This is a genomic window from Pseudomonas sp. GW821-FHT11D10, from assembly GCF_058808435.1.
The window spans coordinates 1-112,725 of the sequence record NZ_JBXARR010000005.1; the positions used below are offsets into that span (position 1 = coordinate 1).

106 protein-coding genes, 2 tRNA genes and 2 pseudogenes (1 of these 110 only partly in view) are annotated in these 112,725 nt (G+C 60.9%); 58 read left to right on the forward strand and 52 right to left on the reverse strand.

Features of this window, described 5'->3' with window-relative positions:
• The first annotated feature begins 251 nt into the window (after window positions 1–251).
• The 4 genes from AC1RT4_RS16465 to AC1RT4_RS16480 all read left to right on the forward strand — a co-directional run bounded on the left by AC1RT4_RS16465 (window position 252) and on the right by AC1RT4_RS16480 (window position 2,464).
• Entirely contained in the window at window positions 252–998 is a 747-nt protein-coding gene (locus AC1RT4_RS16465) for a 2OG-Fe dioxygenase family protein (RefSeq protein WP_007952620.1), read from the forward strand.
• Window positions 999–1,077: 79 nt separating this feature from the next.
• Complete coding sequence (locus AC1RT4_RS16470; protein ID WP_007952618.1) at window positions 1,078–1,455, forward strand: GNAT family N-acetyltransferase; 378 nt, start codon at window positions 1,078–1,080, stop codon at window positions 1,453–1,455.
• A complete protein-coding gene (locus AC1RT4_RS16475; RefSeq protein WP_085702720.1) occupies window positions 1,452–2,168 on the forward strand; it encodes an AzlC family ABC transporter permease in 717 nt (238 codons plus the stop codon). The genes AC1RT4_RS16470 and AC1RT4_RS16475 overlap by 4 nt, the downstream gene beginning before the upstream one ends.
• Window positions 2,147–2,464, forward strand: a complete 318-nt coding sequence (locus AC1RT4_RS16480) for an AzlD domain-containing protein (protein ID WP_007952614.1) — start codon at window positions 2,147–2,149, stop codon at window positions 2,462–2,464. The genes AC1RT4_RS16475 and AC1RT4_RS16480 overlap by 22 nt, the downstream gene beginning before the upstream one ends.
• Here AC1RT4_RS16480 and AC1RT4_RS16485 read toward each other — a convergent pair.
• Window positions 2,381–3,307, reverse strand: a complete 927-nt coding sequence (locus AC1RT4_RS16485; RefSeq protein ID WP_493086387.1) for a LysR family transcriptional regulator — start codon at window positions 3,305–3,307, stop codon at window positions 2,381–2,383. The genes AC1RT4_RS16480 and AC1RT4_RS16485 overlap by 84 nt on opposite strands.
• 693 nt (window positions 3,308–4,000) lie before the next feature.
• Here AC1RT4_RS16485 and AC1RT4_RS16490 point away from each other — a divergent pair.
• The 6 genes and pseudogenes from AC1RT4_RS16490 to AC1RT4_RS16515 all read left to right on the forward strand — a co-directional run bounded on the left by AC1RT4_RS16490 (window position 4,001) and on the right by AC1RT4_RS16515 (window position 7,884).
• A complete protein-coding gene (locus AC1RT4_RS16490; RefSeq protein ID WP_192563148.1) occupies window positions 4,001–4,219 on the forward strand; it encodes a tautomerase family protein in 219 nt (72 codons plus the stop codon).
• Complete coding sequence (locus AC1RT4_RS16495) at window positions 4,216–4,860, forward strand: DsbA family oxidoreductase (protein WP_493086389.1); 645 nt, start codon at window positions 4,216–4,218, stop codon at window positions 4,858–4,860. Before AC1RT4_RS16490 ends, AC1RT4_RS16495 begins: the two co-directional genes overlap by 4 nt.
• Before the next feature lie 33 nt (window positions 4,861–4,893).
• Window positions 4,894–5,604 carry an SDR family NAD(P)-dependent oxidoreductase gene (locus tag AC1RT4_RS16500; RefSeq protein ID WP_085608639.1) on the forward strand — a complete coding sequence of 237 codons (711 nt, stop codon included), beginning with the start codon at window positions 4,894–4,896 and terminating at the stop codon, window positions 5,602–5,604.
• A 549-nt stretch (window positions 5,605–6,153) separates the two neighbouring features.
• On the forward strand, window positions 6,154–7,140 hold the full coding sequence (locus AC1RT4_RS16505) for a hypothetical protein (RefSeq protein ID WP_493086392.1): 987 nt from the start codon (window positions 6,154–6,156) through the stop codon (window positions 7,138–7,140).
• A 175-nt stretch (window positions 7,141–7,315) separates the two neighbouring features.
• A pseudogene (locus tag AC1RT4_RS16510) lies at window positions 7,316–7,610 on the forward strand (transcriptional regulator).
• A complete protein-coding gene (locus tag AC1RT4_RS16515) occupies window positions 7,600–7,884 on the forward strand; it encodes a helix-turn-helix domain-containing protein (RefSeq protein WP_493086394.1) in 285 nt (94 codons plus the stop codon). Before AC1RT4_RS16510 ends, AC1RT4_RS16515 begins: the two are co-directional and overlap by 11 nt.
• Window positions 7,885–8,013: 129 nt before the next feature.
• On the opposite strand, the gene AC1RT4_RS16520 is transcribed toward AC1RT4_RS16515, so the two are convergent.
• The 7 genes from AC1RT4_RS16520 to AC1RT4_RS16550 all read right to left on the reverse strand — a co-directional run bounded on the left by AC1RT4_RS16520 (window position 8,014) and on the right by AC1RT4_RS16550 (window position 13,558).
• A tRNA-Thr gene (locus AC1RT4_RS16520) sits at window positions 8,014–8,089 on the reverse strand.
• A gap of 75 nt (window positions 8,090–8,164) precedes the next feature.
• The gene (locus AC1RT4_RS16525) at window positions 8,165–9,001 is read right to left on the reverse strand and encodes an FkbM family methyltransferase (protein ID WP_493086396.1); all 837 of its coding nucleotides are present in this window, start codon (window positions 8,999–9,001) and stop codon (window positions 8,165–8,167) included.
• A 344-nt stretch (window positions 9,002–9,345) separates the two neighbouring features.
• A complete protein-coding gene (locus AC1RT4_RS16530) occupies window positions 9,346–10,581 on the reverse strand; it encodes a methyltransferase (protein ID WP_493086398.1) in 1,236 nt (411 codons plus the stop codon).
• Window positions 10,562–11,251 (reverse strand): ABC transporter permease, encoded by a 690-nt coding sequence (locus AC1RT4_RS16535; protein ID WP_192563157.1) that lies wholly within the window; start codon window positions 11,249–11,251, stop codon window positions 10,562–10,564. Before AC1RT4_RS16535 ends, AC1RT4_RS16530 begins: the two co-directional genes overlap by 20 nt.
• Entirely contained in the window at window positions 11,248–11,943 is a 696-nt protein-coding gene (locus tag AC1RT4_RS16540; protein ID WP_493086400.1) for an ABC transporter permease, read from the reverse strand. Before AC1RT4_RS16540 ends, AC1RT4_RS16535 begins: the two co-directional genes overlap by 4 nt.
• A 78-nt stretch (window positions 11,944–12,021) precedes the next feature.
• Window positions 12,022–12,771: an ABC transporter substrate-binding protein gene (locus AC1RT4_RS16545; RefSeq protein WP_039764659.1), complete on the reverse strand. Its 750-nt coding sequence runs from the start codon at window positions 12,769–12,771 to the stop codon at window positions 12,022–12,024.
• Between the two features lie 13 nt (window positions 12,772–12,784).
• Window positions 12,785–13,558, reverse strand: coding sequence for an ABC transporter ATP-binding protein (locus AC1RT4_RS16550; RefSeq protein ID WP_007897462.1), 774 nt, complete (start codon window positions 13,556–13,558; stop codon window positions 12,785–12,787).
• Between the two features lie 552 nt (window positions 13,559–14,110).
• Here AC1RT4_RS16550 and gabP point away from each other — a divergent pair.
• Entirely contained in the window at window positions 14,111–15,502 is a 1,392-nt protein-coding gene (gene gabP / locus AC1RT4_RS16555) for a GABA permease (RefSeq protein WP_007952562.1), read from the forward strand.
• A 70-nt stretch (window positions 15,503–15,572) separates the two neighbouring features.
• Here gabP and AC1RT4_RS16560 read toward each other — a convergent pair whose 3' ends face one another.
• The 4 genes from AC1RT4_RS16560 to AC1RT4_RS16575 form a co-directional block, all read right to left on the reverse strand.
• Window positions 15,573–16,025: a hypothetical protein gene (locus tag AC1RT4_RS16560; RefSeq protein ID WP_493086403.1), complete on the reverse strand. Its 453-nt coding sequence runs from the start codon at window positions 16,023–16,025 to the stop codon at window positions 15,573–15,575.
• Between the two features lie 6 nt (window positions 16,026–16,031).
• Entirely contained in the window at window positions 16,032–16,445 is a 414-nt protein-coding gene (locus AC1RT4_RS16565; protein WP_007952560.1) for a hypothetical protein, read from the reverse strand.
• A gap of 20 nt (window positions 16,446–16,465) precedes the next feature.
• Window positions 16,466–17,437 (reverse strand): alpha/beta hydrolase family protein, encoded by a 972-nt coding sequence (locus AC1RT4_RS16570; protein ID WP_493086405.1) that lies wholly within the window; start codon window positions 17,435–17,437, stop codon window positions 16,466–16,468.
• A gap of 69 nt (window positions 17,438–17,506) precedes the next feature.
• Window positions 17,507–18,565 carry a PDDEXK nuclease domain-containing protein gene (locus AC1RT4_RS16575; RefSeq protein WP_493086826.1) on the reverse strand — a complete coding sequence of 353 codons (1,059 nt, stop codon included), beginning with the start codon at window positions 18,563–18,565 and terminating at the stop codon, window positions 17,507–17,509.
• A gap of 261 nt (window positions 18,566–18,826) precedes the next feature.
• On the opposite strand from AC1RT4_RS16575, the gene AC1RT4_RS16580 reads away from it, so the two are divergent.
• Window positions 18,827–19,276: a carboxypeptidase regulatory-like domain-containing protein gene (locus tag AC1RT4_RS16580; RefSeq protein WP_493086407.1), complete on the forward strand. Its 450-nt coding sequence runs from the start codon at window positions 18,827–18,829 to the stop codon at window positions 19,274–19,276.
• Between the two features lie 5 nt (window positions 19,277–19,281).
• Here AC1RT4_RS16580 and AC1RT4_RS16585 read toward each other — a convergent pair whose 3' ends face one another.
• The 5 genes from AC1RT4_RS16585 to AC1RT4_RS16605 all read right to left on the reverse strand — a co-directional run bounded on the left by AC1RT4_RS16585 (window position 19,282) and on the right by AC1RT4_RS16605 (window position 23,486).
• A complete protein-coding gene (locus AC1RT4_RS16585; RefSeq protein WP_493086409.1) occupies window positions 19,282–19,611 on the reverse strand; it encodes a hypothetical protein in 330 nt (109 codons plus the stop codon).
• Between the two features lie 137 nt (window positions 19,612–19,748).
• Window positions 19,749–19,824: transfer RNA gene (locus AC1RT4_RS16590), tRNA-Phe, on the reverse strand.
• A gap of 103 nt (window positions 19,825–19,927) precedes the next feature.
• Complete coding sequence (locus AC1RT4_RS16595; protein WP_007952551.1) at window positions 19,928–20,200, reverse strand: oxidative damage protection protein; 273 nt, start codon at window positions 20,198–20,200, stop codon at window positions 19,928–19,930.
• Window positions 20,197–21,264: an A/G-specific adenine glycosylase gene (mutY, locus tag AC1RT4_RS16600; protein WP_007952550.1), complete on the reverse strand. Its 1,068-nt coding sequence runs from the start codon at window positions 21,262–21,264 to the stop codon at window positions 20,197–20,199. The genes AC1RT4_RS16595 and mutY overlap by 4 nt, the downstream gene beginning before the upstream one ends.
• Window positions 21,261–23,486 carry an AsmA family protein gene (locus tag AC1RT4_RS16605; RefSeq protein ID WP_493086411.1) on the reverse strand — a complete coding sequence of 742 codons (2,226 nt, stop codon included), beginning with the start codon at window positions 23,484–23,486 and terminating at the stop codon, window positions 21,261–21,263. Before AC1RT4_RS16605 ends, mutY begins: the two co-directional genes overlap by 4 nt.
• Window positions 23,487–23,841: 355 nt before the next feature.
• Here AC1RT4_RS16605 and AC1RT4_RS16610 point away from each other — a divergent pair, with 355 nt between their 5' ends.
• From AC1RT4_RS16610 to AC1RT4_RS16640, 7 genes are all read left to right on the forward strand, one after another.
• Window positions 23,842–25,506, forward strand: a complete 1,665-nt coding sequence (locus tag AC1RT4_RS16610) for an OFA family MFS transporter (RefSeq protein ID WP_007952548.1) — start codon at window positions 23,842–23,844, stop codon at window positions 25,504–25,506.
• Window positions 25,507–25,776: 270 nt separating this feature from the next.
• Window positions 25,777–26,370 carry an imidazoleglycerol-phosphate dehydratase HisB gene (hisB, locus tag AC1RT4_RS16615; RefSeq protein WP_007952547.1) on the forward strand — a complete coding sequence of 198 codons (594 nt, stop codon included), beginning with the start codon at window positions 25,777–25,779 and terminating at the stop codon, window positions 26,368–26,370.
• Window positions 26,370–27,008, forward strand: a complete 639-nt coding sequence (gene hisH, locus AC1RT4_RS16620) for an imidazole glycerol phosphate synthase subunit HisH (protein WP_007952546.1) — start codon at window positions 26,370–26,372, stop codon at window positions 27,006–27,008. The genes hisB and hisH overlap by 1 nt, the downstream gene beginning before the upstream one ends.
• On the forward strand, window positions 27,009–27,269 hold the full coding sequence (locus tag AC1RT4_RS16625; protein WP_011332018.1) for a DUF2164 domain-containing protein: 261 nt from the start codon (window positions 27,009–27,011) through the stop codon (window positions 27,267–27,269).
• 42 nt (window positions 27,270–27,311) lie between these two features.
• On the forward strand, window positions 27,312–28,049 hold the full coding sequence (gene hisA / locus AC1RT4_RS16630) for a 1-(5-phosphoribosyl)-5-[(5-phosphoribosylamino)methylideneamino]imidazole-4-carboxamide isomerase (protein ID WP_003220753.1): 738 nt from the start codon (window positions 27,312–27,314) through the stop codon (window positions 28,047–28,049).
• Window positions 28,050–28,058: 9 nt separating this feature from the next.
• Window positions 28,059–28,829, forward strand: coding sequence for an imidazole glycerol phosphate synthase subunit HisF (gene hisF, locus AC1RT4_RS16635; protein ID WP_493086415.1), 771 nt, complete (start codon window positions 28,059–28,061; stop codon window positions 28,827–28,829).
• A gap of 217 nt (window positions 28,830–29,046) precedes the next feature.
• Window positions 29,047–29,802: a substrate-binding periplasmic protein gene (locus tag AC1RT4_RS16640; RefSeq protein WP_493086417.1), complete on the forward strand. Its 756-nt coding sequence runs from the start codon at window positions 29,047–29,049 to the stop codon at window positions 29,800–29,802.
• Here AC1RT4_RS16640 and AC1RT4_RS16645 read toward each other — a convergent pair.
• The 5 genes from AC1RT4_RS16645 to gpmI all read right to left on the reverse strand — a co-directional run bounded on the left by AC1RT4_RS16645 (window position 29,783) and on the right by gpmI (window position 36,371).
• Window positions 29,783–31,171 (reverse strand): Vps62-related protein, encoded by a 1,389-nt coding sequence (locus tag AC1RT4_RS16645; protein ID WP_493086419.1) that lies wholly within the window; start codon window positions 31,169–31,171, stop codon window positions 29,783–29,785. The two genes, AC1RT4_RS16640 and AC1RT4_RS16645, sit on opposite strands and share 20 nt — an antisense overlap.
• A gap of 118 nt (window positions 31,172–31,289) precedes the next feature.
• Window positions 31,290–32,066: a divergent polysaccharide deacetylase family protein gene (locus AC1RT4_RS16650; protein ID WP_493086421.1), complete on the reverse strand. Its 777-nt coding sequence runs from the start codon at window positions 32,064–32,066 to the stop codon at window positions 31,290–31,292.
• Window positions 32,067–32,068: 2 nt separating this feature from the next.
• Window positions 32,069–33,388 carry a S41 family peptidase gene (locus AC1RT4_RS16655; protein WP_459795509.1) on the reverse strand — a complete coding sequence of 440 codons (1,320 nt, stop codon included), beginning with the start codon at window positions 33,386–33,388 and terminating at the stop codon, window positions 32,069–32,071.
• Window positions 33,389–33,421: 33 nt separating this feature from the next.
• The gene (locus AC1RT4_RS16660) at window positions 33,422–34,708 is read right to left on the reverse strand and encodes a murein hydrolase activator EnvC family protein (protein WP_115076224.1); all 1,287 of its coding nucleotides are present in this window, start codon (window positions 34,706–34,708) and stop codon (window positions 33,422–33,424) included.
• Between the two features lie 136 nt (window positions 34,709–34,844).
• Window positions 34,845–36,371, reverse strand: a complete 1,527-nt coding sequence (gpmI, locus tag AC1RT4_RS16665) for a 2,3-bisphosphoglycerate-independent phosphoglycerate mutase (RefSeq protein WP_493086424.1) — start codon at window positions 36,369–36,371, stop codon at window positions 34,845–34,847.
• 152 nt (window positions 36,372–36,523) lie between these two features.
• Here gpmI and AC1RT4_RS16670 point away from each other — a divergent pair, with 152 nt between their 5' ends.
• The 3 genes from AC1RT4_RS16670 to secB are packed head-to-tail and all read left to right on the forward strand — an operon-like array spanning window position 36,524 to window position 37,736.
• Window positions 36,524–36,937, forward strand: coding sequence for a rhodanese-like domain-containing protein (locus AC1RT4_RS16670; RefSeq protein WP_127796646.1), 414 nt, complete (start codon window positions 36,524–36,526; stop codon window positions 36,935–36,937).
• A gap of 1 nt (window position 36,938) precedes the next feature.
• Entirely contained in the window at window positions 36,939–37,193 is a 255-nt protein-coding gene (grxC, locus tag AC1RT4_RS16675) for a glutaredoxin 3 (RefSeq protein ID WP_493086426.1), read from the forward strand.
• Between the two features lie 57 nt (window positions 37,194–37,250).
• Window positions 37,251–37,736: a protein-export chaperone SecB gene (gene secB / locus AC1RT4_RS16680; RefSeq protein ID WP_007909233.1), complete on the forward strand. Its 486-nt coding sequence runs from the start codon at window positions 37,251–37,253 to the stop codon at window positions 37,734–37,736.
• Window positions 37,737–37,801: 65 nt separating this feature from the next.
• Here secB and AC1RT4_RS16685 read toward each other — a convergent pair whose 3' ends face one another.
• On the reverse strand, window positions 37,802–38,257 hold the full coding sequence (locus AC1RT4_RS16685) for a tRNA (cytidine(34)-2'-O)-methyltransferase (protein ID WP_007952520.1): 456 nt from the start codon (window positions 38,255–38,257) through the stop codon (window positions 37,802–37,804).
• Here AC1RT4_RS16685 and AC1RT4_RS16690 point away from each other — a divergent pair.
• Window positions 38,256–38,696 carry a hypothetical protein gene (locus AC1RT4_RS16690; RefSeq protein WP_493086428.1) on the forward strand — a complete coding sequence of 147 codons (441 nt, stop codon included), beginning with the start codon at window positions 38,256–38,258 and terminating at the stop codon, window positions 38,694–38,696. The two genes, AC1RT4_RS16685 and AC1RT4_RS16690, sit on opposite strands and share 2 nt — an antisense overlap.
• A 410-nt stretch (window positions 38,697–39,106) precedes the next feature.
• Here the strand turns inward: AC1RT4_RS16690 and ntrC are convergent, their stop codons facing one another.
• The 5 genes from ntrC to glnA form a co-directional block, all read right to left on the reverse strand.
• Window positions 39,107–40,543, reverse strand: coding sequence for a nitrogen regulation protein NR(I) (gene ntrC / locus AC1RT4_RS16695; RefSeq protein ID WP_007952518.1), 1,437 nt, complete (start codon window positions 40,541–40,543; stop codon window positions 39,107–39,109).
• Complete coding sequence (gene glnL / locus AC1RT4_RS16700) at window positions 40,540–41,625, reverse strand: nitrogen regulation protein NR(II) (protein WP_007952516.1); 1,086 nt, start codon at window positions 41,623–41,625, stop codon at window positions 40,540–40,542. The genes ntrC and glnL overlap by 4 nt, the downstream gene beginning before the upstream one ends.
• Before the next feature lie 230 nt (window positions 41,626–41,855).
• The gene (locus AC1RT4_RS16705; protein WP_493086431.1) at window positions 41,856–42,479 is read right to left on the reverse strand and encodes a DUF4124 domain-containing protein; all 624 of its coding nucleotides are present in this window, start codon (window positions 42,477–42,479) and stop codon (window positions 41,856–41,858) included.
• A complete protein-coding gene (locus tag AC1RT4_RS16710) occupies window positions 42,476–42,985 on the reverse strand; it encodes a DUF4124 domain-containing protein (RefSeq protein WP_493086432.1) in 510 nt (169 codons plus the stop codon). The genes AC1RT4_RS16705 and AC1RT4_RS16710 overlap by 4 nt, the downstream gene beginning before the upstream one ends.
• Before the next feature lie 178 nt (window positions 42,986–43,163).
• On the reverse strand, window positions 43,164–44,570 hold the full coding sequence (glnA, locus tag AC1RT4_RS16715) for a glutamate--ammonia ligase (RefSeq protein WP_007952507.1): 1,407 nt from the start codon (window positions 44,568–44,570) through the stop codon (window positions 43,164–43,166).
• Window positions 44,571–44,897: 327 nt separating this feature from the next.
• Here glnA and thiI point away from each other — a divergent pair, with 327 nt between their 5' ends.
• Both thiI and typA read left to right on the forward strand, forming a co-directional pair.
• Window positions 44,898–46,352, forward strand: a complete 1,455-nt coding sequence (gene thiI / locus AC1RT4_RS16720; RefSeq protein ID WP_273900122.1) for a tRNA uracil 4-sulfurtransferase ThiI — start codon at window positions 44,898–44,900, stop codon at window positions 46,350–46,352.
• Between the two features lie 139 nt (window positions 46,353–46,491).
• Window positions 46,492–48,312, forward strand: a complete 1,821-nt coding sequence (typA, locus tag AC1RT4_RS16725) for a translational GTPase TypA (protein ID WP_007952502.1) — start codon at window positions 46,492–46,494, stop codon at window positions 48,310–48,312.
• A 113-nt stretch (window positions 48,313–48,425) separates the two neighbouring features.
• On the opposite strand, the gene AC1RT4_RS16730 is transcribed toward typA, so the two are convergent.
• Window positions 48,426–48,863, reverse strand: coding sequence for a YkgJ family cysteine cluster protein (locus AC1RT4_RS16730; RefSeq protein WP_493086435.1), 438 nt, complete (start codon window positions 48,861–48,863; stop codon window positions 48,426–48,428).
• A gap of 258 nt (window positions 48,864–49,121) precedes the next feature.
• Between AC1RT4_RS16730 and AC1RT4_RS16735 the strand changes: the two genes are divergently transcribed.
• The 5 genes from AC1RT4_RS16735 to AC1RT4_RS16755 all read left to right on the forward strand — a co-directional run bounded on the left by AC1RT4_RS16735 (window position 49,122) and on the right by AC1RT4_RS16755 (window position 58,438).
• Window positions 49,122–51,572, forward strand: coding sequence for a glycogen/starch/alpha-glucan phosphorylase (locus tag AC1RT4_RS16735; RefSeq protein WP_007952498.1), 2,451 nt, complete (start codon window positions 49,122–49,124; stop codon window positions 51,570–51,572).
• A 102-nt stretch (window positions 51,573–51,674) separates the two neighbouring features.
• Entirely contained in the window at window positions 51,675–55,265 is a 3,591-nt protein-coding gene (locus AC1RT4_RS16740) for a DUF2339 domain-containing protein (protein ID WP_493086437.1), read from the forward strand.
• Entirely contained in the window at window positions 55,262–56,626 is a 1,365-nt protein-coding gene (locus tag AC1RT4_RS16745; RefSeq protein WP_493086439.1) for a DUF3999 domain-containing protein, read from the forward strand. The genes AC1RT4_RS16740 and AC1RT4_RS16745 overlap by 4 nt, the downstream gene beginning before the upstream one ends.
• 195 nt (window positions 56,627–56,821) lie before the next feature.
• The gene (locus AC1RT4_RS16750; RefSeq protein ID WP_007952492.1) at window positions 56,822–57,832 is read left to right on the forward strand and encodes a class 1 fructose-bisphosphatase; all 1,011 of its coding nucleotides are present in this window, start codon (window positions 56,822–56,824) and stop codon (window positions 57,830–57,832) included.
• A 3-nt stretch (window positions 57,833–57,835) separates the two neighbouring features.
• Window positions 57,836–58,438: a DUF924 family protein gene (locus AC1RT4_RS16755; RefSeq protein ID WP_179692962.1), complete on the forward strand. Its 603-nt coding sequence runs from the start codon at window positions 57,836–57,838 to the stop codon at window positions 58,436–58,438.
• 62 nt (window positions 58,439–58,500) lie between these two features.
• Here AC1RT4_RS16755 and AC1RT4_RS16760 read toward each other — a convergent pair whose 3' ends face one another.
• Window positions 58,501–60,393 (reverse strand): methyl-accepting chemotaxis protein, encoded by a 1,893-nt coding sequence (locus tag AC1RT4_RS16760; protein ID WP_493086442.1) that lies wholly within the window; start codon window positions 60,391–60,393, stop codon window positions 58,501–58,503.
• 282 nt (window positions 60,394–60,675) lie between these two features.
• Between AC1RT4_RS16760 and AC1RT4_RS16765 the strand changes: the two genes are divergently transcribed.
• Window positions 60,676–60,930 carry a hypothetical protein gene (locus tag AC1RT4_RS16765; RefSeq protein WP_007952486.1) on the forward strand — a complete coding sequence of 85 codons (255 nt, stop codon included), beginning with the start codon at window positions 60,676–60,678 and terminating at the stop codon, window positions 60,928–60,930.
• A gap of 31 nt (window positions 60,931–60,961) precedes the next feature.
• A complete protein-coding gene (locus AC1RT4_RS16770) occupies window positions 60,962–61,531 on the forward strand; it encodes a lipocalin family protein (RefSeq protein WP_007952485.1) in 570 nt (189 codons plus the stop codon).
• Between the two features lie 46 nt (window positions 61,532–61,577).
• Here AC1RT4_RS16770 and AC1RT4_RS16775 read toward each other — a convergent pair whose 3' ends face one another.
• Window positions 61,578–62,942 (reverse strand): formimidoylglutamate deiminase, encoded by a 1,365-nt coding sequence (locus AC1RT4_RS16775; RefSeq protein ID WP_493086444.1) that lies wholly within the window; start codon window positions 62,940–62,942, stop codon window positions 61,578–61,580.
• 146 nt (window positions 62,943–63,088) lie between these two features.
• On the opposite strand from AC1RT4_RS16775, the gene hutC reads away from it, so the two are divergent.
• The 20 genes from hutC (at window position 63,089) to AC1RT4_RS16875 (ending at window position 87,558) form a co-directional block, all read left to right on the forward strand.
• Window positions 63,089–63,799, forward strand: a complete 711-nt coding sequence (gene hutC, locus AC1RT4_RS16780) for a histidine utilization transcriptional repressor HutC (protein ID WP_170844914.1) — start codon at window positions 63,089–63,091, stop codon at window positions 63,797–63,799.
• Window positions 63,796–64,365, forward strand: coding sequence for a HutD/Ves family protein (locus AC1RT4_RS16785; RefSeq protein WP_493086446.1), 570 nt, complete (start codon window positions 63,796–63,798; stop codon window positions 64,363–64,365). Before hutC ends, AC1RT4_RS16785 begins: the two co-directional genes overlap by 4 nt.
• A 522-nt stretch (window positions 64,366–64,887) precedes the next feature.
• Window positions 64,888–66,570, forward strand: coding sequence for a urocanate hydratase (gene hutU / locus AC1RT4_RS16790; protein ID WP_493086448.1), 1,683 nt, complete (start codon window positions 64,888–64,890; stop codon window positions 66,568–66,570).
• A 77-nt stretch (window positions 66,571–66,647) separates the two neighbouring features.
• Entirely contained in the window at window positions 66,648–68,120 is a 1,473-nt protein-coding gene (locus AC1RT4_RS16795; RefSeq protein WP_074689534.1) for a purine-cytosine permease family protein, read from the forward strand.
• Window positions 68,121–68,190: 70 nt separating this feature from the next.
• Window positions 68,191–69,159 (forward strand): ABC transporter substrate-binding protein, encoded by a 969-nt coding sequence (locus AC1RT4_RS16800; protein WP_007952476.1) that lies wholly within the window; start codon window positions 68,191–68,193, stop codon window positions 69,157–69,159.
• Window positions 69,160–69,243: 84 nt separating this feature from the next.
• Window positions 69,244–70,095 carry an ABC transporter permease gene (locus tag AC1RT4_RS16805; RefSeq protein WP_007952475.1) on the forward strand — a complete coding sequence of 284 codons (852 nt, stop codon included), beginning with the start codon at window positions 69,244–69,246 and terminating at the stop codon, window positions 70,093–70,095.
• Entirely contained in the window at window positions 70,092–70,922 is an 831-nt protein-coding gene (locus AC1RT4_RS16810; RefSeq protein ID WP_007952457.1) for a quaternary amine ABC transporter ATP-binding protein, read from the forward strand. Before AC1RT4_RS16805 ends, AC1RT4_RS16810 begins: the two co-directional genes overlap by 4 nt.
• Window positions 70,923–71,011: 89 nt before the next feature.
• On the forward strand, window positions 71,012–72,535 hold the full coding sequence (gene hutH / locus AC1RT4_RS16815) for a histidine ammonia-lyase (RefSeq protein ID WP_493086452.1): 1,524 nt from the start codon (window positions 71,012–71,014) through the stop codon (window positions 72,533–72,535).
• A gap of 116 nt (window positions 72,536–72,651) precedes the next feature.
• Window positions 72,652–74,184, forward strand: coding sequence for a histidine ammonia-lyase (gene hutH, locus AC1RT4_RS16820; protein ID WP_493086454.1), 1,533 nt, complete (start codon window positions 72,652–72,654; stop codon window positions 74,182–74,184).
• 136 nt (window positions 74,185–74,320) lie between these two features.
• Window positions 74,321–75,526: an imidazolonepropionase gene (gene hutI, locus AC1RT4_RS16825; protein WP_493086456.1), complete on the forward strand. Its 1,206-nt coding sequence runs from the start codon at window positions 74,321–74,323 to the stop codon at window positions 75,524–75,526.
• Between the two features lie 10 nt (window positions 75,527–75,536).
• The gene (gene hutG / locus AC1RT4_RS16830; protein WP_493086458.1) at window positions 75,537–76,337 is read left to right on the forward strand and encodes an N-formylglutamate deformylase; all 801 of its coding nucleotides are present in this window, start codon (window positions 75,537–75,539) and stop codon (window positions 76,335–76,337) included.
• Between the two features lie 277 nt (window positions 76,338–76,614).
• Complete coding sequence (locus AC1RT4_RS16835) at window positions 76,615–77,562, forward strand: choline ABC transporter substrate-binding protein (protein ID WP_493086460.1); 948 nt, start codon at window positions 76,615–76,617, stop codon at window positions 77,560–77,562.
• Window positions 77,562–78,479: an alpha/beta hydrolase gene (locus AC1RT4_RS16840; protein WP_493086462.1), complete on the forward strand. Its 918-nt coding sequence runs from the start codon at window positions 77,562–77,564 to the stop codon at window positions 78,477–78,479. Before AC1RT4_RS16835 ends, AC1RT4_RS16840 begins: the two co-directional genes overlap by 1 nt.
• Window positions 78,480–78,583: 104 nt before the next feature.
• Window positions 78,584–79,555 carry a prolyl aminopeptidase gene (gene pip, locus AC1RT4_RS16845; RefSeq protein WP_007952436.1) on the forward strand — a complete coding sequence of 324 codons (972 nt, stop codon included), beginning with the start codon at window positions 78,584–78,586 and terminating at the stop codon, window positions 79,553–79,555.
• Window positions 79,552–79,989 carry a D-aminoacyl-tRNA deacylase gene (gene dtd / locus AC1RT4_RS16850; RefSeq protein WP_064592873.1) on the forward strand — a complete coding sequence of 146 codons (438 nt, stop codon included), beginning with the start codon at window positions 79,552–79,554 and terminating at the stop codon, window positions 79,987–79,989. Before pip ends, dtd begins: the two co-directional genes overlap by 4 nt.
• Window positions 79,990–80,310: 321 nt before the next feature.
• Window positions 80,311–82,125 (forward strand): glucan biosynthesis protein G, encoded by a 1,815-nt coding sequence (locus AC1RT4_RS16855; RefSeq protein WP_085608516.1) that lies wholly within the window; start codon window positions 80,311–80,313, stop codon window positions 82,123–82,125.
• Window positions 82,118–84,688, forward strand: a complete 2,571-nt coding sequence (mdoH, locus tag AC1RT4_RS16860) for a glucans biosynthesis glucosyltransferase MdoH (RefSeq protein ID WP_262195755.1) — start codon at window positions 82,118–82,120, stop codon at window positions 84,686–84,688. The genes AC1RT4_RS16855 and mdoH overlap by 8 nt, the downstream gene beginning before the upstream one ends.
• Before the next feature lie 247 nt (window positions 84,689–84,935).
• Window positions 84,936–85,733 (forward strand): transporter substrate-binding domain-containing protein, encoded by a 798-nt coding sequence (locus AC1RT4_RS16865; RefSeq protein ID WP_039772466.1) that lies wholly within the window; start codon window positions 84,936–84,938, stop codon window positions 85,731–85,733.
• A 138-nt stretch (window positions 85,734–85,871) separates the two neighbouring features.
• Window positions 85,872–86,831: an amino acid ABC transporter permease gene (locus AC1RT4_RS16870; RefSeq protein WP_007952431.1), complete on the forward strand. Its 960-nt coding sequence runs from the start codon at window positions 85,872–85,874 to the stop codon at window positions 86,829–86,831.
• Window positions 86,824–87,558: an amino acid ABC transporter ATP-binding protein gene (locus AC1RT4_RS16875; RefSeq protein ID WP_064592877.1), complete on the forward strand. Its 735-nt coding sequence runs from the start codon at window positions 86,824–86,826 to the stop codon at window positions 87,556–87,558. The genes AC1RT4_RS16870 and AC1RT4_RS16875 overlap by 8 nt, the downstream gene beginning before the upstream one ends.
• Window positions 87,559–87,611: 53 nt before the next feature.
• On the opposite strand, the gene AC1RT4_RS16880 is transcribed toward AC1RT4_RS16875, so the two are convergent.
• From AC1RT4_RS16880 to ubiE, 11 genes and pseudogenes are all read right to left on the reverse strand, one after another.
• Window positions 87,612–88,484: a methyl-accepting chemotaxis protein gene (locus tag AC1RT4_RS16880; protein ID WP_371850981.1), complete on the reverse strand. Its 873-nt coding sequence runs from the start codon at window positions 88,482–88,484 to the stop codon at window positions 87,612–87,614.
• Window positions 88,467–89,528 (reverse strand): annotated as a pseudogene (locus AC1RT4_RS16885) (methyl-accepting chemotaxis protein); the annotation flags it as partial. The pseudogene AC1RT4_RS16885 and the gene AC1RT4_RS16880, both read right to left, overlap by 18 nt.
• A 107-nt stretch (window positions 89,529–89,635) precedes the next feature.
• Window positions 89,636–90,343, reverse strand: a complete 708-nt coding sequence (locus AC1RT4_RS16890; protein WP_262159081.1) for a 16S rRNA (uracil(1498)-N(3))-methyltransferase — start codon at window positions 90,341–90,343, stop codon at window positions 89,636–89,638.
• On the reverse strand, window positions 90,340–91,128 hold the full coding sequence (gene tatC, locus AC1RT4_RS16895; RefSeq protein WP_007952425.1) for a twin-arginine translocase subunit TatC: 789 nt from the start codon (window positions 91,126–91,128) through the stop codon (window positions 90,340–90,342). The genes AC1RT4_RS16890 and tatC overlap by 4 nt, the downstream gene beginning before the upstream one ends.
• Window positions 91,125–91,571 carry a Sec-independent protein translocase protein TatB gene (gene tatB / locus AC1RT4_RS16900; RefSeq protein WP_493086467.1) on the reverse strand — a complete coding sequence of 149 codons (447 nt, stop codon included), beginning with the start codon at window positions 91,569–91,571 and terminating at the stop codon, window positions 91,125–91,127. The genes tatC and tatB overlap by 4 nt, the downstream gene beginning before the upstream one ends.
• Before the next feature lie 10 nt (window positions 91,572–91,581).
• Complete coding sequence (locus tag AC1RT4_RS16905; RefSeq protein WP_007952423.1) at window positions 91,582–91,860, reverse strand: twin-arginine translocase TatA/TatE family subunit; 279 nt, start codon at window positions 91,858–91,860, stop codon at window positions 91,582–91,584.
• Window positions 91,861–91,885: 25 nt separating this feature from the next.
• Window positions 91,886–92,218, reverse strand: coding sequence for a phosphoribosyl-ATP diphosphatase (locus AC1RT4_RS16910; RefSeq protein WP_003220849.1), 333 nt, complete (start codon window positions 92,216–92,218; stop codon window positions 91,886–91,888).
• Window positions 92,211–92,612, reverse strand: a complete 402-nt coding sequence (gene hisI, locus AC1RT4_RS16915) for a phosphoribosyl-AMP cyclohydrolase (RefSeq protein ID WP_007909357.1) — start codon at window positions 92,610–92,612, stop codon at window positions 92,211–92,213. The genes AC1RT4_RS16910 and hisI overlap by 8 nt, the downstream gene beginning before the upstream one ends.
• An 80-nt stretch (window positions 92,613–92,692) precedes the next feature.
• Window positions 92,693–94,297 (reverse strand): ubiquinone biosynthesis regulatory protein kinase UbiB, encoded by a 1,605-nt coding sequence (gene ubiB, locus AC1RT4_RS16920; protein ID WP_007952420.1) that lies wholly within the window; start codon window positions 94,295–94,297, stop codon window positions 92,693–92,695.
• Window positions 94,294–94,917, reverse strand: a complete 624-nt coding sequence (locus tag AC1RT4_RS16925) for a ubiquinone biosynthesis accessory factor UbiJ (RefSeq protein ID WP_493086470.1) — start codon at window positions 94,915–94,917, stop codon at window positions 94,294–94,296. The genes ubiB and AC1RT4_RS16925 overlap by 4 nt, the downstream gene beginning before the upstream one ends.
• Entirely contained in the window at window positions 94,917–95,687 is a 771-nt protein-coding gene (ubiE, locus tag AC1RT4_RS16930; protein WP_007952418.1) for a bifunctional demethylmenaquinone methyltransferase/2-methoxy-6-polyprenyl-1,4-benzoquinol methylase UbiE, read from the reverse strand. The genes AC1RT4_RS16925 and ubiE overlap by 1 nt, the downstream gene beginning before the upstream one ends.
• Before the next feature lie 164 nt (window positions 95,688–95,851).
• Between ubiE and AC1RT4_RS16935 the strand changes: the two genes are divergently transcribed.
• The 3 genes from AC1RT4_RS16935 to AC1RT4_RS16945 all read left to right on the forward strand — a co-directional run bounded on the left by AC1RT4_RS16935 (window position 95,852) and on the right by AC1RT4_RS16945 (window position 97,587).
• Window positions 95,852–96,127 carry a polyhydroxyalkanoic acid system family protein gene (locus tag AC1RT4_RS16935; protein WP_007952417.1) on the forward strand — a complete coding sequence of 92 codons (276 nt, stop codon included), beginning with the start codon at window positions 95,852–95,854 and terminating at the stop codon, window positions 96,125–96,127.
• A gap of 160 nt (window positions 96,128–96,287) precedes the next feature.
• On the forward strand, window positions 96,288–96,710 hold the full coding sequence (locus AC1RT4_RS16940; RefSeq protein ID WP_007952416.1) for a phasin family protein: 423 nt from the start codon (window positions 96,288–96,290) through the stop codon (window positions 96,708–96,710).
• Between the two features lie 10 nt (window positions 96,711–96,720).
• Window positions 96,721–97,587: a phasin family protein gene (locus tag AC1RT4_RS16945; RefSeq protein ID WP_493086473.1), complete on the forward strand. Its 867-nt coding sequence runs from the start codon at window positions 96,721–96,723 to the stop codon at window positions 97,585–97,587.
• 70 nt (window positions 97,588–97,657) lie between these two features.
• On the opposite strand, the gene AC1RT4_RS16950 is transcribed toward AC1RT4_RS16945, so the two are convergent.
• The 10 genes from AC1RT4_RS16950 to AC1RT4_RS16995 form a co-directional block, all read right to left on the reverse strand.
• Window positions 97,658–98,278 carry a TetR/AcrR family transcriptional regulator gene (locus AC1RT4_RS16950; protein ID WP_007952414.1) on the reverse strand — a complete coding sequence of 207 codons (621 nt, stop codon included), beginning with the start codon at window positions 98,276–98,278 and terminating at the stop codon, window positions 97,658–97,660.
• Window positions 98,279–98,306: 28 nt separating this feature from the next.
• Window positions 98,307–99,989 carry a class II poly(R)-hydroxyalkanoic acid synthase gene (gene phaC, locus AC1RT4_RS16955; RefSeq protein WP_179692938.1) on the reverse strand — a complete coding sequence of 561 codons (1,683 nt, stop codon included), beginning with the start codon at window positions 99,987–99,989 and terminating at the stop codon, window positions 98,307–98,309.
• 151 nt (window positions 99,990–100,140) lie between these two features.
• Window positions 100,141–100,995 (reverse strand): poly(3-hydroxyalkanoate) depolymerase, encoded by an 855-nt coding sequence (gene phaZ, locus AC1RT4_RS16960; protein ID WP_493086476.1) that lies wholly within the window; start codon window positions 100,993–100,995, stop codon window positions 100,141–100,143.
• Between the two features lie 68 nt (window positions 100,996–101,063).
• Window positions 101,064–102,743, reverse strand: a complete 1,680-nt coding sequence (gene phaC, locus AC1RT4_RS16965; RefSeq protein WP_011332067.1) for a class II poly(R)-hydroxyalkanoic acid synthase — start codon at window positions 102,741–102,743, stop codon at window positions 101,064–101,066.
• Between the two features lie 258 nt (window positions 102,744–103,001).
• Window positions 103,002–103,379: a gamma-butyrobetaine hydroxylase family protein gene (locus AC1RT4_RS16970; RefSeq protein WP_262159084.1), complete on the reverse strand. Its 378-nt coding sequence runs from the start codon at window positions 103,377–103,379 to the stop codon at window positions 103,002–103,004.
• A 76-nt stretch (window positions 103,380–103,455) separates the two neighbouring features.
• The gene (hslU, locus tag AC1RT4_RS16975) at window positions 103,456–104,793 is read right to left on the reverse strand and encodes an ATP-dependent protease ATPase subunit HslU (protein WP_007952406.1); all 1,338 of its coding nucleotides are present in this window, start codon (window positions 104,791–104,793) and stop codon (window positions 103,456–103,458) included.
• 55 nt (window positions 104,794–104,848) lie between these two features.
• Complete coding sequence (gene hslV, locus AC1RT4_RS16980) at window positions 104,849–105,379, reverse strand: ATP-dependent protease subunit HslV (RefSeq protein ID WP_003196958.1); 531 nt, start codon at window positions 105,377–105,379, stop codon at window positions 104,849–104,851.
• Between the two features lie 155 nt (window positions 105,380–105,534).
• Window positions 105,535–106,251: an SPOR domain-containing protein gene (locus AC1RT4_RS16985; RefSeq protein ID WP_011332070.1), complete on the reverse strand. Its 717-nt coding sequence runs from the start codon at window positions 106,249–106,251 to the stop codon at window positions 105,535–105,537.
• Between the two features lies 1 nt (window position 106,252).
• Window positions 106,253–107,989 (reverse strand): arginine--tRNA ligase, encoded by a 1,737-nt coding sequence (gene argS / locus AC1RT4_RS16990; RefSeq protein ID WP_493086480.1) that lies wholly within the window; start codon window positions 107,987–107,989, stop codon window positions 106,253–106,255.
• A gap of 142 nt (window positions 107,990–108,131) precedes the next feature.
• Window positions 108,132–110,351, reverse strand: a complete 2,220-nt coding sequence (locus AC1RT4_RS16995) for a primosomal protein N' (protein WP_493086482.1) — start codon at window positions 110,349–110,351, stop codon at window positions 108,132–108,134.
• Between the two features lie 168 nt (window positions 110,352–110,519).
• Here AC1RT4_RS16995 and rpmE point away from each other — a divergent pair, with 168 nt between their 5' ends.
• The 3 genes from rpmE to AC1RT4_RS17010 all read left to right on the forward strand — a co-directional run.
• Window positions 110,520–110,738 (forward strand): 50S ribosomal protein L31, encoded by a 219-nt coding sequence (rpmE, locus tag AC1RT4_RS17000; RefSeq protein WP_007952398.1) that lies wholly within the window; start codon window positions 110,520–110,522, stop codon window positions 110,736–110,738.
• Between the two features lie 41 nt (window positions 110,739–110,779).
• Window positions 110,780–111,562 (forward strand): thermonuclease family protein, encoded by a 783-nt coding sequence (locus AC1RT4_RS17005; protein ID WP_493086484.1) that lies wholly within the window; start codon window positions 110,780–110,782, stop codon window positions 111,560–111,562.
• Window positions 111,563–111,746: 184 nt separating this feature from the next.
• On the forward strand, window positions 111,747–112,725 hold the 5' portion of the coding sequence (locus AC1RT4_RS17010; protein ID WP_007952395.1) for a malic enzyme-like NAD(P)-binding protein. It continues 290 nt past the right edge of the window; 979 of the gene's 1,269 nt are visible here — the first part of the coding sequence; it begins with the start codon at window positions 111,747–111,749; the stop codon falls past the right edge of the window.

A 112,725-nucleotide genomic window follows, 5' to 3' on the forward strand; every position in this document is an offset into this window, starting at 1 on the left:
GGTTACCGGGATAGCGAATTCTTTTTCATGAAGATCAAGAGCGTCTTTCCCGGCAATCCGTGAAGAACCTTTTTTTTTGACGCTTTTTGAAAAAGCAGCATAAAAACCCGTGTTTTTGTCATTTGAAATGCACTTTCAAGCCGTTTCAAATCGCGTTTCAAACAGGGCTTTAAATGCCTGAAATTCTTTCTCATGGACGCAAATTCTCCACCTAATAGATTAGGCCGCTCAATGCAGCGGAGAATTTGGTAATGATCGTTTTAACCAGAGAAGTGGGCGAATCGCTACGGCGCGACAAGTACGCCAATGTGCAGGGTGCTGACTTCAATCTCTACGGTCATTTCGCCGACTTCGTCAGACTGACCAAAAGTTGGGAAAACATGGAGCCTGACAGTTACTACGGTCAGGCCGAAGCCGGCATGCGTTACCGTCGTTACAGCGACTTTGAATACAACCCCAAGACTCGCGAACTGAAGCAGCTGGAACATCGCGCATACGTGCAGTCCAAAGCCAACAACAGCTATGTGGGCGGCGTGGTGCGGCACTTCCAGGACTTCTCGGACGAAGTCATCAGCTCGCCAGTGATGCGCAGCCTGATCGACACCGATTTTGAAGTGTACAAAAGCGTGTTGCCGGAAGAGCTGCACGATGAAATCTGGCAGTGCCAGATCCATCAGATCCGCATCGAGATCAAACCCGGCAAACAACTGGAAATCACCCCGGAAGGGATTCACTGCGACGGTTATCCGTTCAGCGGCGTGCACTTCTGGGGGCGCAACAATGTCGAGGGCGCGGAGAGTCGTCTGTACGACATCCACGAGCATCAACTGGCGTCGACCACCTACCAGGAAATCCTCGACACCACCTACTTCCTCGACCGCGACATGCGCCACTACGTGACACCGGCACGCAATACTCACTCCCACGCCATGGCGTACCGGCAGATCCTGGCAATTTCCTTCTCGCGGCCCGGGACCGCTTTCGACATTGTTCGCTAATCAGATCACCCAAATAGACGGCGTCGAATGCTCGACGCCGGTGGTGCTGCGGCGCGCGACAGCCAAGGACGCGCAGCGCATGGAGCGTTTCTTCCGCCAGTTCGACGAAGTGTCGTTCTGTGAATGGCAGGACGCCAAATGCCTGCGCGGCGTGCTGATCCAGAAAACCACCACGGCCTATCTCGCTTTCGATGTCGAAGGCGAAATCGTCGGTGCGGTGCTGGGCGGCATGCTGGGCAGTCGCGGCACCATCAACCATCTGGCAGTCAGCCTGCGCTATCGCAGCCAGGGTGTCGGTCAGCGGCTGGTGGAAGCAGCGTCGGCCGACATGAAACGGGTCGGTGTGCTGCGGATGTTTCTGTTCGTCGACGATGCTAACCTCGCGGGCAAGCGTTTCTGGACGGCCCAGGGTTTTTGCGAACCTCACGGCGAGCGGACATTTGAGAGGGATCTATGAATGAAACATCCGGCAGTGCGCCGCTGATGGTCGACCGTCAGCCATCGCGCACCTTTGCCGAAGCCAGCCCGGTGGTGGCCGGTTACTTCACCGTATCGTTCGTGTTCGGGCTGATGGCCGTCAACGCCGGGCTGCCGCTGTGGCTGCCGGTGGCCATGTGTCTGTTTGTGTATGCCGGGGCTTCGCAATTCGCGGCGCTGGCGCTGATCAGCAGCGGGGCATCGCTGACCACCATCGTGCTGACCACGTTTCTGATCAACGCGCGGCACATGCTGATGTCGGTCTACATGGCGAAGGCCCTGCGGGCGCTGGGTCTGAGCCGCATGGAGCGCTGGTGTTACGCCGGCGGCCTGACCGATGAATCGTTCGCCTTCCACAGCGTCAAACTGGGCACCGGTGCCCCGGTGAACATCCGTTATCTGATCGGCTTCAACCTGTTCTGCCACACCTCCTGGGTGATCGGCGGATTGCTCGGCGCCCTGTGCGCGCAGTACGCGTCGCACCTGATCAAATATCAGCTCGACTACGCGCTGACCGCGATGATGCTCTACGTGCTGGTCTCGCTGTGCAACACCCGCAACAAACTCATCGCCGCTATGGCCGCAGTCGTCTGCATGGGCGCACTGAGTCTGGTGGGCAGCTCGCCGTTCAACGTTTTCATCGCCACGTTTGTGGGCTGCGGAGTGGGTGTATGCCTGACCAAACGTTCCTGATCCTGGTGGTCGCGCTGATGATGGCCGTGACTTTCCTGCCACGAGCCTTGCCGCTGCAGGTCAACACCGAGCACTGGCCGCCCTTCGTCGCTCGGGCGCTGGAATACCTGCCGGTGGCGATCGTCGCTGCCATCAGCCTGACACCCTTGTTGATCAAGGATCAGCACATACAGCTCGATCGCCCGGAGTTCTATGCAGCGATTCCGACGTTGTTATGTGCGTATTTCAGCAAAAACCTCTTTCTCAGTGTGGCGGTTGGGACGGCTGCGTACATTGCGCTCGGCTCGTTCATGTAGCGGCAGATCGACCACGTCGTTCAACGCCTGGCCGGACAGATCCGGGTTGTTCACCGCCAGGCGCACTTCGAGGAAATCCTCGAACCCGGGGAAGATCGTCAGGCCATTCTTCTGCGCAGCCTCGCGGGAGACCATGCCGACCGCGTCCATCTGGGTGATGAGCGACAGGGTCAGCGTTTCGCTGCAGGAGTAGATCGTCCGCTGACTGTTCTCGTGATTGCCCAGCCCGGCGTCGAGAAAACGCAAAAAGCTGTGGGAATACGGACAATCTTCTGCGGGACGCACCTGAAACTTGTTGCCAAGCAACGTCAGCGGATCGTTCTCCTGACCACAATGCGCGCCGACCACCTGCACCTGCACTTCCGGCAGGACAATGCTCGGCAGACCCGGACGCTGCGGGCCGATCAGCACCGCAAGGTCGAAGTCCTCGTTCTTCAGCTTGCTGAGGTTTTCCATCGACTCGGCGTAGCTGAATTCCATCTGGTATTCGGGAAAAACCTCGATCAGGCGTTCGATCATTCGCCGGTTGAAGTCCGGGTCCAGCGTGGTGTTCAACGCCACTTTCAACGTGCGCTGTCCTGGCACCTTCAACGTTTCGACTTTCTCTTCCATCTGCCGCGTGGCAATCAGCACTCTGTCCATATAGGGCGTCAGCTCCGTGCCTTGCGGCGTCAGCGTCAGCCCCTTGTTGGATCGTCTAAACAAGCGGAAACCGAACTGCTCTTCGACCTTGTTCAGCTGTGCGGCCAGGGCCTGCACGGTCAGGCACGAATGCTCGGCTGCGGCCGACAACGAGCCGGTCTGCACGATGCGCATGAGGTTGCGTAAGGTTCTGCTATCCATGGGTAATGCCCTCTGAAGTGGGCTGGGTATTGTTGTGTACGTGACGGCCTGAACGGCGCCATTTGCCGGCTATATTCCTGTACCTGAGCATAGTTGTCGCGCAATTAGTAGCGAATTGATGTCCCCGCCGATGGCTGGAGGCTGACACAGGATCGGGGTTTTTGGTGACGTGGGGGTGATTGGGGTCAAAAAAAGTGCACGGTTTGGGTGCGTCTTCGGGGATTTTCAAAGGGAAACGACTGACACGAAGGGTGCCTTTTACCCGCAGTTTTTACGGACAGGTCCCAGAGATCACTGCGAATGAGCTGATATCGGCTGCCAGAGTGATCGTCTCTAATAAGTCGCACTGACCGGGAATAGGTAATTGCGATGGCGATTCAACGAAAACCCGAACATGTGCGAAGACCCTCGCGGAAGACCGCCCGAGCCATGAGGGAAGCATGCCTGCTTCGCGAGTATTTCGGTTCTATAGATGAGCTGCTGAAGGCTCAAGACGATGCAGAAAAAGGCATTGAGGTGCGCTGAACTGACGCGTTCGTTTGCTCAAATTCTTGTGTAGTTGCTACAGGTTATTCATTACACCACCTCACAAATGAAGTACCCCACCCCTACTTTTTCCCCTCCCGGCACACGCCTACATTGAGCTCCAACACCTGACCATCATCCCGAGGGCAGGTCACTGGAGTAGTCGTCATGCCATTTGTCAGCGTACGCATCACCCGCGACGGTGTTACCCGCGAGCAGAAAGCTCAGGTGATCGCCGAAATCACTGAAACCCTGGAACGCGTCCTCAACAAGCGCCCGGACCTGACCCACATCGTGATCGAAGAAGTCGACACCGATAACTGGGGCTACGCCGGCATCACCACCACCGAATACCGCCGACAACTGGTGGAACGGGGCCAGTCATGAGCCAGGCCGTGACCATCGATTTCGTTTCCGACGTGGTGTGCCCCTGGTGCGCGCTCGGGGCGACAGCGCTGGAGCAGGCGATCGGCAATCTGGCCGGCGAGGTTTCGGTGGAGCTGACCTACAAGCCCTTCGAACTCAACCCGGACATGCCCGCCGAAGGTGAACCAGCGGTGCAGCACCTGATGCGCAAATACGGCCGCACCGCCGAAGACGTCGCCGCCGGCAAGAAGATGCAGATCGAGCGCGGCACGGCCATCGGGTTCGAGTTTGACCTGGAGAAACGCACGCACTTTCACAACACCTTCGACGCCCATCGATTGCTGATGTGGGCGGCGCAGGAAGGGCGGCAAGTCGCGCTGAAAAAGATCCTGCTGCGCGCTTACTTCCGCGACGGCGACAACCCGAACGATCACCCGACGCTGATCCGTCTGGCGACCGAAGCGGGACTGGATGCAGCGAGGGCCCGCAAGGTGCTGGCCAACGACGAATTCGCCAGCGAAGTACGGCAACTGCAAGCCTTCTACCGGCAGCACGGGATCAACTCGGTGCCCGCGCTGATCCTGAACGGCAAGCACCTGGTTTCCGGTTCGCAATCGGTCGAGTACTACGAACAAATGCTGAAACAACTGGCTACAGCCTGATTCAACACCTACTTATTGATTGAGGATTTCATCATGAGCAACTCGAAAAAAACCGTCGTTATCACCGGTGCTTCCCAAGGTCTGGGCGAAGGCATGGTCAAGGCCTTCCGGGAACTGGGCTACAACATCGTCGCCACTTCGCGCTCGATCAAGCCGTCGAACGATCCGCAGATCCTGACCATCGCCGGCGACATCGGCGACCCGGCCACCGCACAGCGCGTGATCAGCGAAGGCGTGGCACGTTTCGGCCGCATTGACACCCTGGTCAACAACGCCGGCATCTTCGTCGCCAAACCGTTCACCGCCTACACCCCGGAAGACTACGCGGCGGTGCTGTCGGTCAACCTCAACGGCTTCTTCTACATCACCCAACTGGCCATCGCCGAGATGGAAAAACAGGGCAAGGGCCACGTGGTCAACATCACCACCAGCCTGGTCGACCACGCCATCGACGGCGTGCCCTCGGTCCTCGCTTCGCTGACCAAGGGTGGCCTCAACGCGGCCACCAAATCCCTGGCCATCGAATACGCCAAACGCGGAATCCGGGTGAACGCGGTATCACCGGGCATCATCAAAACGCCGATGCATGGCGAAGAGACCCACGCGGCACTGGGCGCGCTGCATCCGGTTGGGCACATGGGTGAAATCGACGATATTGCGCAGGCCGTGGTGTATCTCGATAACGCGAATTTTGTGACGGGCGAGATTCTGCATGTGGATGGTGGGCAGAGCGCTGGGCACTGATTGATGCGGTAACACAAAGCCCTTGCAGCGATGCGAAGGTTAATGAAATGGTCATACCCAAGACCCAGCGAGGGCTACGCTTTCGCTGGGTGTTCTGCTTTCGGAGGTTATCATCATAAGCGAGTCCGAAATAATAGATGTCCGTCTCGGCAAGCATTATTTCCACTTTCACGGCCAGGATCAATTTGGCTAAGAACTGTTCTGCAAGAAACTCCATCCAATTTAGAGTATTCAGTTATTCGACTGATTAAATGGGCTGTGCTTTGGTGGGGCAAGTCTATGTCAGGTCGTTTTTATTACTCAAGAAGACATTAAAATTTAAATTTGAAATTGCCCTTCTTAATATTGCGATTTCCATTGAATAAGTGTTCTACCCCACCCTTCATAAATGAGTTGCTCGGCGCTGAGCGATAGGATTTGACTTTTTATCTGATGTTAGAAGCTCATGAGAAATAAGATATTAAAATATTTTTACCTTGGCGACGAATTGGAGTACTATTTTTCTGCAAAATTTATTTTCAGTATTGCCTATAAATTTGAGTAAGTGGAATGATTCAAACAAACACTAAAGTTTTAGTTGTGGTTGGAGTGATATTGGGGGGTGTTATTTGCGTTTTTTTATCGCTGATATTGCTTTCGATGTTTCCGTTTGTAGAGTCAATATTTCCTCCAAAAACTTATGAATTTTTTAAAGATATTTTAGGCCCGGTTGCCGCAGGTTTTGGTGGGGCTATAGCCGGTGTGCTCACCTCTCATAACATTCAGGTGAAAATGGAGGCAAAAAAAGCTGAGGTACATGCTCTGGAAGATAAACGGAAGTTAAATATTAAAAGGGCAAGTGATTATAATAAAGGTGTTGGCATCCTTGTAGCGAAATATCGGGATATTGCAAATTTAAAAAAGCAAGTTGTTTGGCCATGCGCCACAGATGAGTTGAGATTCTTAACTATGCCAGTGTCTCAAAAAATACCACTCAATGAAAATAGAGCTACTGACTATCTTGATGAGCTACTGATTGAAGAGTCTATGGGTAGTATTCTTTCTAGACTGATGGTGGTTGAACAAAAATATGTTGCAACGATGTCGGGAGTGTTGGATCGAAATGATCAGATTTTGCCCTATCGTGCTGAATTCGATGCCGCTATTCCCAGAACTCATCATAGAATGCGAGTTAGCCTAAGCGAAGTCGTTTTGATTCACGGTTGTACGAGGCTTCTTAGGCTTTACTCATTCAGTGAAAATCTCATTGCTAACATCGATGATACGTTGAGCTCTTTTGATGAAGTTCTCTCTCAGCTGCAATCTGACGTATTGTGTCGCATAAAGTTGAAAGATGTGAATGTTGTTGATTTTGTTAACGATCGACGAGCTATAATCACTACCCCGGCTCCATACTATAAGACTGTGGATGAACTGGCTGATGCCATTGGTATCGATGATTCAAAGTCACTTGCTATGAGGAATTGGAGGGCGTTTCGCGGCGATTATAATTGCTCATATGTAAGCTGTTCGATGCCCCCTCCCTCGGGTGGTTAAAATCTCTACGTGCTTCTTTTGTTTTAGTTGATTTCATCTGTGGTGCTTTGTAAGGAAGTAGTTAAAGTATCTACTTTTTGAATGCTGGTTAGATGCTGTAGAGGTTTGCTGCGTTGTTCGCGTATATTTTAATGCCGTATGCGTGAACGATGTTATAAGTATTATCAAATCAGCAATTTTCAAACTCTACGATGACGGTATCTGGTGCCAAAGGTGAGCGGCATGAATTCATAAACTGGCTTGCCGCAAATCCGCTGGTCGGTGACGTCGTTCCGGGTAGCGGAGGCCTGCGCAAGGTTCGCTGGTCTCGTAGCGGTATGGGCAAGCGAGGTGGTACACGTGTCATTTATTACAACACGCTTTCCGAAGGCTCAATCTGGTTGCTGATTGCCTACACCAAGGCCAAATTCGACAACCTGCCCGCAGCTTTCCTTAAGCAATTGAAGGAGGAAATCAGCGATGGTCAATGAACTGGAGCAATTCCAGCAGGACTTGCTGGACTCTGTCCGCCAAGTGAAGGCGGGAAAGGCTGCTCGTGTGACAGAGGTGCCACTCTCGGCGGCTGCTGAAGCGCGGGCCAAGGTGGGCGTTTCGCAGAGTGCGTTCGCCAAGTTGATCGGTGTGAGTCTGCGGACGTTGCAGGATTGGGAGCAGGGTCGCAGGCAGCCGACAGGTGCGGCACAGACATTGTTACGTGTTGCAAGCCAGCATCCGGAAGCATTGCGGAATTTGCTGCCAGCCTGAGGTGAAATCGTCTATGGATTGTTCCGATTAGAACTGGCAACGCGGTTGCCGATGATCGGGATGTGGACGAAATGTGGACACTCCAGAAACAACAAAGCCCCTGCATTTCTGCAGGGGCTTCGCTTTGTATGGTGCCGGCACCAGGAATCGAACCCGGGACCTACTGATTACAAGTCAGTTGCTCTACCATCTGAGCTATACCGGCGTGTGGGCGACGATTATAGCGGCTCGGTTGCTTCTGTAAACCCCTGAATTCAGACTATTTTTGCGCGGGCTCCGATCAGGCTCGGCGCAGGACGTTGCGCAGTTTCTGGAGCGCTCGCCAGGCGCGGTTGTTCTGGAGCGCGCGCAGTTGGGCTTCGGCGTGTTCGGCGCGTTGCGTGGCGGCGCTGATTTGCGCCAGGGCGTCGGCTTCGCCGGGGCTGACGGGGTGGGCGAAGGGGTGGCCGAGGCACAGCTGGAAGTTGTCGAGCTGGCAGGGCGGCATGTCGAAGGCCGGTTTGAGGTTCAGGTGTTCGTCGGCCAGGAAGTAGCTGTTGAGGCCGTCGAAGCAGACGTTGGTGTAGCCGGCGTCGGTGATCAGGTGTTCCCAGGTGTGGTCGCGCTCGAACGGGGTTTCGATGAGGATGATCCACGGGCGGAAGCGGCTGAAGTCCATGCCGCGCAGCACGGTTTCTTCGTGGCCTTCGACGTCGATTTTCAGGAAGTGGATTTCGCGGCCGGCGGCGTGTTCTTCGCAGATCGAGGTCAGGGTGCGGGCCTTGACGGTGAGGCTGCGCACGTCGAGGCCTAGGTCGCGGCGTTCCTGAGCCGTTACGGGGTCGGCGGTGGACAGGCCGGTGCCCGGAATGCCGTAGAAGGTCACTTCGCCGGGCTTGTCACTGGCGATGCATTGCAGGGTCGTGTCACGTGGGCGTTGTTGGCGCAGGGCGTCGTGGAAGTTCTGCATCGGCTCGACGTTGATGCCGCTCCAGCCGCGATCGTAGAACGCCTTGGTCACCGAGTCGTGGATCGGGTCATTGGCGCCGACATCGATATAGAAGCCATTTTCAAAGAACTTGAGGGCGCGCCACAGGCGGATGTCTTCGAAATTCTGTGCGTAAGAGATGAACGTCACGGTCACTCCCTGTCGGTCAGGTTCTTCTTGTTCGTGCGTGCGCTGCCGGCACGGTGTGAGCCTGTATAGCAAGGGTGGTTGGCCGGTGCAATTTTCCATTGCCCGCGTCCACGATTCGGCGGTTATGTCCTTTTGGTCGAGGGCTTATGCACAACAGGCTTTGAAGAGGGCGCGCTTAGGCAGGTTTTTGTGGACGGGTTCTCATTTGAGCCGCAAATCCCTGTTTTGCCGGTTTTTTATTTATGTGAACAAAAAATGACCAGCGCTGTTAATGGCCTGAAACAGCCGTGGATATTGGATCCACGATAAATCCATCAACAGAGTTATCCACAGGGCGTGGAAGATTAAACGCGTTCGGCCAGCAGCAGGAAATTGCGCGGTGTGAGCGGCGCCTCGCTGAAGGTGCCGAGGCGTACGATGTATCCCTGCTCGGTAAGGAAAAGTGCCCGGTCAAGATTCAGCCAAAGCTCCAATGGCCGTCGGAATAGTCCGCGCAGTAATTCCAGGTTGCGAACTTCGGCCAATCGCTGCCAACCGGCCGCTTCCAGTGCTACCCAATCTGGTGAGCCGATTGTGGATAACTCTTTCAGCGCTGCCAGGTCGCGACAGAAATCGGCAAATGGTTTGTCCAGCCAGGCGCTTGGCAGAGAAGGCGTTGGCAGGTATTCGTCGACGCCGCGCATTTGCCGTTGCAGCAGATCAAAGGCAAGTCGCCGGGCCATGGAGCTGTCACGCTGACGTCGGACGCGGGCACCGGCGGTGACGGTTTCGCTCATCGGCAGGGACAGATCTTCCAGCGAAAGCTGTAGGACGGAGCGCGAGCCGGCGCAAGACAGCGTCTGATATTCAGTGCGATTGATCCGGTTGTAGCAGCACGGTGCGATCGCCAGTTGTCGGCAGCCAGCGGCGGAGGCCAGTTGCATCAGTTGCACATGCAGATCACCGCAAGCGTGCAGGGCGACAGGTGTGTGTTCGGCGTTCAGCAATAAAGCGGTGTTCGCGGCGAGCACATCCTGCTCGACGTGCAGCGCATGCAGGTGATGACGCTGACTCAGCGCCTGACCGCTGGCAACCAGCGCCGGGTCATATTCCAGGCAGGTGAGTTGCTGATCAGCGCCGAGCAGACGCCGTCCCAAATGGCCTTTGCCCGAACACCAATCCAGCCAGTGCTTCGGTTGCGAGGCAAACGACAGGCGGCTGGCGAAGGCTTCGATCTGCTGCCATTTGCGCCCGGGCACATCGACATTAAGACGATGCCCGGCGGCTTCCAGCGAATGCGCAGGCAGCTCACCCACCGAACTCAACTCAAGCGACAACGCCGCCAATGAAGCAAATGGCTCCGGCGCATCCAAGAGTTCGGCAGGGTGGTTATGGGCATTTTCCGCATCTTCCAGCGACCGCCCGCGTAGCCACGAGGCCAATTCCGGGTAGGACGCTTCCCAGGGAAGTTGCAGATGAGTGAACGGGCGAGGCTTCCACAGCGCCTGATGCGCTGTAAGAAATGCATCCAGTGCCGTGAAGCGGGCGAGTAAGTCCTCGCCCGTTAGCACGTAAGAAGATTCAGCGTCCCTGGCACGCATCGACGCGCAGCCAGCGTTCCAGCAGTTTGAAGCCGCGAACCAGCACGTAAGCCATCACCAGATAGAACACGCCGGCAGCGAAGAAGATCTCCACCGGCAAGTAAGTGCGGGCAATGATCGTGCGCGCCATGCCGGTCAGTTCCAGCAGGGTCACGGTGCTGGCCAGGGCGCTGGCCTTGAGCATCAGGATCACTTCGTTGCTGTAGGCCGGCAGGCCGATGCGCGCGGCACGCGGCAGGATGATGTAGAACAGCGCTTTCGGTCGGGACATGCCCAGCGCCCGCGCCGCTTCGATCTCGCCCGGCGGAATCGCCTGGATTGCGCCGCGCAGGATCTCGGCGATGTACGCCGCCGTATGCAGGGTCATGGTCGCGGTGGCACACCAGAACGGATCGCGCAGGTACGGCCACATCGAGCTGTTACGCACCGCATCGAACTGCGCGAGGCCGTAGTAGACCAGGAACAGTTGAACCAGCAACGGCGTGCCACGGAAAAAGAAGATGTAGGCGTAGGGAAAAGCGCGCACGTACCAAAGCTTCGAAGAACGGGCGATGCCCAGCGGAATCGCCAGCAGCAAACCGGCGATCACGGCGATGGCTACCAGCTCCAGGGTCAGCGTCGCGCCCTGAGCAAGCTTTGGCAGCCACTTGATGATGACTTCCCAATTCATTGAGCGCTCCTCGCGAAGCCGCGTGCGGCGCGTTTTTCAAGCAAGTGCATGCCGATCATCGCCAGCACGGTCAGGCACAGGTACATGAGCGCCGCCACCATATAGAAGGTGAATGGCTGCTTGGACACGGTCACGCCGATCTGCGCGTGGCGCATGATTTCTTCCAGGCCGATGACCGACACCAGCGCGGTGTCTTTCATCAGGATCATGAACAGGTTGCCCAGGCCGGGCAGGGCGATGCGCCACATCTGCGGCATGATCAGTTTGGTGAAGATCCGCCATTTCGACAGGCCCAGGGCCACGCCGGCCTCACGGTGGCCTTTGGGAATGGCGAGGATCGCGCCACGAAAAACTTCCGTGGCGTAGGCGCCGAAGCACAGGCCCAGCGCGATGACGCCGGCGGCGAAGGCGCTGAGTTCCAGTTCGGGATGGCCGAGGAACTCACCTAGCGCGCGCATCGCGTTGACCGTACCGAAGTAGATCAACAGCACCCAGAGCAATTCCGGAACGCCACGCACCAGGGTCGAATAGGTTCCGCCAAGCCATTGCAGCGGCTTGTACGGGGAAGTCTTGGCCAAGGCGCCGAGCAGACCGAGCACCAGCCCCAGGCACAGGGCCGAGAGTGCCAGTTTGACGGTCATCAGCGCGCCGGCGAAGAGCGCCGGGCCGAATCCGTAGAGGTCGATAATCATGGATTTCTTTTCAAATCGCGGCAGGCAAGGCCGGGGATCGGCGCCGTCATGGAACGGCGCCGATCCGGCAGGTCAGGATCAGTAGATGCTGAACGGGAAGTACTTGTCGTTGATCTTCTTGTAGGTGCCGTCGGCAACGATTTCCTTCAGCGCGGCGTTCAGCTTCTCGCGGATCGGGTCGCCTTTACGTACAGCGATACCGATCTTGTCGCTTTCTTCCACCGGGTCGCCCTTGAATTCGTAGGCTTTGCCGGCGTCGCTTTTCAGCCACTCGTAGTTGACGTATTTGTCGGCGAGGATGCCGTCCAGGCGACCGGAAGTCAGGTCGAGGTAGGCGTTTTCCTGGGTGTCGTACAGCTTGACGGTGATGTCGTCACCGAAGTTGTCTTCCAGGAAGGTGCCGGCCAGGGTCGCACGCTGGGCACCGATCACTTTGCCTTTCAGCGCAGCCTTGTCGGTCTTGAAGTCGACGTTTTTCGGCGCGATGAACTGCAGCTTGTTGGAGTAGTACGGGTCGGTGAAGTCCACCGCTTGCTTGCGCTCGTCGGTGATCGACATCGAGGAGATCAGGAAGTCGAACTTCTTGGCGTTCAGGGCCGGGATGATACCGTCCCAGTCCGAGGTAACCACGGAGCATTCAACTTTCATCTTGGCGCACAGAGCGTCGCCGATGTCTTTGTCGAAGCCGACGACGTTGCCGCTGGCGTCTTTATTGTTGAACGGCGGGTAAGCCGCTTCGATGCCCATCTTCAGGGTCTCGGCCATGGCACCGGCGCTGAACGCGAGGGTGACGGCGGCGGCCAGGAAGACCTTTTTGTAGTTCTGCATGCGGGTAGCTCCGTTAGCGGTTGCTGGACATGAATTGTTTGCAGCGCGCCGAAAGCGGGTTTTCGAACACCTGCTGTGGCGATCCTTGCTCTTCTACCAGGCCCTGGTGGAGGAACACCACTTCGCTGGAAACCTGACGGGCGAAGCCCATTTCATGGGTCACGAGCAGCATGGTGCGGCCTTCTTCGGCCAATGCGCGGATGACATTAAGTACTTCCTGGACCATTTCCGGGTCAAGGGCGGAGGTGGGCTCGTCGAACAGGATCACCTTGGGCTGCATCGCCAGCGTGCGGGCAATCGCCGCGCGTTGTTGCTGACCGCCGGACAGTTGCGCCGGGTAGGCGTGGCGCTTGTCGGCGATGCCGACCTTGGCCAGCAGCGCTTCGGCGACTTCGATGGCTTCGGCCTTGCTCTGGCCGAGCACGCGGCGCGGGGCTTCGATGATGTTGTCGAGCACGCTCATGTGCGGCCACAGATTAAAGTTTTGAAACACAAAACCAATCTCGGAGCGCAGGCGATTGATCTGCTTGCCGTCAGCGGCAACCAGTTCGCCATTCTTGGCGGCCTTGAGCTTGAGTTCTTCCCCGGCCACCAGGATCTGGCCCTGATGCGGGTTTTCCAACAGGTTGATGCAACGCAGGAACGTGGACTTGCCGGAACCGGAGGAACCCAGGATCGAGATCACATCGCCGTCGCGGGCGGTCAGCGAGATGCCTTTGAGCACCTCAAGCTGTCCGTAGCGTTTGTGCAAGTTGCGGATTTCAAGCGCGGGCGTGGCCTCAGCCATGTGCGTTCCTCATATATGTTGCGCTCCTGCTGTTGGTTGGCCTTCCTGGCGAGGCGGCCAAGCTAGCATAGCGTTTCAATGGCAGCCAACAGCGCTACGAGCGGTAAACGGATGGCGTGTGGCAGGTTGTCGCATCGGCGCAGCAGACTGTCGCCCCATCAACAACCGAACGGGTGTTTGAACGTGGATTCCCGTGGGTGTCGCGTAAAAAAAGGCGCGATGTTGCCACCTTTGGCGGGGTGTTGGAAGCGCTAACCGGCCGAACGTTCCTCATTCGCCCTTTTATTGTGCATCCCGTACTTTTTCAGTGTGTTTCTGGTGCGCTGATTCGTTTGAAAAGTGAGTCGCAGGGTAACGCTTTGGCGAAAGGCCAGTATTCTCAAGGACTTGCGATGACTGTCCGGTCGCGCTGAAAACCGCGAACCAGAAGAGTTTGAAACATTTTGGCGCAATTATTGCGTGCAGAATCTGGAACGCCCCGTTGGTTTCTTTTTACGAGAAGGAAAACCAGACGGGACGGACTGAATCGCTTTCCTCGCAAAGGTAGTTTCAATGAGCAGTACCCAAAGCTCCAATGGCCTCGAACAGGGGCTCAAACCGCGTCATGTGACCATGCTGTCGATCGCCGGGGTGATCGGTGCAGGTCTGTTCGTAGGCTCCGGCCACGCCATCGCCGCCGCCGGTCCCGCTGTTCTGCTGGCTTACGCCGCTGCTGGCGCGCTGGTTGTGCTGGTGATGCGCATGCTCGGCGAAATGGCTGTTGCCTCGCCTGACACTGGCTCGTTCTCGACTTACGCCGACCGCGCTATCGGTCACTGGGCCGGTTTCACCATCGGCTGGCTGTACTGGTGGTTCTGGGTTTTGGTAATTCCGCTGGAAGCCAACGCCGCCGCGACCATCCTGCACGCGTGGTTCCCGGGTGTGGATATCTGGGCCTTCGCGCTGATCATCACCATGCTGCTGACGGTGACCAACCTGTTCAGCGTGAAAAACTACGGTGAGTTCGAATTCTGGTTCGCCCTGCTCAAAGTCGTGGCGATCATCGGTTTCATCATCCTTGGCGTCGCGGCCATTTTCGGCTTCCTGCCGAACAGCCAGGTCAGCGGCGTTTCGCACATCTTCGACACCCAGGGCTTCCTGCCGAACGGCATGGGCGCGGTGCTGGGCGCGATCCTGACCACCATGTTCTCCTTCATGGGTACCGAGATCGTGACCATCGCGGCTGCGGAATCGAAGAACCCGGGCAAGCAGATCTCCAAGGCCACCAACTCGGTGATCTGGCGGATCGGTCTGTTCTACCTCGTTTCGATCTTCATCGTCGTGGCCCTGGTGCCATGGAATGACCCGGTTCTGGCCAGCGTCGGTTCGTACCAGACTGTGCTTGAGCGCATGGGCATCCCGAATGCCAAGATGATCGTTGATATCGTGGTTCTGGTGGCTGTGACCAGCTGCCTGAACTCGGCGCTGTACACCTCTTCGCGCATGCTGTTCTCCCTCGGCAAGCGTGGCGATGCTCCGGCCATGGCAACCCGCACCAACAAGAGCGGCACGCCTTACTGGGCGGTGATGCTGTCCACCGGCGCGGCGTTCCTGTGCACTTTCGCCAACTACGTGGCCCCGGCTGCGGTGTTCGAGTTCCTGCTGGCCAGCTCCGGCGCCATCGCACTGCTGGTGTACCTGGTGATCGCGATTTCGCAACTGCGCATGCGTAAACAACGCATGGCTCGCGGCGAGAAAATCGTCTTCAGCATGTGGCTGTTCCCGGGCCTGACCTACGCGGTGATCGTATTCATCGTCGCGGCCCTGACCATCATGCTGTTCCAGGACGCCCACCGCGTGGAAATCCTCGCGACCGGCCTGCTCAGCCTGCTGGTGGTTGCTGCCGGCCTGCTGGTGGCTCGCCGCCGCAATCTGGAAAAGCGTGGCGCCGCGGTTCTGAACTGATCCGCAACGCGTAACGCAAAACGGCCGCTGTCAGTGATGACAAGCGGCCGTTTTTGTTACTGCGAGCGGTTTATTCGCTCTTCTCTTCCTGCGCTTCCACCGACTGACCGTAGGTGTCCAGCGCAATCCCGAAATCGCTGATGAACTCCGGCTCGCTCAGCCAGGCCTGGGCGGTTTCGCGATCCATGCCGTCGGCCCACATGCGGTAGTCGATCAGCATGTCGGCGGCCAGGTGAGTGGCGGCCATGCCTTCGTTCTCGGCGTTTTCCATGTCCAGCAGTTCAGGATGATCAACGATGATGAACGCCAGCTCACGGAGCAGCGTCAGGAGCATTTCGTTGCGGCTGACGGCTTCGGCGTCGCGCATCTTGCTGAACATCGCCAGGGTGTATTCCGGGATCGGCTCGGCGAGGTGGCCGAGGTCATCGTCCTGCGCCAGGGATTTGCGACCGACCATGCGGATTTGCTTGGCTTTGGCCTTGGCGCGTTTGGCGCGTTTCTGTTGCTTGTTCAGGGATGCCATGGGAACTCAGTTTTTCTGTTGGGTTTGTGCGGCGATTGCGTCGGACGCGGCCACATAGTCTTTCTGGAAATCCGGCGATTCGATCCACGCCAGAGCGCCAGCCTCGTCGGTCTCGGTGGACCATTGGCGGTACTCGATCAGCGCGGCGAGGATGAAATCCATCGCACCTTCTTCGCCTTCCTGCTCGTACACCAGCTCCAGCAACGGGTCTTCGAGGAACGCGGTGCACAGGGCCTGCTGGCTGATCTTTTCGGCGTCGATCATTTTCTTGAACAGTTCGGTCAGGTCCACCGACTCGAAATCGATGCGGTCGTCGTTCGGGTCCAGCTCGACCGGCGCTTCCGCACGTTTGGTGCGGTTCTGCTTGGCTTTGGTCTTGGCCCGGGCGGCGCGTTTTTGCTGCTTGTTGGCGGAAGCCATGGTGTGTGTTCCGTGGTGCGTTAAAGGGCTTGGCTGCGTGGGATTTTGCGCCCCGGCGTGTCGGAGGCCAGTTCGCCGGTCTGCAGCCAGGTCAGAGCGATGGGCCATAGTGTGGCTTGGTATGCGCTGCGAAAAAAGGCGAAATGTCCGACTTGCTGCTCACCGATGTCCTGCGGCTCGATTCGCAGGTGGGTCTTTTGCGCGTTGTGGAAGTAAGCGAGCAGGCGTTCGATGGCGGGAATCGTGCCGTAGGGATCGTCGCTGATGCTGATTGCCAGAGCTCTGGCCCGAACGTTGGCGAAAGGTAATTCGGCCATCGCTTTACCGCTCGGACGCCGCTCATAACGTGCGTCAGGCGTGCTCCAGTCGCGCACCACGCCGGCGGGCGTGTCTTCCAGCCAGCCGAGTCGCTTGCCCGGAAAGTAGCCACACAACAGTGTGACCAGCGGCATCAGCAGATGCCATTTGCCGAACATCCGCCAGCGGTGCTCGGGCGCGTAATCGCGCCAGTAAGCGAATTGCGCGCCGACCGTCACCAGTCGTCGGATTATCTTTCCGGACGCCCCCAGGCCTGCTGCACAGCCACCGAAGCTGTGCCCGACCACATCGATCGGCTGACCGGGAAACTCCCGCTGCGCGCGTTTGAGAATCGCCTCGAAATCCAGTGCGCCCCAATCCGTCCACGAAGCCTGCAGATGCCTCATCGACTTCGGCCGCGATTCACCAATGCCCCGATAGTCGTAAATGATCACGTTAAAGCCGTTTGTGAACAGATACGCCGCGAAGCGTGAGTAGTGGCGGCAGCGCACGGAGGTGGCGGCGTTGATGATCACCACTGGGCGCTGTTGATCCGATGACGCGTGACGCCAGGTGAAACCGCCGAGCAGATAGCCGTCGGCGGCGGGCTCGTGGAAGGGTGCGTCCTGAACATCGCTGGCGAGCGCGGTTCTGTTTTGGGGATCTTCCAGTGCGTGCGTCTCTTGAAAACCCATGGCGCTCGACCTTCGCGGAGTGGCTGCCAACGATAGTCCCAGCCAGCTCGGTGAACAATCCGTCGACGGTCAATCAGCCGTCTGTTCGCTCAAGCGCTCTTCCAGCCGCGTGTGTTCACGGTTCAACTCCGCGCGTAACTCCTCTTCACTCGGCAGTACCAGTTTGTAGCTGCTGGCGAACAGTTGTTCATTGCCCTTGAGGATCGTGTAGCGCGCAACCGATTCATTTTGCTGTGCGCAGAGAATGATCCCCACCGTTGGCCCGTCGCCCTCGCTGCGTTTGAGGTCGTCGTACATGCGGATGTACATGTCCATCTGGCCCACGTCGCGGGCGCTGAGTTTGCCGCGCTTCAGATCGAGGATGACGAAGCATTTGAGCAGGTAGTTGTAGAACACCAGGTCAATGTAAAAATCATCGTCGCCAGCGCTGATGCGTTGCTGGCGACCGACAAAAGCGAAGCCTTTGCCCAGCTCAAGGAGAAATCCCTGGAGCTGATCCATCAGGGCCTGTTCCAGTTCGGATTCTTGAAGTTTGCCCGGTGATGGCAGGCCGAGAAATTCCAGCAGGACGGGGTCGCGGATGAATTCCCGGGGATTGCTTTTCATCGCGGCAATGTTGGTCGCTGCCTCGGCGTAGACGTCGGTTTTGTCTCGGCTCATCAACAGACGTTCGTAGTAGAGCGTGTTGATCTGGCGATCAAGGGCGCGGCTTGACCAGTTTTGTGCAGCGGCTTCGTTCATGTACCACTGCCGGGCCGGTTCGCTTTCAATCCCCAATAGCTTGCGGTAGTGGGTCCAGCTCAATTCGTGACGCAGTGCGTCACGAATTGGAAATGCCTGATAAAACAAACGCATGTAGCGAAGGTTGGAAGAATCGAAGCCTTTCCCAAAGTCCGCAGTCAGCTCCTTCGCCAGCGTAGCCAGAAGCTGTTTTCCATACCCCGCACGCCGGGCACCCTGTTGCTCGAACTCGACAATGTGTCGCCCTATCTGCCAGCAGGTCTGGACCTGAATCGTGTCGACCGTTCGCAGCACTTTCTGCCGCGCCTCGCGTATCAGTTCGCCCAGGTCGCCCAGCAGCGAATCAATTTTTGGATCTTGCGTGTCAGCAGGTTTTAGTTGGCTCATCAGGTCTTCCGGCTCAGGGGGGAACAGAAGCAAGAGCATGCCAATTGCCTTGGCCTGGGGATGCCGGCCGCCTCTGATGCCACTGAAGGAAGAGTGGGCGGGTTTTGCGAGATCAGGCTGACGAACTCCGCGAACGAGGAGTACGGCGTGTAGTCCTTTTCGTATCAACCGCAACTCCCAATCGTTCTAAAACCCACTCCGCAAGACAAAATCTAAAAAGAGGTAACGATTGGGTTCCGCGAGAGCCCGGGAGTCGTCCTCATGAAACGCGTTCTTTCATTCGTGCTGCCCGTTGCCGCTGCTGCGGTGCTGCTGTTTCCGATCATGGCGCAGGCTGCGAGTCTGGAGCCGATCGACAGTTCCGCTGTGCAGGTTCAGCAGCAAGAGCAAAACGGTGTTCGCTATCTGGCCGGCGGGATTGGCGAAGATGAGTCGAAAGCCATTCAGCAATCCGCGGGCTACAACCTGCACATGACCTTCGCCGTCGGCATGCAAAACGAATACACCGCGGATGTCGATGTGATGATTCAGAAAGCCCCCGGCCAGACTGTGCTGACGCTGAATCAGACCGGGCCATTGGTCTACGTGCAGTTGCCACCCGGCAAATACACGGTCGTCGCGACCCGCAATGGTGAAACGCGCCGGGATGCGGCGGAAATTGGCGGCGGTGCTGCGCGCAATCTGGTGTTCCACTGGAACGACAACAGCTAGTGGCGTTACCGGTCGCGCCGGGATGGCGCGACCGTTGCCGTGCGGCCCAGCCAGATCAATAACCACGCGGCGCCCGACAGGAAGAGGGCCAGTAAGCAGTGGGTGAATACGGCAAACCAGAATTCGGCGGGTTGTGCGGTCAACGAATACATGGCGAAGCGTTTGCCGCGTGCCATGTTGCCGATGCGTCCCTGAATCAGACCGTCCACGGTTTCATAGGCGATCAGGCCGATACACAGGATCAGCACCAGGCCGAGCGCGATCATCAACCAGTCGGTGCGTTTTACGGGCGGCGCGGGATGGGGCAGGGGAGCGCGGGTTCTTTTCTGGTTCATCGCGGGGATGACCCTCTTCCGTAAGGGTTGAGCAACGTATCGCGAATTCCGGCCTGCAAGAAGGGCGGGATCGGGCCGTCATCAAATCGCAGGCATAAAAAAAACCCTGAATCTTGCGATTCAGGGTTTTCGGTATTTGGTGCCCAGAGACGGAATCGAACCGCCGACACGGGGATTTTCAATCCCCTGCTCTACCGACTGAGCTATCTGGGCAACGGGGCGCATTAAAAGGGTTTTTCGGATTTACGTCAAACACTTTTTTAAAATTTCTTAAATTAATTCCGTCGCTTACGATCCGAGCCCCAATTTTGCGGGTTTACTCTGCGGGCGGAACGTAGCCTTCGGCCTGAGCGTATTCCTCGCCGGAGAAGTACTTGTCCATTTCGCCCTGAAGAAATTTGCGGTCTTCGGCATTCATCATGTTCAGGCGTTTTTCGTTGATCAGCAGGGTCTGGTGTTTCTGCCAGTCGGCCCAGGCCTTGGCCGAGACGTGTTCAAAAATGTCCTGGCCCTTGGCGCCCGGGTACGGTGGGCGCTCCAGGCCTTCGAGTTGTTCTTTGTACTTGCGGCACATTACGGTGCGGGTCATGTCGACTCTCCTGCATTCAAGACGGCGGCCGCGCGTTCGAGCAAGGTCTTGACCGGGGCGGCGAGGCCCAGGCGCGGCGGGGTGGCGAGGTTATACCAGAGCCAGTCGGCCTCGGCCACGTGACCGCCGGCTTCCTGTACCTGAACCAGCCAGGGTTCGATGGACAGCTGGAAGTGGCTGAACGTGTGGACAAGGCTCGGCAGCGCCTGCTGCTCGCCCAGTTCCAGCGAGTGCTGCGCGGCGAGGTGTTGCAGGTCGTCGAGGTCGTCGAGTTCCGGCAGGCTCCACAAACCGCCCCACAATCCGCTGGACGGGCGGCGATAAAGCAGAATCGCGCCGTCCTCGTTGGCCAGCAGCGGCATCAGCGTGCGTTTCTGCGGGATGGCCTTGCGCGGCTTGGGGATCGGGTAACGCGTCTCCAGGCCCAGCATGTGCGCTTCGCAGCCTTTTTCCAGCGGACACAGCAGACAGCTCGGCTTGCTGCGGGTGCAGAGTGTGGCGCCCAGATCCATCATCGCCTGGGTGTAGGCGTTGACCCGATCCTGCGGCGTGAAGCGCTCGGCGTTGGCCCAGAGCTGCTTGGCGACCTTCGGCTCGCCGGGGTAGCCCTCCTGCGCGGTAAAGCGCGCCAGCACCCGTTTGACGTTGCCGTCGAGGATCGGCGCGCGCAGGCCCATGCTGATGCTGGCGATCGCACCGGCAGTGGACAGGCCGATGCCTGGCAAATCCGTGAGCTTCTCGACATCCCGGGGAAACTCGCCACCGTATTGGCTGACGACGATCTTCGCGGTCTTCTGCAAGTTGCGCGCGCGGGTGTAGTAACCCAGCCCGGTCCACAGATGCAGCACTTCGTCCTCCGGCGCTTCGGCCAGGGCTTCGACCGTCGGCAGCGCGGCCATGAAGCGGTCGAAGTAATTGAGCACGGTGCTGACCTGAGTCTGCTGCAACATGATCTCGGACACCCACACCCGGTACGGGTTGATGTTCTGTTGCCAGGGCAAATCATGGCGGCCGTGGCGGTCGAACCATTCCAGCACCGCCGTGGAAAACTGCTCCGCTCTCATCGCTTGAACAGCCCCTTCAATGCGTTTTTCAGTTCCGGGCTGACTTTGTCACCCAGTTTCTCGTCGATTTTTTCGCTGATCTTGTCGCCGGCCAGTTTGGTCGCGACCTGGCCCATGCGTTCGTTGTCCACGCGGCAGGCCTTGGCGCCCAGTTCCAGCGGGCCACGGCAACGCAGCGGCCATTCGATGCCGACGAATTTGTCGCCGACCTGGCAGGCCGGGTCCGGCATGGCGCTGGTGTCGCCTTCGACGATGATGCCGACGCGATAGTCCATGCCCAGCACCTTGAGGTCGATATCGCCGTCACCGTTGACGCTCATGCCGGGGATGCGCACTTTCAGGTCCGGGTTGCTGGCCACGCCGTTGCGGAAGGTCAGGTTGCCCTTGAGTTCCTGGAACGGCGTGTCCTTGCCGCGCGGCTCGCCGCTCAGGGATTTGCGGTTGAGGGTGGCGATGCCCTTGCACAGTTGTTGCTCAAGGTTGGCGTTGAGCAGCACGCCGTTGTTGATCACGAAATTGGCGTTGCCGTTGAGGGTTTCAATCAGCGCCTGCTGACTGTTTCCGCTGCCGGTGACGGTGCTGGTGAGATTGACCAGACCCTTGACCGGCGGATTCTTGCCCTGGCTTTCGAGGATTTTCTCTACCGGCACCCGGTTGATCCGGGTTTGCAGGTTCAGTACCGGCGCGGTCTGGCGTACGTCCAGCGTGCCCTTGGCTTCGAAGTCGCCGTTGTACAGCTCGCCGCGCAGGTTCTCCAGGGTCAGCAGGCCGCCCTGGCCGGTGGCTTTCAGTGCGGCGTTCTGGATTGGCAGCTTGTCGAGGGTCAACTGGCCGAAAGTCAGGTCGGCGTTTACGTCGAGCTTGCTCAGGCGCTCGACAGGGAACAGGCGCTCGGTGCTCCAGGCGCTTTTGCTCGGTTTTTCCGGCAGCGGTGTGCTGCCGGCACCGGCCATGGCATCGGCCTCGGTGCTGGCAACTTCGGCCTGACGGACCTGCGTGGCGTTATTGGCTTTTTCCGATTTCGGCGGCAGGTAGCGGTCGACGTTGAAGGTGTCGGCCTTGAGAACCGCCCGCAGCGATTGCTTGGCGAAATCTTCGACGGCGATGCGGCCGCTGAAGCTGCTGTCGTCGAGTTTCAGGTTGATGTTGTCCAACGCCACGCTGGTCGGCGTCGCGGCGACACGGCTGACCAGTTCAACCTTGCTCAGGCTGCCTTCGGCCATGGCCGGCAAGGTCTGACCGATGCTGTCGACGAATTTCGCCAGGTCGAACTGGGCGATGGAAATCCCGCCGGTGATCTGTGGCGTCTTGTCCAGGTCATTGGCCTTCAGTTCGCCGAGGGCACGCAGCTGATTGACCGAGAGCTTGATGCCGGTCCATTCGGCGACGTTGGCGGCCTTGTCCAGCAGCAGTTGGCCTTGGGCGGCGAAGGTCACGGTCTTGCCTTGCAGCGGATCGCCGGCGACTTCGCCGGACAGCTTCAGGTCTTCGAACTTGTAGCGTTGCAGGGCGCGTTCGAAGCGCAGCTCGCCGTTGAGTTCGGTGCGAACCCGCAGCACTGGCTGGTTGGTGCCGAGGAACGCGGTGGCCTTGACCGGGATGTTGGTTGAATCGTGAACAGCGCCGGTGCTCAACTGGATGCTTTCGGCGCTGAATTGCTTGCCGGTCAGTTCGTCGTTGTATTCCACGCGGGCGTTGTTGACGGTCAGGCTGTCGATGTCGAGGCGGATCGGCTGGGCCGGTTTTTCCGGTTGCGGGGTGGCCTCGGCTGCGGTCTCGGCTGTGGTGGTTGGCGCCGGGGCGCTGCCGGCCTTGGGCGGCACCTTGCCGATGTCTTCCCAGTTGCCGTGACCATTCTTGTCACGGTTCAGGCGCAGGTTCAGGCCTTCGACGCGCACGTCGCTCATCTGCACTTCGCGGCGCAGCAGCGGCAGCACGCGAACGGACAGGCCGAGCATCTGCAGGTCGGCGAACGGTTCGGCAGGTTTGGCCAGGGTCGCGACGCTGGCCTCGTGCAGTTCCAGGCCGAGCCACGGGAACAGGCTCCAGCCGATGTCGCCATTGAGCGTCAGCTCGATGTGGGCCTTGTCGCGGGCTATCTGGCGGATCTCGTCTTTGTAGTCGTTGGGATCAAACAGGTGGGTCAGGGCGAAGCCCGCCGCCACAATGATCAGCAACAGCCCGAGAAGTACCAGACCCAGGATTTTGCCGAACGCTTTCATGGGCGAGTCCTTGTAAGTAGTCGAATTCGTAATTTAGCCGGGGAGTATAGCGCTGCATCACCCCGCGCTGTTGCGGTGTCCCGTGCAGCCTGCTGAACCGTGATGTACAGCGCTTCGACAACGATCGGCATCGGGGTTCCCCGGCATCAGGAGATCAGATGACTCAAAAAAGGTGATATCAGTTTGGTTTTTCTGTCACGTGCAAATGGTAACCTTCGCCCGTTCGTCCGCCCATCTGCGACTTAACGTCGCGCTTTCAAGGAGCTTCACCCGCAAAAAACGGTCATGCCTGCGTGCATAAAGGCCGGGGGTGAGCAGTGGCTGGCGAACCATACTAATAATTGGGGGATACACAATGAGCACGACCATTACGGCGGACGGCCTCAAAGCCGATCAGCCCGGGTTCCTGTCCAAGGAACGCATCATCGCCAAGCCCGGTTTCAACCGTTGGCTGGTCCCGCCGGCCGCTCTGGCCATTCACCTGTGCATCGGCATGGCCTACGGCTTCTCGGTGTTCTGGTTGCCGCTGTCCAAGGCGCTTGGCGTAACCGCTCCGGTGGCTTGCGCACCGGACATGAGCTTCATCGCACAAGTCTTCTCGTCGCAATGCGACTGGCCGATCTCCATGCTCGGCTGGATCTACACCCTGTTCTTCATCTTCCTCGGCTGCTCGGCAGCGATCTGGGGGGGCTGGCTTGAACACGCAGGGCCGCGCAAGGCCGGCGTTGTATCGGCACTGTGCTGGTGCGGCGGGCTGCTGATTTCCGCACTGGGGATCTATACCCACCAGATCTGGCTGATGTGGATCGGCTCCGGCGTGATCGGCGGTATCGGTCTGGGCCTGGGCTACATTTCGCCGGTGTCGACCCTGATCAAGTGGTTCCCGGACAAGCGCGGCATGGCGACCGGCATGGCGATCATGGGCTTCGGCGGTGGCGCGATGGTCGGTGCTCCGCTGGCAACCGCTCTGATGAGCCATTTCGCTTCGCCGGCCGGCGTTGGCGTGTGGCAGAGCTTCGTGGCCATGGCCGCGATCTACTTCGTGTTCATGATCGGTGGCGCACTGGCCTACCGCGTACCGCCAACCGGCTGGAAGCCTGAAGGCTGGACCGCACCGGCGAAGAAAGCCTCGAACGCGATGATCACCCACCGTCACGTTCACGTGAATGTAGCGTGGAAAACTCCGCAATTCCGTCTGGTGTGGCTGGTGCTGTGCCTGAACGTGTCTGCCGGTATCGGCATCCTCGGCATGGCTTCGCCACTGTTGCAGGAAGTGTTCGGCGGCAAGCTGCTGGGTAACGATCTGCCGTTCGGTCAGCTGGACGCCGGTCAACTGGCTTCCATCGCTGCGATTGCGGCCGGTTTCACCGGCCTGCTGAGCTTGTTCAACATCGGTGGCCGTTTCTTCTGGGCATCGTTCTCGGACTACCTGGGCCGCAAGAACACTTACTTCGTGTTCTTCGCGCTGGGTTTTGCGCTGTACGCACTGATCCCGAACCTCGGTCACCTGGGCAACGTTGCGCTGTTCGTGGCGGCGTTCTGCATCATCCTGTCGATGTACGGCGGTGGTTTCGCGACCGTTCCGGCGTATCTGGCCGACCTGTTCGGTACGCAGATGGTGGGCGCGATCCACGGTCGTCTGCTGACTGCCTGGGCCGCCGCTGGCGTGCTGGGTCCGGTGCTGGTGAACTACCTGCGTGAGTATCAGCTGAGCATCGGCGTTGAACGCGCCGCCGCTTACGACATCACCCTGTACATCCTCGCCGGCCTGCTGGTGTTGGGTTTCCTGTGCAACCTGCTGGTGCGTCCGGTAGCCGACAAGTACTTCATGACCGACGCCGAACTGGCCGCCGAACAGGCGCTGGGCCACGACAAGGGTGCTGACGCCAGCACCGTGCTGGAGTGGAAAGCCGCGCCGGGCAGCAAGCCATTGGCGATCGCTGCGTGGCTGGTGGTGGGGATTCCGTTGGCGTGGGGTGTGTGGGTGACCCTGCAGAAGACGGCGGTTCTGTTCCACTAAGTAACCGTTAAAACGCAGAACCCCTGTGGGAGCGGGCTTGCCCGCGAAGGCGTCCGGTCAGTCGACATCACTGTTGGCTGATCCACCGCTTTCGCGAGCAAGCCCGCTCCCACATTTGTTTCCGGGTGCCTGTAATGGCTTGTATGGACATGTCTACCCGCGACAGTCGGGGCTTCTATCCGTCTGTCATATCACCTCTCGTGTTTCTGTTTCGGCCCCGCGCCCCTATAATGGCTGCCTTTTTCGCCCAATGATTTTGCGGAGCTGGTGATGGCCGAACGTAAGGCGTCTGTCGAGCGCGACACTCTGGAAACCCAGATCAAAGCCTCGATCAACCTTGATGGCACCGGAAAGGCCCGATTCAATATCGGTGTTCCTTTTCTTGAGCACATGCTGGATCAGATCGCCCGTCACGGGTTGATCGACCTGGATATCGAATGCAAGGGCGATCTGCATATCGACGACCACCATACGGTGGAAGACGTCGGTATCACCCTCGGCCAGGCCTTCGCGCAAGCCATTGGCGACAAGAAAGGCATCCGTCGCTACGGCCACGCCTACGTGCCGCTCGATGAAGCGCTGTCGCGCGTGGTGATCGACTTCTCCGGCCGCCCAGGCCTGCAGATGCACGTGCCGTACACCCGCGCCACCGTTGGCGGCTTCGACGTCGACCTGTTCCAGGAATTCTTCCAGGGCTTCGTCAACCACGCATTGGTCAGTCTGCACATCGACAACCTGCGCGGCACCAACACCCACCACCAGATCGAAACCGTGTTCAAGGCATTCGGCCGCGCGCTGCGCATGGCCGTAGAGCTGGATGACCGCATGGCCGGCCAGATGCCTTCGACCAAGGGCGTCCTGTAATGCAGACGGTTGCAGTTATCGATTACGGCATGGGCAACCTGCACTCGGTGGCCAAGGCCCTCGAGCACGTCGGTGCCGGCAAGGTGCTGATCACCAGCGATGCGGCAGTGATCCGCGAAGCTGACCGCGTGGTTTTTCCCGGTGTCGGCGCGATTCGCGATTGCATGGCGGAGATCCGTCGCCTCGGTTTCGATTCGCTGGTGCGTGAAGTCAGCCAGGATCGTCCGTTCCTCGGCATCTGCGTCGGCATGCAAGCCTTGCTCGACAGCAGCGAAGAGAACGACGGCGTCGACTGCATCGGCCTGTTCCCGGGCGCTGTGAAGTTCTTCGGCAAAGACCTGCATGAAGACGGCGAACACCTGAAAGTCCCGCACATGGGCTGGAACGAAGTGAAGCAGGCGGTGGATCACCCGCTGTGGCACAACATTCCGGACCTGGCGCGTTTCTATTTCGTGCACAGCTACTACATCGCCGCCGGTAATCCGCGTCAGGTGGTCGGCAGCGGTCATTACGGCGTCGATTTCGCTGCGGCGCTGGCCGAAGGTTCGCGTTTCGCCGTGCAGTTCCACCCGGAGAAAAGCCATACCCATGGCCTGCAATTGCTGCAGAACTTCGCTGCGTGGGACGGTCGCTGGTAAATGGCCGTCAAGAAATCCAAGCCGCCGATCCTGACCCTCACTCCCGAGCAGGAGAGCGAGGCCAACCGCAAGATTCAGCGGTTCATGGAGGATCGTTTCGAACTGGACCTGGGTTCGTTCGAGGCGGCGGAAATTCTTGAGCTGTTTACCCGCGAAATTGCTCCGCACTATTACAACAGGGCGATTTTCGATGTGCAGACCCACCTCAAGGAGCGGTTTGAAAGCATCGAAAGCGACCTGTGGGCGCTCGAGAAAAACTGATTTCCGAGCCAAGCTGAACATTCAAATTTGAAGGTTTGCCAGATGCTGATTATTCCCGCTATCGATCTTAAAGACGGTGCCTGTGTACGTCTGCGCCAGGGCCGCATGGAAGATTCCACAGTGTTCTCCGATGACCCGGTGAGCATGGCTGCCAAGTGGGTGGAGGGCGGTTGCCGCCGTCTGCATCTGGTCGACCTGAACGGCGCTTTCGAAGGCCAGCCGGTCAACGGCGAAGTGGTGACCGCGATCGCCAAGCGCTACCCGACCCTGCCGATCCAGATCGGCGGCGGCATCCGTTCGCTGGAAACCATCGAGCACTACGTCAAGGCGGGCGTGAGCTACGTGATCATCGGCACCAAAGCGGTGAAGGATCCGGCGTTCGTCGCTGAAGCCTGCCGCGCGTTCCCGGGCAAGATCATCGTCGGCCTCGATGCCAAAGACGGTTTTGTCGCCACCGATGGCTGGGCTGAAATCAGCACCGTGCAGGTCATTGATCTGGCCAAGCAGTTTGAAGCCGATGGCGTGTCCTCGATCGTTTATACCGACATCGCCAAAGACGGCATGATGCAGGGCTGCAACGTACCGTTCACCGCTGCGCTGGCTGCTGCCACCAAGATCCCGGTGATCGCTTCCGGCGGTATTCACAACCTGGGTGACATCAAGTCGCTGCTCGACGCCAAGGCACCGGGCATCATCGGCGCCATTACCGGCCGGGCGATCTACGAAGGCACTCTCGACGTCGCCGAAGCGCAAGCTTTCTGCGACTCGTACCAAGGCTGAGGACTGACCATGGCGCTGGCCAAACGCATCATCCCTTGCCTGGACGTGGATAACGGCCGGGTCGTCAAAGGTGTGAAGTTCGAGAACATCCGTGACGCCGGCGACCCGGTGGAAATCGCCCGTCGCTACGACGAGCAGGGTGCCGACGAGATTACCTTTCTCGACATCACCGCCAGCGTCGATGGTCGCGACACCACGCTGCACACCGTCGAGCGCATGGCCAGCCAGGTGTTCATCCCGCTGACCGTCGGCGGTGGCGTGCGGACCGTGCAGGACATCCGCAACCTGCTCAATGCCGGTGCTGACAAGGTGTCGATCAACACCGCTGCCGTGTTCAACCCGGAATTCGTCGGCGAAGCGGCGCAGCATTTCGGCTCGCAATGCATCGTCGTCGCCATCGACGCGAAGAAGGTTTCGGGCCCGGGCGAAACCCCGCGCTGGGAGATCTTCACCCACGGCGGTCGCAAACCGACCGGCCTCGATGCGGTCGAGTGGGCGAAGAAAATGGAAGGCCTGGGTGCCGGTGAAATCCTCCTGACCAGCATGGATCAGGACGGCATGAAAAACGGCTTCGACCTCGGCGTGACCCGCGCCATCAGCGACGCGCTGGGCATTCCGGTGATCGCGTCCGGCGGCGTCGGCAACCTGCAGCATCTGGCTGACGGCATTCTTGAAGGCCACGCCAGCGCAGTATTGGCGGCGAGTATTTTCCACTTCGGCGAATACACCGTTCAGGAAGCCAAGGCCTACATGGCCAAATGCGGCATCGTAATGCGTTAGGCTCTGCGCGAAAACTGCCTGCGCGACGATCATGCTGCGTTAAAAACAGGCTCGGAATGCTCATGTAGGTCCCCTACACTCCGCTTCCTCGCCTGTTTTTGCCTTGCCTGATCGCCGCTCGGCGAGTTTTCACGCAGACCCAAAACAATACAGGCCAGTGGACAGTATGGCGTACCCAAGGCACTCTTGGGCACGCCATGGATTTCGGTAGCCCGACATGATCAAACGCCTGCTTCTCGCCCTCGCCAGTGCCTCCGTGTTGTTGATCAACACCGGCCACGCCGAAGAAAGTCCCGACACCGATCTGGTGCTCCTCACCGAAAACTTCCCGCCGTACAACATGGCGAAGAACGGCAAGAATTTCGCCCAGGATGAAAACATCAACGGCATCGCCACGGACATCGTGCGCGAGATGTTCAAGCGTGCCGGCATCACTTACAGCCTGACCCTGCGCTTCCCTTGGGAACGGGTCTACAAGCTGGCGCTGGAGAATCCCGGTTACGGTGCGTTCGTCATGGCACGCCTGCCGGATCGCGAAAAGCTCTTCAAGTGGGTCGGCCCGATCGGCCCGGACGACTGGGTCATGCTGGCCAAGGCCGACAGCAAGATCACCCTCGAAACCCTCAATGACGCGCGCAAGTACAAGATCGGCGCCTACAAGGGCGATGCGATTGCCGAGACGTTGACCAAGCAGGGTCTGAAGCCGGTGGTGGTGCTGCGCGATCAGGACAACGCCAAGAAGCTTGTCAGCGGCCAGATCGACCTGTGGGCCACCGGCGATCCTGCCGGCCGTTATCTGGCGCGGCAGGATGGCGTGACCGGGTTGAAAACCGTGCTTCGCTTCAACAGCGCCGAACTGTATCTGGCGCTGAACAAGGACGTGCCGGATGCAACCGTTAGCCGATTGCAGGCTGAGCTGGATCAGATGCGCAAGGACGGTGTGGTCGATGAGATCATGGGGCGTTATTTGTGAGGACGTCTTCCTCTGTCGTCGGCTGAGGGGCAAGGCCGATATTGTTGCTGTCACTGTCTGAACGGCTTTCGCTTGCAGGTGGCTCTGTCGCCAGTTGCGGAGTGAAGGTCAGCGTGCTGTCGGTTTCTGGCGGATACTCGGTCAGGTAAAGGCTTTCATCATCGGTGTAACCCACGCTCACTGCTACATGAGTGCCGTCTGCGCGCCTCAACGTATAGACACTGTGTATTTGGTAGATCGCCACGGCCTTGTTTTTGGTGGCCATGGCGACGATGTCCAGTGGACGAGATTCACTCCAGCCGTCGGATGATGTCTCGCAGTAGGTAAAGTCCTTGTACAAATGCGCCGAGAACCGGATGGCATGGGCCGCGCTTGAAGGCATCGCTGGCCATGCTGTCGTCACTTCGATAGACGTTAGGCGGCTGAAAATCTGCCGCATCTGCGGGTTCTGGGCGCGAAATGCTTTCCACTTGAAAGGTCGTGGCAGATCACTTGTGTTGTGGCCGTGCCCCACCAGTACAAATTGATCCGAGCGTTCCAGATGGTAGAACGGGGAGGTAGATAATTGCTCGCCCGGAGACAGGTGATCGGTCACCGCGAACCACGGAATTCGCACGGTCTGTGTAACCCTGGCCGGTGCCAGTTCCGGTGGGGGTCCATACCCTGAGAGTTTCGGAGCCTCGGGTGCAGGTGCTGACTGCCGAGGAAGCTGCATTCGCAACGCATAGGCGGTGGAATTCACAGGTCTGGAGTGGCTCTGGACACCGAAGAATGTGCCCGGTGCAAAGTAGACTTCGCCCGAGGCAGCCTGCGGAGGATCAATGTGCCAGGCGCTGAAGTTCTGCCTCGCGCCACTGCCTCTATCGTTCCAGATCAAACTGCCGACGGTTGCGACCATGACCAGATCTTCCCGGACACAGCGAATCGCATTGAGTAATGGCTTGTCGCGACCGTTGGAGCAGACAAGTCCCATGGCCACATAGCCGGGAGGAGGGATCGGGCGCCATACCGTGCAGTCGGCGGCGGCTCCGGAGTTGGAGTCCCTCCAGACTTTTTCATAGTCCGTGGGTGGGCTGAGTGCTTTGCTCCGGGAAGCGTCGTCACCTTGTAGCTCGCCTTCACAGACGACGGCCACGATTCTGTTTCCGTTGATATTCTCATATCCGGTCACGGCCATATCCCCAAGCGGGAAGTACCCCGGCAGCAGATCAGGAGCGGGGGTCGGGCGCCAAAAGCTTCCAACCGAAGAGTCGGAGCCCCGGCTGTCCCAGATACGGTGGAATTCGCTGGTGAAATTGATCAGCAGATTGCCGAATTTTATCGATTCCATTCGCCGGGCAGGCAATGTGTTGCTGTCGTTGTCAGCCATAGTCAGTCCTGAAGTTTGAAAGGCGACTCGGAGGAGTCGCTGACAGTTGCAGGGCTGACTATCCAGAATTGGGCGAGTCGTCAGGCAATAACTATGTGTGGCGGTTGTATCAGGGTGTTTATCGGTAGACGCCATCTTTGCCGTGCGCGGCTGTAGCGCGATTGCTGCGCACGCTGATCATCTGCTTGATGTCGATCCACTCGATGCCTTGAGCTTTCAACTTCGGCAGCTCTCGCTCCAGCACGGCAAGGGTCTGCGGGTACGGATGGCCGATCATCACCGCCGAACCCTGCTTGTGCGCCAAATTGATTGCGGACTGCAACTGATCGTAGATCGCCGCTTCGGTACGCTCATCATCGAGAAACACATCCCGCGAAACGCTCGCCAGATCGATCTTCTGTGCCTGCTGAGCCGCGACGGTCTGGGCGCTGGTGCGACTGTCGACAAAGAACTTGTGGCGGCGCTGCAACTCGCCCATCAACCACGCCATGGCCACCGGCTGCGCAGTCATGCGGCTGCCCATGTGGTTGTTGATGCCGGCGGTGTAGGGGACCATTTTGAACGCAGCGTTCAGGCGTTTCTCGAGTTCTTCGATGGGCAGTTCAGGATGCCAGGCGAACGGGCCGGTGGCCGGGTCCATGGGCATGTGCAGGATCACGATCTTGCCGGCGCGATGGGCTTCGCGGGCGAATTCGGTGGCGTGCGGGGTGTCGGGCATGATCGCGGTGGTGACCGGCCCGGGGAGGGCCAGCACGCGACGATCCCGGGGCAGGTTCTGCCCCAGGTCGTCGATGATCAGTGTCAGGTAGGCTTTTTGAGGTGTTGGTCTGGCAGGTTCTGCGTGAGCAGCACCCGCCAGACAGCACAGCAGGATAAAGACGAAACGCAAAGACATCCTCAACGGCCGGACGTGATGCTCAGGCCTTTGAGCAGGCTCAGGGCCTGGGCCAGCTGGTAATCGTCATCCTGCGGCATCGCCTTGGCCTTGCCGCCGGAGCCGGTCGGTTTGTCCGCGCCGCCGTTGCCGTTGCCCAGGTGACCTTGCAGGTCGGCTTCCTTGAAGTAATCGCTGTCCGCCTCGTTGGTGATCTTGGCGCGGCGCACTTCGATGTCCGGGACGATGCCCTGGGCCTGGATCGAGCGGCCGTTCGGCGTGAAATACAGCGCAGTGGTGATCTTCAGCGCGCGGTCGTTGTTCAGCGGCAGCACGGTCTGCACCGAGCCCTTGCCGAAACTGGTGGTGCCCATGACCACGGCGCGTTTCTGATCCTGCAGGGCGCCGGCGACGATTTCCGAGGCCGAGGCACTGCCACCGTTGATCAGCACGACCATCGGCACGGCTTCGCTTTCGTCCTTGCCGGTGGCGGAGAAGCGCAGTTCGGAATTGGCGATCCGGCCCTTGGTGTAGACGATCAGGCCTTTGGTGATGAAGTGGTCGACCACTTCCACCGCTGCCTGCAACACGCCGCCCGGGTTGTTGCGCAGGTCGAGGATGATGCCGTTGAGCTTCTTGCCGTTGTCCTTGCGCAGCTTGGCCAGGGCCTTGGAGACCTCTTCGCCGGTCTTGACCTGGAACTGGGTAATGCGGATCAGGCCGTAGCCCGATTCCAGCAGTTGCGCCTTGACGCTCTTCACCTGGATCACGGCGCGAGCGAGAGTCACGTCGAACGGCGTACCGCCGTCGCGCACCAGGGTCAGGGTGATTTTCTGGCCGATCTTGCCGCGCATCTTGTCCACGGCTTCGGTCATGGTCTGGCCGCGGGTTGGCGCGCCGTTGATCTTGACGATGAAGTCGCCGGCCTGGATGCCGGCCTTCGATGCTGGCGTATCGTCGATCGGCGACACGACCTTGATGAAGCCGTCTTCGGCGCCGACTTCGATACCCAGGCCGCCGAACTCACCGCTGGTGCTTTCCTGCAACTCGGTGAAGTCTTCAGGGCCGAGGTAGGCGGAGTGCGGATCGAGGTTGCTGAGCATGCCCTTGATCGCGTTTTCCAGCAGGGTCTTGTCGTCCACCGGCTCGACATAGGCCGCCTTGATCCGGTCCATGACCTCGGCAAAGGTGCGCAGCTCTTCCAGCGGCAACGGCGCCTTGCTGGTGGCGGCAGTGCCTGCCGGAGCGACAGCCGGGGCCGGTTGAGCGGCAAACGCCAGAGGCGCGCCGATCACCAGGGCGATCGTCAGGGCCAGCGAGGTAAGACGGGACAAATGCAGCATGTCGAACGAACTCCTAATATCGGTAACTCACGCCTATCCTTGCGCGCGGCACCATTGCGCCGGATCACTCGGGTGACCCTGCTGACGAATTGCGAAATACAGCGCTGGTGTGTCCTGACCGCCACTGTTACCCACAGTGGAGATGGACTCACCGGCTTTTACCACGTCACCCGCCGACTTCAGCAGCGTCTGGTTGTGACCGTAAAGACTCAGAAAACCGTTGCCGTGATCGAGGATCACCAGCAGCCCGGCACCGCGCAGCCAGTCGGCAAACACCACGCGCCCGCCGTGTACGGCATGCACCTGGCTGCCGGCGGAGGCGCTGATCATCACGCCGTCCCACTTGGTACGGGCATCGTCACCACGGGTTTCACCGAAGCGTGCCAGCAGTCGACCATCAACCGGCCATGGAAGTTTTCCCCGACTTGACGCAAAAGGGCCACCGAAGGTCTCGCCGCCGCTGGACACCAGGGCGCCGGGAGTCGATCTGACCGGTTTGCGTGGGGCGTCGGTGTTTTCCGCCTCGGCCTCACGCAAGCGCTTTTTTTCGGCTTCCTGCTGGGCGATGAGCGCTTTCTGTCGCGCTTCTTCTGCCTCACGAGCCTGGCGGGCCAGGGTTTCTTCAATGGTTTTAAGGACTTTAGACAGGTCTGCCTGATCCTGCTCGCGGGCGGCCAGTTTCTGGTCCCGGGCTTTCACGTCGTCATTGAGTTTGGCAAGGGCCTGCTGGCGTTCCTTGCGGACCTTGTCGAGCGCTTCACGCTGAGTGTCGAGATCGCTTTGCTGCACCAGCAATTGCGCCTGCTGCAAGCCGATGTCCTTTTCGACATTGGCCAGTTGGCGCAGGGTTTCGTTGAAGCTTTTCAGCTGCTCTAGGCGAGCCTGGCTCAGGTAGTCGTAATAGGTGAGGGTGCGGGCGAATTTCTCGGGATTCTGCTGGTTGAGCAGCAGCTTGAGGTATTCCTGGCGACCGTTCTGGTAGGCAGCGCGGGCCTGGATGGCGATCAGTCGTTGCTGTTCAGTGCGCGCGCTCTGGAGTTTTTTTTTCTCCGCATCGAGCCGCTGCAGCTCGGATTCGCTTTTCTTCAGCTCTTTCTGCAGGGCTTCGACCTGTTTCTCGAGCTTGCCCATCTCGGTTTCGGTGCCCTTGAGCTCCTTTTGCACGCCGGATTTTTCTTCCTGGAGCTTGCCCAGCAGTTTTTTCAGCTCGGCGATGTCCTGGCGCGTGGCGTCCAGTTGCTGTTGGGTTTGCGCGCGCTCATCCGCGAAGGCCGGTTGGAGCAGGCATGTCAGAGCGAGGGCGATCAGGACGCGAAGCATAGAGGCGGGCGGCACCAGGGTAAGGGACGGCCTAGTATGCCCGCCCGACGCGGCAAAAAAAACGCCTCAAAGCCAACTGCTTTGAGGCGTTCGTCATAAAAAGCCGTTTCAGGCTGATTACAGGGCGTTTTTGATATCAGACCAGAATCGAAGTGCCAGTCATTTCCGCCGGTTTTTCCAGACCCAGCAGTTTCAGCATGGTCGGCGCCACGTCCGCCAGCACGCCGCCTTCGCGGACTTTCAGGTCGCGCTTGCCGACATAGATGAACGGCACCGGCTCGGTGGTATGCGCGGTGTGCGCCTGGCCGGTGGATTCGTCGGCCATCTGCTCGACGTTACCGTGGTCGGCAGTGATCAGCGCTTCGCCGCCGACTTTTTCCAGTGCTTCGACGATGCGGCCGACGCAGGTGTCCAGGCATTCAACGGCTTTCACCGCGGCTTCAAAGACGCCGCTATGGCCGACCATGTCGCCGTTGGCGTAGTTGACCACGATCACGTCGTAGCGCTGGTTCTCGATGGCCTCGACGATGCGGTCGGTGACTTCCGGCGCGCTCATTTCCGGCTGCAAGTCATAGGTGGCGACTTTCGGCGACGGGATCAGGATGCGTTCTTCGCCCGGGAACGGTTCTTCACGACCGCCGGAGAAGAAGAAGGTCACGTGGGCGTATTTCTCGGTTTCGGCGATGCGCAGCTGGGTCTTGCCGTTTTTCGCCAAATAGTCGCCGAGCACGTTTTCCAGGCTACCCGGGGCAAAGGCTGCGGGGGCCGGGATGCTGGCGGCGTATTGGGTCAGGCCCACGTACTGCACTTTTGGCTGACGTGTGCGCTCGAATTCCTTGAAACCGTCTTCGACAAACACGCGGCTCAGCTCGCGGGCGCGGTCGGCGCGGAAGTTCATGAACACCACGGCGTCGCCGTCTTCGACTTTTACCGGCTCACCGATGCTGGTGGCTTTGACGAATTCGTCGCTCTCGCCACGGGCGTAAGCGGCTTCCAGACCTTCCTGGGCGGTGGTGGCGTTGAACTCGCCGTTGCCATCAACGATCAGGTTGTAGGCCTGGGACACGCGGTCCCAACGGTTGTCGCGATCCATGGCGTAGTAGCGGCCGATCAGGCTGGCGATGCGGCCCTTGCCGAGCGCCTGGAAGGTCGCGTCGAGCAGTTCGATCGACGAGGCAGCGCTCTTCGGCGGGGTGTCACGGCCATCGAGGAAGGCGTGCAGGTAGATTTTTTCGGCGCCGCGCTTGAAGGCCAGTTCGGCCATGGCGATCAGGTGATCCTGGTGGCTGTGAACGCCGCCATCCGACAGCAGGCCCATGAAGTGCACGGCCTTGCCGGCGGCCACGGCCTTGTCCACGGCGGCGCAGATGGTCGGGTTCTCGAAAAACTCGCCGTCGCGGATCGCTTTGGTCACACGAGTGAAGTCCTGATACACCACGCGCCCGGCGCCGAGGTTCATGTGGCCGACTTCGGAGTTGCCCATCTGGCCGTCCGGCAGACCGACGTCCATGCCGCTGCCCGAGATCAAGCCGTTCGGCACGGTGGCCCACAGGCGATCCAGCACAGGCTTTTTGGCCGCATAGACGGCGTTGGATTCGGGGCTGTCGCTGTGACCGAAGCCGTCGAGAATCATCAGGACCAAAGGTTTAGGCGTGGTAGTCATGGAATCCACTCGTGGCTAATAAGAAGAGGGCGATGGAAAAGGGAGTTGGAGTTTAAAGCGAAGTTCCGGCGGCGTCACCGCCGGACGGGGTTTGGCCGACCATAGTGGCTGTGTATACTGGCCGACATTTTAACGCCCTGGAACCTCCTTCGATGGTTGCTCACCTGATTGAATTTGCCACTAACCACTACATTCTTGTCGGTATCTTCGTCGTACTGCTGGCTTTGCTGCTGGCGCATACGGTGCAGGGCGGCGGTAAAAGCCTGAGCACGGGCGAACTGACCGCACTGGTCAACAAGGAAGCCGGCGTGGTGGTGGACATCCGTCCGAGCAAGGACTACGCCGCCGGTCACATCGTTGGCGCGGTGAACATTCCCCAGGACAAACTGACCGCCCGCATCGGCGAGCTGGAAAAGCACAAGGCCAAGACCATCATTCTGGTCGACGCCCTGGGCCAGACCGCCGGCACCCACGCCCGCGAACTGATGAAGGCCGGCTTCACCGCCGCCAAGCTGTCCGGCGGGATTTCCAGCTGGAAAGGCGACAACCTGCCGTTGGTGAAGTGACATGAGCGACGTCATCGTCTACTCCAGCGATTACTGCCCTTACTGCTCGCGCGCCAAGTACCTGCTCGCGAACAAAGGCGTGGACTTCGAAGAGATCAAGGTCGATGGCAAGCCGCAGGTGCGCGCCGCCATGGCCCAGAAGGCCGGACGCACGTCCGTGCCGCAGATCTGGATCGGCGACACCCACATCGGCGGATGTGATGATTTGTATGCCCTGGAACGCGCCGGCAAGCTCGACGCGCTGCTCAAGGCCTGAACTGCTGCACCTGCAAACCAAGAACCCTAAAAGACCCAAGATCAGAAAGGATCTGAGATGACTGACCAACAGAACACTGCAGCCAGCGAAGAAGAAACCGCACCGCAATTCTCCTTGCAGCGCATCTACGTACGCGACCTGTCCTTCGAAGCCCCGAAAAGCCCGGCGATCTTCCGCCAGCAGTGGGATCCGGCGGTCGCTCTGGATCTGAACACCCGCCAGAAAGCCCTGGAAGGTGATTTCTACGAAGTCGTGCTGACCCTGTCCGTCACCGTGAAAAACGGTGAAGAAGTGGCCTTCATCGCTGAAGTGCAACAGGCCGGCATCTTCCTGATCAAGAACCTGGACGCGGCTTCGATGAGCCACACCCTGGGTGCGTTCTGCCCGAACATCCTGTTCCCGTACGCTCGCGAAACCCTGGACAGCCTGGTGACCCGCGGTTCGTTCCCGGCCCTGATGCTGGCTCCGGTGAACTTCGACGCCCTGTACGCGCAAGAGCTGCAGCGCATGCAGGAATCCGGCGAGACCCCGACCGTTCAGTAAGCGGTCGATGCAACAACGAAAAAAGCGCCGTTACAGGCGCTTTTTTCTTGGGCGATCGAAGGGTGTTACTTGAAGTCGTTCTGCCGCCACGCTTCGTACACGGCCACCGCCACGGTGTTGGACAGGTTCAGGCTGCGGCAGCCTTCGCGCATCGGCAGGCGCAGGCGCTGTTCGCCGGGCAGGGCATCGAGCACTTCCGGCGGCAGGCCACGGCTTTCCGGGCCGAAGATGAACGCATCGCCGGGGACGAACGCGGCATCGTGAAACGGCCGCGAACCCTTGGTGGTGAAGGCGAACAGCCGTGGATGACCGAGGCTTTCCAGGCAGCTGGCGAGGTCGGCATGGCGCTGCAAAGTGGCATACTCGTGGTAGTCGAGACCGGCGCGGCGCAGACGCTTGTCGTCCATCTCGAATCCCAGCGGTTCGATCAAATGCAGGTGGCAGCCGCTGTTGGCGCACAGCCTGATAACGTTGCCGGTGTTCGGCGGAATTTCCGGTTGAAAAAGGATGACGTGAAACATGCACGGCTCCGAAGGTAAAGATGACGCGCATTCTACGCCGCAAGCGGATCCGCGTTCGAAACTATTCCCGCGGGTGATCGCTTCACTGGCGATCGTCGGTGTGATGGTCGGGTTGATGATCGGCCGATTGACCACGCCTGACCCAACCGTCTTGCAGCAGGTCGAGGTGATCGATGGGGGGCTGGCGGTGTGGTTCAACAACGAGCCGAAGCTGCACGGCGAGATCGTCGATGGCAGCCTCGCGTTGCTGTTCGAGGCTGAAGGCAAGGCGCAGAAAGGCCAGCTCAAGTTCAACGGCAAGGACGTGAACTGGCGGACGCGGTTGAGTGACGGGGGATTGTTGCTGACGCTGGTGGCGGCGCGGCCGCTGCAGGGCGATTGGGCCGGCCAGGCGGTCGATGACCGCTGGCGGCTGGAGATCCATCTCCGGGAACAATAAAAGAGGGAATCCCCGGCCTGCCTGTACCAAGGTTCCCGAAACGGGCGGGCTCATCGCATCGCGTTCTGAGCCGGTGTAAAGAAGGAACCCCTGACCTGCCTGTATCAAGGGCCCCAAAAGGGTGGACTCGCTGAGTCCGGTGTAAAGAGGGGAATCCCCGGCCTGCCTGTACCAAGGCCCCCGAAAGGGTGGGTGAATCGAATCACCTGATGGAGTTATTGCAGGGGGCGTGCCAGGTTTTCGCGTTTTGAAACAAAAAGGCCCTGCACAATGACGAAGGCCCCGTAACACGGGGCCTTCGTCTTTTCACAGGACGGGATTTTCAGCGGTTTACAGTGCAAGCCTGAGCCAGTGGCTGTGCCCGATTACGGGTCACGGTGCCTTGCGGCGGTGCAGGCTGGCGCTGAATCTCATCCTTCATCGCCCTCATCGTCATCCCCGCCATCGACCTTCATGCCGAGTTCCTTGATCTTGCGGGTCAAGGTGTTCCGGCCCCAGCCCAGCAGGACCGCAGCGTCACGACGACGTCCGGCGGTGTGCTTGAGTGCCGTCTCGATCATGATCCGCTCGAACGCCGGAACTGCGCTGTCGAGCAGGCTCGACTGACCACGCGCCAGGGCCTGATCGGCCCACTGACGCAGCGCCTGTTCCCAGTTGGTCACCGGCGCCGAGTCCTGTGGCAGGCTCAGCAGTTCCGGCGGCAGGTCGCTGATGTGCACTTCGCGTCCGGACGCCATCACGGTGATCCAGCGGCAGGTGTTTTCCAGCTGGCGCACGTTGCCCGGCCACGGCAGGTTCTTCAGGTATTCCTCGGTCTCGCTTTTCAGCAGCTTCGGCTCCACCGCCAATTCTTGCGCGGCGCGGCTGAGGAAGTGTTTGGCCAGGGTCGGGATGTCTTCGCGACGGTCCGACAGGCGCGGGATGTGGATGCGGATCACGTTGAGGCGGTGGAACAAGTCCTCACGGAATTTCCCGGCGTGAACCAGGGTTTCCAGATTCTGGTGAGTCGCGGCGATGATCCGCACATCGACCTTGACCGGCACATGCCCGCCGACGCGATAGAACTCGCCATCGGCCAGCACCCGCAGCAGTCGGGTCTGGGTGTCCGCCGGCATGTCGCCGATTTCATCGAGGAACAGCGTGCCGCCGTCGGCCTGTTCGAAACGGCCGCGACGCAGGTTGGCCGCGCCGGTGAAGGCGCCTTTCTCGTGGCCGAACAGCTCGGATTCCATCAGGTCTTTCGGGATCGCCGCCATGTTCAGTGCGATGAACGGCGAGGCCGCGCGCGGGCTGTGGCGGTGCAGGGCGTGGGCCACCAGTTCTTTACCGGTGCCGGATTCGCCGTTGATCAGCACGGTGATGTTGGAGTGGCTCAGGCGCCCGATGGCGCGAAACACTTCCTGCATCGCCGGCGCTTCGCCGATGATTTCCGGGGTGCGGGTCAGGGTCGGGGCGACTTCCAGACCCTGTTGTTCCTGGGCGTGCTGATTGGCGCGCTTGACCAGTGACACCGCTTCGTCGACATCGAACGGCTTGGGCAGGTACTCGAACGCGCCACCCTGATAGGAGGCGACAGCGCTGTCCAGATCGGAGTGAGCGGTCATGATGATCACCGGCAAGCGCGGGTGCTGCTCGCGGATCCGCGCCAGCAGGTCCAGGCCGCTGGCACCGGGCATGCGGATATCGGAGATGATCACGTCCGGCTGCTGGCGCGCGAGGCGGCTCATCACGCCATCGGCACTGTCGAAGCTCTGGGTGGTCATGCCTTCCTGTTGCAGGGCTTTTTCCAGAACCCAACGGATAGAACGGTCGTCATCGACGATCCACACGGTTTCACTACGGCTCATGTCGATGTGGCTCCTTGTTCCAGTGGCAGAAAGATCGAAAACGTGGTGTGGCCGGGGTGGCTGTCACACTCGATCAGGCCCTGGTGCTGGCTGATGATGTTCTGGGTGATGGCCAGGCCCAGCCCGGTACCGTCCGGACGGCCGCTGACCATGGGAAAGAAGATGGTTTCCTGGAGTTCCGCCGGAATGCCCGGGCCGTTGTCGATGATCTCGATTTTGGTCACCAGGCGATGGCGGACGTGGCCGATGGTGAACTGGCGCATGGCGCGGGTGCGCAGGCTGATGCGGCCCAGGCGCAGCTCGTTCTGGCTGCTGATGGCCTGCATCGCGTTGCGCACGATGTTCAGCACCGCCTGAATCATTTGTTCGCGATCGATCAGGACGTCGGGAATGCTCGGGTCGTAATCGCGCACCAGCGTGATGCAGCCCTGGCTTTCGGCCTCGACCAGTTGGCAGACGCGCTCCAGCACTTCGTGGACATTGCACAACGCCAGCGACGGCAGTTTGTTCGAGCCGAGCATGCGGTCGACCAGATTGCGCAGGCGGTCGGCCTCTTCGATGATCACGTTGGTGTAGTCGCGCAGGCTGTCTTCCGGCAGTTCCCGGGCCAGCAACTGCGCGGCACCGCGGATGCCGCCCAGCGGATTCTTGATCTCGTGGGCCAGGCCGCGCACCAGCATCTTGCTGGTTTCCTGCTTCGACAGTTGCGCCTCTTCCTTGGTGATCCGCAACAGGCGGTCACGGGGATGCACTTCCAGCAGAAGCAGGGTCGCGCCGTTGCTGAGGATCGGCGTCACCGCGTAATCCACGGTCAAGGTCTGGCCGGTGAGGGCGGTGAGCATCGCTTCGCGCTTGGTGAACGGGTGCGCCTGCTCCACCGCCTGGCGCAACGAATTGAGCGCCTCGGTGGACTCGGTGAACAGCTCGCTGATGAACTGCCCATGGCTGCGCTGGCCGCTGATGGCCAGCAGCATCTCCGCCGCCGGGTTCATGTACTCGAGGCGCAATTCGCTGTCGAGCAGGATGGTGGCGGTGGTCAGGTTGTCGAGTAGCAAGCGATGCAGTGCGTCACTGATGGTCATGAGGACCTCTTTTGGAGCATGGCGCGCGCAGGGATACAGCGCTGATGCGAGGAAAATGCAAAAACCAAACCAAGGCTCCGAAAAGAAGCGTTCAACCCCTGAAACGGGCGTTTGACGCTCGTTTGCGTGGCAGTCAAACCGCTCTGTCGGGTACTTTCGAACCAAAATGGGTTGGAATGTGAGTACGGTGCAGTGTATTGCACCAATATAGTGCGCAAAGCTGAACAGCGTCAGAAGAAACGCAGGAAAGGATTTTTCGGTTCGGCGGGTTTGTCTTTCAGCGGGCATTCCGGGCGAACGCCGTAGTCGGCGCTGACGCACGGTTTGACCTGACGCTTCTGTGCCAGGGAAATGCGCTGCATGTGGAACGGCTGGTTGGCGGTTTTCTCCACGGTTCGACCCTGAGCATCGAGGATCTCCACCGACAGGTTGTGGCTGCCACGATCAATGTTGCTCAGCGGGAACACCGGGCTCAGACCGGGTTCGCCGACGGCCTGGCCATCCAGCAGCAGGCGATAAAGATGACCTCGTTGCAGGCCCGGCTCGCTGGTGACGCTGACGATCAGCTCGCCGGCGCTGCTGCGAATGGTCGCGTCCGGCTCGGGGATCAGCACGCGCAGCATGTCGTAGTGGAACAGCGGCGGCTCTGCTGGTTTTTTCGACGGCTTGACCGGTGCAGCGGCGGTTGGATTCGAGGCCATGCGATTGCTGGTGGCCAGCGGCACACGCTTGGCGTTGCCGCGCGGTTGGTCCGTATAGACACGATTGCCCTGTGCGTCGATGTAAGTGAACACCTCGGCCGATGCGCCAAACGCGATCAGCAACAGGCACCAGGCAATCAGTCCCCGCATCATGGCTTGTGTACCCGCTGCACGGTGAACACCACCGCCGGACTCTGCTGAATGATCACCTCGCCATTGATCACCTGCACCGCCAGCCGATGCTCGCCCCGGTCGACGTTCACCAGCTGCAGGATCGGCACGTTGCTCGGCTGGCCATAAGGCGCGTCGTCCAGCAGCAGACGCAATTGATGCGGCGGTTGCAGGCGCGGCTTGATCAGCACGCTGACGGTGAAGGTGCCGTTGTTGGCGCGCAGGGCTTCCTCGGTGGGCAGACCGGTCAGCTCCAGTACTTCATAGGCATTGCGCGCAGGCTCACGACTGGCCGTATCGGAAGAGGGCGCATTCGGTGCCTGAGGCTGGACGCTGTTGAGCGGCGGCAACTCCACCGGCTGCGCCTGCACGCCGTCCGGCGCGTGATCGCTGTACACCGTGTTGCCGCTTGCATCGGTGTACTTGTAGATCTGCGCGGCAGCGGGCAGGGCGATCAGCAGCAGAATATAGAGAAGGGTGCGACCCATGAAATCGACCGGGATTGAATACGATGGAGTGCAGCATAGGACAGGCGCGGCGGTTGGCCCAACCCTGCACACATTCAGAGATTTTTCGGTTGATCGTGAGGCGATAAATTGCGGGCACAAAAAAGGCCTCCCGAAGGAGGCCTCTTTTTGTCACGCCGCGTAGCGCGGCGCTACCGGATCAGCAGCTGTAGTACAGCTCATATTCCAGTGGGTGTACGAAGGTGCGGACCTTGATTTCTTCTTCGGATTTCAGCGCGATGTAAGCGTCGATGAAGTCGTCGGAGAACACGCCGCCCTTGGTCAGGAACGCACGGCCCTTGTCCAGCTCTTCCAGGGCTTCTTTCAGGCTGCCGCAAACTTGCGGGATCTCTTTCGCCTCTTCAGGCGGCAGGTCGTACAGGTTTTTGTCGGCAGCATCGCCTGGGTGGATCTTGTTCTGGATACCGTCCAGACCGGCCATCAGCAGTGCTGCGAAAGCCAGGTATGGGTTGGCAGCCGGATCCGGGAAGCGGGCTTCGATACGACGGCCTTTAGGGCTGTTGACGTAAGGAATGCGGATCGAGGCGGAACGGTTGCGAGCCGAGTAGGCCAGCATGACCGGGGCTTCGAAGCCTGGCACCAGACGCTTGTAGGAGTTGGTGGCCGGGTTGGTGAAGCCGTTCAGGGCCTTACCGTGCTTGATGATGCCGCCGATGAAGTACAGGGCGGTGTCGGACAGGCCGGCATAACCTTCACCTGCGAAGGTGTTCTTGCCATCTTTGGAGATGGACATGTGAACGTGCATGCCCGAACCGTTGTCGCCGTACAGCGGCTTCGGCATGAAGGTCGCGGTGCGGCCGTAAGCGTCGGCAACGTTGTGTACAACGTATTTCAGAGTCTGAACTTCGTCAGCTTTCTTCACCAGGGTGTTGAACTTGACACCAATTTCGTTCTGACCGGCAGTTGCCACTTCGTGGTGGTGAACTTCAACGGTCTGGCCCATCTCTTCCAGCGCGTTGCACATGGAAGTACGGATTTCGTGGTCGTGGTCGAACGGCGGAACCGGGAAGTAGCCGCCTTTCACGCCTGGACGGTGGCCTTTGTTGCCGCCTTCCACGTCCTGGTCGGACATCCACGAGCCTTGCTCGGAGTAGATCTTGAACATCGAACCGGAGATGTCGGACTTGAACTTCACTTCGTCGAAGATGAAGAACTCAGGCTCTGGACCGGCGAATACGGTGTCACCGATACCGGTGGTCTTCAGGTATTCCTCGGCGCGGTGGGCGATGGCGCGCGGGTCGCGATCGTAACCTTGCATGGTCGAAGGTTCGATGATGTCGCAGACCAGGATCAGGGTCGGCTCTTCGGTGAACGGGTCCAGAACGGCGGTTTCGTCGTCCGGCAGCAGGATCATGTCGGAGGCTTCGATGCCTTTCCAGCCAGCGATGGAGGAACCGTCGAACATCTTGCCAACTTCGAAGAAGTCGTCTTCCAGCGCATCGCGAGCCGGCATGGTCACGTGGTGCTGAGTGCCTTTGGTGTCCGTGAAGCGCAGATCAATCCACTTGACGTCATGATCTTTGATGAGTTGAACCGACTTCGACATAGTGTCCTCCGGGTGAATTAGGGCGGGTAGTGGATGCCCTTAATAGTGGTGATGCCGGCGCGAATACTCTGCCAAGGCAACCTGCCTCACAAGGGAGCAAATTGCATGCCAGTGCCCCAGCATGGGTTTTTTGCCCCAAATTCACGCTTCTAAAGGTCAAAAGCGCCTTAAAGGCGAAAATCTCGCCCTTTAATGTAGCGCTCAAATCGAAAAATGACCCGTTTTGGTGCGTGCAAAACCTTCTGCACATTAACTGGTTAAACCTTGAGCAATTTCCGCTATAATCCGCGCCCCCCTTTTTCGGCTGGCCCTGCGCGCGCTGTTTTCATGAAACTAATCGTAAAAGTCTTCCCCGAGATCACCATCAAAAGCCGACCTGTCCGGACGAAATTCATCCGCCAGCTGGCCAAGAACATCCGCACCGTGCTCCGCGACCTGGACCCGGCCGTGGTGGTGAACGGTGTGTGGGACAATCTCGAGCTGGAAACCCGCGTCACCGACCCCAAGGCCCTGAAAGAGATGGGCGAACGCCTGACCTGCATGCCGGGCATCGCGCACTTTCTGCAGATCGACGAGTACCCGCTGGGCGACTTCGACGACATCACCGAGAAGTGCAAACAGCACTACGGCGATGCGCTGGCCGGGAAGATCTTTTCGGTGCGCTGCAAGCGTGCGGGCAAGCATGCGTTCAGCTCGATGGACGTCGAAAAATACGTCGGCAGCAAGCTGCGCCGTGAGTGCGGCGCTGCCGGAATCGACCTGAAACAGCCGGAAATCGAAGTCCGTATCGAAGTTCGCGACAAACGGTTGTTCGTGATCCACAGCCAGCACAATGGCATCGGCGGCTACCCGCTCGGTGCGCTGGAGCAGACGCTGGTGCTGATGTCCGGCGGCTTTGACTCGACGGTTGCCGCGTACCAGATCATTCGTCGCGGTCTGATGACGCACTTCTGCTTCTTCAATCTGGGCGGTCGTGCCCACGAATTGGGCGTAATGGAAGTCGCGCATTTCATCTGGAAGAAGTACGGCAGCTCGCAACGCGTGCTATTTGTCAGTGTTCCGTTCGAAGAAGTATTGGGCGAAATTCTCGGCAAGGTCGACGACAGTCATATGGGCGTCGTATTGAAGCGTATGATGTTGCGCGCAGCGTCGAGCATTGCCGAACGCCTGCACATCGATGCGCTGGTTACCGGCGAAGCGATTTCCCAGGTATCGAGCCAGACGTTGCCGAACCTGTCGGTCATCGATTGCGTCACCGACAAGCTGGTGCTGCGACCGCTGATCGTCGCCCACAAGCAGGACATCATCGACACGGCCGACCAGATCGGTACCGGTGATTTCGCCCGGCACATGCCGGAATACTGCGGCGTCATCTCGGTCAATCCGAAGACCGCCGCCAAGCGTGGCCGGGTCGAGCACGAAGAGCAGGAATTCGACATGGCGGTGCTCGAGCGTGCGCTCGCAAACGCCAGACTGGTGCCAATCGATCGGGTGATCGACGAATTGGGCCAGGATTTGCAGATCGAAGAAGTCAGCGAAGCGCTGGCCGGTCAGATCGTCATCGACATCCGTCACCCGGATGCCGCCGAGGATGACCCGCTGGAACTCGCCGGCATAGAGGTACAGACGATGCCGTTCTACGCAGTGAACGCTCGTTTCAAGGAACTGGACCCTACTCGCCAGTACCTGCTGTATTGCGACAAAGGCGTGATGAGTCGCCTGCATGCCCACCATTTGCTCAGTGAGGGGCATGCCAATGTGCGCGTTTATCGACCGAGCTAAGTGCCCGGGGCTGTTTGCCTGTGGCCTGCGTCACCGGCCCCCCGACACCGCCGTCAAGCTGTAACGGCCATGCCGGACACTACTGTCAATCGCTGCCAAGACTTGTCAGCAAACCGAATCCTCTGATCGAGATACACAAGTGATCGAAAATCTACGCAACATCGCCATCATTGCCCACGTTGACCATGGTAAGACCACCCTGGTAGACAAACTCCTGCGTCAATCCGGCACCCTGGAGCGCAACGAGCTCAACGACGAGCGCGTGATGGACTCCAACGACCAGGAAAAAGAGCGCGGCATTACCATTCTGGCGAAAAACACCGCCATCAACTGGAACGGCTACCACATCAACATCGTGGACACCCCGGGCCACGCCGACTTCGGCGGCGAAGTTGAGCGCGTAATGTCCATGGTTGACTCCGTGCTGCTGCTGGTCGACGCTCAAGACGGCCCTATGCCGCAAACCCGTTTCGTGACCAAGAAGGCTTTCGAAGCCGGCCTGCGTCCAATCGTGGTCATCAACAAGGTTGACCGTCCGGGCGCGCGTCCTGACTGGGTTCTGGACCAGATCTTCGATCTGTTCGACAACCTGGGCGCTACCGAAGAACAACTGGACTTCCAGGTTGTTTACGCTTCGGCCCTGAACGGCATCGCCGGTCTGGACCACACCGCCATGGGCGAAGACATGACCGCGCTGTACCAGGCGGTAGTCGACCACGTTCCGCCTCCGGCTGTTGACCGTGACGGTCCGTTCCAGATGCAGATTTCCGCTCTGGACTACAACAGCTTCCTGGGTGTTATCGGTGTTGGCCGTATCGCTCGTGGTCGCGTCAAGCCGAACACCCCGGTTGTCGCTATCAGCGCCGACGGCAAGCGCCGCAACGGTCGTATCCTGAAGCTGATGGGTCACCACGGTCTGCACCGCGTTGACGTTGAAGAAGCTGCAGCTGGCGACATCGTCTGCATCAGCGGTTTCGACGAGCTGTTCATCTCCGACACCCTGTGCGACATCAACAACGTCGAGGCGATGAAGCCTCTGACCGTTGACGAGCCAACCGTTTCCATGACCTTCCAGGTAAACGACTCGCCATTCTGCGGTAAAGAAGGCAAGTTCGTGACCTCCCGTAACATCAAGGATCGTCTGGACAAAGAGCTGCTGTACAACGTTGCACTGCGCGTTGAAGAAGGCGACTCGGCTGACAAGTTCAAGGTATCCGGCCGTGGTGAGCTGCACCTCTCGGTACTGATCGAAACCATGCGTCGCGAAGGCTTCGAGCTGGCCCTGGGCCGTCCTGAAGTGATCATCCGTGAAGTTGACGGCGTGAAGCAGGAACCGTTCGAAAACGTGACCATCGACATCCCTGAAGAATCGCAGGGCAAGGTCATGGAAGAAATGGGTCTGCGTAAAGGCGACCTGAGCAACATGGTGCCGGATGGCAAAGGCCGTGTTCGTCTGGAATACAACATCCCTGCTCGCGGTCTGATCGGTTTCCGTAACCAGTTCCTGACCCTGACCAACGGTGCTGGCATCCTGACCTCGATCTTCGACCGTTACGCTCCAGTGAAGTCGGGCCACATGTCCGGCCGTCAGAACGGCGTTCTGGTTTCGGTTGAAACCGGCAAGGCACTGACCTACTCCCTGGAAACCCTGCAGGCTCGTGGCAAGCTGTTCGTAGAACACGGCCAGGAGATCTACAACGGTCAGATCGTTGGTCAGAACTCCCGCGACAACGACCTGGGTGTGAACCCAACCAAAGGCAAGAAGCTCGACAACATGCGTGCTTCGGGTAAAGACGAAACCATCGCTCTGGTCCCACCTGTTCGCTTCACCCTGGAACAGGCTCTGGAATACATCCAGGAAGACGAGCTGTGCGAAGTTACTCCTAAGTCCATCCGTCTTCGCAAGAAGATCCTGGACGAAAGCGAGCGTACCCGCGCTGCCAAGAAAGCCAAGGCATAAGATTTAGCCAAGGCTGAAAAAAACGCCCCCGGTCGAGAGACCGGGGGCGTTTTTGTTTGTCTGGCTTTTGAAAGTATTGTTCCCACGCAGAGCGTGGGAACGATCAAGCAGGATCAGAAGCGTTCGATCGACCGCGAATTCTGCACCCGCTCCACTTCCTTCGGCTTGTACGCGCAATAGCCCGGGCGCGGGCCGATCTTCGGGTGGTTGCGGCAGGTGTCCGGGCGCTTGTCATAAATGGTGCACAGGCGGCTCTTACGATCCAGGTAGTAGCAATCGTTGTTGCTCATGCGCTGCAGGGTGAAGATCCCCGACTTCTGGTTGAAGCGCTCGACCAGACCTTCCTTTTGCAGACGCTTAGCGATGTTCTTCGGCGGGTCACCCAGTTCGAACTCGTCGACCACACCGATGCGCACCAGGTCCTTGATCTTGACCTCGACCGGCAGCGTGCAGCAGCTGGAAACGCACGAGTCGCACATCGGGGCCGAATATTTGGCCCAGGTATCGAGACGGTCGATCTCGGCTGCGGCGATCAGGTTGGGCTTCATCATCGGTGTTTACCAGGCGTGTGCATCAGGGCGCGCGATCATACCGGGACTGATGGATTTTTGAACAACCTTTCGCCAGATTTTTTCTTCATGAATCCACATCGTCCGACAATTCGGCACGGCCCCTGCATTCATTACGGCATTCGCCAGGGTATTGCCGGACGAAGTCTCACTCTCAGGAAAAACTGCCGAACCAGAGCCCCTACCGTCGGTCAGACCGTCTAGGCTCTGACAATTCCCCGCTCGCTCGAGGTCCTATCGATGACTCAAGAACCACTAGTTCGCGAAGCAGAGGTGGCCGCATTCCGCGACGCCGTCCTGACCAAACTCACCTACGCGGTGGGCAAAGACCCGGATCACGCCTTCGACCATGACTGGTTCGAAGCCATCGCCCTGGCGGCGCGCGATCACATGGTCGAGCACTGGATGGACCACACCCGGCAGATCTACCGCAAAGGCCAGAAGCGGGTGTATTACCTCTCGCTGGAATTCCTCATCGGCCGCCTGCTGTACGACAGCCTGAGCAACCTCGGTCTGCTGGACGTCGCCCGTGAAGCTTTGACCGAACTGGGCGTCGATCTGGAGCGCATCCGCATCCTGGAGCCGGATGCGGCACTGGGCAATGGTGGTCTCGGACGGCTGGCGGCGTGCTTCATGGAAAGCATGTCGACCCTCGGCATCGCCGGCCACGGCTACGGCATTCGTTATGAGCACGGGTTGTTCCGCCAGGCCATCGTCGATGGCTGGCAACAGGAGCAGACCGAGCACTGGCTGGATTTCGGCAACCCCTGGGAGTTCGAGCGGCCAGAGGTGGTCTATCCGATCGGCTTTGGCGGCAGCGTCGAGACCGTCACCGACGCCAGCGGCAAGTCCCGGCAAGTCTGGCACCCGGCGGAAACCGTGCGGGCGATTGCCTACGACACCCCGGTGGTCGGCTGGCGCGGAGCGAGCGTCAACACCTTGCGCCTGTGGCGGGCGAGGGCCATGGAAGATTTGCATCTGGAGCGCTTCAACGCCGGTGACCACTTGGGTGCCGTCGCCGAAGTGGCCCGGGCTGAAAGTATCTCCCGCGTGCTTTACCCGGCGGACAGCACCGAAGCCGGGCAGGAACTGCGCCTGCGTCAGGAATATTTTTTCGTCGCCGCGTCGCTTCAGGATTTGCTGCGCCGTCACCGCAACATGCACACCTCGGTGCTGACCCTCGGCGATCACGCGGCAATCCAGCTCAACGACACGCACCCATCGATCGCCGTCGCCGAACTGATGCGCCAACTGGTCGACGTCTATGACGTGGCCTGGGATGCGGCGTGGCAAGTTACCGTCGACACGCTTTCGTACACCAACCACACGCTGCTGCCCGAAGCGCTGGAAACCTGGCCGGTGGGGCTGATGGAACGCATGCTGCCGCGGCACATGCAGATCATTTACTTGATCAACGCCCAGCACATCGATTCGCTGCGGGCCAAGGGCATCCACGATTTCGACGTGCTGCGCGCGGTGTCGCTGATCGAGGAAGACAACGGCCGCCGGGTGCGCATGGGCAACCTCGCGTTTCTCGGTTCCCACAGCGTCAACGGCGTGTCCGGGCTGCACACGCAGCTGATGCGCAAAACCGTGTTCGCCGAACTGCACAAGCTGTATCCGGAGCGGATCAACAACAAGACCAACGGCATCACCTTCCGCCGCTGGCTGTACCAGGCCAACCCGGAACTGACGTCGATGCTGGTCGATTCCCTCGGTGCGGATGTTCTGGATAACCCGGAACAGCGTCTGCTCGATCTTGAGCCGTTCGCCGAAAAACCCGCCTTCCGCAAAGCCTTTGCCGAGCAGCGGCTGCACAGCAAAAAGGCCCTGGCTTACCTGATCCATGAACGGCTGGGGATCGCGGTCAACCCGGCGGCGATGTTCGACGTGCAGGTCAAACGGATCCACGAATACAAGCGTCAGTTGCTCAATTTGATGCACACCGTCGCGCTGTATCAGGCGATCCGCGCCGAACCGGAAATCGACTGGGTGCCACGGGTGAAAATCTTCGCCGGCAAGGCAGCGGCGAGTTATCACCAGGCCAAGCTGATCATCAAACTGACCAACGACATCGCCCGGGTGGTAAACAACGACCCGACCGTGCGCGGCCTGCTCAAAGTGGTGTTTCTGCCCAACTACAACGTCAGCCTGGCGGAGAGCATCATTCCGGCGGCGGACCTGTCGGAGCAGATCTCCACCGCCGGTTTCGAGGCCTCGGGCACCAGCAACATGAAGTTCGGCCTGAACGGTGCGCTGACCATCGGCACCCTCGACGGCGCCAACGTGGAGATGTGCGAAAACATCGGTGCCGAGCACATGTTCATCTTCGGCCTCAGTGCCCAGCAGGTCGAGGCGCGCAAGCAGAACCACGAGTTCAGCGCCTTGCCGGACATCGCTGCGTCCCATCGCCTCAATGATGTATTGCAAGCAATCCGCAGCGGGGTGTTCTCGCCGGATGACACGTCGCGCTACACCGGGCTGATCGATTCGCTGGTGGATTACGACCGGTTCTTCGTCTGCGCCGATTTCGACTCCTATTGGGATGCGCAGATGCGTGTCGATGCGCATTGGCACGACGCCAACAACTGGTGGCGTTCGGCGGTGCTGAACACCTCACGCATGGGCTGGTTCTCCTCCGACCGGACGATCCGCGAGTACGCCACGGATATCTGGAAGGCACTGGAGTAACTTTTAGCGACAAATGTGCGCCCGGCCCCACGATTGTGGGGCCGGGCCGATATACTGAGCCTTGGTTCCGCCCCGCCACGGGGCTGCTCAGGGATATCGACCATGCAATGGATGTTCATGTTGATCGGGCTGCTGCTCGGCTGGCTGCTCGACGAGTCGTTCAGCGATGCGCTGTTGGGCGCGTTGCTGGGGCTCGCCATCGGGCAGGCGATGCGCATCGCGCGGCTCGGTTCACAGGCTGCCGAGCAACAGCGTCAGCTGGATCACGCGAAGATCGCGTTACAGGGCGTCGAGCAGCGACTGTTTCTGCTGGAGGGCGCTCCAGTGCATTCGCCGGCGCCGCCGAGTGTCGCGCCGGCCAGCGAAACGATCGTTGAACCCGTCACGGTATTTGAACAACCCTCTGCCGCAGAACCCGAGCTGGTCTGGGAACTGCCACCCGAACTCGAACCTGTCGCCGTCGCTGCCAGCGAACCCGGCCAGCTGCTGCCGGCCGATGTCTGGCGCCCGGAGCCCGTCACCCGCGAAGCACAACCGCCCGCCGAACCCCGTGGCCCGAACCTTATTGAGCGCGGCATCAGCGCTGCGCGCAACTGGTTGTTCGGTGGCAATACCGTGCTGCGGGTCGGGGTGGTGCTGTTGTTCTTCGGTCTGGCGTTCCTGCTGCGCTACGCCACCGAAGGCATGGTGGTGCCGATCGAATTGCGTTACGCCGGGGTCGCGGCGGCAGCGTTGGGATTGCTGGCGCTGGGTTGGTGGTTGCGCCATCGCAACAACAGCTACGCCTTGATGCTGCAAGGCACCGGGATTGCGGTGTTGTACCTGACGGTGTTTGCGGCGATGCGTCTGCACCCGCTGCTCGATCCGTCTGCCGCGCTGGGCTTGCTGGTGGCGGTGACGGTGTTTTCGGCCATTCTGGCCATCACCCAGGATTCCCTGGCCCTGGCCTGCGTCGCCGCACTGGGCGGTTTCGCCGCGCCGATTCTGACGTCGACCGGCGCCGGCAACCATGTCGCGTTGTTCAGTTATTTCGCATTGCTCAACGCCGGCATTCTGGCCATCGCCTGGTTCAAGGCCTGGCGCCTGCTCAACCTGATCGGCTTCGTGGGCACCTTCGGCATCGGTTTCGCCTGGGGCCTGCGTTCGTACACGCCGGAGCTGTTGTGGAGCACCGAGCCGTTCCTGATTCTGTTCTTCCTGATGTACCTCGCCATCGGCCTGCTGTTCGCCCGACGCAAGTTGCTGGACGTGCCGGACGCCCCGGCGGACGACGATCGCGAGGCGCTGTTGCACTGGTCGGCGCGCAAGGGCGACTACGTCGACGGCACAATGCTCTTCGGTCCGCCGCTGGTGGGTTTCGGTCTGCAATTCGCGCTGGTCCAGCATCTTGAGTTTGCGGCGGCATTCAGCGCACTGGCGCTGGGCATGATCTACATGGCCCTCGCCAAAGTGTTGATGGGCGGCCGCGCATTGTTGCTGGGCGAGACTTGCCTGGCGCTCGGGGTGATTTTTGCCAGTCTGGCGATTCCGCTGGGGCTGGATGCGCGCTGGACCTCCGCCGCCTGGGCGGTGGAGGGCGCGGGGATTTTCTTACTGGGCTTGCGTCAGCAACGGCCGTTGGCCCGGGCCTTCGCGTTGCTGCTGCAACTGGGCTCGGCGCTGGCGTTTCTCAGCCAGTTGCGTGTTGGCGAAAGCAGTCTGCTCGACGGTGCGCCGTTGGGCGCATTGATGCTCGGCGCGGCGTTGTTGTTCAGCTTCTATCAATTGCGCAAGGCGTCGCCGGAGCAAACTTCACCGTGGGAACGTCAGGGCTTGCCGGTGCTGGCGTGCTTGGGGCTGACCTTTCTGTATCTGCTGGCGCCGTTGTTCTTCTTCACTCAGGGCACGGCAATCAGTTGGGCATTGGCCGGTCTGGTGACCTTGTTCGTCGGCTTGCGCCTGCAATCGCGAACCTTCCTGTTCACCGCGTTTGCCGTGCAACTGCTCGGCGGGGCGTTGTTCCTGTTGCGCCTGCAAGGGGCGGGCGAGGATTCGGCGGCCGTGTTCAGCGCCGGCTGGAGCGGTCTGCTCAGCGCCTCGCTGATCGGTCTGGCGTTGATCGCCGGCATGCTGCTGGCGGCGCGCGACGAGATGGTGCGCAGCGATGTGCGTCTGCTGCGCGGGTTGTCGGTGGTGCTGCTGGCGGGTCTGATGCTGATCAATCTGGCGGTGTTGTTCGTGCTGCCATGGCAGACCGCGAGTGCGGTGTGGGCGGCCAGTGGCTTGCTGATCATCTGGCTCAGCCTGTACCTCAAGCAGCGCGTGAGTTTTGTCTTCGGTCTGCTGTTGCAACTGATCGGCGGCGCAGCGTTTTTGCTGGCCGGCCCCGAACTGCTCGGGCCGTTGTCCAGCGAAGGTCTGCGACCGCTGGCCCATGGCGGATTCTGGACGCCGCTGGTGCTGGGCCTGGCGGCGATGATCGGGGCGTGGCGCCTGCAACTGGGCAATCACGCCTCGGCGTTCGACGTGCTGAGTCTGCAGCGCCTGTCCGACGTGTTGCTGGTGTGGGGCGCTGGTTGGTGGGCACTGGCGTGGGTCAGCGAAGTGCTGCGGTTTGCGCCGTTGAATCTGCAGGCGCCGCTGTTGCTGCTGGTCGCCGCGCTGAGCGTTGCGTTGTGGACGCTGTTGGCCCTGCGTCTGAAATGGCCGTCGCTCGGGTTGCTCTGCACCGTGCTGATTCCGGCGGCCGGACTGGTGTTGCTCGGCGCGTGGCACTCGCGTTATCACCCGGCGGCGGATTTCGGCTGGCTGGCCTGGGCGGCGGTGTTCGTCGTGCATTTCATCAGCCTGCGGTGTCTGGCGCCGATGTTGCCGGCGCGGTCTTTGAGCACGGCGCATGTGCTCGGTTGCTGGCTGCTGATCGGCGTGCTGGCGCTGGAGTTGCGCTACGGCCTGCTGCTGTTGTCCGAGCAATACAACGCCTGGCGCTGGCTGGGCTGGGCGATTCTGCCGAGTGTGTATCTGTTGCTGATGGCCGCACCGCGTCAGTGGCCATGGCCGGTGGCGGCGTTCCCTCGCGAATATCGCCTGTACGCGGCGGCGCCGCTGGCGGTGCTGATGCTGGTCTGGTTCTGGCTGGCCAATGGCGTCAGCGATGGCAATGCCGAGCCGCTGCCTTATGTGCCGCTGCTCAATCCGCTGGAATTGGGTCTGCTGTTTGCACTGTTCGGTGTCTACGTCTGGTCACGAAGCGTCGTTGCCGAGCTGTCGATCCGCCAGGATTACGCGGCTTACGCAACGCAACTGATCGCCGGCGTTTCGCTGTTCGCGTTCTGCACTGCGCTGGTCACCCGCGCCGCGCACCATTGGGCCGGCATTCCGTTCGAGCTGGATCTGCTGCTCGAATCGATGCTGGTGCAGGCCGGGTTGTCCATCGTCTGGACGCTGATGGCGCTCGGGCTGATGATCGGCGGGCACCTGCGTCATCGCCGCGAAGTGTGGCTGATCGGCGCGGCGCTGATTGCGCTGGTGGTGGCCAAACTGATTTTTGTCGAATTGAGCAACCGTGGCGGACTGGCCCGGATTGTCTCGTTCATCGGCGTCGGCGTGTTGCTGCTGGTGGTGGGCTATTTTGCGCCGCTGCCCCCCAAACGCGTCGAAGCTGCACCGGCGGCGGACAAACCGGCCCCGGAAACCGAAGGAGTGTCGTCTTGAGTCGCAAGCTTAATCTCGGGTGGCTGTTGCTGGGCGTGGCCATGACGGCCGGCGCCCAGGAAAAACCGGCGGACTTCGCCGCGCAGGTGCCGTTGTCGGTCAGCGGTTCCGGCCCGTGGTATCGCCTCGAACTGCCGCTGAGTGTGCAGTTGCAGGCGCGTCAGACCGATCTCAGCGACCTGCGGGTATTCAACGCCGCCGGAGAACCGCAGGCCTATGCGCTGGCCCGGGAATCAGCGCAGACCCGCGACGATGGCCAGTTGCATGAGGTGAAGTGGTTCCCGTTGTACAACTCGGCGGATGCCACCGAACGCGCGCCGAGCGTTCGCGTGCAATCCACCACCACCGGCACGCTGGTGGAAGTGCAGCCGTCCAGTCAGCTCGAAGCCGGTGAAGAAGTGCTGCGCGGCTGGCTGCTCGATGCCAGTGCGATCAAGGCGCCGTTGCAGCAACTGATCCTCGATTGGACCAGCGAGCGCGACGGCTTCCAGCGTTTCAGCATCGAGGCCAGCGACGATCTGCAGCACTGGCAAGCCTGGGGCGAAGGCCAGGTCGCGCGCCTGACCTTTGCCGACGAACGGGTCGAGCAGCATGAGGTGGCGTTGCCGGGGCAATCGGCGCGGTATCTGCGTCTGCTCTGGGATTCGCCGGCCTCGGCGCCGGTGCTGACGTCGGCGCAACTGAAAAGCAGCGATCCGCGCAACCTGCCGCTGCCATTGGTCTGGTCGCCGGCGCTGGCCGGCAGCAGCGGCAAGGCCGGGGAATACACCTGGCAGTTGCCGATGGGGCTGAACATCGAGCGGGTGCAGGTCGAACTGAAACAGGCCAACAGCCTGGCACCGGTGACGTTGTCGGGGCGTCGCGAAAGCAGTCTGCCGTGGCAACCGCTGAGCAGCGGCTTGCTCTATCGTCTGACCCAGAACGGCCAGGACGTGGTGCAGAACGAATTGCAGCTCTACGGGCAGACCGTGAAGCAGTTGAAACTGACGGTCGACGAGCGCGGCGGCGGTCTCGGCGAACAGGCACCGAGCGTGAAATACGCGGTGCGCGCCACTCAGGTGATCTTCCTCGCGCGTGGCGAAGGGCCGTACAGCCTGGCGCTGGGCAATCCGACCGTGAAGACGGCGAACCTGCCGCTGACCACGCTGATCCCCGATTTCAAACCGGAGAAGCTGGCCACGCTGGGCAAGGCCACGGTGCAGGGCGACGCGCTGGCGACCCAGACTTCGACGGCCACCACCTCGGCCACGGCGGACACCAACTGGAAGAAGTTCGGCCTGTGGGCGGTGTTGCTGCTCAGCGTGCTGTTTCTGGCGGCGATGGCCTTCAGTCTGCTGCGCAAGCCGCCGACCAAGTCCTGAATATGACGGGTGTGGCCTCTACACCCGTCGGGTTTCCAACTACGCTGAATCCGGTGCCTGAACTCTCTCGGTTCGATCACGTCTGATAGCAGGAATTGCACCCGACGCACGTTACCGGGCGTCATTGCTCGCTACGGTTTCAGACTCCCTGTAAACTGCGCGGGTTTTTAGCCCCCCATTCCACCGGAGCCGTCCATGTCCCGCGTTACCCTGAGTCGCTATTTGATTGAGCAGACCCGCAGCAACAACACTCCTGCCGATCTGCGCTTCCTGATCGAAGTGGTGGCGCGTGCCTGTAAAGAGATCAGCCACGCCGTGTCCAAAGGCGCCCTGGGCGGTGTTCTGGGCAGCATGGGCACGGAAAACGTGCAAGGCGAAGTGCAGAAGAAGCTCGACGTGCTGTCGAACGAGATCCTGCTCGAAGCCAACGAGTGGGGCGGTCACCTGGCCGGCATGGCTTCCGAAGAAATGGACAACGCCTACCAGATCCCGGGCAAATACCCGAAAGGCGCCTACCTGTTGGTATTCGACCCGCTGGACGGTTCGTCGAACATCGACATCAACGCCCCGGTCGGCACCATCTTCTCCGTGCTGCGTTGCCCGAACGAATACCTGAGCCAGAACGAAGCGCTGGATGAAAAGGCCTTCCTGCAGCCAGGCACTCAGCAGGTTGCCGCCGGTTATGCCATCTACGGCCCGCAAACCATGCTGGTGCTGACCCTGGGCCACGGCGTGAAAGGCTTCACCCTGGATCGCGAAATGGGCAGCTTCGTTCTGACCCACGAAGACATCACCATTCCTGAATCCACCCAGGAATTCGCTATCAACATGTCCAACCAGCGTCACTGGGAAGCTCCGGTACAGCGCTACGTTTCGGAATTGCTGGCCGGTGAAGAAGGCCCGCTGAAAAAGAACTACAACATGCGTTGGGTCGCGGCCATGGTTGCCGACGTGCACCGCATCCTGACCCGTGGCGGTCTGTTCATGTACCCGCGCGACAGCCGCGAGCCGTCCAAACCGGGCAAACTGCGCCTGATGTACGAAGCCAACCCGATGTCGTTCCTGGTGGAACAGGCTGGCGGCGCTTCCACCGACGGCCACCAGCGCATCCTCGACATCAAGCCTGAAGGCCTGCACCAGCGCGTAGCGGTGTTCCTCGGCTCGAAAGAAGAAGTCGCCCGCGCCACGGCTTACCACAAGGAATAAACCATGAACGCGCCCTGGCAGCCGTTGCTCGATTGGTGGTTCGGACACTCCGAATCGGCTACTGAAGTGACGGCGCAACAGGGCGGGTTGTGGTTCGGCAAGAAAGACAGCCAGGACCTCGAAGCGCGTGAGCGTTTCGGGGTCTTTGTCGATCAGGCCCTCGCTGGCGAATTGACCGAGTGGACGCAACGTCCCGAAGGCTGGCTGGCGGTGGTGTTGCTGCTCGATCAACTTCCGCGAATGATCTTTCGCGATACGCCCAAGGCTTTTTCCGGTGATCTACGGGCCCAGAAACTGGTTGCTCAGGGGATTGCTGCAGACTTCGATCGGCAGTTGAAACCGATCCAGCGACTCTTCATCTACCTCGTCTTCGAACACTGCGAAAACCTCGCGGTGCAGAATGAAGCGGTTTCGCGATTCATCGAGCTAGTGGCTGAGCAGCCGGAGGCGGAGCGCGGGGTGTTTGCCGACAACCTGGATTATGCCGAGCGGCATCAGCGGGTGATTGCGCGGTTTGGACGGTTTCCGCATCGCAATGCGGTGTTGGGGCGGGAGTCTACGGTTGAGGAGCTGGAGTTTCTTTCGCAGCCGGGGTCGAGTTTCTGAATCAGCATTAAAACGACTGACCTCTTCGCAGGAGCGCCCGCGAAGAGATCAGTGATAGTGCCTTAAATCCTGAAGCTGCCCACCAACTGCTTGAGTCGCGCAGCCTGCTGCTCCAGATCCGCACAAGCCCGCAAAGTAGCCTGCAAGTTCTCCACACCTTCCTGGTTCAGCGTGTTGATCTCGTTGATATCAACGTTGATCGACTCGACCACCGCCGTCTGCTCTTCCGTCGCCGTGGCCACCGACTGGTTCATGCCGTCGATCTCGCCGATGCGCTGGGTCACGCTGCCCAGGCGTTCGCCGGCCTGGTTGGCGATGCCGACGCTGCTTTCGCTCTCGCGCTGGCTCTCGGTCATGATGCCGACCGCCTGACGCGCGCCGACTTGCAGCTCTTCAATCATCTTCTGCACTTGCTGCGCCGAATCCTGGGTGCGGTGCGCCAGGTTGCGGACTTCGTCGGCGACCACGGCGAAACCACGACCGGCCTCACCGGCACGGGCCGCTTCGATGGCGGCGTTGAGCGCCAGCAGGTTGGTCTGCTGGGAGATGCTGGTGATCACTTCCAGAATCTGCCCGATGTTCACGGTGTTGCTGTTCAGGGTTTCGATGTTGCCGCAGGAGTCGCTGATCTTCGCCGACAGCTGTTGCATGGCGTGGATGGTTTTATCCACAACCTGCTGGCCGTCTTCGGCCAGGCTGCGCGCGTCGCTGGAATGTTGCGAGGCGAGGGCGGCGTTCTGGGCGATTTCCTGGGCGGCGGCGCCTAGCTGGTTGATCGCGGCGGCCACGCTGTTGGTGCGCGAGGCCTGCTGGTCGGAGTTGAACATCGACGAGTTGGACGCTGCGACCACGCGCAGGGCGACTTCGTTGACCTGGCCGGTGGCCGAGGACACTTCGCGGATCGAAGTGTGGATGCGCTCGACGAAACGGTTGAACGACAGACCCAGCGCACCGAATTCATCGTGGCCGTGGATGGTCAGGCGTTTGGTCAGGTCACCTTCGCCTTCGGCGATGTCGTGCATGGCGCGGCCCATGGTCAGCAACGGCTGCATCAGCACGCGGATCAGCATGCCGAGCAGGGCGATGATGATCACCACCGCAATGACCATGGCGATCAGCGCCGAGGTGCGGAACTCGCTGAGCATCGAGAACGCGGTGTCCTTGTCCAGCACCAGCGCCACGTACCAGTCGGCCGACGGCACGCCGTTGACGTGGGTGAAGGAGATCAATTGGGTCTTGCCGTCGAACTCGACTTCTTTCAGGCCCGGGCTGACTTTCGGCGCGCCGTTGGGATAGGCCTCTGCCAAGGTCTTGAGCACCAGTTTGCTGTCCGGGTGGATCAGGATCTTGCCGTCGGCACCGACGATGAACGCATGACCGTGGCCGCCGAAGTTCAGCGAGTTGATGATCGCGCTGACGCTCGACAGGTCAATGTCGGCGCCGGCCACACCGATCATCTGGCCCTGGCGCTGCACCGGCGTGGCGACTGTGATCACCAGTTTGCCCGACGAGGCGGCGATGTACGGTTCGGTGACGATGGTCTGTTGCGCAGCGTTGGCTGCCTTGTACCAGCCACGGGCGCGCGGATCGTAATCCGGTGCGCGGTTGCCGGCCGGGACCGAGAACATCACGCCGTCGGCGCCGCCGAAGTAGCTGAGCTGGAAATTGCCGGTGTAGGCGGGCAGGTCGATGATGCGTTTCAGGTTGGCCGGGGCGTTGCCGTCGGCGACAACCTGCTGCGCCATCGATTGCAGCAACTGGATGCGGCTTTCCAGCCAGGTCTGGATGTTGCTGGTGGTCAGGCTGCCCAGTTCCTGCATCGACGCTTCGGTGCTGCTTTGCAGGGCTTCGCGCTGGCGATAGTCGTTGAACAAAATGAAACAGGCGAACGCAACGGCCACCACGAGGGCGGCAGCCAACAAGATCTTGTGGCTGAATTTCATGTTTCTGGTCATTAAGTGAGCTACCGCGAAGGGGCTGGTCAAGAAAGGGCGGCAATTTGCCACACTCTGGGGCTTTGCGCTGCTCTTATTTCGACCGCTGCGCGCCAAAGATTAGGCGCCTTTTGCGAAATACGACGAAATGCTCAATAGCCTTACAAACTGTCTGATTTACCGGCGAAAGCCGGACGAGCGGGCTAACAAATAGCCAGCCTCCCAGGGAACCAGACAGGGGTTTTCTCTTCTAAGCTTCTGGTTGGCGCCATGCCATCCCCCTTCCGTTCCAGGAGTTACACCATGTCGCTGCGATCTATCGCCCTGCTGTCGTTTTGCGTGCTGTTGGCCGCATGCAGCAAGGTCAATCAGGAAAACTATTCGAAGCTCTCGGCCGGCATGGCCAAGGCCGAAGTGGAGACGCTGCTTGGCAAGCCCACCGATTGCTCGGGCGCGCTCGGCATGTCCAGTTGCACCTGGGGCGACAAGAACAGCTTTATCAGCGTGCAGTACGCCGGTGACAAAGTGCTGATGTTTTCCGGCCAAGGCCTGAAGTAAACCGGGGCCACGCGCCCACGGGAGAAAAACAATGAAGCGGTTATTGCTTGTCCTTTTGGCCGGCCTGGTATTGGCCGGCTGCGCCACGTCCGGTGAAGATCCGCTGGCGCCGAAGACGGTCAACAGTGTCAATCTCAAGCGTTATCAGGGCACCTGGTACGAACTGGCGCGTCTGCCGATGTATTTCCAGCGCAATTGCGCGCAATCCGAAGCCCGTTATTCCCTCAAGCCCGACGGCAATGTTGCGGTGTACAACCGCTGCCTGACGGCGGACTGGCAGTGGGAAGAAGTCAAAGGCACGGCTTATCCACAGGTACCCGGCAAGACCGACAAGCTGTGGGTCGAGTTCGATACCTGGTTCTCGCGCCTGATTCCGGGGGTGGCGAAGGGGCAATACTGGGTGCTGTACGTCAGCGATGACTACAAGACCGCCCTCGTGGGCGACCCGAGTCGCCGCTATCTGTGGCTGTTGTCCCGCACGCCGACCGTCAACGGTGTGGTGCGTGAGGAACTGCTGAGCAAGGCGCGTCAGCAGGGTTACGACACCACGCGCCTGATCTGGCGCACGTCGGATCAACAGATGGCCAAGACGTCCAACTGAAGCGCAAAAAAACCTGTGGAGGTCGCCCTCCACAGGTTTTTTTGTGTCAGCCCAAAAGGTCTCGCAGGACCTGGGTGAAGGCGCGATTGCTGTCTTCCTCTCCGGCATGTCGCCCCTCGCGAACGACCCACTGACCGTTGACCAGCACATCGCGCACCTGACGATCGCCACCGGCAAACAGCCAGCGATTGAGAATCCCGTCACCGCTGGCCGTGGCCAGATACGGATCGCTGCCATCGAGCACAATCCAGTCGGCACGTTTGCCGACTTCCAGCGCGCCGATCGGCTGGCCCAACGCCTGAGCGCCACCGTCCAGCGCTGCGTCATACAGCGTACGGCCGACCATCGGCTGATCCGCGCCATACAAGCGGTTGCGCCGCTGATCGCGCAGGCGTTGGCCGTATTCCAGCCAGCGCAATTCTTCCACCACGCTCAACGACACATGGCTGTCGGAACCAATGCCCATGCGCCCGCCCTGAGCGAGGAAATCCACCGCCGGGAAAATCCCGTCGCCGAGGTTGGCCTCGGTGGTCAGGCACAGACCGGCGATGGCGCGACTCTTGGCCATCAGCGTGACTTCTTCCGGATTGGCGTGGGTGGCGTGGACCAGGCACCAGCGCTGATCGACTTCGGTATTTTCGTACAGCCATTGCAGCGGACGACGACCGCTCCAGCTCAGGCAGTCGTCGACTTCCTTCTGCTGTTCGGCGATGTGGATGTGCACCGGGCATTGCTTGTCGCTGGCTGCCAGCACTTCGCTGATCTGCTGCGGCGTGACTGCGCGCAACGAGTGGAAGCACAGGCCCAGCGACTGCGCCTTTTGCTGCGCCAGCAGGGGTTGCAGACGCGATTGCAGCTTCAGGTAGTTTTCGGTGCTGTTGATGAAACGGCGCTGGCCTTCGTTCGGCGTCTGGCCGCCGAAACCGCTGTGGCTGTAGAGCACCGGCAACAGCGTCAGTCCGATACCGGCGGAGCTGGCCGCCTGGCTGATGCGTAACGCCAGTTCGGCCGGGTCGGCGTAAGGCTGGCCGTTGTGATCGTGGTGGACGTAATGGAATTCGGCGACCGAGGTGTAACCGGCCTTGAGCATTTCGATGTACAGCTGACGGGCAATCACACCGAGCTGGTCGGGGCTGATTTTTCCGACGAGCCGATACATCAGATCGCGCCAGGTCCAGAAACTGTCGTTGGGATTGCCGGCCACTTCCGCCAGTCCCGCCATCGCTCGCTGGAACGCGTGGGAGTGCAGATTCGGCATCCCCGGCAGCAGCGGACCGCTCAGCCGTTCGGCGCCATCTGCGGTGGAATCGGCCTGGATTCGGGTCAGCACGCCATCGGCGCTGACCTCGAGACGTACATTGTTGGCCCATCCGTTAGGCAGCAGCGCGCGTTCGGCAAAGAAGGCGGACATGGTTCAGCACCCCATCGTGTGTTATTTGTATATACATATACAGACGTTTGCCTGCCCGGTAAACTCCGGCAAGCTAGCAACTTTCATCCAATGAACAGGGATCCACCGTGCCGACTCCGCCTCCAGTCTCCCCGTTGGCCGCGAACATGGGCGACAGTCCGGCGCCCTTGTACGCCCGCGTCAAACAGATGATCACCCAGCAGATCGACAGCGGTAACTGGCCGCCGCATTACCGCGTGCCGTCGGAAAGCGAGCTGGTCAGCCAGTTGGGCTTCAGCCGCATGACCATCAACCGCGCGCTGCGGGAAATGACCGCCGACGGTCTGTTGGTGCGCATGCAAGGCGTCGGCACTTTCGTTGCTGAACCAAAGAGCCAGTCCGCACTGTTCGAAGTGCACAACATCGCCGACGAAATCGCCTCCCGTGGCCATCGCCACACCTGTCAGGTGATCACCCTGGAAGAAGAGGCCGCCGGCTCCGAGCGCGCGCTGGCGCTGGACATGCGCGAAGGGCAGAAGGTCTTTCACTCGCTGATCGTGCATTACGAAAACGACATTCCGGTGCAGATCGAAGACCGCTTCGTCAACGCGCTGGTCGCCCCGGAATACCTCAAGCAGGACTTCACCCTGCAAACGCCTTACGCCTATCTGAACCAGGTCGCGCCGCTGACCGAAGGCGAGCATGTGGTCGAAGCGATCCTTGCCGAAGCGTCCGAATGCAAATTGCTGCAGATCGAAAAAGGCGAGCCGTGCCTGCTGATCCGCCGTCGTACCTGGTCGGGTCGTCAGCCGGTGACGGCGGCGCGGCTGATTCACCCCGGTTCCCGTCATCGTCTGGAAGGTCGGTTTCATAAATGAAAGAGTTGAAGGTATTACGCGCCGAAGGCTACCCGCGCATGCCGTGGAAAAACGGCGGCGGCAGCACCGAGGAAATCACCCGTGACGCCGGCGCCGGCCTCGACGGTTTTGGCTGGCGTCTGTCGATTGCCGACATCGCCGAATCCGGCGGCTTCTCGACCTTCGCCGGTTACCAACGGGTCATCACGGTATTGCAGGGTGACGGCATGACCCTGTGTGTCGACGGCGACGATACCCGGCCGTTGTTACCCCTCGACCCGTTTGCCTTCAGCGGCGAAAGCCAGGTGTCCTGCACCTTGCTCGGCGGCGCAATCCGCGACTTCAACCTGATCTACTCGCCCCAGCGTTACAGCGCACGCCTGCAATGGCTGGACGGCGAACAGCGGTTTTTCAGTTCGGCGAGCACCGTGCTGGTCTTCAGCGTCAGCAAACTGCTGGAGGTCACGGTCGGTGACAGTGCATCGCAACTCGGCCGTCATGACTGCCTGCAGCTGGACGGTAACACCGGGCTGACCGAGATCGCCGTCAATGCCGGTTGCTGCGTGATCGAACTGTCCCCGCGCTGATTCTCTCCCCTGATCGTTCCCATGCTCTGCGTGGGAATGCATACCGTGACGCTCTGCGTCACAAAGCGGACGCGGAGCGTCCATGGCGGCATTCCCACGCAGAGCGTGGGAACGATCTAACGATCAACGATCAAAAACCGCTGCTTTGAAAGCAGCGGTTTTTTTTCGTCCCGACGTTCCCGAAATGCGCACCAACTTGTTACCGAACGCCCCAGCGTGGCGCAAAACCACGCTTTCGTAACAATCCATCGCCGCGCTCAATACACCCCGCAAAAAATTTCATGAACGCCAGAGCCCTTGATTCAGGCGCTCCCCAGCCCTGTCAGGGATTTTTGTTGAACGGCCCTCCAACAAGTTGGCCGCTTGATTGCATATGCTTGTATGTACAAGTAAAGACGTATGCGTATGAGTCGAACGAGACTCTCCGCAGCGTCCACTGATTCGCTTGTCGCGCACTGATGCGCACAGGCTGCTTGCCCACTGCCAGGGTTGGTTTGAATTGATCGCTGAGGAGTCTTTTTCGTGACTGACAACAAAACCACTAAGTTTCGTGACGTCGAAATCCGTGCCGCCCGCGGCAACAAGCTGACCGCCAAGAGCTGGCTGACCGAAGCGCCGTTGCGCATGCTGATGAACAACCTCGACCCGGAAGTCGCCGAGAACCCGAAAGAGCTGGTGGTCTACGGTGGCATCGGCCGTGCTGCGCGTAACTGGGAGTGCTACGACAAGATCGTCGAGAGCCTGACCAACCTCAACGAAGACGAAACCCTGCTGGTGCAATCGGGCAAGCCGGTCGGCGTGTTCAAGACACACAGCAACGCCCCGCGCGTACTGATCGCCAACTCCAACCTGGTGCCGCACTGGGCGACCTGGGAACACTTCAACGAACTCGACGCCAAAGGCCTGGCCATGTACGGCCAGATGACCGCCGGCAGCTGGATCTACATCGGTAGCCAGGGCATCGTCCAGGGCACCTACGAAACCTTCGTTGAAGCCGGTCGCCAGCACTACAACGACAACCTCACCGGCAAATGGGTGCTGACCGCCGGCCTCGGCGGCATGGGCGGCGCCCAGCCACTGGCCGCGACCCTCGCCGGTGCCTGCTCGCTGAACATCGAATGCCAGCAGGTCAGCATCGATTTCCGCCTGAAAAGCCGTTATGTCGATGAGCAAGCCAAAGACCTCGACGACGCCCTGGCCCGTATCGACAAATACACCAAAGAAGGCAAGGCGATCTCCATCGCGCTGCTGGGTAACGCCGCAGAAATCCTTCCGGAACTGGTCAAGCGCGGCGTGCGCCCGGACATGGTCACCGACCAGACCAGCGCCCACGACCCGCTCAACGGTTACCTGCCGGCCGGCTGGACCTGGGACGAATACCGCGCCCGCGCCAAGACCGAACCTGCTGCCGTGATCAAGGCCGCCAAGCAATCGATGGCCGTGCACGTCAAAGCCATGCTGGAATTCCAGAAGCAAGGCATCCCGACCTTCGACTACGGCAACAACATCCGTCAGATGGCTCAGGAAGAGGGCGTCGAAAACGCATTTGATTTCCCTGGCTTCGTACCGGCCTACATCCGTCCGCTGTTCTGCCGTGGCATCGGCCCGTTCCGTTGGGCTGCGCTGTCGGGTGATCCGCAGGACATCTACAAGACCGACGCCAAAGTCAAAGAGCTGATCCCGGACGACGCCCACCTGCACAACTGGCTGGACATGGCGCGCGAGCGCATCAGCTTCCAGGGTCTGCCGGCACGTATCTGCTGGGTTGGCCTGGGCCTGCGCGCCAAGCTCGGTCTGGCGTTCAACGAAATGGTCCGCAGCGGCGAGCTGTCGGCACCGATCGTGATCGGTCGCGACCACCTCGACTCCGGCTCGGTCTCCAGCCCGAACCGCGAAACCGAATCGATGCAGGACGGCTCCGATGCAGTCTCCGACTGGCCGCTGCTGAATGCGCTGTTGAACACCGCGAGCGGTGCGACCTGGGTTTCCCTGCACCACGGTGGCGGCGTCGGCATGGGCTTCTCCCAGCACTCGGGCATGGTGATTGTCTGCGACGGTACTGACGAAGCGGCCGAGCGTATCGCTCGCGTGCTGCACAACGACCCGGGTACCGGCGTCATGCGTCACGCCGATGCCGGTTACCAGATCGCCATCGACTGCGCCAAGGAACAAGGGCTGAACCTGCCGATGATCACCGGCAAGTGAACATCTGCGGGAGCGGGCACCCTCGCTCCCGCAGGGCCACAACAACAATAACCAGAACAATCCACAGAGGTTGAATCATGGCGGGCAACACCGATCGTGCAGGCAGTAAACCGTTGATCGAAAGGCGTTCGATCGACTACATCCCGGAAGCGGAAAGACACGGTCGTCTGTTCAGTCAGTTCACCCTGTGGATGGGTGCCAACCTGCAAATCACCGCGATTGTCACCGGGGCCCTGGCCGTGGTGCTGGGCGGCGATGTGTTCTGGTCGTTGATCGGTCTGCTGATCGGTCAACTGCTGGGCGGCGGGGTGATGGCGCTGCACGCGGCGCAAGGGCCGAAGCTTGGCCTGCCGCAGATGATTTCCAGCCGGGTGCAGTTCGGCGTCTACGGCGCGGCGATCCCGATCGTGCTGGTGTGCCTGATGTACCTCGGCTTCACCGCCACCGGGACCGTGTTGTCCGGTCAGGCGCTGGGCCAGTTGTTCGGGGTCAGCGACACCGTCGGCATTCTGCTTTTCGCCAGCGTCATCGTGGTGGTCACGGTGCTTGGCTATCGGGTGATCCACTGGATCGGCCGTATCGCCAGTGCCATTGGCGTGATTGCTTTCGTGTACCTGTTCAGCCGTCTGATGAGTCAGGTGGACGTCGGCGCACTTCTGGAAATCCGTCACTTCAGCTGGAGCAGTTTCCTGCTGGCGGTGTCGCTCGCGGCCTCCTGGCAGATCGCTTTCGGCCCTTACGTGGCGGACTACTCGCGCTACCTGCCGAGCAAGGTGTCGTCGGTGAAAACCTTCTTCGCCGCCGGTGCCGGTTCGGTGATTGGTGCGCAGGTGGCGATGATCCTCGGTGTGTTCGCGGCCGCTTCGGCCAACGGGCAATTCGCCGGTCATGAAGTCGCTTACATCGTGGGTCTGGGCGGGACCGGTGCCACCGCCGCGCTGCTGTATTTCAGCATTGCGTTCGGCAAGGTCACGATCTCCACCCTGAACTCCTACGGCAGCTTCATGTGCATCGCGACCATCATCAGCGGCTTCCGTGGCCACCTGACGGTTACCCGGATGCAGCGTCTGGTGTTCGTGCTGGTGATCGTCGGCGCGGCGACCCTGATCGCGCTGCTCGGCCAGCATTCGTTCCTCGGTGCATTCAAGTCCTTCATCCTGTTCCTGCTGGCGTTCTTCACGCCGTGGAGCGCGATCAACCTGGTGGACTACTACTGCATCACCCGCGAGCGCTACGACGTACCGGCGCTGGCGGATCCGAACGGTCGCTACGGCCGCTGGAACATCCTCGGTATCAGCGTTTATGTGTTCGGGGTGCTGGTGCAACTGCCGTTCATTTCCACCAAGTTCTATACCGGTCCATTGGTAGCGGCCCTGGGGGATGTGGATATTTCCTGGATCATCGGTCTCGTGCTGCCCGCAGCGCTGTATTACGTCTGCGCGAAAAAATGGCACGGCACCGTACCCGATCGACTGATTCTGCCCGTCGAGCAGGACAGCGTTGTACAACCTAAAACAAGCGGGGCCGGTCGCGCTGCGGCGCAGGCCTGATTTGGACGTGGACAGGGCTGGATGCCTCTTGACTGCCGTAAGCCAATTCATGATTAGGAGCGTCACAACAATGAAATCGAACAAGACCCTGCTGACCACATTGCTTTCCATGGGCCTGCTGGCCAGTGCCGGCGCGACCCAGGCCGCCGGCTGGTGCGAGTCCGGCAAACCGGTGAAATTCGCCGGCCTGAACTGGGAAAGCGGCATGCTGCTGACCGACGTTCTGCAGGTGGTGCTGGAAAAAGGTTACGACTGCAAGACCGACAGCCTGCCGGGCAACTCCATCACCATGGAAAACGCCCTGAGCAGCAACGACATCCAGATCTTCGCCGAAGAATGGGTCGGCCGCAGCGAGGTCTGGAACAAGGCCGAGAAGGCCGGCAAGGTCGTCGGTGTCGGCGCCCCGGTGGTGGGTGCGATCGAAGGCTGGTACGTGCCGCGCTACGTGATCGAAGGCGACGCCAAACGCAAGCTGGAAGCCAAGGCGCCGGACCTGAAAAACATCGCCGACCTGGGTAAATACGCCGCCGTCTTCAAGGACGCCGAAGAGCCTTCCAAGGGCCGCTTCTACAACTGCCCGGCCGGCTGGACCTGCGAGCTGGACAACAGCGAAATGCTGAAAAGCTACGGTCTGGAAAACAGCTACACCAACTTCCGTCCGGGCACCGGCCCAGCGTTGGATGCTGCGGTGCTGTCGAGCTACAAGCGTGGCGAGCCGATCCTGTTCTACTACTGGTCGCCAACCCCGCTGATGGGCCAGATCGACGCGGTGAAACTGGAAGAGAAAGCGGGCGTCGACAAGACCGTGACCATCAAGGTCGGCCTGTCCAAGACCTTCCACGAGCAAGCGCCGGAGCTGGTGGCCGTGCTGGAAAAGGTCAACCTGCCGATCGACCTGCTGAACCAGAACCTGGGGCGCATGGCGAAGGAACGTATCGAGTCGCCAAAACTGGCGAAAATCTTCCTCAAGGAACATCCTGAGGTCTGGCATGCGTGGGTGAGTGAAGACGCTGCCAAGAAAATCGACGCGGCGCTGTAGGTCGAATTCCTCCCGGCCAACCGAGAGGCTGGCCGGGGTGTTCGCCGCAATCGCTTGATTGAGTTTCCTGATTGAGAGCCGCTTATGTTTCCCGAAAGCTTTACCTTTTCCATCGCCGACTGGGTCAACGGTTGGGTCGATGCGCTGGTCACCAACTACGGCGATGTGTTCCGCCATATCTCCGACACCCTGCTGTGGGCCATCGTCAATCTTGAAGGCCTGCTGCGCGCCGCACCGTGGTGGTTGATGCTGGCCATCGTCGGCGTCGTGGCCTGGCACGCCACGCGCAAGGTCGTGACCACCGCCGTGATCGTCGGTCTGTTGTTCCTGGTCGGCGCTGTCGGTCTGTGGGACAAGTTGATGCAGACCCTCGCGCTGATGATGGTGGCGACGGTCATTTCGGTGCTGATCGGCGTACCGCTGGGGATTCTCTCGGCACGCAGCAATCGCCTGCGTTCGGTGCTGATGCCGCTGCTCGACATCATGCAGACCATGCCGAGCTTCGTGTACCTGATTCCGGTGCTGATGCTGTTCGGCCTGGGCAAGGTGCCGGCGATTTTCGCCACCGTGATCTACGCCGCGCCGCCGCTGATCCGCCTGACCGATCTGGGCATCCGCCAGGTCGACGGCGAAGTGATGGAAGCGATCAACGCCTTCGGCGCCAACCGCTGGCAGCAACTGTTCGGCGTGCAACTGCCGCTGGCCCTGCCGAGCATCATGGCCGGGATCAACCAGACCACCATGATGGCCCTGTCGATGGTGGTGATCGCCTCGATGATCGGCGCCCGTGGCCTGGGTGAAGATGTGCTGGTGGGCATTCAGACCCTCAACGTCGGACGCGGCCTGGAAGCCGGTCTGGCGATCGTGATTCTCGCAGTGGTCATCGACCGCATTACCCAGGCGTATGGTCGGCCACGGCATGAGGTGAGCAAATGAGCAACGCAACCGTGAGCAAGATCGAAGTCAAAAACGTCTTCAAGATTTTCGGCAACCGCGCCTCGGACGCCCTGGCGATGGTCGGCCAGGGCAAGACCAAGGATCAGGTGCTGAACGAAACCGGTTGCGTGGTCGGGGTCAATGACTTGTCCCTGAGCATCGGCACCGGCGAGATCTTCGTGATCATGGGCCTGTCCGGCTCGGGCAAATCGACCCTGGTGCGCCACTTCAACCGCCTGATCGACCCGACCAGCGGCGCGATCCTGGTGGACGGCGTGGACATCCTGCAATACGACATGGAAGCCCTGCGCGAATTTCGCCGGCACAAGATCAGCATGGTGTTCCAGAGCTTCGGCCTGCTGCCGCACAAGACCGTGCTCGACAACGTCGCCTACGGCCTGAAAGTGCGCGGCGAGACCAAGCAGCTGTGCGCCGAACGCGCGCTGCACTGGATCAACACCGTGGGCCTCAAGGGCTACGAAAACAAGTACCCGCACCAGCTCTCCGGCGGTATGCGTCAGCGTGTGGGCCTGGCCCGCGCCCTGGCGGCAGACACCGACATCATCCTGATGGACGAAGCGTTCAGTGCGCTGGATCCGCTGATCCGCGCCGAGATGCAGGACCAGTTGCTGGAGCTGCAAAAGACCCTGCACAAGACCATCGTCTTCATCACCCACGACCTCGACGAGGCCGTGCGCATCGGCAACCGCATCGCGATCCTCAAGGACGGCCGCCTGATCCAGGTCGGCACGCCGAAAGAGATCCTGCATTCGCCGGCGGACGAATATGTCGACCGTTTCGTGCAGCGGCGGGCGGCGGTGGTTTAAAGGTTTACGGCAGGCTCGTTCCCACGTCGAGGCGTCGAACCGTCTGCGTGGGAATGCATCCCGTGACGATCAGGTTAAAGAGGTTTTAGATGTCCCAGGCTGAAAAAATCGTTATCGCCGACGCCCCGATGCGTTGGCAGGATGTGGTCGCAGTCGCCCGTCACGGCGCGCAGCTCGAGCTGTCGGTGCAGACCTGGGCGCGCATTGAAAATGCGCAGGGCATCGTCCAGCGCATCGTCGCCAGCGGCGAACGCGCCTATGGTGTGAACACCGGGCTCGGTGCGCTGTGCAACGTCTCGCTGAAAGACGAACAGCTCAGCCAGTTGTCGCGCAACACCTTGCTCAGCCATGCCTGCGGCGTCGGTCCGGTACTGGCCGACGAGCAGACCCGGGCAATCATGTGCTCGGCGATCCGCAACTACAGCCACGGCAAATCCGGCATTCATCGCCGGGTGGTCGAAGCGCTGCTGGCACTGCTCAATCGCGGCATCACACCGCAAGTGCCGTCCCAGGGTTCGGTGGGTTACCTGACCCACATGGCGCACATCGGCATCGCGCTGCTGGGCGTGGGCAATGTCAGTTATCGCGGGCAAGTGGTGTCCGCGCAGCAGGCGCTGGCGGAAGAGGGCCTGCAACCGGTGCAACTCGGCGCGAAGGACGGTCTGTGCCTGGTCAACGGTACGCCGTGCATGACCGGCCTCGGGTGCCTGGCGATTGCCGACGCCACGCGTCTGCTGCAATGGGCCGACGTGATCGGCGCCATGAGCTTCGAGGCCCAGCGCGGCCAGATCGCTGCGTTCGATGCCGAGATCATCGCGCTCAAGCCACACCCGGGCATGCAGCAGGTCGGCGTCAATCTGCGCGCCTTGCTTGATGGCAGCGAAGTGATCGCCGCGAGCAAAGGCATTCGCACTCAGGATGCCTTGAGCATCCGTTCGATCCCGCAGGTGCACGGTGCTGCGCGCGATCAACTGGAACACGCGATCAAACAGATCGAAACCGAACTCAACGGCTGCACCGACAACCCGTTGCTGCTGGGCACGCCGGATGACTTCCGGGTGATGTCCCAAGCCAACCCGCACGGGCAATCGGTGGCGCTGGCGGCGGACTTGCTGGCGATCGCGATGGCCGAAATCGGCTCGATTGCCGAGCGGCGTCTGGATCGCCTGATCAACCCGCACGTCAGCGGTCTACCGGCGTTTCTGGTGGCCAATCCGGGGGTGAACTCCGGGATGATGATCGTGCAATACGTCGCCGCGTCGCTGTGCGCGGAAAACCGCCAGTTGGCGCAACCGGCGGTGCTCGACAACTACGTCACGTCGGGCTTGCAGGAAGACCATCTGAGCATGGGCACCAACGCCGCGCTGAAGCTGCATCGCGCGCTGGAAAACTGCACGCAGATCCTCGCCATCGAATATTTGCTGGCGGCCCAGGCGTTTGAATTTCTCAAGGAACAACGCTTCGGCGCCGGCACCGATACCGCCTGGCGACTGCTGCGCGAAAAAGTCCCGGCCTACGATCAGGACCGCTGGCTGGCGCCGGATATCGCCGCTGCCGCAAGCGTTCTGAAAGACACGGATCTGCTGCACAACGCATTACCGAATCTGCACTGAAAACTACCCACGCCAGCGTGCCAAGGCGCGGCTCCCCAAAAGGGCAGACGCGACGGACAACGGACATCTCCGGAGCGTCTGGCGAGTTAACAATAAACTCTCAAAAGGAGCACAAAATGACTGCGCTGAACCTGATCCCCGGCCAACTGAGCCTGGCCCAACTGCGTGACGTTTATCAGAACCCGGTCAAGCTGACCCTCGACAACAGCGCCAGCGCGCAGATCGAGGCCAGCGTGGCCTGCGTCGAGCAGATCCTCACGGAAAACCGCACCGCCTACGGCATCAACACCGGTTTCGGCCTACTGGCCTCGACCCGCATCGCCAGCGAAGACCTGGAAAACCTCCAGCGCTCGCTGGTGCTGTCCCACGCCGCCGGCGTCGGCCAGCCGATCAGCGATGAGCTGGTGCGCCTGATCATGGTGCTCAAGGTCAACAGCCTCAGCCGTGGTTTCTCCGGTATCCGTCGGGTGGTGATCGATGCGCTGATCGCGCTGATCAACGCCGAGGTTTACCCGCACATTCCGCTGAAAGGTTCGGTCGGTGCCTCCGGTGACCTCGCGCCATTGGCGCACATGTCGCTGGTGCTGCTGGGCGAGGGCAAGGCGCGTTACAAGGGCGAGTGGATGGAAGCGACCGAAGCGCTGAAAGTCGCCGGTCTGACGCCGCTGACCCTGGCGGCGAAAGAAGGTTTGGCGCTGCTCAACGGTACTCAGGTTTCCACTGCATTCGCACTGCGCGGTCTGTTCGAAGGTGAAGACCTGTTCGCCGGCGCGCTGGCGCTGGGCGGTCTGACGGTGGAAGCGGTGCTCGGTTCGCGTTCGCCGTTCGACGCACGCATCCACGCTGCCCGTGGCCAGAAAGGCCAGATCGACGCCGCTGCCGCTTACCGCGATCTGCTGGGCGAGCGCAGCGAAGTCTCCGACTCGCATCAGAACTGCGAGAAGGTTCAGGACCCGTACTCGCTGCGTTGCCAGCCGCAAGTCATGGGCGCGTGCCTGACCCAGTTCCGTCAGGCCGCCGAAGTGCTGGCCGTCGAAGCCAACGCCGTATCCGACAACCCGTTGGTGTTCGCGGCTGAAGGCGACGTGATTTCCGGCGGCAACTTCCACGCCGAACCGGTGGCCATGGCCGCTGACAACATGGCCCTGGCCATTGCCGAAATCGGCTCCCTGAGCGAGCGCCGTATCTCGCTGATGATGGACAAGCACATGTCGCAGCTGCCGCCGTTCCTGGTGGCCAATGGCGGCGTGAACTCCGGCTTCATGATCGCCCAGGTGACCGCTGCGGCCCTGGCCAGCGAAAACAAGGTGCTGTCCCATCCGCATTCGGTGGACAGCCTGCCGACTTCTGCCAACCAGGAAGACCACGTGTCGATGGCCCCGGCTGCCGGCAAGCGCCTGTGGGAAATGGCCGAGAACACGCGCGGGATTCTGGCGGTTGAATGGCTGGCGGCGGTGCAGGGTCTGGACCTGCGCAACGGTCTGAAGACCTCGACCAAACTGGAACAGGCCCGAGGGATTCTGCGTCGCGAAGTGCCGTTCTACGAGAAGGACCGCTTCTTTGCGCCGGACATCAATGCGGCGACCGAACTGCTGGCTTCGCGGGTTCTGACGGAGCTGGTCCCGGCGAAACTGCTGCCTAGCCTTTAACCTCACCACTGATCGTTCCCACTCTCTGCGTGGGAATGCCTCAAGGGACGCTCCGCGTCCAGTGACGCGGAGCGTCACGGGCTGCATTCCCACGCGGAGCGTGGGAACGATCACCGAATTTCAACGGAGGCTCACAGTGAAAACCCTCTGGCAACACTGCCACGTCGCAACCATGGCGCAAGGCGTCTACTCGATCATCGAGGATGCGGCCATCGTGACGTCCGGTGCACTCATCGAGTGGATCGGCCCGCGCAGCCAATTGCCGTCAGGCGAATACCCGGCGGTCAATGACCTGCAAGGCGCGTGGGTCACTCCCGGCCTGATCGACTGCCACACCCACACCGTGTTCGGCGGCAACCGCAGCGGCGAATTCGAGAAGCGTCTGCAAGGCGTCAGCTACGCCGAGATCGCAGCGGCCGGTGGCGGCATCGCCAGCACCGTGCGCGCCACCCGCGAAGCCTCGGAAGACGAGCTGTTCGCCAGCGCCGCCAAACGCCTGAAAAGCCTGATGCGTGACGGCGTGACCACGGTCGAAATGAAATCCGGCTACGGCCTTGATCTGGCCAGCGAGCGCAAGATCCTGCGGGTCATCCGTCGCCTCGCCGCCGAGCTGCCGATCAGCGTGCGCAGCACCTGCCTGGCCGCCCACGCCTTGCCGCCGGAATACAAGGACCGCGCCGACGATTACATCGATCACGTCTGCGCCGAGATGCTTCCGGCGCTGGCCGCCGAAGGGTTGGTGGACGCGGTGGATGCGTTCTGCGAATACCTGGCGTTCTCCCCGGAACAAGTCGAGCGTGTGTTCATCGCCGCGCAAAAATTGGGTCTGCCGGTGAAGCTGCACGCCGAGCAATTGTCGTCGCTGCACGGCTCCAGTTTGGCCGCGCGCTACCACGCATTGTCCGCCGATCACCTGGAGTTCATGGACGAAGCCGACGCCATCGCCATGGCCGAATCCGACACCGTCGCGGTGTTGTTACCGGGCGCGTTCTACTTCCTGCGCGAAACCCAGTTGCCGCCGATGGAAGCCCTGCGCAAACACAAAGTGAAAATCGCCATCGCCAGCGACCTCAACCCCGGCACTTCGCCGGCGCTGTCGTTGCGCCTGATGCTGAACATGGCCTGCACCTGTTTCCGCATGACTCCGGAAGAGGCGTTGGCCGGCGCCACGATTCACGCGGCACAAGCCTTGGGCATGGCCGATACCCACGGCTCGCTGGAAGCCGGCAAGGTCGCGGATTTTGTCGCCTGGCAGATCGACCGCCCGGCGGATCTGGCGTACTGGCTGGGTGGTGAGCTGGACAAACGCGTCGTGCGTCACGGCGTTGAATCAAGTCTGTAGGAGAGCGGTTGTGGATAAGGTTCTGAACTTCAAACAAGGTCGCGTGCCGCTGCTGATCAGCATGCCCCACGCCGGTGTACGCCTGACCCCGGCGGTCGAGGCCGGGTTGATCCCGGACGCGAAAAGCCTGCCGGACACCGACTGGCACATTCCGCAGCTCTACGATTTCGCCGCCGAACTGGGCGCCAGCACCCTGGCAGCCGAATACTCGCGATTCGTCATCGACCTGAACCGGCCATCCGACGACAAACCGCTATACGCCGGCGCCACCACCGGTCTGTACCCGGCGACATTGTTCGATGGCATTCCATTGTTCAAGGAAGGGCAGGAGCCGTCCAAAGAAGAACGTGCGACGTATCTGGAGCAGATCTGGACGCCGTACCACCGCACCTTGCAGGAAGAACTGGCGCGGCTGAAGGCAGAGTTCGGTTACGCGTTGCTGTTCGATGCGCATTCGATCCGCTCGATCATCCCGCACCTGTTCGACGACAAGCTGCCGGATTTCAACCTTGGCACCTTCAATGGCGCCAGTTGCGATCCACAACTGGCCACGCAGCTGGAAGCGATCTGCGCCCGCCACGCCGCCTACAGCCATGTGCTGAACGGACGCTTCAAGGGCGGCCACATCACCCGTCACTACGGCAACCCGGCCGAGAACATCCACGCCGTTCAACTGGAGCTGGGCCAGTGCACGTATATGGAGGAGTTCGAACCGTTCCGCTATCGCGCCGATCTGGCGGAGCCGACGCGGGTGGTGCTCAAGGAGTTGCTGCAAGGGCTGCTCGCCTGGGGCAAAAACCACTACAACTGAGTCTGTTCTGATCGTTCCCAGGCTCCGCGTGGGAATGCAGCCCGTGACGCTCTGCGTCACTGGACGCGGAGCGTCCCTTTAGGCATTCCCACGCAGAGCGTGGGAACGATCTGCGGTGAGTGAGCGATCTGGGCGCGCGCCCTCAAACAGTCGCCACCGTGCAAATCCCGGTCGCCACAGTTCGCTTTTCCCGCTCGTCTGCTGCGTAATGTTTCGGCCACGGTGCAAGAAGACACCGATCCGAACAATAAACCGCTGCCGCACGAGACGATCCCACATGAAAAGACTGTTCACTCGTTGTGCGTTAATCCTCACCGGCTGCTCGCTGCTCAGCGCCGGCGCCATGGCTTCCGATGATGCTTCCTGCAAAACCGTGCGCATGGGCGTGGTCAACTGGACCGACGTGATCGCCACCAGCGGCATGGCTGACGTGCTGCTCAACGGCCTCGGCTACGAAAGCAAACAGACCAGCGCCGTGCAGCAAATCATCTTCGCCGGCATCCGCGACAAGCGCCTCGATATCTTCCTCGGCTACTGGAAACCGGCGATGGACAAGAACATCGCGCCGTTCCTCGCCGCCAATCAGGTCAAGGTCATGGACAAGCCAAGCCTGGCCGACGCGCAGGCGACGTTGGCGGTGCCGGACTACGTGGCGGCGGCAGGGCTGAAGACCTTCGGCGACATCGCGAAATTCAAGGATCAACTCGGCGCCAAGATCTACGGCATCGAGCCCGGCAGCGGCGCTAACACCACGATCAAGACCATGATCGAAACCAACCATTTCGGCCTCAAGGATTTCAAGATCATCGAGTCAGGTGAGGCCGGCATGCTCGCCGCCGTGCAGCGAGCGGTGAACCGCAAAGAGTTCGTGGTATTCGTCGGCTGGACCCCGCACCCGATGAACATCAACATGAAGATCACCTACCTGACCGGCAGCGAGGACGTCTATGGTCCGAATGAAGGCGCCGCCACCGTTTCCACTGTCACCGCGCCGGACTACGCCGAGCGCTGCCCGAACGTCCATCGACTGCTGGAAAACCTGACCTTCACCGCCGCCCAGGAAAGCCAGTTGATGGTGCCGATCATGGAGCGCAAAACGCCTCAGGAAGTGGCGAAAACCTGGCTGCGTGAGCATCCCGAAGACTTGCAACGCTGGCTGGCGGGTGTCAGCAGTGTCGACGGCAAGGACGGCGTGGCCACGGTTCAGGCCAGCCTGAAAAACTGATGAGTACCTATCAACTTTCACCGGCGATGGCGGCGTTCGTCGCCAGAACCGAAAGCTTCGCCAGCGATGACAGCAGCCTCGGCGGATTGCGCAAATCCTATGACGACATGTGCCGCGCCTTCACGCCCGAACGGCCGGTGGGTCTGGAGGTGGTGGATTTCCAGTTGAGCGGGGTGGCGGTGCGCTCGTATCGCCCGCCTGTCCGGCCATCGGCCAGTGGCTGGCCGTGCGCGTTGTATCTGCACGGCGGCGGTTGGGTGGTCGGCGGGCTGGATTCCCATGACTTCATCTGCTGCGAACTGGCGATGACGCTCGGGGCGATGGTGGTGGCAGTGGATTACCGGCTGGCGCCGGAGCATCCGTTCCCGGCCGGTTTCGAGGATTGCCTGAGCGTGTGGCGCGCGTTGCGCAGCGGGCCGTTCTGGTTCGATCCCGGGCGGATGCTGGTGGTGGGCGACAGCGCCGGCGGCAATCTGGCCGCGGCGCTGTGCCTGGCGCTGCGCGATGCCGGCGAGCCGCTGCCGGGCGCGCAGGTCTTGATCTATCCGGGGCTGGGAGGTGACGAGCAGTTAGCGTCGCGCAGCGAATGCGCCGATGCGCCGTTGCTCGCCAGCAGCGATGTCGATTGTTATCACGCCCTGTACCTGCGCGGCACCGCGAAGCCGAACGCCTATGCGATGCCGTTGCTGGCCGGAGACTTCAGCGGTTTGCCCCCGGCCTGGATCGCCGTGGCGCAGTTCGATCCGCTGCGTGACGACGGCGTGTGCTACGCCGAACGGCTTAACGCGGCGGGCGTCGACGCGGCGCTGTACTACGGCGAAGGGCTGGTTCACGGCTGCCTGCGGGCGCGGCATCAGGTCGCCGAGGTTGATCGTCTCTTTGAGAACCTGCTGGGGTTCATGGCTGACAAATTGTGACAGCGCGCGGGCATGCTCATTGACGTAAATCGGGTTTATGATGCCGGACGGCAGAATAATAGAAGTCCCCCCAGGGATGACCTCGACCCCTTACGGAGCGCGCAATGCAGACTTTGTTTCCGCAGATCAAACCTCACGCACGGCACGATCTGGCCGTCGATGACACCCATACGCTGTACGTCGACGAAAGCGGTTCACCGGAAGGTTTGCCGGTGGTGTTCATCCACGGAGGTCCCGGCGCCGGGTGCGACGCCCAGAGTCGCCGCTACTTCGATCCGAACCTGTATCGCATTGTCACCTTCGACCAGCGCGGCTGCGGTCGCTCCACGCCCCACGCCAGCCTGGAAAACAACACCACCTGGGATCTGGTCGAAGACCTCGAGCGCATCCGCAAACACCTGGGCATCGACAAATGGGTGCTGTTCGGCGGTTCCTGGGGTTCGACCCTGGCGCTGGCCTACGCGCAGACCCACCCGGAGCGCGTGCATGGGCTGATCCTGCGCGGGATCTTTCTCTGCCGTCCGCAGGAAATCGAATGGTTCTACCAGGCTGGCGCCAGCCGTCTGTTCCCCGATTACTGGCAGGACTACCTCGCGCCGATTCCGCTGGACGAGCGCGACGACCTGCTCAGCGCTTTCCACAAACGCCTGACCGGCAACGACCAGATCGCCCAGATGCACGCGGCCAAGGCCTGGTCGACCTGGGAAGGGCGCACCGCGACCCTGCGTCCGAACCCGCTGGTGGTCGACCGCTTCTCCGAGCCGCAGCGCGCCTTGTCGATCGCGCGGATCGAATGCCACTACTTCACCAACAACGCGTTCCTTGAGCCAAACCAGCTGATCCGCGACATGGGCAAGATCGCCCATCTGCCGGGCGTGATCATCCATGGTCGCTACGACGTGATCTGCCCGCTCGACAACGCCTGGGAACTGCATCAGGCCTGGCCGAACAGCGAGCTGCAGGTGATCCGCGATGCCGGCCACGCCGCGTCCGAACCGGGCATCACCGATGCACTGGTGCGCGCCGCCAGCAAAATGGCCCGTCGTCTGCTCGACCTGCCGCCCGAAGAAGCATGAAGGGTCTGTTGCAGCGCGTGAAAGGCGCGCGGGTCGAAGTGGCGGGTGAGGTGGTTGGCAGTGTCGATCAGGGTTTATTGGTGCTGGTGGCGGTCGAACCCGACGACACGCCGGCCAGCGCCGACAAACTTCTGCATAAGCTGCTTAACTATCGAGTGTTCAGTGACGCCGAGGGCAAGATGAATCTGTCCCTGGCGGATGTGGGCGGCGGGTTGCTGCTGGTCTCTCAGTTCACCCTCGCTGCCGACACCAAAAGCGGGTTGCGCCCGAGTTTCTCGACCGCCGCCCCTCCGGCGCTGGGCGAAGAATTATTCGACTATCTATTAAGCAAAGCGAAACAGATGCATGGCACAGTGGCATCAGGTAGATTCGGCGCGGATATGCAGGTGCACCTGGTCAACGATGGCCCGGTAACCTTCCTGTTACAGACATGAAAGCGCTTGAAACATCTTTTTAAGGGCTTTTCGACTGAAAACAGGGAATTTTCGCGATAAATACTTTGTTACCCCTGATGCGTTGTCACGCGGGCTACTAGATAATCGCGCGCTACGGGGATCAGCGTTCGTTGGTCCATTTTGACTTAGGTAGAGACTTGTCCGGATCCGATTGGGGAATCATTTTGACCCAGCGGAGTCGGAACAATGCTCGCCAACTTGGCAAGGGTGCCCTGAAAGGTCGGTTTTTTTGTACCGAATCCCTCACAGGCACTTCATCTGGCCGTTGGTTTATTGATCTGTTTTCGGCGAGGGTTGCTCGTGATTGTTAGTCCCTGTAATGCAGCAAAATTGTCTGCCAAACGCTTGCGCAGCGCTCTGGTAGCGGGCTCGGCAGTACTCTGCCTGCTCAGCGCCGGCCAGCTTTGGGCATTCAATCTTGACGATGTGTCGGCCAAGGCCAAAGAGCTGGCCGGGCAGAAGTTCGAAGCCCCGCGCAGCAACCTGCCGAACGAATTCCGTGAAATGAAATTCGCGGACTATCAGAAGATTCGTTTCCGCACCGAAAAAGCCGAATGGGCCGACCAGAAGAACCCGTTCAAGCTGTCCTTCTATCACCAGGGCATGCACTTCGATACGCCGGTGAAAATCAACGAAATCACCGCGAACACCGTCGAAGAGATCAAATACGATCCGAGCCGTTTCGATTTCGGCGACCTGCAGTTCGATCCTAAGGCCACCGAACAACTGGGCTACGCCGGTTTCCGTGTGCTGTACCCGATCAACAAGGCTGACAAGCAAGACGAAATCATGACCATGCTGGGCGCGAGCTACTTCCGCGTTGTCGGCAAGGGTCACACCTACGGTCTGTCGGCCCGTGGTCTGGCAATCGACACCGCTTTGCCGTCCGGCGAAGAATTCCCGCGTTTTCGCGAGTTCTGGATTCAGCAACCGAAGCCGGGCGACAAGCACCTGGTGATCTTCGCCCTGCTGGATTCGCCACGTGCGACCGGCGCCTACCGTCTGATCCTGCGTCCGGGCAGCGACACCATCGTCGACGTCAAGGGCCAGATGTACCTGCGTGACAAGGTCGGCAAGCTCGGCATCGCGCCGCTGACCAGCATGTTCCTGTTCGGCGCCAACCAGCCGTCGAAAGTGCTCAACTACCGTCGCGAACTGCACGACTCCAGCGGTCTGTCGATCCATGCCGGCAACGGCGAGTGGATCTGGCGCCCACTGAACAACCCGAAACATTTGGCTGTCAGCCAGTTCAGCGTCGAGAACCCGCGTGGTTTCGGTCTGCTGCAACGTGGCCGTGACTTCAGCCACTACGAAGACCTCGACGACCGCTACGACAAGCGCCCAAGCGCCTGGATCGAGCCGAAGGGCGACTGGGGCAAAGGCACCGTCGATCTGGTCGAGATCCCGACCGCCGACGAAACCAACGACAACATCGTTGCGTTCTGGAGCCCGGAAAAACTGCCGGAGCCTGGCCAGCCGCTGGACTTCGCCTACCGCATGCACTGGACCATCGACGAAGCCGCGCTGCACGCGCCGGACAGCGCCTGGGTCAACCAGACCCTGCGTTCCACGGGTGACGTCAAGCAATCGAACCTGATCCGTCAGCCGGATGGCAGCGTGGCCTACCTGGTCGACTTCGAAGGCCCGTCCCTGGCCGCTTTGGCCCCGGATGCAGACGTTCGCAGCCAGGTCAGCGTCGGCGACAACGCCGAACTGGTCGAGAACAGCGTGCGCTACAACCCGGAAACCAAGGGCTGGCGCCTGACCCTGCGGATGAAGATCAAGGACGCGAGCAAGTCCACCGAGATGCGCGCGGCTCTGGTTCAACCAGTGGTCACCGCTGATCTGGCCAAGTCTTCGGTGCCGACGTCCAATTCGTCGGTAGCCAAGGCCGACAAGGTTGCCGCCAAGCAGCAAGAGAAAGCCGACAAGGAAGCCAAGGCCGCCGAGGCCAAACAGGCCGACGCCAAGCCGGTTGCAGATGCCAAGGACAAGGCCAACAAAGACGCCAAGCAGCCAGCCGCTGCGGACGCGGCCCCAGCCACACCGGAATCGGCACCGACTGAAGAAGTCCTGACCGAAACCTGGAGCTATCAGTTGCCTGCCGATGAGTAACTCTCAAGTACAGCCAGAGACTCTGTCCGAGTACCTGGCGCATCTGCCGATGACCGACGAGCAGCGCGCGGAACTCGCGGGCTGCCAGTCCTTCAGCGAATTGCATGAACGCCTGTCGTCCAAGACCTTTGACGCTCCGACCGAAGCCGCCCAGGCTTCGGTGGGCAAGCGCCTGACCCTGAGCACCGCCGAAGAGCTGGAAGACGCGGAAATGCTGGTGCTCGACGCCAGCGGCCGGGTCAGCATGAAGGCCACGCCGCCGATCCGTCGGACCAAGGTCGTGCCGGAGCCGTGGCGCACCAACATTCTGGTGCGTGGCTGGCGCCGCCTTACCGGCCGGACCAACCCGCCGCAACCGCCGAAGGACGCCAACGTGCTGCCGGCGGCGCGCTGGCGCACGGTCGGTTCGATCCGTCGCTACATTCTGCTGGTGCTGATGCTGGGTCAGACCATCGTCGCCGGCTGGTACATGAAAGGCATCATGCCGTACCAGGGGTGGTCGTTCGTCGATCTGGAAGAAGTCCTGCATCAACCGCTGCTGCAAACCGCCACGCAAGTGCTGCCGTATGCGCTGCAAACCAGCATCCTGATCATGTTCGGGATTCTGTTCTGCTGGGTGTCGGCCGGTTTCTGGACCGCGCTGATGGGCTTCCTCGAATTGCTCACCGGCCACGATAAATACCGGATCTCCGGTAAAAGTGCCGGCAACGAGCCAATTCCGAAGGATGCGCGCACCGCACTGGTGATGCCGATCTGCAACGAAGACGTGCCTCGGGTGTTCGCCGGTCTGCGCGCGACGTTCGAGTCGGTCGCCGCTACCGGCGACCTGGACCGTTTCGACTTCTTCGTCCTCAGCGACAGTAACGACACCGACATCTGCGTGGCCGAGCAGCAGGCCTGGCTGGACGTCTGCCGCGAAGCCAAGGGCTTCGGCAAGATCTTCTATCGCCGCCGTCGCCGCCGCGTCAAACGCAAGAGCGGTAACCTCGATGACTTCTGCCGTCGCTGGGGCGGTGACTACAAGTACATGGTCGTACTCGACGCCGACTCGGTCATGAGCGGCGAGTGCCTGACCAGTCTGGTGCGCCTGATGGAGGCCACTCCGGACGCCGGTATCATCCAGACCGCGCCGCGCGCTTCGGGCATGGACACGCTGTATGCCCGCATGCAGCAGTTCGCCACCCGCGTTTACGGTCCGCTGTTCACGGCCGGTCTGCACTTCTGGCAGCTGGGTGAATCCCACTACTGGGGTCACAACGCGATCATCCGCATGAAGCCGTTCATCGACCACTGCGCCCTGGCGCCGTTGCCGGGCAAGGGTGCGTTCTCCGGTGCGATTCTCTCTCACGACTTCGTTGAAGCAGCGCTGATGCGCCGTGCCGGCTGGGGCGTGTGGATTGCCTACGATCTGCCGGGCAGCTACGAAGAACTGCCGCCGAACCTGCTCGACGAGCTCAAGCGTGACCGTCGCTGGTGCCACGGCAACCTGATGAACTTCCGCCTGTTCCTGGTAAAAGGCATGCACCCGGTGCACCGCGCGGTGTTCCTGACCGGCGTGATGTCCTACCTGTCGGCGCCGCTGTGGTTTTTCTTCCTGGTGCTGTCGACCGCGCTGCTGGCCGTGAACACGCTGATGGAGCCGCAGTACTTCCTTGAACCGCGTCAGCTGTATCCGCTGTGGCCACAATGGCACCCGGACAAGGCGATCGCGCTGTTCTCGACAACCATCGTGCTGCTGTTCCTGCCGAAGCTGTTGAGCATCATCCTGATCTGGGCCAAGGGCGCGAAAGAGTTCGGCGGCAAGTTCAAGGTGACCCTGTCGATGCTGCTGGAGATGCTGTTCTCCATGCTGCTGGCGCCGGTGCGGATGATTTTCCACACCCGTTTCGTCCTCGCCGCGTTCCTTGGCTGGGCCGCGACCTGGAACTCGCCGCAGCGTGACGACGACTCGACGCCATGGAGCGAAGCGGTCAAGCGTCACGGTCCGCAGACCCTGCTGGGCTTCTTCTGGGCGTTGCTGGTGATCTGGCTGAACCCGAGCTTCCTGTGGTGGCTGGTGCCGATCGTCGGTTCGCTGATGCTGTCGATTCCGGTGTCGGTGATTTCCAGCCGCGTCGGTCTGGGCCTCAAATCCCGTGACGAGAGCCTGTTCCTCATCCCCGAGGAATACAATCCGCCACAGGCGCTGCTGGCCACCGATCAGTACACCCACGAAAACCGCTGGCACGCGCTGAATGACGGTTTCGTCCGCGCCGTGGTCGATCCGCAGCAGAACGCCCTGGCGTGCTCGCTGGCGACTTCGCGTCACGGTGAGGCCGAGCCGATCGAATGGCTGCGCCAGGAACGCGTGCGTCACGCGATCAAGGTCGGTCCGGCCGGGCTGAACAACCATGATCGCCTGCAATTGCTGAGCGACCCGGTAGCCCTGGCCCGTCTGCACGAGCAGGTGTGGGCTGAAGGTCACGCCGAGTGGCTGGATGCATGGCGGGCTTCGGTGAAAGCCGATCCCCATGCGCCGCTGCTGCCGCTCAAACCTGTGAGCTTGCAGGCGCAACCGGCCTGATGAAGAAACCCCGCGAAAGCGGGGTTTTTTTTGCCTGCCGATTATCGTCGCGGATCACTCGTTCCCACGCTCTGCGTGGGAATGCAGCCCGGGATGCTCTGCGTCCCATCCGGCATCAACCGATCAAAAAACCTTGTGCAAACGAACGAGTGCGTTAGCATCCGTCCCCGAATTGGCGCACCCGGACAATCTTGTCCATTTCTGTCGGTTTTCGCGCCGCAAACGCAATGGTTTTGGGGACTTGAAGATGAAGAAGTATCTGTCGATGCTGCTGGTCGGCGTCACGGCACTGGTTGCAGTCAATGCGGCGCAGGCCGGCGCCATCGATGACGCGGTCAAGCGCGGCTCGTTGAAAGTCGGTATGGATCCGACCTACATGCCGTTCGAAATGACCAACAAGCGCGGCGAAATCATCGGTTTCGAAGTCGACATCCTCAAAGCCATGACCAAGGCCATGGGCGTCAAGCTGGAGCTGGTCTCCACCGGCTACGACGGGATCATCCCGGCGCTGATGACCGACAAGTTCGACATGATCGGCAGCGGCATGACCCTGACCCAGGAACGCAACCTGCGCCTGAACTTCAGCGAACCGTTCATCGTGGTCGGCCAGACCCTGCTGATCCGCAAGGAGCTGGAAGGCACCATCAAGTCCTATAAAGACCTGAACACCGCCGACTACCGCATCACCTCCAAGCTGGGCACCACCGGCGAGATGGTCGCCAAGAAGCTGATCTCCAAGGCCAAGTACCACGGCTACGACAACGAGCAGGAAGCCGTGCTCGACGTGGTCAACGGCAAGGCTGACGCCTTCATCTACGACGCGCCGTACAACGTCGTTGCAGTGAACAAGGTCGGCGCCGGCAAGCTGGTGTTCCTCGACAAGCCGTTCACCTACGAGCCGCTGGCCTTCGGTCTGAAGAAGGGTGACTACGACAGCATCAACTTCATCAATAACTTCCTGCACCAGATCCACGAAGACGGCACCTACGATCGCATCCATGACAAGTGGTTCAAGAGCACCGAGTGGCTCAAGGACATGGAATAAGGCCCGCCCGCTGATCGTTCCCACGCTCTGCGTGGGAACGCATCCTGTGACGCTCCGCGTCACGATCAGGCACGGACGCAGAGCGTCCCCGGCGGCATTCCCACGCAGAGCGTGGGAACGATCATCTGAGAATCTGCAATGAAACAGAAAAAAGCCCAATGGCCCTGGCACGTCCTGACCGTGCTGGTGCTGGTCGGCCTGGCTGGCGCGCTGTATTACGCCACGTCGCTGATGTCCTACGAATGGCGCTGGAACCGCGTGCCGCAGTATTTCGCCTATCAGGCCGAGGAAACCCAGCGCGCCACCGACATTTCCACCGTCAGCGAACTGGTGCGCAAGGGCGGCAGCGCGCAGGTCACCCTGCGCAACGATGCCGGTGACGAGCAGCACTTGACCGTCGACGAAAACAGCCTGCAATTCGCTCAGGGCGACGATGTGGCCGAAGGCGACGTCGTGGGCGTGACGCGGCATTGGGCGGCGGGTCCGCTGTTGTGGGGCCTGTGGACCACGCTTTGGCTGTCGGTGGTGTCCGGCGTGCTGGGTCTGCTGATCGGTCTGGCCACCGGGCTGTGCCGGCTGTCGAGCAACCCGACCCTGCGCGACCTGTCGACGATCTATGTCGAACTGGTGCGCGGCACGCCGCTGCTGGTGCAGATCTTCATTTTCTATTTCTTCATCGGCACTGTGATGAACCTGTCCCGGGAGTTCGCCGGGATCGCCGCGCTGTCGCTGTTCACCGGCGCCTACGTGGCGGAAATCATCCGTTCCGGTGTGCAGTCGATTGCCCGTGGCCAGAACGAGGCGGCGCGTTCGCTGGGTCTGAGCGCCGGCCAGTCGATGCGTCATGTGGTGCTGCCGCAAGCGTTCAAGCGCGTGCTGCCGCCGCTGGCCGGGCAGTTCATCAGTCTGGTCAAAGACACTTCTCTGGTTTCGGTGATCGCCATCACCGAGCTGCTGAAAAGCGGTCGTGAAGTCATCACCACGTCGTTCTCGCCGTTCGAGATCCTGTTCTGCGTCGCCGGCCTGTACCTGTTGATCAACCTGCCGCTGTCGAAAATCGCCAGCCGGCTTGAGCGGAGGCTCGCGCAAAGTGATTGAAGTCCGCGATCTGGTAAAAGTCTTCGACACCCGTGGGCAAGTCGTGCGCGCGGTGGATAACGTCAGCACTTCCGTGGCCAAGGGCGAAGTGCTGGTGGTGATCGGCCCGTCGGGTTCCGGCAAGTCGACGTTCCTGCGTTGCCTCAACGGTCTGGAAGAATTCGACTCCGGCTCGGTGAGCATCGACGGCCTGCAACTGGCCGACCCGAAAACCGACGTCAACGCCTACCGCCGCGAAGTCGGCATGGTGTTCCAGCATTTCAATCTGTTCCCGCACATGACCGTGCTGGAAAACCTGTGCCTGGCGCAGAAGGTCGTGCGCAAGCGTGGCCAGAAGGAAAGCGAAGCCAAGGCTTTGGCATTGCTGGAGAAGGTCGGCATCGCCCAGAAGGCCCGCGAATATCCGTCGCGCCTGTCCGGCGGTCAGCAGCAGCGCGTGGCGATTGCCCGGGCGCTGGCGATGGACCCCAAGGTCATGCTGTTCGACGAGCCGACCTCGGCCCTCGACCCGGAAATGGTTGGCGAAGTGCTGGACGTGATGAAGAACCTGGCCGTGGAAGGCATGACCATGGTCTGCGTGACTCACGAAATGGGTTTTGCCCGGGAAGTGGCGGATCGGGTGCTGTTCTTCGATCACGGCAAACTGCTGGAAGACGCCTCGCCGGCGGAGTTCTTCGATGCACCGAAGGATCCGCGAGCCCAGGCGTTCCTGCGGCAAGTCCTCTAAACGCAGGGCAAAAAAAACGCAGCCACCTGGCTGCGTTTTTTTGTTTGCGCGGTTTATACCTTGAACCGGCCCACCAGCGTTTGCAGGTGAGTGCCCAAACGCGCCAGCTCGACGCTGGAGGCCGCCGTCTCTTCACTGGCCGCCGAGGTCTGGTCCGACACATCCCGCACGTTCAGCACGCTGCGGTTGATCTCTTCGGCCACGGCGCTCTGCTGCTCGGCCGCCGCGGCGATCTGCTGGTTCATCGCCTGAATCGCCGAGACGGTGCGGGTGATGCTTTCCAGCGAGCCACCGGCGCGACGGGTCAGCTCGACGCTGCTGTCGGTCAGGGTGCGGCTGTTGTCCATGATCGTCGCCACTTGCTGGGTGCCGTTCTGCAGGCCGACGATCAGCTCTTCGATCTCTTCCGTGGACTTCTGGGTGCGCTGGGCGAGGCTGCGGACTTCGTCGGCGACCACCGCAAAACCACGTCCGGCTTCACCGGCCCGGGCGGCCTCGATGGCGGCGTTGAGGGCCAGCAGGTTGGTTTGCTGAGCCACGGACTTGATCACATCGAGCACGCTGCCGATCTTGTCGCTTTCGCGCTTGAGCTCGCCCATGGCTTCGGTGGAGTGGCCGACTTCGGCAGCCAGACGTTCGATCTGGGCAATGGCCTCGCCAACCACCTTGTCGCCTTCACGGGCCTGCTGGTCTGCGGCGACCGCTGCTTCCGAAGCTTCTTCGGCGTTGCGCGCGACTTCCTGCACGGTGGCGGCCATTTCGTTCATGGCGGTGGCGACCTGGTCGGTCTCGATTTTCTGATTGTTCACGCCGGCGCTGGTCTGCTCGGTCACGGCGGACAATTCCTCGGCGGCGCTGGCGATCTGGGTCACGCCGTCGCTGATCCCGCCGATCAATTCGCGCAGGCCCTGAGTCATGCTCTGCATCGAGCGTTGCAGTTGACCGAGTTCGTCGCGGCGCAGGGACACCAGGTTGTGGGTCAGGTCACCGGCGGCTACGCGCTCGGCAACTTTCAGGGTTTGCTCCAGCGGGATGATGATCTGCCGGGTTATCGCCCAGGCGGCGAGCAGACCGAAGGCCACGGCCAGCAGAGTGGCGATCAGCAGCTGGTTCTTGGCGCTGGCGGCATCGGTGTCGCGGACGATGGTCTGGGATTCGGTGAGTTTCTTGCTGACGTCGAGCAGGATGTCGCCCTGAGCGGTCATGCGCGCCATGGCCTTGGCGTTGTTCACCTGGGAGTCGCGGAACTGGCTGACGGCAGCGCGGTAAGCCTTGAGCGATTCGGTGGCCTGTTGCAGGTTGGCGATGTGTTGCTCGGGCAGTTTGCTCGGCAGGCTTTCCAGATTGTTCAGGGCGGCGGCGATGGCATCCAGCGCGGGTTGTTCGGCCTCGGCCTTGCCGCTGTAGGTGTAACCGCGCACCTGATAGCGCGCCTGCTGCAGCAGTTTGCTCAGCTCGATCACGCTGTTGAATTGCGCAACGCTGTCGCCTTGCAGCAGGGATTTCTCGACTTCGCTGACCTTGGCCACGGCGTTGTCGGCGCTGGCGCCGAGTTTGCTGCGGGCGTCTTCACGCTGCACGGTGGCCTGGGTCATGTCGCCAAAGGCGCGTTTGTACTCGGCGACCGCCGCCAGTTGCTGATCGATCATGGCCACGTCGGACGATTGCTCGATCATGCCTCGGGCGCTTTGCAGGCCGCTGTCGAGTTTGCCGAGCAGGTCGTTGACCGCGCCGGGGCCCTGTTCGCCACGACGGGCTTCATAGTCCAGACGCGCCAGGCGCAGGTCTTTGGTCAGTTCGTTGAGGCTGGAGATGAACCCGAGCTTGTCGCCCCGGCTGATGATCCCGCTCATGCCGGTCCAGCCGGTAAAGGTGATCAACAGCGTCAGCAGCAGCACCAGGCCGAAACCGATTCCCAGCTTGCGTTTGACGCTGACGTTTCCAAGATTCTCGGCTAACCAACGGTACATGCGACGACTCCCCTCGGACCACTAATTGGACTTATGGAGAGTGTATCGGCCGCATGATGGCAATCTGTAACGCGATTTGTCTGGAGAAGGGCTTAGAACAGAAGCACTCAGAACAACCGGGCGAGCAGCGCGGTGACGGCGGTTTCGACCCGCAGGATGCGGTCGCCCAGTTGCACCGGTTGCAGGCCGGCCTTGGCCAGCAGATCGATTTCGTAGGGAATCCAGCCACCCTCGGGGCCAATGGCCAGGGTTACCGGTTCGCTGAGGGCGCGGGGGCAGGGCGGGAAATTGCCCGGATGGCCGACCAGACCGAGGGTGCCGTCGGTGATGGCCGGCAGGCGATCTTCGACGAACGGCTTGAAGCGCTTCTCGATGATGATCTCCGGCAACACGGTGTCCCGGGCCTGTTCGAGGCCGAGGATCAGCTGTTCGCGAATCGCTTCCGGTTCGAGGAATGGCGTCTGCCAGAAGCTTTTCTCGACCCGGTAGCTGTTGACCAGAATCACCTTCGACACGCCCATGGTCGCCACGGTCTGGAACACCCGGCGCAGCATTTTCGGGCGGGGCAGGGCGAGTACCAGGGTCAGCGGCAGTTTGGCCGGCGGTGGTTGATCGAGGGTGACTCGCAGCTCGGCTTCACCCGCGTCCAGACGCAGCAGCTCGGCCGAGCCCATCAACCCGTTGATACGCCCGACCCGCAGGCTGTCGCCGACTTCCGAACGGTGGACTTCCTGCATGTGGGTCAGGCGTCGATCACGCAGCACGACGCGGTCGGCCGCGATGAAGTCGGCCTCTTCGAGCAGCAGCAGGTTCATGGCTGAGTCGCTGGCGGCTGGTCGTTGTGATCGTCGGCGGTTTCTTCCGGGCGCTCGCGCTTGCTGACCAGACTGCCGAACAGGATGCCGACTTCAAACAGCATCCACATCGGCACGGCCAGCAGGGTCTGGGAGAAGATGTCCGGCGGGGTCAGGATCATGCCGACCACGAAGCAGCCGATGATCACGTACGGACGGATCTTCTTCAGGTATTTGACGTCGACCACGCCGATCCACACCAGCAGCACCACGGCCACCGGGATTTCGAACGCCACGCCGAAGGCGAAGAACAGCGTCATGACGAAATCGAGGTAACTGGTGATGTCGGTCATCATTTCCACGCCGGCCGGGGTGGCCGAGGCGAAGAACTTGAAGATCAGCGGGAACACGAAGAAGTAGGCGAACGCCATGCCGGTGTAGAACAGCAGGATGCTGGAAATCAGCAACGGCACTGCGACGCGCTTCTCGTGCTTGTACAGGCCCGGTGCGATGAAGCCCCAGATCTGATGCAGGATCACCGGGATCGCCAGGAACAGCGAGACCATCATCGTCAGTTTCAGCGGCGTCAGGAACGGCGACGACACGTCGGTGGCGATCATCGTCGCGCCGGCCGGCAGGTATTCGCGCAGCGGCGTCGAGACGAAGGTGTAGATCTGCTGGGTGAAGGCAAACAGCCCGGCGAAGATGATGAAGATCGCCGCGACGCAACGCAGCAGGCGGGTGCGCAACTCGGTGAGGTGCGAAACCAGCGGCATGTGCTGGTCGTTTTCGGGGAGATCGCTCATGAGGCTCGCGGCGGCAGAGTGGTGTCGTTTGGCGCTGGTGGAGTCGGCGCGGCGGTTGGGGCTACGTGTTCAACCGTCGTGGCTGCGACAGCAGGCGCAGAATCGGTTGGCGCTGCGACAGGTGCTGGTGGCGTCGCGGCGGCAGGCGCATGAATCGTCTGCTCACCCACGTGCTCGACCGGCGTCGGCTCCTGCTGAACCGGCGTGAAAATCTTCCGCGCCTCCTGTTCCAGCGACAGGATGTGCTCGTTGTGCAGTTGCCGACGGATTTCGTCGGCACCGATTTCACGCTCAACTTCCTGTTTGATCGCGTTGAAGCTGCGCTTCAGCCGTCCGACCCACAGGCCGGCGGTGCGTGCAGCGCCCGGCAGACGCTCGGGGCCCAGCACCAGCAGGGCGACGAGGCCGACGAGCAGCAGTTCAGAGAAGCTGATACCAAACATTAGTCAGTGCTCACACGTCTTTGCGGATCGGCTCTTCGACTTTCTGCGCCTGCACGTCGATGGTGTGCGGCGGGTTGGCCTGAGCGGTGGCTTGCGGCTGTACCGGTGGAACCGGCTGCGCAGGCGTGACGGTCGGATCGGCCGGTTTTTCATCGTCGTTCATGGCTTTACGGAAGCCCTTGATCGATTCGCCAACGTCGGTGCCGAGGTTTTTCAGTTTCTTGGTGCCGAATACCAGTACCACGACCACCAGGATGACGATCCAGTGTTTCCAGTCAAAAATGCCCATGTTGCTGTTCCTCTCTAATAGTTGTTCAGGCGGACGGACGCGAGGCTTTCTCGACGTGTCCGGACAGGCCGAAACGGCGATCCAGTTCATCCAGCACCGCCTGCGGATGCTGCCCCAGCTGGGCAAGCATGACCATGCTGTGGAACCACAGGTCGGCGGTCTCGTAGATCACGTCGCTGCAGTCGCCGCTGATGGCGGCGTCCTTGGCGGCAATGATCGTTTCGACCGATTCTTCGCCGACTTTCTCCAGAATCTTGTTCAGACCCTTGTGGTACAGGCTGGCGACATACGAGCTGTCGGCGGCTGCGCCCTTGCGCTCTTCCAGCACCTGAGCAAGGCGGGTCAGGGTGTCACTCATGTTTGTGTCCTGCGGAGTAAATAGCGTGCGGGTCTTTCAGGACCGGGTCGACCGTTTTCCAGTCGCCGTTTTCGAAGACGCGGTAGAAGCAGCTTTGACGGCCGGTATGGCAAGCGATGTCGCCGATCTGTTCGACCATCAGGATGATGACGTCGGCGTCGCAGTCCAGACGCATTTCATGCAGCGTCTGTACGTGGCCGGACTCTTCGCCCTTGCGCCACAGCTTGCCACGGGAACGTGACCAATAGATGGCACGGTTTTCCGCCGCGGTCAGCTCCAGGGCTTCGCGGTTCATCCAGGCCATCATCAATACGCGTCCGGTCTTGTGATCCTGGGCAATCGCCGGCACCAGGCCATCGGCGTCCCACTTGATCTCGTCCAGCCAGTTTTTCATCTTCGACTCCGACAGCGAACCCACACTTCAATAGTCGGGTTCAGGCGTTGAAACAGTGTGCCAGCCGATCACGGAACTGGCTATCGGCGAACGACCAGATACAAGCCGACTGCCACCATGATCCCGGCGGGCCAATGCCCCAGTTCGTGCATCGGGCCCCCGGCGGCGAGGATCGTACCGCCCGCCAGATGGGCGCTGCCGAGCAGGCGCAGGAACCAGTCGTCCTTGCGTTTTTTCCACGGTGGCGGCGGGTCGTTGGCGTGGGGCTGGGACATGCGTTCGAGCAGGTCGCGGGCCATGTTGGCCAGGTGCGGCAGCTGTTCGAACTGGCTCTGGACGTTGCCGATCAAGGCTTTTGGGCTGACGCGCTCGCGCATCCAGCGTTCGAGGAACGGCTGCGCGGTGTTCCACAGATCGAGGTCCGGGTACAGCTGGCGGCCCAGGCCTTCGATGTTCAGCAGGGTCTTTTGCAGCAATACCAGTTGCGGCTGCACTTCCATGTTGAAGCGGCGCGCAGTCTGGAACAGGCGCATCAGCACCTGGCCAAATGAAATATCTTTTAATGGTTTTTCGAAGATCGGCTCGCACACGGTACGAATCGCCGCTTCGAATTCGTTGAGCTTGGTTTCCGCCGGTACCCAGCCCGAATCGATGTGCAATTGCGCCACGCGGCGGTAGTCGCGCTTGAAGAAGGCGAACAGGTTGCGCGCCAGATAGTCCTGGTCTTCCGGGGTCAGGCTGCCGACGATGCCGCAGTCGATCGCGATGTACTGCGGGCTCCACGGGTTGACGGTGCTGACGAAGATGTTGCCCGGGTGCATGTCGGCGTGGAAGAAGCTGTCGCGGAACACCTGGGTGAAAAAGATCTCCACGCCACGTTCGGCGAGCATCTTCATGTCGGTGCGCTGGTCGGCGAGGGTCGCCAGATCCGTCACCTGAATCCCGTAGATGCGCTCCATTACCAGCACTTTCGGCCGGCACCAGTCCCAATAGACTTGCGGCACGTAGAGCAGCGGCGAGCCTTCGAAGTTGCGTTTCAACTGGCTGGCGTTGGCCGCCTCGCGCAACAGGTCGAGTTCGTCGTAGATGGTTTTTTCGTAGTCGCTGACCACGTCCACCGGGTGCAGCAGACGGGCGTCGGCGGAGACCTTCTCGGCGGCGCGGGCGAGGATGAACAGCCACGCCAGATCCTGGGCGATGATCGGCTTCAGGCCCGGGCGGATCACCTTGACCACCACTTCTTCGCCGGTCTTCAGTTGCGCGGCGTGCACCTGCGCCACCGAGGCCGAGGCCAGCGGTTCGACGTCGAAGCGGCTGAACACTTCGCTGATCTTCTTGCCCAGCTGTTCTTCGATCAATTTGACCGACAGCTGCGAATCGAACGGCGGCACGCGGTCCTGCAACCGCATCAGCTCATCGGCGATGTCTTCCGGCAGCAGGTCGCGGCGGGTCGAGAGGATCTGCCCGAACTTGATAAAGATCGGCCCCAGATCCTGCAACGCCAGGCGCAGGCGTGCGCCACGGCTGAGGTCCAGCGGCTTGCGCGGGAACCAGCGCCACGGCAGGACGTAGCGCAGCGCCAGCAAAAACCACGGCAAAGGCAGATCGAACAGCAGGTCATCGAGGCGGTAGCGGATCACGACGCGCTGGATGCGCAACAGACGGCGGACGGCGAGCAGCTTCATGCGTTATCGCTTGGGTCGAGGGATCGGGAAAGGCGCTCGAAGCGCGCCTCGAGACGTTCCAGATCAAGTTTGATCCGGTCCAGTTCGCTGAAACGGGCTTCGGCTTCGCGCTGCCCGACGAGGGTGCGCGATTCTTCGGCCAGGTATTCGGCGAGGTTCTGGTTGAGGCTGGCAAATCCTTGTTGATACCAGCGGGCGCGGCTGCGCAGGTGACCGCCGACCAGTTGCGTGGCGACAGGTCCCAGCCAGCGCGAGAGTTCGTACTCCCAGTCCAGCTCGAGGTCCTGCAGCACGCCGGCCAGTTCCAGCAGCACGCCGCTGTCGCCGTCGAGTTCGACTTCCAGTGCGTGCAGCACCGCCGTCTTGTCCTTGCTCAGGGCCAGCTTCACCAGGCTCGAGGCCGGGGCGCGCAGGGTGCAATCGACGCCGGTTTCCCAGTGGGACGCCAGTATCAGGCCTTCGTCGCTCGGCAGGATGAACAGTTGCAGCGCCGGGCTGCGGCAATCCACGGCAATCACTTTGCCGGTCAGATGCGCCAGTCGCGGCAGCGCCGTGCTGTCGAGACGCAGCACGCGGTTCAGGCCGAGTTCGACGCTGGCGAGCAGCCCGGTCAGCAGCATCAGGGTTTGATGCCGCGGTGCAGGGCGACGATGCCTGCGGTCATGTTGTGATAGGTCACGCGGTCGAAACCGGCGTCGACCATCATCGACTTCAGGGTTTCCTGATTCGGGTGCATGCGGATCGATTCGGCCAGGTAGCGATAGCTTTCCGAGTCATTGGTGATCAGCTTGCCCATCAGCGGCATGAAGGCGAACGAGTAGGCGTCGTAGGCCTTGGACATCAGCGCGTTGGTCGGCTTGGAGAATTCCAGCACCAGCAGGCGGCCGCCCGGCTTGAGTACGCGCAGCATCGAGCGCAGGGCGTCTTCCTTGTGCGTCACGTTGCGCAGGCCGAAGGCGATGGTCACGCAGTCGAAATGGTTGTCCGGGAACGGCAGCTTTTCAGCGTCGGCCTGGACGAACTCGACGTTGCCCGAAACACCGACGTCCAGCAGGCGGTCACGGCCGACCTTGAGCATGGATTCGTTGATGTCCGCGAGAACCACCTGACCGGTCGGGCCGACCAGGTGCGAGAATTTCTTGGTCAGGTCGCCCGTACCGCCAGCGATGTCCAGCACGCGGTTGCCGGCGCGCACGCCCGACAGTTCGATCGCGAAACGCTTCCACAGACGGTGCATGCCGCCCGACAGAAGGTCGTTCATCAGGTCGTACTTGGCGGCCACGGAGTGGAACACCTCAGCGACTTTTTCCGCTTTCTGGCTTTCCGGAACGTTTTTGAAGCCGAAGTGAGTGGTGGGTTCGGCATCGCTGCCTTTGCGCTGATCAGTCATATCGCTGTCACCAAAAGAGAATGCGCGACATTCTAATCCCCAAGCCATGCTTTGTCTTGGAATGGCTAAAGGTAAGATGGGCAACCTTCGGGACGATTTGCCGCAGTGGCGGTCAAGATTCGTTGCAGGCATTCATAGCCCATTCAAAAAGCAGGAGTCATTCAATGGCCCATATCAGTGTTGAGCGTGCCCACAGCCTGGGCAAGGAAGCGGCCCGCGAGAAAGCCGACAAACTGGCGCAGAAACTCTCCGATCAATATGGCCTGGAGCCGCAGTGGTCGGGCGATGTCCTGAACCTCAAGCGTTCGGGCGTGAAGGGCGCGGTGCATGTGGCCGAGGATTCGATCCGGGTCGACGTGGAACTGGGCCTGATGATGTCGGCCATGAGCGGCATGATCAAAGCCGAGATCGAAAAGGCGCTGGATAAAGCGCTGGTCTGATCAGGACAAAGCGGGGAGCTTCGGGCTCCCCGTTTTTTCTCGTGCACCTGCCTTTTATGTCAGTTGTTAGGGTGCCGTTTCTAATTTTTCTCCCTACTTTGTGCCTGAGCCCGACACTCGTCAGGGCAGTTCCTCAAACCTTCCGCGCGTGAGGTGCACCATGGCCAAAGTCATTTTGAAGAAAAAAATCGACGCTTCGACTTCCGCTCTGAGCGACGTCAAATCCTATGCCCGCAAGATCTGGCTGGCAGGCCTGGGTGCCTACACCAAGGTCGGTCAGGAGGGCAGCGAGTACTTTCAGGAGTTGATCAAGGCTGGTCAAACTGTTGAAAAGAAAGGCAAAAAAGCCGTCACCGAAAAACTCGAAGCGGCCAACGCCGAGATCGATGAAGCCAAGAGCGAAGTCAGCTCTTTCAAAGGCCGGGTCGAAGTTCAGCTCGACAAGGTCGAGAAGGCGTTCGACACGCGTGTCGCCAGTGCCTTGAATCGTATCGGCATTCCGTCTAAACATGACGTTGAGGCACTCTCTGCTAAGCTCGATGAGCTGACGGCATTGCTCGAACGCGTCGCGCGTAAATCTTAAGGAGAACGGGATGGCTGGTAAAAAGAACACCGATAAAGAAGGCAGCTCGTGGATCGGAAAAGTCGAAGACTATTCCCGCAAGATCTGGCTGGCTGGTTTAGGCGTGTACTCGAAGATCGACACTGACGGCAGCAAGCTCTTCGATACATTGGTCAAAGACGGCGAGAAAGCCGAGAAGCTCACCAAGGCTGCAGTCGGCAAGAAAGTCGATGCTGCCAAGGACTCTGCAAGCTCGGCAAAATCGCGCATCAGCGGCGTGAAAGATCGCGCACTGGGCACCTGGGATCAACTGGAAGGGGCTTTCGACAAGCGCCTGAACAGTGCAATTTCGCGCCTGGGCGTACCGAGCCGCAACGAGGTGAAGGATCTGCACAAGAAGGTCGATACCCTGACCAAGCAGATCGAAAAACTCACCGGCCTGAAAGCTCAGCCTGTCGCGGCCAAAACCGCAGCAGCCAAGCCTGCGGCCAAAACCGCTGCCAAGCCACTGGCTAAAGCCGCCGCCAAACCGGCCGCAAAACCAGCAGCCAAAACTGCTGCCGCCAAGCCTGCAGCGAAAGCCGCGGCCAAACCGGTTGCCGCCAAGGCCGCCGCCAAGCCGGCTGCAAAACCAGCCGCCAAACCTGCGGCCAAGCCAGCAGCGAAAACCGCTGCCGCCAAACCCGCTGCCAAGCCTGCTGCCAAACCGGCTGCGGCGAAAAAACCGGCAGTGAAAAAACCGGCCGCGCCGAAAGCCGCTGCGCCGAAAGCTGCAGCACCAAAACCGGTGACCACACCGCAAGCACTGGCAAGCACGTCGAACTCCGCCTCGGCTCCAACCCCGGCGCCTGCTCCGACTGCTGCTTCGACTCCGTCGACGCCGACCAGTCAGTCCTGATTTTTCAGGGCTCAAGAAAACGCCCGGCCTGTGAAGGTCGGGCGTTTTTGTTTGGGTAAAAGCAGTAGGATTACTCGTGATCTTCCAGATATTGCAAAGCCATCCTCTCCGTCGCCACCTTCACCGGCGGCAACAGGTGCGGCGCCACCAGCATCATGATCTGGTACACCACCAGCCGCACTTCCCCTTCGCGATCGAGAATCCGCTGATAGTCCAGCGAGAACAGCAGCGTCATGGTGATCTGCTCCACCAGTTGCCCCAGCGCCTGGGTGTCGCTGACCAACTGCCCCGACGCCTTCAACCGCGCCAGCAATGACGCCAGCGTGCGCTTGAGCACGTTGAGAAACTGGCGAATGCCCTTGGCCAGTTTCGGCAGGCGTCCGGCCAGGTTCGACAGGTCCTGGAACAGGAAGCGGTACTGCGCCAGCCGTTCGACGATCAGGTGCAGGAACAGCCAGTAATCCTCCGGTGCCAGTTCGACATCGGCGGGCGGGTCGAGCAGCGGGGCGAGGTCGTTCTGGAAGCGCTCGAACAGTCCGAGAATCAGCGGTTCCTTGCCGTGGAAGTGGTAGTAGAGGTTGCCGGGGCTGATCCCCATTTCATTGGCAACCTCCATGGTGGAGACGTTCGGCTCGCCCTTTTCATTGAACAACTGCAGGGCACATTCGAGGATCCGTTCGCTTGTTTTCATCCAGTCTTCTTAAAAGGGCTTGAGTCAGTCAGCGCACACGCACATAGGTGCCGGGTGCCGCTTCCATCGGTGGATAATTGGCGTTGCCGAGGGTCATCTGGGTTTCGCGCAGGGTGCCGGAGCGCTGCTGCACCCACTCCAGCCATTGCGGCCACCAGCTGCCGTCGACTTTCTTGGCGTCGTAGTACCAGGCACGTGGATCGCCGCTGAGCTTTCCGTTCTCGACGTAATTGGCTTTCGGGTTGCCCGGCGGGTTGAGGATGCTCTGCACGTGGCCGCTGTTGGACAGCACGAAGCGCCGCTCACCGCCCAGCAACAGCGTCGAGCGATACACCGCGTCCCATGGCGTGATGTGGTCGTTCATGCCGGCCACGCTGAAGCTGTCGACCGTGACCTTCTGCAGATCGATCGGCGTGCCGCACACTTCCAGCCCGCCCGGATGGGTCAACGGGTTGTGCTTGAAGAAGTCCAGAATGTCGCCGTGAAACGCGGCGGGCAGGCGGGTGCTGTCGTTGTTCCAGTAGAGGATGTCGAACGCCGGCGGCTCCTTGCCCAGCAGGTAGTTATTGACGAAATAACTCCAGATCAGATCGTTGGGGCGCATCCAGGCGAACACCTTGGCCATGTCGCGGCCGTCCAGCACGCCTTTCTGATAGGAGCGCCGCTTGGCTGCTTCGAGCGTTTGCTCATCGGCGAACAGGGTGGCCGGGGTATTCATCTCACTGTCGAGCAGGCTCACCAGATAGGTGGCGCTGGAGACCCGCCGTAACTGCCGCTTGGCCTGCAGATGCCCTTGCAGCGCCGCGATGGTCAGCCCGCCGGCGCAGGCGCCCATCAGGTTGACCTCGCGGGCGCCGGTGATCGCCCGGCAGATGTTCATCGCTTCTTCCACGGCTTCGACGTAGGTCGACAGGCCCCATTCGCGATGCCGCACATCCGGGTTGCGCCAGCTGATCATGAAGGTCTGCAAACCGTTCTTCAGGGCGAACTGAACGAAGCTGTTGCTCGGGCTAAGGTCGAAAATGTAGTACTTGTTGATTTGCGGCGGCACCACCAGCAGCGGTTTCGAATACTGCTTTTCACTCATTGGCCGGTACTGGATCAGCTCGAGCATTTCGTTGCGAAACACCACCGAGCCGGTGGTGGTGGCGACGGTCTTGCCGACTTCGAAAGCCTGTTTGGTCACCTGGCGCGGCAGGCCGTCGTTGTGCAACAGGTCATCGAACAGATGACTGAGACCGCGCACCAGACTGTGACCCCCAGAGTTGAACAGCTCCTTGACCGCCAGCGGATTAAGCAGTGTGTTGGAAGGCGCCACGGCGTCGTTGAGCAGGGTGAAGGCGAAGTGCGCGCGGGCGCGGTCGTCGTCGCTCATGCTGCTCTCGTCGATCCAGCTCTTGACCTGTTTCTGCCAGGCCAGATAAGCCTGAAGGCTGCGCCGATAGAACGGATTGAGGCTCCACGCCGGATCGGCGAAGCGGCTGTCCTGCGGATTGGTCGGGTGCAGGGTTTCGCCGAGCAGCACGCGTCCGAGCGCGCCTCCCAGCTTCAAGGCGTGTTTTGCACTGTGGATCGGATTGCGCAGCCCGTGGGCCGCGACGTTGCGCAAGGTCGAGATCAGGTCCCGGCCGCGCAGACCGGTCATGGCACTCTGTGCATTGATGAACACGGCGGGGCTGGGCACGACGCCCGTCGCTGGTTTGTCACGCATGACTCAACACTCCTTCGTCTTCAGGCCAAAAACAAACACACCGAACCAGAACACCATAGACGCTGTTGCGGGTTGTTGCCTGCGCGGCCTCCTGCCACGCACCTGTGTGGACACGTTGCAAGACGCTGTCCAGAAATCCGCGCCGGGACGGTTATCCGCCCAGCGGTGTCGGGTGCGGATGCATCACCGCACGCTGACGTTCCTCCTGGAGGAACTTCATGATGATCGGCGCCACCGCCTCGGCCCGGGTAATCAGGAACAGATGCCCGTCGTCGATGATGTGCAGCTGCGCGTTGGGAATTCGCCAGGCGAGCATGCGCATGTTGATCAGCGGGATCAGCGGGTCGTCATCACCGGCCAGCACCAGCGTCGGCTGGTGGATCTTGTGCAGCCAGTGAATGCTGGTCCAGCCCAGGCCCGCGAACAGTTGCCAGTAGTAGCCGAGCTTGCCCGCCGAACGCACCTTGGCCGCATGGCTGGCGGCGAGTGTCGGGTCGCGGCGGAACGAGCCGCCGTAGATCATCGGGGCGATGCGGATCACATGGGACGGCTGGATGTAGCGCCGCGGACTGGCCATCATCCACAGCACTTTCGGCTTGCCCGGCACCATCACCGCACCGGCAGCGGTCGCCGCCAGCACCAGCTTCTTGCAGCGCTCGGGATAGTCGTAGGCAAACTGCTGCGCCAGCGCGCCACCCCAGGACACGCCGATCACGTTGACCTGTCCGTAGTCGAGGTAATCGAGCATCCGTGCGGTGAGTTTCGCCAGTCCCGGAAAGCGATACGGTCGGCTCGGCGTCGAGGAACCACCGACACCGGGCACGTCGAAGGCGATCACTTCCAGGTCCGGATCCAGCGCCGCGACAAAAGGAAACACCAGCTCCAGGTTGGCGCCGATGCCGTTGAATATCAGCAAGGGCGTCAAGTGAGGCTTGCCGGGGCGGACCGCCGTGCGGAGGGTCTGGCCATCCAGCTCGACGGTTCGAAAGATGAACGGGTGCGGCATGCTTCAAGGCCCTGTGGGTCGCAATCTCAGTGTTCACCTCACTCCCGGAAGGGAGTGAGGTGTGTCGGTTACCGCTCGTGAACGTAAGTGCCCGGTGAAGCTTCGCCTGCCGGATACGCCTTGTTGCCCAGCTTGGTTGGCGCTTTCTTCAATTCGCCCGAACGGGCCGCCTGCCACGCCTGCCAGTACAGCCACCAGGAGTCGGCGTGCTTGGTCGAGTTTTCCTGCCAGTCATCGGCATTCGCGGTCATTTCATCGCTGGTCATGTAGCGCGATTTCGGGTTGCCCGGCGGGTTCAGAATGCTCTGGATATGCCCGCTGCTGGACAGCACGAATTCGACCTTGCCACCGAACAGCTGCGCCGACTTGTAGCAGGACTTCCACGGGGTGATGTGGTCGTTGGTGCCGGCCAGCGAGAAGATGTCGGCGGTCACCTGCTTGAGGTCGATCGGCGTGCCGCACACTTCCAGTGCATTGGGGCGGATCAGTGGGTTGTTTTTGAACATCTCGATCAGGTCGCCGTGGAACGCGGCCGGCAGTCGAGTCGTATCGTTGTTCCAGAACAGGATGTCGAACACCGGTGGCTCGTTGCCGAGCAGGTAGTTGTTGACCCAGTAGTTCCAGATCAGATCGTTGGGACGCATCCAGGCAAAGACCTTGGCCATGTCTTTGCCTTCCAGCACGCCGGCCTGATAGGAGTGCCGCTTGGCCATTTCCAGCGTCTGCTCGTCGACGAACAAGGCGACATCGCTATCGAGGGTGGTGTCGAGCACGCTGACCAGCAGGGTCAGGGCATTGACCTTGTTTTCGCCGGTGGCGGCGTAATGGCCGAGCAGAGCGGTACAGGTGATGCCGCCGGAGCAGGCGCCGAGCATGTTGACGTCCTTGCTGCCGGTGATCGCGGTGACCACGTCGACGGCTTCCTTCAGGGCTTCGATGTAAGTCGAGAGGCCCCACTCGCGCTGTTCCTTGGTCGGGTTGCGCCAGCTGACGATGAAGGTCTGCACATTGTTGCGCAGGCAGAAGCGCGCCAGGCTCTTGTCCGGGCTCAGGTCGAATACATAGAACTTGTTGATCTGCGGCGGCACCACCAGCAGCGGGCGCTCGTGCACCTGCTCGGTGATCGGCTTGTACTGGATCAGCTCCAGCACGTCGTTGCGAAACACCACCGCGCCTTCGGTCACGCCCAGGCTCTTGCCGACCTCGAACGCGCCCATGTTGACCTGGCTCGGCATGCCGCCGTTGTGCACCAGATCCTTGGCAAGGTGCGAGAGGCCGTCGAGCAGGCTCTTGCCGCCGGTCTCGAAGAAGCGTTTGACCGCCGCCGGGTTGGCCGCCGTATTGGTCGGCGCCATGGCCTCGGTCATCAGGTTGATCACGAAGTGGCCGCGCGCGATGTCCTTGGGTGAGAGGCTGCTGTCGTCGATCCAGGCATGGAGTTCCTTGCGCCATGCCAGGTAGGTTTGCAGATAACGTTTGTACAGCGGGTTCTGACTCCACGCCGGATCGACGAAGCGACGGTCATCGCCCGCCGGTTGCAGGTCTGATTTGCCGAACAGCACGTTCTTCAGTTCGAGGCCGAACTGGGTGACGTGTTTGACACTATGGATCGGTTGTTTGATGGCCTGGGTCAGCACCATTCGAGCAGAGGCCAGCAGATCCTTTCCGCGAAGCCCAACGACAGGATTCAGCCCCAGGGTGTTCTCCGAGGCCTGGTACTTCAAATCATCGTTATTCTTGTTACTCATCTACGACGCTCCATTGTCCTGAGACGAGTACCCGGTTTTCTGCTGTGCAGTTCCACAGCCAATGCCAGGTACTACTGCTCGGGTGACCGTTGATTCTGCATAGCTGCTTTACAGTCGTAGAGCACTGCAGGGAACTTGCCAGTTCCATTGGTTACCCGAGATTGATTTTTTTCGCAAGCAGCCGATCCCGGGCCGCTTTAGCGGAGCATTCAAACAGATGAATCTAGAAAATGCCCTCTAAACAGTCCGAGGCGCGGACTAGAGCATCAGCTTGACGACGGACTGGTCCGGGTCGCGGGTTTTGCCGGCGGCTTTGAGCTCGGCCAGATAATCCGCCCAGAGTGCGTCATAACGTCGCCCCAGCTCGTACAGATAATCCCAGGTGAACAGGCCGCTGTCGTGACCGTCGTCGAAGGTCAGTTTCAGTGCGTACTGACCGGCCGGTTCTACCTTGGTCAGGCCGACGTTCAGCTTGCCGAATTGCAGGATCGGTTTGCCGTGGCCCTGGACCTCGGCGGAGGGGGAATGCACGCGCAGGAATTCGGCGGGCAGGGTGTATTCCTCGCCGGACGCGTATTTGAGCGACAGGGTTTTCGAGGCTTTGTGCAGTTTGATGTCGGTGGGGAGTTGGGTCATCGCCGGCGTTCCGTCAGGTGGAAAAAATTGTGGGAGCCGATGGCTCCCACAGTTTCACGACCACTGTAAGTATGGCTTACAGGATATAACGGGACAGGTCTTCGTTCTGCGCCAATTCGCCCAGGTGGCTGTTGACGTATTCGGCGTCGATCTGGATCGCCTTGTCGTCGTGGGCGCTGGCCAGATCGCCGGCACTGAACGACACCTCTTCCAGCAGACGCTCGAGCAGCGTGTGCAGGCGACGGGCACCGATGTTCTCGGTCTTCTCGTTGACCTGCCAGGCGATCTCCGCCAGACGCTTGATGCCTTCCGGCTGGAACTGGATGTTCAGGCCTTCGGTTTTCAGCAGTGCGCAGTACTGCTCGGTGAGCGAGGCGTGCGGTTCGCTGAGGATGCGTTCGAAGTCCTGCGGGCTCAGGGCCTTGAGTTCGACGCGGATCGGCAGACGGCCTTGCAGCTCCGGTACCAGATCGCTCGGCTTGCTCAGGTGGAACGCACCGGAGGCGATGAACAGGATGTGGTCGGTCTTGACCATGCCCAGCTTGGTGTTGACGGTGCAGCCTTCGATCAGCGGCAGCAGGTCACGTTGCACGCCCTCGCGGGACACATCGGCGCCGCCGACATTGCCGCGCTTGGCGACCTTGTCGATTTCGTCGATGAACACGATGCCGTGCTGCTCGACCGCTTCCAGGGCCTTGGCCTTCAGCTCTTCTTCGTTGACCAGGCGACCGGCTTCTTCATCGCGTACCAGTTTCAGCGCTTCCTTGACCTTGAGCTTACGGGCCTTCTTCTTGCCCTTGCCCATGTTGGCGAACAGGTTCTGCAACTGGTTGGTCATTTCTTCCATGCCCGGAGGCGTGGCGATTTCGATGCCGGCCATTTCGGCGACTTCGATCTCGATTTCCTTGTCGTCCAGCTGACCTTCGCGCAGACGCTTGCGGAACAGTTGGCGAGTGTTGGAATCCTGGGTCGGCGCTTCTTCATTGCTGAAGCCCATGCGTGCCGGTGGCAGCAGGGCGTCGAGGATACGGTCCTCGGCGGCGTCTTCGGCGCGGTGGCGAACGCGGGTCATTTCCTGCTCGCGCAGCATCTTGATCGCGGCGTCAGCCAGATCACGGATGATCGATTCGACGTCACGGCCGACGTAGCCGACTTCGGTGAACTTGGTCGCTTCGACCTTGATGAACGGCGCGTTGGCCAGCTTGGCCAGGCGACGGGCGATCTCGGTTTTACCGACACCGGTCGGGCCGATCATCAGGATGTTCTTCGGGGTCACTTCAACGCGCAGCTCTTCAGGCAGCTGCATGCGGCGCCAGCGGTTGCGCAGGGCAATCGCGACGGCGCGCTTGGCATCGTCCTGGCCGATGATGTGGCGGTTGAGTTCGTGGACGATTTCGCGGGGAGTCATGGACATAATAATTGACGGTCCTCAAGCAGAAACAAGCCGTGGCACAGGGGCCGCGTCAGGCTTATTCAGCGAGATCCTGCTCCTCAATGGTCTGGGTGTGGTTGGTGAATACACAGATGTCGCCGGCGATGCCGAGAGCGGTCTCGACGATTTCGCGGGCCGACAGGTCGGTCTTCTTCAGCAGGGCGCTGGCGGCGGCTTGCGCATAGGCGCCACCGGAACCCATGGCGATCAGGCCGTCTTCGGGTTCGACCACGTCACCGTTGCCGGTGATGATCAGGGATGCGTCCTTGTTGGCGACCGCGAGCATCGCTTCGAGGCGGCTCAGGGAACGGTCGGTGCGCCATTCTTTGGCGAGTTCGACGGCGGCGCGAACCAGATGACCCTGGTGCTTTTCAAGCTGGCCTTCGAAACGTTCGAACAGGGTGAAGGCGTCGGCGGTGGCACCGGCGAAACCGGCGATGACTTCGCCGTGGTACAGGCGACGAACTTTCTTCGCGTTGCCTTTCATCACGGTGTTGCCGAGAGAAACCTGGCCGTCGCCGCCCATGACGACTTTGCCGTGGCGGCGGACTGAAACGATGGTGGTCAAGGGAAGAGTCTCCACACTGCGGGGCGAAAATGCCTTATGCCCATTCATATGGGGGTGGTGGAGAGGATTTCAACTGCGGGGCAGGAGAGGGGACGAGCGGTGGTTTGTATGTGATCGCTCCCACGCAGAGCGTGGGAGCGATCGGTGGGGGAGGATCAGCGGCTCTGGCGTTGTTGTAACAACAGGTTGCTGAAGCCGGCGCCCGCCAGTTGTTTCTGGGCGGTGGTCAGCTGTTCGCGGTTGCTGAACGGGCCGACCAGTACGCGGTACCAGGTTTCATCCTTGACCGTCCCGGACTCAACCGCGACCGCCTGGCCGAGCAGAATGATCTGCGCGCGGACCTTGTCGGCATCCGTCTCTTTGCGGAACGAGCCGGCCTGCAGGAAGAACTTGGTCACCGGTGCAGCCTTGGTCACCGGCGGCGCTGGCGGTGGGGTGATCCCGGCCAGTGCAGCCTGCGCCCGTGCGGTGTCGATCTTCGCCGCTTCGGCCGGGGTCACCGGCGTGGTCGGGATTGCCGGCACTTGTGGCGTCGGCAGGGTTTTCTCCGGCACGGCGTCCGGCGGCACGATCACTTCCGATTCCGGCAGCAGGGTGTAGAAGTCGTACTTCGGCTTCACCGGTTGCGTCGGGCTCGGCGGGGTCTTGTTGGCCTCGGCGATCTTGGTGGCTTTCTGTTGTTGCTGTTGCTCGATCTTCTCGCGCTTGACCGTGTCGCTGCCCTTGCCCGGCTCCAGTTTCATCAGGAACACGATGAACGCGCCGACCGTCAGGCCGATGGCCATCCACAGCCAGCCCGGGATCGGTTGCTTTGCAGGAGCTTGGTAACGGCTGGCGCCACGCTTGGGTGCAGGTTTTTTCTTGGCAGCCAACTTACATGCGCTCCAGGGTTTCCAGGCCGAGCAGTTCCAGGCCTTGCTTGAGGGTTCGGCCGGTCAGCGCGGCAAGGCGCAGACGGCTTTGCATTTGTGCCGGGGTGTCGGCGGCGAGGATCGGGCAGTTCTCGTAGAAGCTGGAGAACAGGCCGGCCACGTCGTACAGGTAGGTGCACAAGGTGTGTGGCGTGCCCTTTTCCGCAACGTTGTTCAGCACTTCACCGAACTGCGCCAGTTTGGCCGCCAGTTCCTGTTCGTGCGCCGCTTCAAGGACGATCTGGCCTTCGACTTCGCTGAAATCCTTGCCCAGTTTGCGGAACACGCCGGCCACGCGGGTGTAGGCGTACAGCAGGTATGGCGCGGTGTTGCCTTCGAAGTTGAGCATCAGGTCGAAGTTGAAGCTGTAGTCGCTGGTGCGGTGCTTCGACAGGTCGGCGTATTTGACCGCGCCGATGCCGACCACTTTGGCGATGGCGCGCAGTTCGTCTTCGGCCAGTGTCGGGTTCTTTTCCTTCACCAGGCTGTAGGCACGTTCCTGCGCTTCGGTCAGCAGGTCAATCAGCTTCACGGTGCCGCCATCACGGGTCTTGAACGGACGGCCGTCGGCGCCGTTCATGGTGCCGAAGCCCATGTGCTCCATTTCCATCGGATGGGTCACGAAACCGGCCTTGCGCGCCACGGCGAACACTTGCTGGAAGTGCAGGGCCTGACGCTGGTCGACGAAGTACAACGCACGGTCGGCCTTCAGCTTGCCGCTGCGATAACGCACGGCCGCCAGGTCGGTGGTGGCGTACAGGTAGCCGCCGTCGGCCTTGACGATGATCACCGGCAGCGGCTCGCCTTCGGCGTTCTTGAATTCGTCGAGGAACACGCACTGGGCGCCGTTGCTTTCGACCAGCATGCCGGCGGCTTTCAGGTCGTTGACCACGTTGATCAGGTCGTCGTTGTAGGCACTTTCGCCCATCACGTCGGCCATGGTCAGTTTGACGTTGAGCAGTTCGTAGATCTTTTGGCAGTGCGACAGCGAGATGTCCTTGAACTTGGTCCACAGCGCCAGGCATTCAGCGTCGCCGGCCTGCAACTTGACCACCAGGCCACGGGCGCGGTCGGCGAATTCCGGAGATTCGTCGAAGCGCTGCTTGGCGGCGCGGTAGAAGTTTTCCAGGTCCGACAGTTCGTCGCTGGTGATCGGGTTTTCCTGCAGGTACGCCATCAGCATGCCGAACTGGGTGCCCCAGTCGCCGACGTGGTTCTGACGGATAACGGTGTCGCCGAGGAATTCGAGTACCCGCGCCACGCCGTCGCCGATGATGGTCGAGCGCAGGTGGCCGACGTGCATCTCTTTGGCCAGGTTCGGTGCCGACAGGTCGACCACGGTGCGTTGCGCCGGGCCGGCCTTGCGCACGCCAACGTGAGCATCGGCCAGTGCGTCGTCGAGGCGCGAGGCCAGCGCTTGAGTGTTCTGGAAGAAGTTGATGAAGCCTGGGCCGGCGATTTCGGCCTTGGTGACGTTCTCGTCAGCCGGCAGGGCGGCGATGATTTTTTCCGCCAGATCGCGCGGTTTCATTCCCGCAGGCTTGGCCAGCATCATCGCGATGTTGCTGGCGAAGTCGCCGTGGGTCTTGTCCCGGGCGTTTTCCACCTGGATCGCCGGCGTCAGGCCTTCAGGCAACACACCTTCGTTGACGAGTTGGGTGAGGGCTTGTTGGATCAGCTGGCGAATGGTGTCTTTCATGGTCTTCTCTTTCGACCGCAAGCGCGGCGGCGCATCGATGCGCGGGTGGAAAAACTGGGCATTATCCGTTGCGAAGACGGGCTTGCCAACCTTAGCAGGCAGGATGTGGATGTGTGGTGACAATTCGGCCGGTTTTGCCCGGTCAGTACAGATCCACCGGATCGACATCCAGCGACCAGCGCACCGCACGGCCGCTTGGCATCTGTTCCAGCACCAGCAACCAGCTCGCCAACAATCGGTGCAGCGGCGCCCGGGCCGTGGCCTGCAACAGCAGCTGCGCGCGGAAGCGTCCGGCCCGGCGTTCCATCGGCGCCGGCACGGGGCCAAGCAGTTCAATGCCGGTCAGGTTTTGTTCGGCCAGCAAACGCTCGGCCTCGCTGCATGCCTCATCGAGAAAACCTTCGGCCTGCCCCGGCTTGTGCGCTTCGGCGCGCAGCAGGGCGAGGTGGGCGAACGGCGGCAGGCCGGCGGCGCGGCGTTCGCTCAGGGCTTGTTCGGCGAAGGCGAAGTAACCCTGCTCGGTCAGTTGCACCAATAAAGGATGGTCGGCCAGATGCGTCTGGATGATCACCTTGCCCGGTTCTTCCGCCCGCCCGGCACGGCCAGCGACCTGCACGATCAACTGCGCCATGCGCTCGCTGGCGCGGAAGTCGCCGGAGAACAGCCCGCCGTCGGCATCGAGGATCGACACCAGAGTGACTCGGGGGAAGTGGTGACCCTTGGCCAACATCTGGGTGCCGACCAGAATGCACGGCTGGCCTTTCTGGATCGTGGCGAACAGTTGATTCATCGCGTCCTTGCGCGACGTGCTGTCACGGTCGACGCGCAACACCGGATAGTCCGGGAACAGGATCGCCAGCCGTTCTTCGGCCCGCTCGGTGCCGGCGCCCACGGGGCGCAGATCGACCTTGTTGCACTTCGGGCACTGGCGCGGCACGCGCTCGACGTAACCGCAGTGGTGGCAGCGCAGTTCGCCATAGCGCTGGTGCACGGTCATCCGCGCATCGCAGCGCTGGCACTCGGACATCCAGCCGCAGTCATGGCACAGCAGTGTCGGGGCAAACCCCCGGCGGTTAAGGAACACCAATACCTGCTGGCCGGCGGCGAGGGTCTGGCCGATGGCTTGCTGCATCGGCCCGGAAATACCGCTGTCCAGCGGGCGACTTTTCACATCCAGACGCAGGAAGCGTGGCTGCTTGGCGCCACCGGCCCGTTCGTTCAGGCGCAGGAGTCCGTAACGACCGGTGTAGGCGTTGTGCAGACTTTCCAGGGATGGTGTGGCGGAGCCGAGCACGATCGGGATGTTTTCCTGCCGCGCCCGCACCAGCGCCAGATCCCGCGCGTGGTAGCGCAGGCCTTCCTGCTGTTTATAGGAGCCGTCGTGTTCTTCGTCGATGATGATCAGCCCCGGATTCTTCATCGGGGTGAACAGCGCCGAGCGGGTGCCGATAATAATGTCGGCCTCGCCGTCACGGGCGGCGAGCCAGGCATCCAGACGATCACGATCGTTTACCGCCGAGTGCAGCAGGGCGATGCGTGCATTGAAGCGTTGTTCGAAGCGGGCCAGGGTCTGCGGGCCGAGGTTGATCTCCGGGATCAATACCAGCGCCTGTTTGCCGGCCTCGAGGGTTTCGCGGATCAACTGCAAATAGACTTCGGTCTTGCCGCTGCCGGTGACCCCGGCCAGCAGGAACGCGTGATAACTGTCGAACCCGGCGCGGATCGCCTCGTAGGCGGCGCGCTGTTCGCTGTTCAGCGGCAGCTCGGGCTGGGCCAGCCAGTGTTCATGGCGCGCGCCGGGGGCGTGGCGGCGCACTTCGACCTGCACCAGATCCTTGGCCAGCAGCAGATCGAGGCTGTCCTTGCTCAGCATCAGTTTGCTCAGCAACTGATGGGCGACGCCGTGAGGGTGCTGGGCCAGCGTCGCCAGGGCTTCGCGCTGGCGCGGCGCGCGAGCGATGCGCGGGTCATCGAGGCTGGCTCCGGGAGCGGCGGACCAGAAACGCTCCTGCCGAACTTCGGCCAGTTCGCCCTGGCGCAACAGCACCGGCAGCGCCCAGCTCAGGGTGTCGCCGAGGCTGTGCTGATAATACTGAGCCGTCCACAGGCACAGCTTGAACAGCGCCGACGGCAGTGGGGCGGTAGCGTCGAGCAGCGCCAGTGCCGGTTTGAGCTTTTCCACCGGCACTTCGCTGGTGTCAGTGACCTCCACCAGAATCCCGATCATCTCCCGCCGGCCGAACGGCACCCGCAGGCGCATGCCCGGTTGCAACTGCGAACGCAGCACGCCGGCCGGGGCCCGATAGTCGAACAGGCGGCGCAGGGGCGAAGGCAGGGCGAGGCGCAGAATGGCGTCGGGCACGCGGGGGATTCTCATAGGCGGGGCGGTGGAGAAGGGCGGGAGCCTAGCAGACGGTCGGTCTCAGCGACAGCTTGCGTGATTAGCATTGTCTGGTAGAATCCGCGGCCTAATTACGTGCGGTATTCAACAATCGTGTTGGATGGCGGCACGCCAGCTGAGGAAAACACCATGAAAGCCGATATCCACCCGAATTACCCAGAAGTTGCAGTAACTTGCAGCTGCGGCAACAAGTTCGAAACCCGTTCGACCTTCGGCAAAGCCCTGGCGATCGACGTTTGCAACGAGTGCCACCCGTTCTACACCGGTAAGCAGAAGACTCTGGACACCGGTGGTCGCGTTCAGAAGTTCGCCGACCGTTTCGGTGCTTTCGGCGCGAAAAAGGCCTAAGGCCCTTCATTCTGGAAAACCTCAGCGGCTTTTCCGGTCTGATGAAAAAGGCGTCCCTTGCGGGCGCCTTTTTTGTGTCCGCTATTTGGCTCTCCGCCGCCCAGGCCTTCTGCCCGGCGCCGGCCGGGCTGGACAGCGCCACGGTGCAGCGGGTGGTCGACGGCGACACCCTGCGCCTGAGCGACGGGCGTAATGTGCGGATGATCGGCCTTAATACGCCCGAGCTCGGCAAGCAGGGTCGCAGCGACGAGCCGTTTGCGGTAGTGGCGCGCAAGCGTCTCGAAGCCCTGGTCGCCGAGAGCGACGGGCGAGTTGGCCTGCGTCTTGGTGCCCAGCCCAAAGACCATTACGGCCGCACTCTTGCTCATGTTTTCAGCGCTAAGGGTGAGAATCTCGAAGCGCAGATGCTCGCCGATGGCCTCGGTTTCCAGGTCGCGGTGGCGCCGAATGTCGATCTGGTCGATTGCCAGCAAGCTGCTGAACGCCGCGCGCGACAGGGCGGGCTGGGCCTGTGGAAGCGCTCTCCTGTACTGAAAGCGGAGCAGATCGAGCGCTCGGGTTTCGCGCTGGTCAGTGGGCGTGTGAGCAAGGTTCAGCGCAATCGTGGCGGAATCTGGATCGAGTTGCAGGACAAGCTTGTACTGCGCGTTGCACCCAATCTGCTGGACCGCTTTGACGCCGCCTCTCTGCAGGCGTTGAAGGGCAAGCAGATCGAGGCTCGTGGCTGGGTGGTCGACCGTTCCCGGCGCGGTGGACTGAAATCAGGTCAGGCGCGCTGGCTGTTGCCGCTGACCGATCCTTCGATGCTCCAGCCGTCCCGTTGAATAAAAAGTTGTAGACATTTTTTCTGTCGATTGTGAACAGTCTAGCCCTTGTGCGCCGTGGCTCTTGGCCCAAAGTCGTAGGGCAGGGCGCTTGACAGGGGTGACCGGGCAGTCTTGTGGGGACTTTGCGAGGCGCGTATCCTCGCTGACCAGTCTGTCCAACAGTAAAAAGCGGAATGCCAAAATGTCTGATCTGAAAACTGCCGCTCTCGAATATCATGCCAATCCTCGTCCAGGAAAGCTGAGTGTCGAGCTCACCAAGGCCACTGCTACCGCCCGCGACCTGTCGCTGGCCTACAGCCCCGGCGTAGCTGAACCAGTGCGCGAGATCGCCCGCGATCCTGAACTGGCCTACAAGTACACCGGCAAGGGCAACCTGGTTGCAGTCATTTCCGATGGCACCGCGATTCTGGGCCTGGGTAACCTCGGCCCACTGGCTTCCAAGCCAGTGATGGAAGGTAAAGGCGTGCTGTTCAAGCGCTTCGCCGGCATCGACGTCTTCGACATCGAAGTCGACTCCGAAAGCCCGCAAGCCTTCATCGACACCGTAAAACGCATTTCCATCACCTTCGGTGGCATCAACCTGGAAGACATCAAGGCACCTGAGTGCTTTGAGATCGAACGTGCTCTGATCGAGCAGTGCGACATTCCGGTATTCCACGATGACCAGCACGGCACCGCGATCGTGACCGCTGCGGGCATGATCAACGCCCTGGAAATCGCTGGCAAAACCCTGGCCGACGCCAAGATCGTCTGCCTGGGCGCTGGTGCAGCCGCCATCTCCTGCATGAAGTTGCTGGTGAGCATGGGCGCCAAGGTCGAGAACATCTTCATGGTTGACCGTACTGGCGTGATCCACGCTGGCCGTGACGACCTGAACCAGTACAAGGCTGTGTTCGCTCACCCTACCGAGAAGCGCACCCTGGACGACGCCATCGAAGGCGCTGACGTATTCGTCGGCCTGTCGGGCCCGAACCTGCTGAGCGCCGAGCAACTCAAGCGCATGGCGGCCAACCCGATCGTCTTCGCCTGCTCCAACCCGGATCCGGAAATCTCCCCGGAACTGGCTCACGCCACCCGTAACGACGTGATCATGGCCACCGGCCGTTCGGACTACCCGAACCAGGTCAACAACGTACTGGGCTTCCCGTTCATCTTCCGTG

Bases quoted from the DNA above. Each gene is read 5' to 3' on its own strand.
- tatB (WP_493086467.1), bottom strand. From the start codon at position 91,571: ATGTTTGGTATCAGCTTCTCTGAACTGCTGCTCGTCGGCCTCGTCGCC.
- AC1RT4_RS16550 (WP_007897462.1), bottom strand. From the start codon at position 13,558: ATGGCTGAGGCCACGCCCGCGCTTGAAATCCGCAACTTGCACAAACGC.
- AC1RT4_RS16865 (WP_039772466.1), top strand. From the start codon at position 84,936: ATGAAGAAGTATCTGTCGATGCTGCTGGTCGGCGTCACGGCACTGGTT.
- AC1RT4_RS16495 (WP_493086389.1), top strand. From the start codon at position 4,216: ATGAGCCAGGCCGTGACCATCGATTTCGTTTCCGACGTGGTGTGCCCC.
- glnL (WP_007952516.1), bottom strand. From the start codon at position 41,625: ATGACCATCAGTGACGCACTGCATCGCTTGCTACTCGACAACCTGACC.
- AC1RT4_RS16475 (WP_085702720.1), top strand. From the start codon at position 1,452: ATGAATGAAACATCCGGCAGTGCGCCGCTGATGGTCGACCGTCAGCCA.
- AC1RT4_RS16805 (WP_007952475.1), top strand. From the start codon at position 69,244: ATGTTTCCCGAAAGCTTTACCTTTTCCATCGCCGACTGGGTCAACGGT.
- hutH (WP_493086454.1), top strand. From the start codon at position 72,652: ATGACTGCGCTGAACCTGATCCCCGGCCAACTGAGCCTGGCCCAACTG.
- AC1RT4_RS16925 (WP_493086470.1), bottom strand. From the start codon at position 94,917: ATGCTGCTGACCGGGCTGCTCGCCAGCGTCGAACTCGGCCTGAACCGC.
- AC1RT4_RS16565 (WP_007952560.1), bottom strand. From the start codon at position 16,445: ATGGCTTCCGCCAACAAGCAGCAAAAACGCGCCGCCCGGGCCAAGACC.
- AC1RT4_RS16530 (WP_493086398.1), bottom strand. From the start codon at position 10,581: ATGCGTGCCAGGGACGCTGAATCTTCTTACGTGCTAACGGGCGAGGAC.
- hisB (WP_007952547.1), top strand. From the start codon at position 25,777: ATGGCCGAACGTAAGGCGTCTGTCGAGCGCGACACTCTGGAAACCCAG.
- AC1RT4_RS16485 (WP_493086387.1), bottom strand. From the start codon at position 3,307: ATGGATAGCAGAACCTTACGCAACCTCATGCGCATCGTGCAGACCGGC.
- AC1RT4_RS16655 (WP_459795509.1), bottom strand. From the start codon at position 33,388: ATGCTGCATTTGTCCCGTCTTACCTCGCTGGCCCTGACGATCGCCCTG.
- AC1RT4_RS16775 (WP_493086444.1), bottom strand. From the start codon at position 62,942: ATGTCCGCCTTCTTTGCCGAACGCGCGCTGCTGCCTAACGGATGGGCC.
- AC1RT4_RS16765 (WP_007952486.1), top strand. From the start codon at position 60,676: ATGTCGCTGCGATCTATCGCCCTGCTGTCGTTTTGCGTGCTGTTGGCC.
- AC1RT4_RS16735 (WP_007952498.1), top strand. From the start codon at position 49,122: ATGACTCAAGAACCACTAGTTCGCGAAGCAGAGGTGGCCGCATTCCGC.
- AC1RT4_RS16940 (WP_007952416.1), top strand. From the start codon at position 96,288: ATGGCCAAAGTCATTTTGAAGAAAAAAATCGACGCTTCGACTTCCGCT.
- AC1RT4_RS16595 (WP_007952551.1), bottom strand. From the start codon at position 20,200: ATGACCCGCACCGTAATGTGCCGCAAGTACAAAGAACAACTCGAAGGC.
- mutY (WP_007952550.1), bottom strand. From the start codon at position 21,264: ATGAGAGCGGAGCAGTTTTCCACGGCGGTGCTGGAATGGTTCGACCGC.
- thiI (WP_273900122.1), top strand. From the start codon at position 44,898: ATGAAACTAATCGTAAAAGTCTTCCCCGAGATCACCATCAAAAGCCGA.
- AC1RT4_RS16625 (WP_011332018.1), top strand. From the start codon at position 27,009: ATGGCCGTCAAGAAATCCAAGCCGCCGATCCTGACCCTCACTCCCGAG.
- hutC (WP_170844914.1), top strand. From the start codon at position 63,089: ATGGGCGACAGTCCGGCGCCCTTGTACGCCCGCGTCAAACAGATGATC.
- AC1RT4_RS16505 (WP_493086392.1), top strand. From the start codon at position 6,154: ATGATTCAAACAAACACTAAAGTTTTAGTTGTGGTTGGAGTGATATTG.
- hslU (WP_007952406.1), bottom strand. From the start codon at position 104,793: ATGTCCATGACTCCCCGCGAAATCGTCCACGAACTCAACCGCCACATC.
- AC1RT4_RS16465 (WP_007952620.1), top strand. From the start codon at position 252: ATGATCGTTTTAACCAGAGAAGTGGGCGAATCGCTACGGCGCGACAAG.
- ubiB (WP_007952420.1), bottom strand. From the start codon at position 94,297: ATGAAGCTGCTCGCCGTCCGCCGTCTGTTGCGCATCCAGCGCGTCGTG.
- AC1RT4_RS16970 (WP_262159084.1), bottom strand. From the start codon at position 103,379: ATGACCCAACTCCCCACCGACATCAAACTGCACAAAGCCTCGAAAACC.
- AC1RT4_RS16690 (WP_493086428.1), top strand. From the start codon at position 38,256: ATGCACGGCTCCGAAGGTAAAGATGACGCGCATTCTACGCCGCAAGCG.
- AC1RT4_RS16770 (WP_007952485.1), top strand. From the start codon at position 60,962: ATGAAGCGGTTATTGCTTGTCCTTTTGGCCGGCCTGGTATTGGCCGGC.
- phaC (WP_179692938.1), bottom strand. From the start codon at position 99,989: ATGCGTGACAAACCAGCGACGGGCGTCGTGCCCAGCCCCGCCGTGTTC.
- glnA (WP_007952507.1), bottom strand. From the start codon at position 44,570: ATGTCGAAGTCGGTTCAACTCATCAAAGATCATGACGTCAAGTGGATT.
- AC1RT4_RS16710 (WP_493086432.1), bottom strand. From the start codon at position 42,985: ATGGGTCGCACCCTTCTCTATATTCTGCTGCTGATCGCCCTGCCCGCT.
- AC1RT4_RS16835 (WP_493086460.1), top strand. From the start codon at position 76,615: ATGAAAAGACTGTTCACTCGTTGTGCGTTAATCCTCACCGGCTGCTCG.
- AC1RT4_RS16470 (WP_007952618.1), top strand. From the start codon at position 1,078: ATGGAGCGTTTCTTCCGCCAGTTCGACGAAGTGTCGTTCTGTGAATGG.
- gpmI (WP_493086424.1), bottom strand. From the start codon at position 36,371: ATGACTACCACGCCTAAACCTTTGGTCCTGATGATTCTCGACGGCTTC.
- hisH (WP_007952546.1), top strand. From the start codon at position 26,370: ATGCAGACGGTTGCAGTTATCGATTACGGCATGGGCAACCTGCACTCG.
- AC1RT4_RS16730 (WP_493086435.1), bottom strand. From the start codon at position 48,863: ATGATGAAGCCCAACCTGATCGCCGCAGCCGAGATCGACCGTCTCGAT.
- hutH (WP_493086452.1), top strand. From the start codon at position 71,012: ATGTCCCAGGCTGAAAAAATCGTTATCGCCGACGCCCCGATGCGTTGG.
- AC1RT4_RS16610 (WP_007952548.1), top strand. From the start codon at position 23,842: ATGAGCACGACCATTACGGCGGACGGCCTCAAAGCCGATCAGCCCGGG.
- AC1RT4_RS16810 (WP_007952457.1), top strand. From the start codon at position 70,092: ATGAGCAACGCAACCGTGAGCAAGATCGAAGTCAAAAACGTCTTCAAG.
- AC1RT4_RS16540 (WP_493086400.1), bottom strand. From the start codon at position 11,943: ATGATTATCGACCTCTACGGATTCGGCCCGGCGCTCTTCGCCGGCGCG.
- AC1RT4_RS16490 (WP_192563148.1), top strand. From the start codon at position 4,001: ATGCCATTTGTCAGCGTACGCATCACCCGCGACGGTGTTACCCGCGAG.
- dtd (WP_064592873.1), top strand. From the start codon at position 79,552: ATGAAGGGTCTGTTGCAGCGCGTGAAAGGCGCGCGGGTCGAAGTGGCG.
- AC1RT4_RS16705 (WP_493086431.1), bottom strand. From the start codon at position 42,479: ATGATGCGGGGACTGATTGCCTGGTGCCTGTTGCTGATCGCGTTTGGC.
- hisA (WP_003220753.1), top strand. From the start codon at position 27,312: ATGCTGATTATTCCCGCTATCGATCTTAAAGACGGTGCCTGTGTACGT.
- hisI (WP_007909357.1), bottom strand. From the start codon at position 92,612: ATGAAAAACTGGCTGGACGAGATCAAGTGGGACGCCGATGGCCTGGTG.
- AC1RT4_RS16585 (WP_493086409.1), bottom strand. From the start codon at position 19,611: ATGAACCAGAAAAGAACCCGCGCTCCCCTGCCCCATCCCGCGCCGCCC.
- secB (WP_007909233.1), top strand. From the start codon at position 37,251: ATGACTGACCAACAGAACACTGCAGCCAGCGAAGAAGAAACCGCACCG.
- AC1RT4_RS16545 (WP_039764659.1), bottom strand. From the start codon at position 12,771: ATGCAGAACTACAAAAAGGTCTTCCTGGCCGCCGCCGTCACCCTCGCG.
- AC1RT4_RS16950 (WP_007952414.1), bottom strand. From the start codon at position 98,278: ATGAAAACAAGCGAACGGATCCTCGAATGTGCCCTGCAGTTGTTCAAT.
- hisF (WP_493086415.1), top strand. From the start codon at position 28,059: ATGGCGCTGGCCAAACGCATCATCCCTTGCCTGGACGTGGATAACGGC.
- AC1RT4_RS16575 (WP_493086826.1), bottom strand. From the start codon at position 18,565: ATGAGCCAACTAAAACCTGCTGACACGCAAGATCCAAAAATTGATTCG.
- AC1RT4_RS16750 (WP_007952492.1), top strand. From the start codon at position 56,822: ATGTCCCGCGTTACCCTGAGTCGCTATTTGATTGAGCAGACCCGCAGC.
- AC1RT4_RS16580 (WP_493086407.1), top strand. From the start codon at position 18,827: ATGAAACGCGTTCTTTCATTCGTGCTGCCCGTTGCCGCTGCTGCGGTG.
- AC1RT4_RS16560 (WP_493086403.1), bottom strand. From the start codon at position 16,025: ATGGCATCCCTGAACAAGCAACAGAAACGCGCCAAACGCGCCAAGGCC.
- AC1RT4_RS16800 (WP_007952476.1), top strand. From the start codon at position 68,191: ATGAAATCGAACAAGACCCTGCTGACCACATTGCTTTCCATGGGCCTG.
- AC1RT4_RS16640 (WP_493086417.1), top strand. From the start codon at position 29,047: ATGATCAAACGCCTGCTTCTCGCCCTCGCCAGTGCCTCCGTGTTGTTG.
- AC1RT4_RS16650 (WP_493086421.1), bottom strand. From the start codon at position 32,066: ATGTCTTTGCGTTTCGTCTTTATCCTGCTGTGCTGTCTGGCGGGTGCT.
- rpmE (WP_007952398.1), top strand. From the start codon at position 110,520: ATGAAAGCCGATATCCACCCGAATTACCCAGAAGTTGCAGTAACTTGC.
- ubiE (WP_007952418.1), bottom strand. From the start codon at position 95,687: ATGACTGATCAGCGCAAAGGCAGCGATGCCGAACCCACCACTCACTTC.
- AC1RT4_RS16755 (WP_179692962.1), top strand. From the start codon at position 57,836: ATGAACGCGCCCTGGCAGCCGTTGCTCGATTGGTGGTTCGGACACTCC.
- AC1RT4_RS16910 (WP_003220849.1), bottom strand. From the start codon at position 92,218: ATGAGTGACACCCTGACCCGCCTTGCTCAGGTGCTGGAAGAGCGCAAG.
- gabP (WP_007952562.1), top strand. From the start codon at position 14,111: ATGAGCAGTACCCAAAGCTCCAATGGCCTCGAACAGGGGCTCAAACCG.
- AC1RT4_RS16740 (WP_493086437.1), top strand. From the start codon at position 51,675: ATGCAATGGATGTTCATGTTGATCGGGCTGCTGCTCGGCTGGCTGCTC.
- ntrC (WP_007952518.1), bottom strand. From the start codon at position 40,543: ATGAGCCGTAGTGAAACCGTGTGGATCGTCGATGACGACCGTTCTATC.
- AC1RT4_RS16890 (WP_262159081.1), bottom strand. From the start codon at position 90,343: ATGAACCTGCTGCTGCTCGAAGAGGCCGACTTCATCGCGGCCGACCGC.
- argS (WP_493086480.1), bottom strand. From the start codon at position 107,989: ATGAAAGACACCATTCGCCAGCTGATCCAACAAGCCCTCACCCAACTC.
- AC1RT4_RS16500 (WP_085608639.1), top strand. From the start codon at position 4,894: ATGAGCAACTCGAAAAAAACCGTCGTTATCACCGGTGCTTCCCAAGGT.
- AC1RT4_RS16785 (WP_493086446.1), top strand. From the start codon at position 63,796: ATGAAAGAGTTGAAGGTATTACGCGCCGAAGGCTACCCGCGCATGCCG.
- phaZ (WP_493086476.1), bottom strand. From the start codon at position 100,995: ATGCCGCACCCGTTCATCTTTCGAACCGTCGAGCTGGATGGCCAGACC.
- AC1RT4_RS16880 (WP_371850981.1), bottom strand. From the start codon at position 88,484: ATGCAGAGCATGACTCAGGGCCTGCGCGAATTGATCGGCGGGATCAGC.
- AC1RT4_RS16535 (WP_192563157.1), bottom strand. From the start codon at position 11,251: ATGAATTGGGAAGTCATCATCAAGTGGCTGCCAAAGCTTGCTCAGGGC.
- AC1RT4_RS16840 (WP_493086462.1), top strand. From the start codon at position 77,562: ATGAGTACCTATCAACTTTCACCGGCGATGGCGGCGTTCGTCGCCAGA.
- AC1RT4_RS16905 (WP_007952423.1), bottom strand. From the start codon at position 91,860: ATGGGCATTTTTGACTGGAAACACTGGATCGTCATCCTGGTGGTCGTG.
- AC1RT4_RS16760 (WP_493086442.1), bottom strand. From the start codon at position 60,393: ATGACCAGAAACATGAAATTCAGCCACAAGATCTTGTTGGCTGCCGCC.
- AC1RT4_RS16515 (WP_493086394.1), top strand. From the start codon at position 7,600: ATGGTCAATGAACTGGAGCAATTCCAGCAGGACTTGCTGGACTCTGTC.
- mdoH (WP_262195755.1), top strand. From the start codon at position 82,118: ATGAGTAACTCTCAAGTACAGCCAGAGACTCTGTCCGAGTACCTGGCG.
- grxC (WP_493086426.1), top strand. From the start codon at position 36,939: ATGAGCGACGTCATCGTCTACTCCAGCGATTACTGCCCTTACTGCTCG.
- pip (WP_007952436.1), top strand. From the start codon at position 78,584: ATGCAGACTTTGTTTCCGCAGATCAAACCTCACGCACGGCACGATCTG.
- AC1RT4_RS16645 (WP_493086419.1), bottom strand. From the start codon at position 31,171: ATGGCTGACAACGACAGCAACACATTGCCTGCCCGGCGAATGGAATCG.
- AC1RT4_RS16945 (WP_493086473.1), top strand. From the start codon at position 96,721: ATGGCTGGTAAAAAGAACACCGATAAAGAAGGCAGCTCGTGGATCGGA.
- AC1RT4_RS17005 (WP_493086484.1), top strand. From the start codon at position 110,780: ATGAAAAAGGCGTCCCTTGCGGGCGCCTTTTTTGTGTCCGCTATTTGG.
- AC1RT4_RS16605 (WP_493086411.1), bottom strand. From the start codon at position 23,486: ATGAAAGCGTTCGGCAAAATCCTGGGTCTGGTACTTCTCGGGCTGTTG.
- AC1RT4_RS16670 (WP_127796646.1), top strand. From the start codon at position 36,524: ATGGTTGCTCACCTGATTGAATTTGCCACTAACCACTACATTCTTGTC.
- AC1RT4_RS16660 (WP_115076224.1), bottom strand. From the start codon at position 34,708: ATGCTTCGCGTCCTGATCGCCCTCGCTCTGACATGCCTGCTCCAACCG.
- AC1RT4_RS16570 (WP_493086405.1), bottom strand. From the start codon at position 17,437: ATGGGTTTTCAAGAGACGCACGCACTGGAAGATCCCCAAAACAGAACC.
- AC1RT4_RS16935 (WP_007952417.1), top strand. From the start codon at position 95,852: ATGGCCCATATCAGTGTTGAGCGTGCCCACAGCCTGGGCAAGGAAGCG.
- tatC (WP_007952425.1), bottom strand. From the start codon at position 91,128: ATGAGCGATCTCCCCGAAAACGACCAGCACATGCCGCTGGTTTCGCAC.
- AC1RT4_RS16480 (WP_007952614.1), top strand. From the start codon at position 2,147: ATGCCTGACCAAACGTTCCTGATCCTGGTGGTCGCGCTGATGATGGCC.
- AC1RT4_RS16795 (WP_074689534.1), top strand. From the start codon at position 66,648: ATGGCGGGCAACACCGATCGTGCAGGCAGTAAACCGTTGATCGAAAGG.
- AC1RT4_RS16685 (WP_007952520.1), bottom strand. From the start codon at position 38,257: ATGTTTCACGTCATCCTTTTTCAACCGGAAATTCCGCCGAACACCGGC.
- AC1RT4_RS16870 (WP_007952431.1), top strand. From the start codon at position 85,872: ATGAAACAGAAAAAAGCCCAATGGCCCTGGCACGTCCTGACCGTGCTG.
- phaC (WP_011332067.1), bottom strand. From the start codon at position 102,743: ATGAGTAACAAGAATAACGATGATTTGAAGTACCAGGCCTCGGAGAAC.